At 54.2% G+C, this 114,125-nt stretch carries 117 protein-coding genes (2 of these 117 only partly in view); 49 read left to right on the top strand and 68 right to left on the bottom strand.

The features are described from left to right. Positions 1-1,927, top strand: partial view of a TonB-dependent siderophore receptor gene (locus tag AC6I8K_RS07765; protein ID WP_497826481.1) — the 3' portion only. It extends 173 nt beyond the left edge of the window; only the last 1,927 of its 2,100 coding nucleotides appear in the window; the start codon falls outside the window, past its left edge; it ends in the stop codon at positions 1,925-1,927. Positions 1,928-1,989: 62 nt separating this feature from the next. Here AC6I8K_RS07765 and AC6I8K_RS07760 read toward each other — a convergent pair whose 3' ends face one another. Beyond that, positions 1,990-2,238, bottom strand: coding sequence for a GlsB/YeaQ/YmgE family stress response membrane protein (locus tag AC6I8K_RS07760; RefSeq protein WP_008102737.1), 249 nt, complete (start codon positions 2,236-2,238; stop codon positions 1,990-1,992). Between the two features lie 186 nt (positions 2,239-2,424). Between AC6I8K_RS07760 and AC6I8K_RS07755 the strand changes: the two genes are divergently transcribed. Beyond that, complete coding sequence (locus AC6I8K_RS07755; protein ID WP_483817209.1) at positions 2,425-3,159, top strand: flagellar brake protein; 735 nt, start codon at positions 2,425-2,427, stop codon at positions 3,157-3,159. A 52-nt stretch (positions 3,160-3,211) separates the two neighbouring features. On the opposite strand, the gene AC6I8K_RS07750 is transcribed toward AC6I8K_RS07755, so the two are convergent. The 7 genes from AC6I8K_RS07750 to AC6I8K_RS07720 form a co-directional block, all read right to left on the bottom strand. After that, entirely contained in the window at positions 3,212-4,699 is a 1,488-nt protein-coding gene (locus tag AC6I8K_RS07750) for an FGGY family carbohydrate kinase (protein ID WP_497826480.1), read from the bottom strand. A 2-nt stretch (positions 4,700-4,701) separates the two neighbouring features. Further along, positions 4,702-5,646 (bottom strand): transketolase family protein, encoded by a 945-nt coding sequence (locus AC6I8K_RS07745; RefSeq protein ID WP_064740932.1) that lies wholly within the window; start codon positions 5,644-5,646, stop codon positions 4,702-4,704. After that, positions 5,639-6,472: a transketolase gene (locus tag AC6I8K_RS07740; protein WP_064740931.1), complete on the bottom strand. Its 834-nt coding sequence runs from the start codon at positions 6,470-6,472 to the stop codon at positions 5,639-5,641. The genes AC6I8K_RS07745 and AC6I8K_RS07740 overlap by 8 nt, the downstream gene beginning before the upstream one ends. 88 nt (positions 6,473-6,560) lie before the next feature. Then, entirely contained in the window at positions 6,561-7,667 is a 1,107-nt protein-coding gene (locus AC6I8K_RS07735; RefSeq protein ID WP_497826479.1) for an ABC transporter permease, read from the bottom strand. A gap of 1 nt (position 7,668) precedes the next feature. Next, entirely contained in the window at positions 7,669-9,183 is a 1,515-nt protein-coding gene (locus tag AC6I8K_RS07730; RefSeq protein ID WP_483817206.1) for a sugar ABC transporter ATP-binding protein, read from the bottom strand. Beyond that, on the bottom strand, positions 9,180-9,794 hold the full coding sequence (locus AC6I8K_RS07725; RefSeq protein ID WP_497826478.1) for a DUF2291 family protein: 615 nt from the start codon (positions 9,792-9,794) through the stop codon (positions 9,180-9,182). The genes AC6I8K_RS07730 and AC6I8K_RS07725 overlap by 4 nt, the downstream gene beginning before the upstream one ends. 13 nt (positions 9,795-9,807) lie before the next feature. Further along, entirely contained in the window at positions 9,808-10,749 is a 942-nt protein-coding gene (locus tag AC6I8K_RS07720; RefSeq protein WP_064740927.1) for a D-ribose ABC transporter substrate-binding protein, read from the bottom strand. Positions 10,750-10,932: 183 nt separating this feature from the next. Here AC6I8K_RS07720 and AC6I8K_RS07715 point away from each other — a divergent pair, with 183 nt between their 5' ends. After that, a complete protein-coding gene (locus AC6I8K_RS07715) occupies positions 10,933-11,883 on the top strand; it encodes a sugar-binding transcriptional regulator (RefSeq protein WP_483817204.1) in 951 nt (316 codons plus the stop codon). Positions 11,884-11,932: 49 nt separating this feature from the next. On the opposite strand, the gene emtA is transcribed toward AC6I8K_RS07715, so the two are convergent. Further along, a complete protein-coding gene (emtA, locus tag AC6I8K_RS07710; RefSeq protein WP_073991703.1) occupies positions 11,933-12,562 on the bottom strand; it encodes a membrane-bound lytic murein transglycosylase EmtA in 630 nt (209 codons plus the stop codon). A gap of 162 nt (positions 12,563-12,724) precedes the next feature. Between emtA and ldcA the strand changes: the two genes are divergently transcribed. Both ldcA and AC6I8K_RS07700 read left to right on the top strand, forming a co-directional pair. Continuing rightward, positions 12,725-13,648: a muramoyltetrapeptide carboxypeptidase gene (gene ldcA / locus AC6I8K_RS07705; RefSeq protein ID WP_497826477.1), complete on the top strand. Its 924-nt coding sequence runs from the start codon at positions 12,725-12,727 to the stop codon at positions 13,646-13,648. A gap of 23 nt (positions 13,649-13,671) precedes the next feature. After that, complete coding sequence (locus AC6I8K_RS07700; protein WP_064740923.1) at positions 13,672-14,334, top strand: MBL fold metallo-hydrolase; 663 nt, start codon at positions 13,672-13,674, stop codon at positions 14,332-14,334. Position 14,335: 1 nt separating this feature from the next. Here AC6I8K_RS07700 and AC6I8K_RS07695 read toward each other — a convergent pair whose 3' ends face one another. Then, on the bottom strand, positions 14,336-14,719 hold the full coding sequence (locus AC6I8K_RS07695) for a hypothetical protein (protein ID WP_497826476.1): 384 nt from the start codon (positions 14,717-14,719) through the stop codon (positions 14,336-14,338). A 184-nt stretch (positions 14,720-14,903) separates the two neighbouring features. Then, positions 14,904-15,083: a hypothetical protein gene (locus tag AC6I8K_RS07690; RefSeq protein WP_064740921.1), complete on the bottom strand. Its 180-nt coding sequence runs from the start codon at positions 15,081-15,083 to the stop codon at positions 14,904-14,906. A 199-nt stretch (positions 15,084-15,282) separates the two neighbouring features. On the opposite strand from AC6I8K_RS07690, the gene AC6I8K_RS07685 reads away from it, so the two are divergent. The 3 genes from AC6I8K_RS07685 to AC6I8K_RS07675 all read left to right on the top strand — a co-directional run bounded on the left by AC6I8K_RS07685 (position 15,283) and on the right by AC6I8K_RS07675 (position 16,602). Further along, on the top strand, positions 15,283-15,612 hold the full coding sequence (locus tag AC6I8K_RS07685) for a hypothetical protein (protein ID WP_064741212.1): 330 nt from the start codon (positions 15,283-15,285) through the stop codon (positions 15,610-15,612). 61 nt (positions 15,613-15,673) lie between these two features. Then, positions 15,674-16,225: a hypothetical protein gene (locus tag AC6I8K_RS07680; protein WP_064740920.1), complete on the top strand. Its 552-nt coding sequence runs from the start codon at positions 15,674-15,676 to the stop codon at positions 16,223-16,225. 128 nt (positions 16,226-16,353) lie between these two features. Then, positions 16,354-16,602, top strand: a complete 249-nt coding sequence (locus AC6I8K_RS07675) for a CsbD family protein (RefSeq protein ID WP_007891510.1) — start codon at positions 16,354-16,356, stop codon at positions 16,600-16,602. Between the two features lie 50 nt (positions 16,603-16,652). Here AC6I8K_RS07675 and AC6I8K_RS07670 read toward each other — a convergent pair whose 3' ends face one another. After that, positions 16,653-16,850, bottom strand: coding sequence for a DUF6404 family protein (locus AC6I8K_RS07670; protein WP_483817201.1), 198 nt, complete (start codon positions 16,848-16,850; stop codon positions 16,653-16,655). A 204-nt stretch (positions 16,851-17,054) separates the two neighbouring features. Between AC6I8K_RS07670 and AC6I8K_RS07665 the strand changes: the two genes are divergently transcribed. The 4 genes from AC6I8K_RS07665 (at position 17,055) to AC6I8K_RS07650 (ending at position 21,166) form a co-directional block, all read left to right on the top strand. Further along, positions 17,055-18,311, top strand: coding sequence for a mechanosensitive ion channel family protein (locus tag AC6I8K_RS07665; RefSeq protein WP_483817200.1), 1,257 nt, complete (start codon positions 17,055-17,057; stop codon positions 18,309-18,311). A 179-nt stretch (positions 18,312-18,490) separates the two neighbouring features. Further along, positions 18,491-18,850: a GtrA family protein gene (locus AC6I8K_RS07660; protein WP_483817199.1), complete on the top strand. Its 360-nt coding sequence runs from the start codon at positions 18,491-18,493 to the stop codon at positions 18,848-18,850. After that, positions 18,847-19,761 (top strand): glycosyltransferase family 2 protein, encoded by a 915-nt coding sequence (locus tag AC6I8K_RS07655; RefSeq protein WP_497826475.1) that lies wholly within the window; start codon positions 18,847-18,849, stop codon positions 19,759-19,761. Before AC6I8K_RS07660 ends, AC6I8K_RS07655 begins: the two co-directional genes overlap by 4 nt. Continuing rightward, a complete protein-coding gene (locus tag AC6I8K_RS07650) occupies positions 19,754-21,166 on the top strand; it encodes a hypothetical protein (RefSeq protein WP_497826474.1) in 1,413 nt (470 codons plus the stop codon). Before AC6I8K_RS07655 ends, AC6I8K_RS07650 begins: the two co-directional genes overlap by 8 nt. 84 nt (positions 21,167-21,250) lie before the next feature. On the opposite strand, the gene icd is transcribed toward AC6I8K_RS07650, so the two are convergent. Beyond that, entirely contained in the window at positions 21,251-22,501 is a 1,251-nt protein-coding gene (icd, locus tag AC6I8K_RS07645; RefSeq protein WP_064740914.1) for an NADP-dependent isocitrate dehydrogenase, read from the bottom strand. A gap of 131 nt (positions 22,502-22,632) precedes the next feature. On the opposite strand from icd, the gene rluE reads away from it, so the two are divergent. From rluE to AC6I8K_RS07605, 8 genes are all read left to right on the top strand, one after another. Continuing rightward, complete coding sequence (rluE, locus tag AC6I8K_RS07640) at positions 22,633-23,271, top strand: 23S rRNA pseudouridine(2457) synthase RluE (protein WP_497826473.1); 639 nt, start codon at positions 22,633-22,635, stop codon at positions 23,269-23,271. A gap of 30 nt (positions 23,272-23,301) precedes the next feature. After that, on the top strand, positions 23,302-23,775 hold the full coding sequence (locus tag AC6I8K_RS07635) for an NUDIX domain-containing protein (RefSeq protein WP_497826472.1): 474 nt from the start codon (positions 23,302-23,304) through the stop codon (positions 23,773-23,775). A gap of 42 nt (positions 23,776-23,817) precedes the next feature. Then, the gene (mnmA, locus tag AC6I8K_RS07630) at positions 23,818-24,930 is read left to right on the top strand and encodes a tRNA 2-thiouridine(34) synthase MnmA (RefSeq protein WP_064740911.1); all 1,113 of its coding nucleotides are present in this window, start codon (positions 23,818-23,820) and stop codon (positions 24,928-24,930) included. Positions 24,931-24,966: 36 nt separating this feature from the next. Continuing rightward, on the top strand, positions 24,967-25,608 hold the full coding sequence (gene hflD / locus AC6I8K_RS07625; RefSeq protein WP_497826471.1) for a high frequency lysogenization protein HflD: 642 nt from the start codon (positions 24,967-24,969) through the stop codon (positions 25,606-25,608). 44 nt (positions 25,609-25,652) lie between these two features. Beyond that, on the top strand, positions 25,653-27,023 hold the full coding sequence (gene purB / locus AC6I8K_RS07620; protein ID WP_483817195.1) for an adenylosuccinate lyase: 1,371 nt from the start codon (positions 25,653-25,655) through the stop codon (positions 27,021-27,023). A gap of 102 nt (positions 27,024-27,125) precedes the next feature. Continuing rightward, the gene (phoP, locus tag AC6I8K_RS07615) at positions 27,126-27,794 is read left to right on the top strand and encodes a two-component system response regulator PhoP (RefSeq protein WP_064740908.1); all 669 of its coding nucleotides are present in this window, start codon (positions 27,126-27,128) and stop codon (positions 27,792-27,794) included. 3 nt (positions 27,795-27,797) lie between these two features. Continuing rightward, positions 27,798-29,258, top strand: a complete 1,461-nt coding sequence (gene phoQ / locus AC6I8K_RS07610) for a two-component system sensor histidine kinase PhoQ (protein WP_483817194.1) — start codon at positions 27,798-27,800, stop codon at positions 29,256-29,258. Between the two features lie 57 nt (positions 29,259-29,315). Next, entirely contained in the window at positions 29,316-30,437 is a 1,122-nt protein-coding gene (locus AC6I8K_RS07605; protein WP_064740906.1) for a ribosomal protein uL16 3-hydroxylase, read from the top strand. 69 nt (positions 30,438-30,506) lie between these two features. Here AC6I8K_RS07605 and pepT read toward each other — a convergent pair whose 3' ends face one another. After that, positions 30,507-31,733 carry a peptidase T gene (gene pepT / locus AC6I8K_RS07600; protein WP_064740905.1) on the bottom strand — a complete coding sequence of 409 codons (1,227 nt, stop codon included), beginning with the start codon at positions 31,731-31,733 and terminating at the stop codon, positions 30,507-30,509. A 299-nt stretch (positions 31,734-32,032) separates the two neighbouring features. Here pepT and potA point away from each other — a divergent pair, with 299 nt between their 5' ends. From potA to potD, 4 genes are read left to right on the top strand one after another with little or no spacing between them, the layout of a single operon-like run. Further along, entirely contained in the window at positions 32,033-33,145 is a 1,113-nt protein-coding gene (potA, locus tag AC6I8K_RS07595) for a spermidine/putrescine ABC transporter ATP-binding protein PotA (RefSeq protein WP_483817193.1), read from the top strand. Beyond that, positions 33,129-33,989, top strand: coding sequence for a spermidine/putrescine ABC transporter permease PotB (gene potB / locus AC6I8K_RS07590; RefSeq protein ID WP_483817192.1), 861 nt, complete (start codon positions 33,129-33,131; stop codon positions 33,987-33,989). The genes potA and potB overlap by 17 nt, the downstream gene beginning before the upstream one ends. Next, positions 33,986-34,759 (top strand): spermidine/putrescine ABC transporter permease PotC, encoded by a 774-nt coding sequence (gene potC, locus AC6I8K_RS07585; protein WP_497826470.1) that lies wholly within the window; start codon positions 33,986-33,988, stop codon positions 34,757-34,759. The genes potB and potC overlap by 4 nt, the downstream gene beginning before the upstream one ends. A 10-nt stretch (positions 34,760-34,769) precedes the next feature. Continuing rightward, complete coding sequence (gene potD / locus AC6I8K_RS07580) at positions 34,770-35,813, top strand: spermidine/putrescine ABC transporter substrate-binding protein PotD (protein ID WP_497826469.1); 1,044 nt, start codon at positions 34,770-34,772, stop codon at positions 35,811-35,813. Positions 35,814-35,885: 72 nt separating this feature from the next. Here potD and cobB read toward each other — a convergent pair whose 3' ends face one another. The 4 genes from cobB to lolC all read right to left on the bottom strand — a co-directional run bounded on the left by cobB (position 35,886) and on the right by lolC (position 39,954). Beyond that, positions 35,886-36,719: a Sir2 family NAD+-dependent deacetylase gene (gene cobB / locus AC6I8K_RS07575; RefSeq protein WP_064740900.1), complete on the bottom strand. Its 834-nt coding sequence runs from the start codon at positions 36,717-36,719 to the stop codon at positions 35,886-35,888. Between the two features lie 97 nt (positions 36,720-36,816). After that, the gene (lolE, locus tag AC6I8K_RS07570; protein ID WP_064740899.1) at positions 36,817-38,061 is read right to left on the bottom strand and encodes a lipoprotein-releasing ABC transporter permease subunit LolE; all 1,245 of its coding nucleotides are present in this window, start codon (positions 38,059-38,061) and stop codon (positions 36,817-36,819) included. Then, on the bottom strand, positions 38,061-38,762 hold the full coding sequence (lolD, locus tag AC6I8K_RS07565; RefSeq protein ID WP_064740898.1) for a lipoprotein-releasing ABC transporter ATP-binding protein LolD: 702 nt from the start codon (positions 38,760-38,762) through the stop codon (positions 38,061-38,063). Before lolD ends, lolE begins: the two co-directional genes overlap by 1 nt. Then, positions 38,755-39,954 carry a lipoprotein-releasing ABC transporter permease subunit LolC gene (gene lolC, locus AC6I8K_RS07560; protein WP_483817190.1) on the bottom strand — a complete coding sequence of 400 codons (1,200 nt, stop codon included), beginning with the start codon at positions 39,952-39,954 and terminating at the stop codon, positions 38,755-38,757. Before lolC ends, lolD begins: the two co-directional genes overlap by 8 nt. 229 nt (positions 39,955-40,183) lie before the next feature. On the opposite strand from lolC, the gene AC6I8K_RS07555 reads away from it, so the two are divergent. Together AC6I8K_RS07555 and mfd are read left to right on the top strand one after the other, a co-directional pair. After that, on the top strand, positions 40,184-40,393 hold the full coding sequence (locus tag AC6I8K_RS07555; RefSeq protein WP_064740896.1) for a hypothetical protein: 210 nt from the start codon (positions 40,184-40,186) through the stop codon (positions 40,391-40,393). A 296-nt stretch (positions 40,394-40,689) separates the two neighbouring features. Beyond that, complete coding sequence (gene mfd / locus AC6I8K_RS07550; protein WP_497826468.1) at positions 40,690-44,133, top strand: transcription-repair coupling factor; 3,444 nt, start codon at positions 40,690-40,692, stop codon at positions 44,131-44,133. 460 nt (positions 44,134-44,593) lie between these two features. On the opposite strand, the gene AC6I8K_RS07545 is transcribed toward mfd, so the two are convergent. The 8 genes from AC6I8K_RS07545 to hinT form a co-directional block, all read right to left on the bottom strand. After that, positions 44,594-45,136, bottom strand: a complete 543-nt coding sequence (locus tag AC6I8K_RS07545) for a glycine zipper 2TM domain-containing protein (protein WP_007885735.1) — start codon at positions 45,134-45,136, stop codon at positions 44,594-44,596. Between the two features lie 297 nt (positions 45,137-45,433). Further along, positions 45,434-46,738 carry an NAD(P)/FAD-dependent oxidoreductase gene (locus AC6I8K_RS07540; RefSeq protein WP_064740894.1) on the bottom strand — a complete coding sequence of 435 codons (1,305 nt, stop codon included), beginning with the start codon at positions 46,736-46,738 and terminating at the stop codon, positions 45,434-45,436. 212 nt (positions 46,739-46,950) lie between these two features. Further along, positions 46,951-47,493, bottom strand: coding sequence for an alpha/beta hydrolase YcfP (gene ycfP, locus AC6I8K_RS07535; RefSeq protein ID WP_497826467.1), 543 nt, complete (start codon positions 47,491-47,493; stop codon positions 46,951-46,953). A gap of 39 nt (positions 47,494-47,532) precedes the next feature. After that, on the bottom strand, positions 47,533-48,576 hold the full coding sequence (gene nagZ / locus AC6I8K_RS07530) for a beta-N-acetylhexosaminidase (RefSeq protein WP_497826466.1): 1,044 nt from the start codon (positions 48,574-48,576) through the stop codon (positions 47,533-47,535). Positions 48,577-48,591: 15 nt separating this feature from the next. Further along, positions 48,592-49,377 carry a thiamine kinase gene (gene thiK / locus AC6I8K_RS07525; RefSeq protein ID WP_483817877.1) on the bottom strand — a complete coding sequence of 262 codons (786 nt, stop codon included), beginning with the start codon at positions 49,375-49,377 and terminating at the stop codon, positions 48,592-48,594. Between the two features lie 16 nt (positions 49,378-49,393). Then, on the bottom strand, positions 49,394-49,990 hold the full coding sequence (gene lpoB, locus AC6I8K_RS07520; protein ID WP_497826465.1) for a penicillin-binding protein activator LpoB: 597 nt from the start codon (positions 49,988-49,990) through the stop codon (positions 49,394-49,396). Between the two features lie 10 nt (positions 49,991-50,000). Next, positions 50,001-50,366: a YcfL family putative periplasmic lipoprotein gene (locus AC6I8K_RS07515; protein WP_064740889.1), complete on the bottom strand. Its 366-nt coding sequence runs from the start codon at positions 50,364-50,366 to the stop codon at positions 50,001-50,003. A 17-nt stretch (positions 50,367-50,383) separates the two neighbouring features. Further along, positions 50,384-50,734, bottom strand: a complete 351-nt coding sequence (gene hinT / locus AC6I8K_RS07510) for a purine nucleoside phosphoramidase (protein ID WP_483817186.1) — start codon at positions 50,732-50,734, stop codon at positions 50,384-50,386. 355 nt (positions 50,735-51,089) lie between these two features. Here hinT and AC6I8K_RS07505 point away from each other — a divergent pair, with 355 nt between their 5' ends. Together AC6I8K_RS07505 and bglB are read left to right on the top strand one after the other, a co-directional pair. Continuing rightward, positions 51,090-52,694, top strand: coding sequence for an MFS transporter (locus tag AC6I8K_RS07505; RefSeq protein ID WP_483817185.1), 1,605 nt, complete (start codon positions 51,090-51,092; stop codon positions 52,692-52,694). Beyond that, positions 52,691-53,830, top strand: a complete 1,140-nt coding sequence (bglB, locus tag AC6I8K_RS07500) for a beta-galactosidase BglB (RefSeq protein ID WP_483817184.1) — start codon at positions 52,691-52,693, stop codon at positions 53,828-53,830. Before AC6I8K_RS07505 ends, bglB begins: the two co-directional genes overlap by 4 nt. Before the next feature lie 180 nt (positions 53,831-54,010). Here bglB and ptsG read toward each other — a convergent pair whose 3' ends face one another. The 14 genes from ptsG to yceD form a co-directional block, all read right to left on the bottom strand. Then, positions 54,011-55,444 (bottom strand): PTS glucose transporter subunit IIBC, encoded by a 1,434-nt coding sequence (ptsG, locus tag AC6I8K_RS07495; RefSeq protein WP_064740885.1) that lies wholly within the window; start codon positions 55,442-55,444, stop codon positions 54,011-54,013. A gap of 285 nt (positions 55,445-55,729) precedes the next feature. Next, a complete protein-coding gene (locus AC6I8K_RS07490) occupies positions 55,730-56,521 on the bottom strand; it encodes a metal-dependent hydrolase (RefSeq protein ID WP_497826464.1) in 792 nt (263 codons plus the stop codon). Positions 56,522-56,539: 18 nt separating this feature from the next. Beyond that, positions 56,540-57,529: a DNA polymerase III subunit delta' gene (gene holB, locus AC6I8K_RS07485; RefSeq protein ID WP_064740883.1), complete on the bottom strand. Its 990-nt coding sequence runs from the start codon at positions 57,527-57,529 to the stop codon at positions 56,540-56,542. Beyond that, on the bottom strand, positions 57,526-58,161 hold the full coding sequence (gene tmk / locus AC6I8K_RS07480; RefSeq protein ID WP_497826463.1) for a dTMP kinase: 636 nt from the start codon (positions 58,159-58,161) through the stop codon (positions 57,526-57,528). The genes holB and tmk overlap by 4 nt, the downstream gene beginning before the upstream one ends. Then, entirely contained in the window at positions 58,151-59,170 is a 1,020-nt protein-coding gene (gene mltG, locus AC6I8K_RS07475; RefSeq protein WP_064740881.1) for an endolytic transglycosylase MltG, read from the bottom strand. The genes tmk and mltG overlap by 11 nt, the downstream gene beginning before the upstream one ends. After that, complete coding sequence (gene pabC / locus AC6I8K_RS07470) at positions 59,167-59,979, bottom strand: aminodeoxychorismate lyase (protein ID WP_497826462.1); 813 nt, start codon at positions 59,977-59,979, stop codon at positions 59,167-59,169. The genes mltG and pabC overlap by 4 nt, the downstream gene beginning before the upstream one ends. A gap of 75 nt (positions 59,980-60,054) precedes the next feature. Then, positions 60,055-61,296: a beta-ketoacyl-ACP synthase II gene (gene fabF / locus AC6I8K_RS07465; protein WP_064740879.1), complete on the bottom strand. Its 1,242-nt coding sequence runs from the start codon at positions 61,294-61,296 to the stop codon at positions 60,055-60,057. 86 nt (positions 61,297-61,382) lie between these two features. Next, entirely contained in the window at positions 61,383-61,619 is a 237-nt protein-coding gene (gene acpP / locus AC6I8K_RS07460; protein ID WP_064740878.1) for an acyl carrier protein, read from the bottom strand. A gap of 153 nt (positions 61,620-61,772) precedes the next feature. Beyond that, on the bottom strand, positions 61,773-62,507 hold the full coding sequence (gene fabG / locus AC6I8K_RS07455) for a 3-oxoacyl-ACP reductase FabG (protein ID WP_007885776.1): 735 nt from the start codon (positions 62,505-62,507) through the stop codon (positions 61,773-61,775). Positions 62,508-62,517: 10 nt separating this feature from the next. After that, entirely contained in the window at positions 62,518-63,450 is a 933-nt protein-coding gene (fabD, locus tag AC6I8K_RS07450; protein WP_064740877.1) for an ACP S-malonyltransferase, read from the bottom strand. Positions 63,451-63,466: 16 nt separating this feature from the next. Continuing rightward, on the bottom strand, positions 63,467-64,420 hold the full coding sequence (locus tag AC6I8K_RS07445; protein WP_064740876.1) for a beta-ketoacyl-ACP synthase III: 954 nt from the start codon (positions 64,418-64,420) through the stop codon (positions 63,467-63,469). Next, entirely contained in the window at positions 64,421-65,461 is a 1,041-nt protein-coding gene (gene plsX / locus AC6I8K_RS07440; RefSeq protein WP_064740875.1) for a phosphate acyltransferase PlsX, read from the bottom strand. 26 nt (positions 65,462-65,487) lie between these two features. Further along, entirely contained in the window at positions 65,488-65,658 is a 171-nt protein-coding gene (gene rpmF / locus AC6I8K_RS07435) for a 50S ribosomal protein L32 (protein WP_007885783.1), read from the bottom strand. A 14-nt stretch (positions 65,659-65,672) separates the two neighbouring features. Beyond that, entirely contained in the window at positions 65,673-66,194 is a 522-nt protein-coding gene (yceD, locus tag AC6I8K_RS07430) for a 23S rRNA accumulation protein YceD (protein ID WP_064740874.1), read from the bottom strand. A gap of 143 nt (positions 66,195-66,337) precedes the next feature. Here yceD and AC6I8K_RS07425 point away from each other — a divergent pair, with 143 nt between their 5' ends. Beyond that, entirely contained in the window at positions 66,338-66,919 is a 582-nt protein-coding gene (locus AC6I8K_RS07425; protein WP_497827230.1) for a Maf family protein, read from the top strand. 10 nt (positions 66,920-66,929) lie between these two features. Here the strand turns inward: AC6I8K_RS07425 and rluC are convergent, their stop codons facing one another. Continuing rightward, positions 66,930-67,886 carry a 23S rRNA pseudouridine(955/2504/2580) synthase RluC gene (rluC, locus tag AC6I8K_RS07420; protein WP_064740872.1) on the bottom strand — a complete coding sequence of 319 codons (957 nt, stop codon included), beginning with the start codon at positions 67,884-67,886 and terminating at the stop codon, positions 66,930-66,932. Positions 67,887-68,027: 141 nt separating this feature from the next. Here rluC and AC6I8K_RS07415 point away from each other — a divergent pair, with 141 nt between their 5' ends. Both AC6I8K_RS07415 and rne read left to right on the top strand, forming a co-directional pair. Next, complete coding sequence (locus AC6I8K_RS07415) at positions 68,028-68,180, top strand: hypothetical protein (RefSeq protein ID WP_155726423.1); 153 nt, start codon at positions 68,028-68,030, stop codon at positions 68,178-68,180. 277 nt (positions 68,181-68,457) lie between these two features. Further along, positions 68,458-71,739, top strand: a complete 3,282-nt coding sequence (gene rne / locus AC6I8K_RS07410) for a ribonuclease E (RefSeq protein WP_497826461.1) — start codon at positions 68,458-68,460, stop codon at positions 71,737-71,739. A gap of 147 nt (positions 71,740-71,886) precedes the next feature. Here rne and flgL read toward each other — a convergent pair whose 3' ends face one another. From flgL to flgB, 11 genes are all read right to left on the bottom strand, one after another. Continuing rightward, positions 71,887-72,855 carry a flagellar hook-associated protein FlgL gene (flgL, locus tag AC6I8K_RS07405; RefSeq protein WP_497826460.1) on the bottom strand — a complete coding sequence of 323 codons (969 nt, stop codon included), beginning with the start codon at positions 72,853-72,855 and terminating at the stop codon, positions 71,887-71,889. A 17-nt stretch (positions 72,856-72,872) separates the two neighbouring features. Then, positions 72,873-74,516: a flagellar hook-associated protein FlgK gene (gene flgK, locus AC6I8K_RS07400; protein ID WP_064740869.1), complete on the bottom strand. Its 1,644-nt coding sequence runs from the start codon at positions 74,514-74,516 to the stop codon at positions 72,873-72,875. 119 nt (positions 74,517-74,635) lie between these two features. Next, a complete protein-coding gene (gene flgJ / locus AC6I8K_RS07395) occupies positions 74,636-75,577 on the bottom strand; it encodes a flagellar assembly peptidoglycan hydrolase FlgJ (RefSeq protein ID WP_064740868.1) in 942 nt (313 codons plus the stop codon). Then, positions 75,577-76,683, bottom strand: coding sequence for a flagellar basal body P-ring protein FlgI (locus AC6I8K_RS07390; RefSeq protein ID WP_064740867.1), 1,107 nt, complete (start codon positions 76,681-76,683; stop codon positions 75,577-75,579). The genes flgJ and AC6I8K_RS07390 overlap by 1 nt, the downstream gene beginning before the upstream one ends. A 12-nt stretch (positions 76,684-76,695) precedes the next feature. After that, entirely contained in the window at positions 76,696-77,406 is a 711-nt protein-coding gene (locus AC6I8K_RS07385; RefSeq protein WP_483817174.1) for a flagellar basal body L-ring protein FlgH, read from the bottom strand. Between the two features lie 63 nt (positions 77,407-77,469). Beyond that, positions 77,470-78,252: a flagellar basal-body rod protein FlgG gene (flgG, locus tag AC6I8K_RS07380; RefSeq protein ID WP_007885801.1), complete on the bottom strand. Its 783-nt coding sequence runs from the start codon at positions 78,250-78,252 to the stop codon at positions 77,470-77,472. A 17-nt stretch (positions 78,253-78,269) separates the two neighbouring features. Next, positions 78,270-79,028 (bottom strand): flagellar basal body rod protein FlgF, encoded by a 759-nt coding sequence (locus AC6I8K_RS07375; RefSeq protein ID WP_064740865.1) that lies wholly within the window; start codon positions 79,026-79,028, stop codon positions 78,270-78,272. Positions 79,029-79,048: 20 nt separating this feature from the next. Continuing rightward, positions 79,049-80,338 (bottom strand): flagellar hook protein FlgE, encoded by a 1,290-nt coding sequence (gene flgE / locus AC6I8K_RS07370; protein WP_483817173.1) that lies wholly within the window; start codon positions 80,336-80,338, stop codon positions 79,049-79,051. 25 nt (positions 80,339-80,363) lie between these two features. Continuing rightward, complete coding sequence (gene flgD, locus AC6I8K_RS07365; RefSeq protein ID WP_064740863.1) at positions 80,364-81,035, bottom strand: flagellar hook assembly protein FlgD; 672 nt, start codon at positions 81,033-81,035, stop codon at positions 80,364-80,366. Between the two features lie 12 nt (positions 81,036-81,047). Continuing rightward, positions 81,048-81,452 carry a flagellar basal body rod protein FlgC gene (gene flgC / locus AC6I8K_RS07360; RefSeq protein WP_064740862.1) on the bottom strand — a complete coding sequence of 135 codons (405 nt, stop codon included), beginning with the start codon at positions 81,450-81,452 and terminating at the stop codon, positions 81,048-81,050. A 2-nt stretch (positions 81,453-81,454) separates the two neighbouring features. Next, positions 81,455-81,868 carry a flagellar basal body rod protein FlgB gene (gene flgB / locus AC6I8K_RS07355; RefSeq protein WP_008103091.1) on the bottom strand — a complete coding sequence of 138 codons (414 nt, stop codon included), beginning with the start codon at positions 81,866-81,868 and terminating at the stop codon, positions 81,455-81,457. A 153-nt stretch (positions 81,869-82,021) separates the two neighbouring features. On the opposite strand from flgB, the gene flgA reads away from it, so the two are divergent. From flgA to flgN, 3 genes are all read left to right on the top strand, one after another. Further along, positions 82,022-82,681: a flagellar basal body P-ring formation chaperone FlgA gene (gene flgA / locus AC6I8K_RS07350; protein WP_064740861.1), complete on the top strand. Its 660-nt coding sequence runs from the start codon at positions 82,022-82,024 to the stop codon at positions 82,679-82,681. A gap of 105 nt (positions 82,682-82,786) precedes the next feature. Further along, positions 82,787-83,092 (top strand): flagellar biosynthesis anti-sigma factor FlgM, encoded by a 306-nt coding sequence (gene flgM / locus AC6I8K_RS07345; protein WP_064740860.1) that lies wholly within the window; start codon positions 82,787-82,789, stop codon positions 83,090-83,092. Positions 83,093-83,097: 5 nt separating this feature from the next. After that, complete coding sequence (gene flgN, locus AC6I8K_RS07340; RefSeq protein WP_483817172.1) at positions 83,098-83,529, top strand: flagellar export chaperone FlgN; 432 nt, start codon at positions 83,098-83,100, stop codon at positions 83,527-83,529. A gap of 283 nt (positions 83,530-83,812) precedes the next feature. Here the strand turns inward: flgN and murJ are convergent, their stop codons facing one another. The 4 genes from murJ to rimJ form a co-directional block, all read right to left on the bottom strand. Continuing rightward, on the bottom strand, positions 83,813-85,351 hold the full coding sequence (murJ, locus tag AC6I8K_RS07335; RefSeq protein ID WP_064740858.1) for a murein biosynthesis integral membrane protein MurJ: 1,539 nt from the start codon (positions 85,349-85,351) through the stop codon (positions 83,813-83,815). 121 nt (positions 85,352-85,472) lie between these two features. Continuing rightward, the gene (locus AC6I8K_RS07330) at positions 85,473-86,393 is read right to left on the bottom strand and encodes a Gfo/Idh/MocA family protein (RefSeq protein ID WP_483817171.1); all 921 of its coding nucleotides are present in this window, start codon (positions 86,391-86,393) and stop codon (positions 85,473-85,475) included. 1 nt (position 86,394) lies between these two features. Continuing rightward, positions 86,395-87,036 carry a DUF480 domain-containing protein gene (locus tag AC6I8K_RS07325; protein ID WP_497826459.1) on the bottom strand — a complete coding sequence of 214 codons (642 nt, stop codon included), beginning with the start codon at positions 87,034-87,036 and terminating at the stop codon, positions 86,395-86,397. Between the two features lie 17 nt (positions 87,037-87,053). Continuing rightward, positions 87,054-87,647, bottom strand: coding sequence for a ribosomal protein S5-alanine N-acetyltransferase (gene rimJ / locus AC6I8K_RS07320; protein WP_497827229.1), 594 nt, complete (start codon positions 87,645-87,647; stop codon positions 87,054-87,056). Positions 87,648-87,892: 245 nt separating this feature from the next. Between rimJ and mdtH the strand changes: the two genes are divergently transcribed. The 10 genes from mdtH to AC6I8K_RS07270 all read left to right on the top strand — a co-directional run bounded on the left by mdtH (position 87,893) and on the right by AC6I8K_RS07270 (position 95,620). After that, positions 87,893-89,095, top strand: coding sequence for a multidrug efflux MFS transporter MdtH (gene mdtH / locus AC6I8K_RS07315; protein ID WP_064740853.1), 1,203 nt, complete (start codon positions 87,893-87,895; stop codon positions 89,093-89,095). Between the two features lie 89 nt (positions 89,096-89,184). Continuing rightward, entirely contained in the window at positions 89,185-89,832 is a 648-nt protein-coding gene (gene grxB / locus AC6I8K_RS07310; RefSeq protein ID WP_064740852.1) for a glutaredoxin 2, read from the top strand. Between the two features lie 117 nt (positions 89,833-89,949). Beyond that, complete coding sequence (locus AC6I8K_RS07305; RefSeq protein ID WP_064740851.1) at positions 89,950-90,513, top strand: lipoprotein; 564 nt, start codon at positions 89,950-89,952, stop codon at positions 90,511-90,513. A gap of 135 nt (positions 90,514-90,648) precedes the next feature. Beyond that, positions 90,649-91,695 (top strand): dihydroorotase, encoded by a 1,047-nt coding sequence (pyrC, locus tag AC6I8K_RS07300; protein ID WP_064740850.1) that lies wholly within the window; start codon positions 90,649-90,651, stop codon positions 91,693-91,695. Between the two features lie 68 nt (positions 91,696-91,763). Further along, complete coding sequence (dinI, locus tag AC6I8K_RS07295; protein ID WP_064740849.1) at positions 91,764-92,009, top strand: DNA damage-inducible protein I; 246 nt, start codon at positions 91,764-91,766, stop codon at positions 92,007-92,009. Positions 92,010-92,152: 143 nt separating this feature from the next. Continuing rightward, a complete protein-coding gene (locus AC6I8K_RS07290; RefSeq protein WP_064740848.1) occupies positions 92,153-92,422 on the top strand; it encodes a hypothetical protein in 270 nt (89 codons plus the stop codon). A 278-nt stretch (positions 92,423-92,700) separates the two neighbouring features. Beyond that, on the top strand, positions 92,701-92,955 hold the full coding sequence (bssS, locus tag AC6I8K_RS07285) for a biofilm formation regulator BssS (RefSeq protein WP_007893664.1): 255 nt from the start codon (positions 92,701-92,703) through the stop codon (positions 92,953-92,955). Positions 92,956-93,061: 106 nt separating this feature from the next. Further along, positions 93,062-94,177, top strand: coding sequence for an N-methyl-L-tryptophan oxidase (gene solA / locus AC6I8K_RS07280; RefSeq protein ID WP_483817168.1), 1,116 nt, complete (start codon positions 93,062-93,064; stop codon positions 94,175-94,177). A 293-nt stretch (positions 94,178-94,470) separates the two neighbouring features. Next, positions 94,471-95,043 (top strand): cytochrome b, encoded by a 573-nt coding sequence (locus AC6I8K_RS07275; RefSeq protein ID WP_497827228.1) that lies wholly within the window; start codon positions 94,471-94,473, stop codon positions 95,041-95,043. Position 95,044: 1 nt separating this feature from the next. Then, positions 95,045-95,620 (top strand): YceI family protein, encoded by a 576-nt coding sequence (locus tag AC6I8K_RS07270; RefSeq protein ID WP_064740846.1) that lies wholly within the window; start codon positions 95,045-95,047, stop codon positions 95,618-95,620. Positions 95,621-95,664: 44 nt separating this feature from the next. Here the strand turns inward: AC6I8K_RS07270 and trhO are convergent, their stop codons facing one another. Continuing rightward, positions 95,665-96,720, bottom strand: a complete 1,056-nt coding sequence (gene trhO / locus AC6I8K_RS07265; protein ID WP_483817167.1) for an oxygen-dependent tRNA uridine(34) hydroxylase TrhO — start codon at positions 96,718-96,720, stop codon at positions 95,665-95,667. Positions 96,721-96,984: 264 nt separating this feature from the next. Here trhO and AC6I8K_RS07260 point away from each other — a divergent pair, with 264 nt between their 5' ends. From AC6I8K_RS07260 to AC6I8K_RS07250, 3 genes are all read left to right on the top strand, one after another. After that, positions 96,985-97,908, top strand: coding sequence for a Kdo(2)-lipid IV(A) acyltransferase (locus AC6I8K_RS07260; protein WP_483817166.1), 924 nt, complete (start codon positions 96,985-96,987; stop codon positions 97,906-97,908). 561 nt (positions 97,909-98,469) lie between these two features. After that, positions 98,470-98,736, top strand: a complete 267-nt coding sequence (locus AC6I8K_RS07255) for a hypothetical protein (RefSeq protein WP_073991701.1) — start codon at positions 98,470-98,472, stop codon at positions 98,734-98,736. A 116-nt stretch (positions 98,737-98,852) separates the two neighbouring features. Continuing rightward, positions 98,853-99,248 (top strand): MysB family protein, encoded by a 396-nt coding sequence (locus AC6I8K_RS07250; RefSeq protein WP_483817875.1) that lies wholly within the window; start codon positions 98,853-98,855, stop codon positions 99,246-99,248. Between the two features lie 6 nt (positions 99,249-99,254). Here the strand turns inward: AC6I8K_RS07250 and AC6I8K_RS07245 are convergent, their stop codons facing one another. The 3 genes from AC6I8K_RS07245 to AC6I8K_RS07235 all read right to left on the bottom strand — a co-directional run bounded on the left by AC6I8K_RS07245 (position 99,255) and on the right by AC6I8K_RS07235 (position 103,705). Beyond that, positions 99,255-99,494 carry a YceK/YidQ family lipoprotein gene (locus AC6I8K_RS07245; RefSeq protein WP_064740839.1) on the bottom strand — a complete coding sequence of 80 codons (240 nt, stop codon included), beginning with the start codon at positions 99,492-99,494 and terminating at the stop codon, positions 99,255-99,257. Between the two features lie 133 nt (positions 99,495-99,627). Further along, the gene (gene mdoH / locus AC6I8K_RS07240) at positions 99,628-102,177 is read right to left on the bottom strand and encodes a glucans biosynthesis glucosyltransferase MdoH (protein ID WP_064740838.1); all 2,550 of its coding nucleotides are present in this window, start codon (positions 102,175-102,177) and stop codon (positions 99,628-99,630) included. Continuing rightward, complete coding sequence (locus AC6I8K_RS07235; protein ID WP_196762382.1) at positions 102,170-103,705, bottom strand: glucan biosynthesis protein G; 1,536 nt, start codon at positions 103,703-103,705, stop codon at positions 102,170-102,172. The genes mdoH and AC6I8K_RS07235 overlap by 8 nt, the downstream gene beginning before the upstream one ends. Before the next feature lie 278 nt (positions 103,706-103,983). Between AC6I8K_RS07235 and mdoC the strand changes: the two genes are divergently transcribed. After that, on the top strand, positions 103,984-105,108 hold the full coding sequence (gene mdoC, locus AC6I8K_RS07230) for a glucans biosynthesis protein MdoC (RefSeq protein WP_483817165.1): 1,125 nt from the start codon (positions 103,984-103,986) through the stop codon (positions 105,106-105,108). 31 nt (positions 105,109-105,139) lie between these two features. Here mdoC and AC6I8K_RS07225 read toward each other — a convergent pair whose 3' ends face one another. Beyond that, complete coding sequence (locus AC6I8K_RS07225; RefSeq protein WP_064740836.1) at positions 105,140-106,603, bottom strand: phospholipase D-like domain-containing protein; 1,464 nt, start codon at positions 106,601-106,603, stop codon at positions 105,140-105,142. 153 nt (positions 106,604-106,756) lie between these two features. Between AC6I8K_RS07225 and AC6I8K_RS07220 the strand changes: the two genes are divergently transcribed. Next, positions 106,757-107,905, top strand: a complete 1,149-nt coding sequence (locus AC6I8K_RS07220; RefSeq protein WP_483817164.1) for a glycoside hydrolase family 1 protein — start codon at positions 106,757-106,759, stop codon at positions 107,903-107,905. On the opposite strand, the gene AC6I8K_RS07215 is transcribed toward AC6I8K_RS07220, so the two are convergent. The 7 genes from AC6I8K_RS07215 to AC6I8K_RS07185 form a co-directional block, all read right to left on the bottom strand. After that, complete coding sequence (locus AC6I8K_RS07215; RefSeq protein ID WP_196762371.1) at positions 107,902-108,075, bottom strand: hypothetical protein; 174 nt, start codon at positions 108,073-108,075, stop codon at positions 107,902-107,904. The genes AC6I8K_RS07220 and AC6I8K_RS07215 overlap by 4 nt on opposite strands. A gap of 39 nt (positions 108,076-108,114) precedes the next feature. Continuing rightward, positions 108,115-108,258 (bottom strand): hypothetical protein, encoded by a 144-nt coding sequence (locus AC6I8K_RS07210; RefSeq protein ID WP_007893692.1) that lies wholly within the window; start codon positions 108,256-108,258, stop codon positions 108,115-108,117. Between the two features lie 130 nt (positions 108,259-108,388). Further along, positions 108,389-110,590, bottom strand: coding sequence for a TonB-dependent receptor (locus AC6I8K_RS07205; RefSeq protein ID WP_497826458.1), 2,202 nt, complete (start codon positions 110,588-110,590; stop codon positions 108,389-108,391). Positions 110,591-110,890: 300 nt separating this feature from the next. Further along, entirely contained in the window at positions 110,891-112,126 is a 1,236-nt protein-coding gene (locus AC6I8K_RS07200) for a beta-ketoacyl-ACP synthase (RefSeq protein ID WP_196762370.1), read from the bottom strand. Next, positions 112,123-112,854: a 3-ketoacyl-ACP reductase FabG2 gene (locus AC6I8K_RS07195; protein ID WP_064740834.1), complete on the bottom strand. Its 732-nt coding sequence runs from the start codon at positions 112,852-112,854 to the stop codon at positions 112,123-112,125. Before AC6I8K_RS07195 ends, AC6I8K_RS07200 begins: the two co-directional genes overlap by 4 nt. After that, a complete protein-coding gene (locus AC6I8K_RS07190) occupies positions 112,851-113,339 on the bottom strand; it encodes a hotdog family protein (RefSeq protein WP_497826457.1) in 489 nt (162 codons plus the stop codon). Before AC6I8K_RS07190 ends, AC6I8K_RS07195 begins: the two co-directional genes overlap by 4 nt. Beyond that, positions 113,332-114,125: the 3' portion of a beta-ketoacyl-[acyl-carrier-protein] synthase family protein gene (locus AC6I8K_RS07185; protein ID WP_497826456.1), read on the bottom strand. It continues 364 nt past the right edge of the window; the window shows 794 of its 1,158 coding nt (coding positions 365-1,158); its start codon lies off the right edge, out of view; the stop codon is at positions 113,332-113,334. The genes AC6I8K_RS07190 and AC6I8K_RS07185 overlap by 8 nt, the downstream gene beginning before the upstream one ends.

The following is a 114,125-nucleotide window of genomic DNA, read 5'->3' as shown; positions in this document are numbered from 1 at the left end:
CGATCAGCCGCTGATTACCACACCGCAATCCATCTCGGTGGTAACGCGTCAGCAAATGGAAGATCAGGGCGCACAAGATCTTAATCAGGCACTGGGCTACACGCCGGGCGTATTCACCAACTTTGGCGGCGCGGCCACGCGCTACGACACCATCGCGCTGCGCGGTTTCCACGGCGGCGATGTCGATAACACCTTCCTCGATGGCCTGCGCGTCATGAGTGACGGCGGCAGCTTCAACATCCTGCAGGTGGATAATTGGTTCCTCGATCGTATTGATGTGATTAAAGGTCCCTCTTCCGCGTTGTATGGCCAAACGGTGCCGGGTGGATTGGTGAACATGGTGAGTAAGCGTCCACAGTTCGCCGAAGAGGGCCATTTCCGCCTGTCGAGCGGGACGAACGCCACCAATAGCGCTGCGTTTGATTACACCAACGCCATTAACGATCAGTGGGCATTTCGCTTAACCGGCATCACGCGCAACAGCGATACGCAGTACGATCACACGCGTGAAGAGAAGTACGCGATTTCACCGCAGCTGATGTGGCAGCCAAGTGAAGACACCAATTTAGTGTTGCGCGCCTACCTGCAGAAAGATCCCTCTGGCGGCTATCATGGATCGGTACCAGCAGAAGGCACGCTTTACAGCCACAATGGCCGCACGTTGAGCGACGGCTTTTACGAAGGCGACAGCGCGCTCGATCAGTTCAAGCGTCGTGAACAGATTTATAGCTATGATTTTTCCCACCGCTTCAACGAAGTATGGTCGGTACACTCCACCGGCAGCTATAGCCACTCGAATACCGAGCTCGATCAGGTGTATCAAATTGGCTGGAATGCCACCAATCCAGACCTGTTGAACCGCTACTTCTCCGGCGAGCGTTCTTCGCTCAGCGCATGGGCTAACGACAACCAGTTGCAGGCCGATTTTGCGACGGGCGCGGTCCAGCATCGTGTGACGCTGGGCGCGGAGTATCATCGCTATAAAAACGACATTACTGAAGCCAGCGGCGCCGCCAGCGCGCTGAATGCGTGGAACGGTGAAGAAGTGGGCATCATGCCGGACTTCTCCTGGACATCGCAGACGCGCCGCTACTATCAGACCGGCTTGTATCTGCAGGACGAGTTGCAGTTGGATCGCTGGCATCTGGACTTATCGGGCCGCTATGACCGCATCGTCTCGGAAAACGGCACCAGCCGTCGTCAGGACGATCACATCAGTGGCCGCGCCGCGCTGTTGTATGCCTTCGACAATGGTATTTCACCTTACGTGAGCTGGAGCCAGGCGATTACGCCAGCTTCATTAACCGATCCGCAGGGCAATCAGCTGAAACCGACCACCTCTGAGCAGTATGAAGCGGGCGTGAAATATCAGCCGGTGGGCACGCGCGATATGTATTCGATCGCGGTGTACGATCTGACGCAGGACGATGTCGCCAACCGCAACGTGCAGGACGGCACGTACACGCCGTCGGGCAAAGTGCATTCGCAGGGCATTGAGCTGGAGGCGCGTAATCAGCTGACACCGCGCTTCAGCACCATCGCGGGCTACACGCTGAACCATCTGCGCTTTAAGGATTCCGTAGACGGTAACGACGGCCATACGCCGTATGTCACGCCGAACAGCATGGCGTCGTTGTGGGGGCATTATCAGTTTGATTACGGCTTGAGCGCCGGTGCCGGTGTGCGTTATATCGGTAAGCAATGGGCCGATAACGAGAACACTACGCGTTTGCCATCCGTGACGCTGTTTGATGCGTCGGTACGCGCGGATCTTGGTGCGTGGAATTCGCAGCTGAAAGGCGCCTGGCTGCAGGTTAATGCCAACAACCTGACCGATAAAAAATATCTGGCCGCCTGTTACGGCACCGGTTACTGCTATCGCGGGGCTGAGCGTACCGTGATGGCCACGGTGGGCTACGACTTTTAAGCAGGCATAAAAAAATCCGCCATCCTTTGCGGGATGGCGGATTTCATCAAATCTCTGCGCGGTTAACTTCGCACTTTACGGTAGATCCACAGCACCACAATGGCGCCAATGACCGCCACCACGAAACTGCCGAAGTTGAAACCATCAACTTTACCGAAACCAAACAGGGTACTGATCCAGCCACCGACAACCGCACCTACCACACCCAGCACCACGGTAATGATAAAGCCGCCGCCATCTTTACCCGGCATAATCCACTTGGCGATAATCCCGGCAATCAGACCAAAAATAATCCATGAAAGAATACCCATTTACTGCTCCTTACTTTATTAATCAATGTGTTCACCGCAACAAGTATAGCCGGGATTTTTTGATCTGCATCGCAATTCAGCACAGTAAATCATCGTTCGCAGGCTAAAGCTTAGCGAAGCGTCGCCGATAACAGACGAACAGCATTGTCAGTCGTGAAAATAATAATCGGATAAGTGGAGCAGGACGTGGGTGAAGCCGATAAAGAACAATACCTCAAGCGAGGCACGTTAGCTGTTTTAGGCGTGATGAAAGACCTGTTGCGTTTTCAAACCCTGTTGATGGTGAATTTTTCGCGCGGTCAATTTATCAGCCGCTTGCTGTCAGCCGATGAAGATCAGGTGATCTTTGACCTCGGCAGCAACGCGCTGGATAACGATTTAGCGCTGCAAGGTGGCGAAGTGAATATCGCCGCCGAAACGCACGGTGCCAAAGTAGAATTTGGTTTAACCGGTTTACAGCGTATTGAATTCGAAGGCTTACCTGCTTTTGCCGCTTCACTACCCGAACTGGTATGGCAGATTCAGCGTCGTGAATTTTTCCGCGTCAATGCGCCATTGGAACCGGTTTTTTATTGCCACAGCCAGTGGCCGGACGGTCGCACGGCGCGTTTCCGCCTGCAGGATCTCTCATTAGGTGGCGTGGGCGTGCTGCTGGACGAAGCGCTGCCGGAAGGCCTTAATCGCGGCGATACGTTTAAAAAGCTGCGCGTCGATCTGGCTGAATACGGTCATTTTGAGGTGACGGCTCAGCTGCTGCACATTGGTGAACGTACCGTGGTGACCAGCAAGAACGACACCCGTGTTACACCGCGCCTCAGCTTCCGCTTTACCGCCATCGAACCGATTCAGGAACGCCAGTTACAGCAGGTGATTTTTGCGCTGGAACGTTTGGCACGTGACAAGGCGAATCGTTTCCAGTAATCCCGCTGCGCATCGTGCAATCGTAGGGTCGCCATTCATGGCGACCGCCTGGTCAATGCGGCTGAAAACGGCAGCGCGCCACCGCATCCAGCCAGCCTTGATAATTTTCCTGCATGCTTTGCGCCTGTTCCTCACGCGGCATGATCACGCTGCCGCCCTGTAACGCCTGCATCTCACTGCCCTGCTGCCACCAGCCCAACGTGCGGCCCGCCAACAGGGCCGCACCCAGCGCTGAAACCTCTGGCGTCGGCACGCGTTTCAGCGGCCGCTGCAACACATCGGCTTGCATCTGCATCAACCAGCTATTTTCTGTGGCGCTACCATCCACGCACAACGCAGGAAGTTGCACACCGCTGGCCTGCTCCATGGCAAAAAACACGTCGGCGATCTGGAAGGTGATCGATTCCAGCGCCACGCGCGCCAGTACCTCTGGCGTTGCCGCATCGGTTAGCCCGCACACCATGCCGCGTGCTTTTAAATCCCACCAGGGCGCACCCAGGCCCGAGAGTGCTGGTACAAAATAAATACCCTGATTGTATTCGCTGCGCTGCGCCAGCGCGGTGAGCGCTCGCGGATCATTGATGCCCAGCATGCGGCCGAGCCACGCCGCACCGGAACCGGTGTGCGTAATGTTGCCTTCGAAGGCATAGCGCAGCGTGCCGTCGTGCCACGCCACCGTGGTGCTGAGGCCATTTTCCGTTAGCAGCGGCGTTGCCATCGACATCATCAGCGATGAACCGGTGCCGTAAGTGGCTTTGACCACCTCTTCGCTGCCGTTGCGCTGGGCTTGCAGCGCAGCGTGCGAATCGCCGATGCGTGACAAAATCGGCGTGCCGGGCGCTAAACCGGGAATATCATTGCGTGTTACCACGCCTTGCGCGCTGGCGGAGGCCACAATCTGCGGCAATGCCGCGCGCGGAATATGGAACAGCGCCAGCAATTCATCATCCCAGTCACCGCTGTGCAGATTGTAGAGTTGAGTGCGCGCCGCATTGGCATGATCGGTGACGAAGCTTTCGCCGTCGCTCAGCTGCCAACTGAGCCAGCTATCCACCGTACCGATGCAGAGTTCTCCCGCCTGCGCGCGTGCTAATCCATTTGGCAGCGTCGCGAGCATGCCAGTGAGTTTGCCGGCCGGAAACATCGGGTCGACCGCTAATCCGGTGAGTCCAGTGATGCGCGGCGCTTTACCCGCCACGCGTAAGTCGCGGCAAAAAGCCTCTGAGCGGCGATCCTGCCAACTCACCAGCGGAGTCAATGGCTCACCGTTATGTCGCTGCCAAATCAGCACCGATTCGCGCTGGTTGCTGATCGCCACCGCTGCTACCGCAGCACCTGAGCACTGTGCCAGGCAATCGCTTACGGCCTGTTTCACCGCCTGCCAAATCGCCAGCGGATCCTGCTCCGCCAGTCCGGGCTGTGGATGTTCCAGCGTCAGCGGCTGGCTACCGCGTGCCACCACGTTTCCGGCGCGATCCACCGCAATGGCTTTAGCGTTGGTGGTACCTTCATCAATTGCCAGTATTAACGAACCTGCCATCTTTACGCTCCTGCACAGATGCGCACTGCACTCTTCACCACGCTGGCGGCATCAATACCGTGACGCGCGCGGGTTGAGGCGCGATCGCCCGCAATCGCGTATTCGCCATCGGGGATGCCTAAACGCAACAGTGGAATGCCACAACCGCCTTCCGCTAACACTTCAGCGACCAAACTGCCGACGCCGCCGTTGACGTTGTGCTCCTCCACGGTAATCACCGCTGGATAGTGATTTAACAGCTCGCGCAGCTGTTGGGTATCACAAGGTCGAATCGATGGAATGGCGATCACACCCGCTGTAATGCCTTGCTCATGCAGTTGCTCGGCGGCGTGAACCACCTCGTGAACGGTGGAGCCCATCGCCACCAGTACAATGTCATGACCTTCACGTAAAACATCGATTTGGCCCGGACGGAATTGATAGTTTTCATCGTGCAGCTGTGGCAGATCTTTGCCATCGAGACGGATATATACCGGGCCGACGTGGGCCAGCGCATACTCAATAATCTGGCGGCACTCCAGCGGACAAGAAGGCGCATAGATTTCGATGTTGCCGAAGCCACGCATCACTGCAATGTCGTCGATGCTGTGATGGGTGCTGGCGAGCGGGCCGTAACTGGCCCCGGCATTCAGGCCAAACAGTTTGACGTTGGTATTGTTGTAGCAGACATCAACTTTGACCTGCTCATTGGCGCGAGAAACCAGGAACGGCGCGGCGTTACAGGTAACGGCGACTTTGCCACCAATCGCCAGGCCAGCGGCGGTGCCGACCAGCGTTTGCTCCGCGATGCCAACGTTGATCAGGCGATCGGGAAACGCCTTGATAAAAGGCGCAATTTTGGCGGTTGAGGTGGAATCGGCCACCACCGGCACTAAATCGACGCCGCGATTAACCGCATCAATAAATGCCTCGACCATTACTGTCGCCAGGTGTTTTGCATTACTCATCTTTCAACTCCTCCAGTGCCAACTCAATCTCTTCCCCTTTCGGTACGCGGTGATGCCATTCCGGTTTGCCCTGAATAAAGGAGATGCCGAAGCCTTTTTCGGTATGCGCCACAATCACCTGTGGCTTGCCGCCGTTACGCGGCAGGTTTTCGATGGCCTCCACCACAGCAGCCATGTCATTGCCATTGCACTCGCTCACGTCCAGACCAAAGGCGCGCCATTTATCCGGCAGCGGATCGGTGTTCATGATGTCGCGTGTGTGGCCCGCCAGCTGCAGCTTGTTCTTGTCGTTGATGATCACCAGGTTATCGAGGCCGTAATGCGCCGCGACCAGCGCCGCTTCCCAGTTACTGCCTTCTGCCAGTTCACCGTCGCCGGTGACGACAAAAATGCGTCGGTCGCTGTTATCTTTTTTCGCGGCCAGCGCAATGCCAACTGCCACGGGTAAACCGTGGCCCAGCGCACCGGTGTTCAGCTCAACGCCCGGCGTTTTTTGTCGTACCGGATGGCCCGGCAGGTGCGAATCTGAATGCTGATATGTCGGCAGCCATTCGGTGGGGAAATAACCGGCTTCTGCCAGCACGCAGTAATAACCACCCACCGCATGACCTTTTGACTGGATATAGATATCGCGCTGCGGATCGTTGGTACGATCGGGCGCGCAGTTAAGAATGCGGAAATAGAGCGCGGTGAGGATCTCCACCTGAGAGAGATCGGCACCGGTGTGACCGCCCGCCGGGCTGCCCGCGTTCAGCTGGATAATGCGGCGGCGCACGGCGCGCGCTTTCGCTGCCAGATCCGCTACCGAGTATTTGAAAGGATTCATAGACACCTCTGAATTTTAAAGCACGGATGAATATTTATTCACAATGAAGAAAAAAAGGTGCAGACAATCAGCGCCTGCACCCAACCGATTAACTTTTTGCCGGGCTACCGCCCTCCTCAATCAGCGCTTTCTGCGCCACTACTGCCGCTTTCTGCTGCATACGGCTCTGCATTTGGTCGATGATCACGGCCACGATAATGACGATGCCTTTGATCACCATTTGCCAGAACTCGCTAACGCCCATCATGATCAAACCGTCCGCGAGGAAGCCGATAACAAAGGCACCAATCAGCGTGCCGAGAATAGTGCCGCGTCCACCCGCCAGCGAGGTGCCGCCCAGCACCACGGCAGCAATCGCGTTCATTTCAAACGACGTCCCGTTCGCCGGATGGCTGGCCACCAGCTGTGACGAGACCACGATGCCGGCAATCGCCGCGCAAAAACCGGAGATGGCATACACCCAGATTTTTACGGACTTCACTTTCACACCCGAGAGCTCCGCGGCGCGTTCGTTATCGCCGATGGCGTAAACCTGGCGGCCAAACGGCAGACGTCGCGCAACGTAAGCGATCACCAACGCCAGTAGCACCATCATCCAGATGGCCCACGGCAAACCGAGGAAATAGCCCGCGCCAATCTTGTCGAATCCGGTATTTCCCAGCATGTCATTGCCCTGCAGGCCGGGAAACGTTTCGCCGCCCGAGGTGAGCATGGCCGTGCCGCGCAGGATGTACATAGTACCGAGCGTGCAGATGAACGGCGCCACGTTGTAACGGGTAATGATCCAGCCGTTTGCCGCGCCAATTATCCCGCCAATCAGCAATACAACCGGCACAATCACCCACACGCTGGGGAAGATGGCGATGCCAAACATCGGCAGCACAATGCCTTTGGTAATCAGCCAGCCGGCAATCATGCCGCACAAACCGAGCGTGGCACCGATCGAGAGATCGATACCTGCAGTAATGATGACAAAGGTGATGCCGAGTGCGAGGAAGGCGTTAATGGCGATGTGTTTCACCATGATCACCATGCTGCCGACCGCGAGGAAATCCGGCACCGTAATAGCGAAGAAACCGACAATCAAAAACAGCGCAATAAAGGTGCGCAGTTTTAGCAGCAGCAGAATCAGGCTTTCGCGTGAGTTAAAGGCTTTACCAGGCGATGCGAGCGCGAGCGCGCCGTTGTTTTTCATATCAGAACCCTTGTGCGCTTGCTTTAACCAGCGCCGCCTCTTCCGCTTCAGCGCGCGGTAGGTCAGCAGTCAATTTGCCGCCAGACATCACAATGATGCGATCGGCGACGGCCATGATCTCTTTCAGGTCGGAAGTCGAAAACACCACCGCAATGCCCTGCTCCGACAGCTTGACCATCATGCGGAACACTTCGGCTTTGGCTCCGACGTCAATACCACGACTTGGCTCATCCAGGAGCAACAAACGCGGATTGGTCAGCAGCGAACGGCCAATCACCACTTTTTGCTGATTGCCACCGCTTAAGGCGCTGATGGCAACGTCTGGCGAAGAGATCTTAATTGCCAGATTGCCCACAGTGCTGTTCACCACTTCGCGTTCGGCCTGTTCAGAAATTACAGTGCGATGTGAGAGACGTCGCCACAGGCTGGCGATGGTCAGATTACTCGCCACCGATGAGATGGGAAAAATGCCCGAGCGTTTACGATCTTCCGGTACCAGACTCATGCCCATGCGGATGCGTTCAGCGGTTGGCAAACGCGTGGGCAGCGGTTTGCTGTCGAGCCACAGCTTGCCGAGATAATTGCGTTGCGTGCCGAGTAGACACTCAAACAACTCGGTGCGCCCCGCGCCCATCAAACCGTAAATGCCGACGATCTCACCAGAACGCACCTGAAAACTGACGTCATCCACCAGCGTGTTGCCGTTGGGGCTGACGCAGGTAATGTGTTCCGCTTCCAACACCGCTGCACCAAACTGGCGATGCGTCGGCAGGAAGGTGTTAACCGGATCGCTACCGAGCATTTCATGCACAATCCACGGCACATCAATATCGCTAACCTGCGCTTCGGCCTGAAAGCGCCCGTCGCGCAGAATGGTTATCACATCGCCAATCGCCATCAGCTCTTCCAGCCGATGCGAGATATAAATGATGGAAACGCCCTGCCGCGTCAGCTCGCGGATTACCCGAAACAGGATCTCCACTTCGGTTTTGCTCAGTGCCGAGGTGGGCTCATCGAGGATCAGGATGTCGGCGTCTTCCGCCAGCGCTTTGGCGATCTCCACCAATTGCTGTTGACCGACTTTTAGGTTGCCGACCTTCTCATCCGGCGAAATCGGCTGATCGAGTCGCTGCATCAGCGCGGCAGTTCGGCGTTTCTGCTCGGCTTCATTAATGGGCCTAATGCCGCTCTGGATCTCACGGCCAAGGAAAATGTTCTCCGCTACGCTGAGGTTTTCAAACAGGTTGAGCTCCTGATGCACCATGCCGATGCCGTGGTGCGCGGCATCACGCGTGCTGTGAAACGCCACTTTGTTGCCGTTGAGGAACATTTCACCGCTGCTCGGCTGCTGCACGCCGGCGAGAATCTTCATCAACGTCGATTTTCCGGCACCGTTTTCGCCGATGATGACATTGACTTTACCGCGCCACACGCGGTAGTCCACCCGGTCCAGCGCTAACGTGCCGGGGAACAGCATCGACATCTGGTTGGCCTGCAGAATAATCTCGTCGCTCATTCTGGATTCCCCTGCTGCAGGTGAACCGCCACCGCATCATCCACCGTGCCCGCGCCCATACTCACCGCCAGCAGCGCCTGCGCCGGTTTGCCCACCCAGCTGGCATCCACCGTCGGCAGCTGCTTCACCGCATGGCGGTTGAGCGCTTTGGTCAGCTGCGCGTACTGCACCTGATTGGTGAACTCTTCGAAGCGGAATCCAGCTGCATCGCGAATGGCGTTGCCGCGCAGCACCGGGCCGATCAATACCTTCACCGGTTTACCGTTAATGGTGAGGGTGAGGCTGCGTTCCCGTTCATTGCTGTGATCAAATGCCGTCACCGTGCCCGACGCGCGCACAAACACGCTCTCGCTGCCGCCCGCTTTGACGGTGTGGCTCTTGGTTTCCATATCTGCCCAACTCAGCGCCTGCTTCTCTGCCGGCTGCTGCACGCGGCTGGTCCAGCTTGATTCCGCGATCTGCTGCGGCGTTTGATCGCTGTACCCCGGCTTGGCATGAGGATCTTTCGGCATGATGGGCTTGCCGTCTGCATCAAGATCCACCACGGTGCAGGCGGCTAACATCAGCGTCAGCAGCGCGACCAACATGCCGCCCAGCGCTTTCCCCTTCATGCCGACCTCCACCTTATTGCGCCAGCTTGAAGGTTTTCAGCTTCGAGGCGTTGCTGTCGTCAATTAGCACGCAATCCATCAGCTGCTTCTCTTCTTTCTGCGCTTTACCATTCTTCAGGTAATAATCCACCTGCTCGACGGCCATTTGCGCCTGATCCCAGCCCGGCTGCAGGACGGTGGCTTTGATGTTGCCTTTATTTATGATGGAGTCACGGGTGTAATCGCTGCCGTCAAAGCCGACAATGATCACATTGGTTTTACCGGCCGCTTTCAGCGCCGCTTCCGCACCCAGCGCCATGGTGTCGTTACCCGAGATCACACCAACGATGTTGGGATTTTTCTGCAGGATGGTTTCCATGCGGCTGAAGGCTTCGGTCTGGCTCCAGTTGGCACTCTGCTGTGCCACCATTTTCAGGTCGGGATAATCATCCAGCACGTCGTGATAACCCTGTGAACGTACGCCTGCGTTGGTATCCGACTCTTTGCCCAGCAGCTCCACATAATCCCCTTTACCGTTCAGCAGTTTGGCGAACTTCTCCGCGCCGAGCTGCGCGCCCTGATAGTTGTTGGAGACGATCTGAGCCACGGCGATGCCGGTTTTGTTGATTTCGCGGTCGATGAGGAAGGTCGGAATACCCGCGTCTTTGGCTTTTTGTACCGGGCCAACCGTGGCATCAGCGCCGGCGTTATCCAGGATGATGGCTTTGGCTTTGCGCGCAATGGCGGTTTCAATCAGCTGGTTTTGCTTGTTGACGTCATCGTCATGCGATGCCACCAGCGTGGTGTAACCGAGCGCTTTGGCTTTTTCCTGCGCACCGTCGGCTTCGGCTTTAAAGAATGGGTTGTCATGCGATGGCGTAATGATGGCCAGCAACCCCTTATCCGCTGCCAGCGACGCCGCTGACATCATCATGATAGAAGCAAGTAGAGAGACTTTGAGGACAGAGGCTTTCATTTGTTATCTCCGATTGAATATATATTCAATTGCGATTTTATATGCATAATGACTATGCGCTGGCTTTCTGAGCACGTCCAATGCCCAATCGTCAAAAAGCGAAAACGATCACAAAATGTTCTGCGTTGTTATTTATGACCGGCTGATTAACAATACCAGGCAGATTAAGAGAGAGAAAAAACCATGGCAAAACAGGATGAACAGCGGCTGATGGTGAAAATCGCCACGCTTTATTATGTGGAAGGCAGGAAGCAGTCCGACATTGCGCAACTGCTGAAGCTGTCGCAATCCTTTGTCTCGCGCATCCTCAATCGCAGCGTGAAAGAAGGGGTAGTAAAGATCAGCGTGGTGCCGCCGGCCAATGTGTTTCCCGAACTGGAAAAAACCCTTGAGCAGCTTTATCAACTGCCGCAAGTAATTGTGGTGGATGTGCCAGATCAGGCTTCTGCGTTGCAGATCAAACAGGCGATCGGTTCCGCCGCCGCGCACTATCTGGAAACACGTGTGCGTGCCGACGAGCTGATTGGGATCTCTTCATGGAGCGGCACGATCCGTGCCATGGTCGATGCCCTTCATCCGTTGAGCGCGCCGTGTAAAGGGGTGATTCAACTGCTGGGTGGCGTGGGGGCCAACGGCAATGTGCAGGCCACTATACTGACACAGAATCTTGCGGCACTGCTGGATTGCCCGGCGTGGCTGCTGCCATCGCAATCGATTGAACATTCGGTGCAGGATCGCCAGCGTTTGTCGGTCAATCCCGATGTGGCGGTGGTACTGGAGAAGTTTGATCAGGTGGATCTGGCGATTGTCGGCATCGGCGATCTTGAGCCCTCCGCCCTGCTGCGCAATTCCGGCAACTATTACGATGGTGAGATGCTACAAACGCTGGCCGAGCGCGGTGCGGTGGGCGATATCTGCCTGCACTATTTCGACGCCGATGGTCAGCCAGTGCTCAGCGCGGCAGAAGATCCGGTCATCGGCATGGAGTTAGAGCAGGTGAAACGCTGCCCGCAGGTGGTGGCGTTAGCGGGCGGCAAAGAGAAGGCCCAGGCGATCCGCGGTGCGTTACGCGGCGGTTACGTACAGGTGTTGATTGTCGATTATCCGACGGCGAGATTATTAGCAGAGGGTTAGCGTGGTGCGGTTGTTGATAAGGTCGCTATGAATGGCGACCCTACGAACATCAACCGATGGTGCGATAGGCGGTGGTGACTTTCCACAAATAGCGCGGGGCCTGCGCCGCTGGATGCTTGTTCTGCACGTGCTGGTAAAACTCATTCGGCGTCATGGAATTGATCATCGCAATGGCGCGGTCGCGGTCACGCGAGAAGGTGCGCAGCAAGGCGCCCGCACCGTTGGCATAGGACACAATGGTGGCGTAACGCAGGGTCAGCGGATCGCGGATACCGGCTAACGCGGAGTCCTGCAGGATTTTAAGGTAGGCCGCGCCGATATCGATGTTCTTCGCCGGATCGCGCAACTCAGAAGAGGAAGGCTGACCATGACGGCCCTGAGTGCGATAGACTTCGCGGCCCGCAGTAGAGGCCTTGATTTGCATCAGACCGACCGCATTGGAACGGCTCACTACGGTGGGATTGCCGCCGGATTCGACACTAATAATGGCGCTGATTAACTTCTCATCAACGCCATAATGACTGGCGGCATCTTCGGTAAACATTGACCATGCATCATTCACTTTCGACGGCGGTGCCTGGGTTAACGGCGTATTCTTTTCGGGCAGTGCCGGTTTTTCCGGCTCGCTTGAACAGCCAGCAAGCAGCAGTGCAGAAAGCATAAGTAGGCGAATTTTCACTGATTTTTGGTTCCGCAATAAGGTTGGCGCAAGCTATCATACCTGGCGCAGCGCGATGCAAAATTACCGTTTATCCTAAATCGTTAAAAACCCTTACGCTACCGTGACTGCGATAACGTATTTCGTCATCATCGGCCAGCGACTCTAAGCAGGATGGAAGTTATGGTTACGCCCCGCACACTACGTCTCATCGCCCCTTCAGGTTATTGCCACAATCAGGATGCCGCCGAGCGCGCGGTGGATCGTTTAGAGACCGCAGGTCATCACCTTGAGAACCTTTCAGCGATCGCCCGCCGCTATCAGCGTTTCGCCGGTGATGATGCACAGCGGCTGAATGATATCAATACGTTGGCAACTTTGGATGCCCTGCCCGATATCGTGCTGGCGGTACGTGGCGGCTATGGTGCCTCACGATTACTGGATAAGATCGATTATGCGGGCCTGCAACGTCGCTTGCTTGAACAGCCGGTGGCGCTGTGCGGACACAGCGATTTCACCGCGATTCAGCTGGCGTTACTGTCGCATAGCGGGCTTATTACTTTCAGTGGCCCGATGCTGGCCGGTAATTTCGGCGCAGAGACATTATCTGATTTTACCCTATCGCACTTTTGGCAAACGCTAACATCACCTACAGTTAATCTGAGTTGGCGCAGCGAAAGCCCGGACCACGGTCGCTGGCAAGGCACCTTGTGGGGCGGCAATTTAGCGATGATTTGCTCGCTGATTGGTACGCCGTGGATGCCGCAAATCGAAGGCGGCATTTTGGTGATCGAGGATGTGAACGAGCATCCGTTCCGCATCGAACGGATGCTGATCCAGCTGCAGCAAAGTGGCATCTTGTCACGCCAGCAAGCGATTATTACCGGCAGCTTTACCAGCACCACGCTGTCGGCGTACGACAACGGTTTTGATTTTGCCACCGTGTGGCAGCGCATCCGTGACGAGTTCCAGATTCCGGTGATCAGCGATCTGGCTTTTGGCCACGATGCCGATACTGTGACATTGCCGCTCGGTGCCAGCGCCACGTTGCAGATTGAGAAGGGAGAAGCACAGTTCGCCTTCACCGGCCACCCGACATTGCGCTAACGTTTTGCCGCAGGAGACCGACATTGAAGCCACTGTACGACGACTTGTGGATCTCCACCCCAGAATTCCCCGCTGAAGAGACGGCGAGTGATTTAATGATGCATGGCTTTATGCTGTGCCATCCACGTGGCAATTTATTGATTGGTCGCGTGGAGCATCCGCTCGACCATGAATTCATCAATGATGCCGGCGGTATTATTCGCCACTATTTCACCCACTGGCATGAAGCCGCGCCAGGCGCAATCGCTATTCAGCAACGCTTTAATAGCGCGCTTTATTGTCACAGTCGTTCGCTGGGTCCGGTCAGTTTGGTGATTGAGCCTGACGAAACCTTCACCCAGCAAGAGACGCACTTCGGCGATTTTCACCTGTTGCCAACGCCCGGTCATACGCCCGGCAGTAGCAGCTATCTCTATCACTCGCCGCTGGGCCACACGTATCTTTTCGTTGGCGATACGCTTACCCGCGACTACAACCGCTGGATCAGCGTGCTGATGCCGGAAAGTAATCCCACCGAATTGCAGCAGTCGCTGGAGCTTTACCGCTCATTGCGTCCCGATGTGGTGTTAATGAGCACCACGCGCGGCCATCTTTCATGGGCAAAAGTGAACTTGCAGAGCTGGCTCGCAGCGATTGATGAGGCGGAACAGTCACCGCTGGATCTGCGCCAACGGCAACTGATTTAAGTCACGAGTGAGGACGTGCGCTGTCGTCGTAGCGTTCCAGCGAAAGAATCTGCGCGTCACGTTGATCGGTGCGGCTACAGGGCAGCAACTTGTTGCTGTTGGCATAGACGAAGAAGGTTTCATCGTTATTTTTATTCACGATTAGCTGATCGCCATTGCGAAAACGGGTGATGGCGACTTTGTCACCGCCTTTCAGGCTGGTACGCTGCTGTCCGGCAGCAATCTGGAAATGGCGCGTGGGCCACATTAAAGTGCTCAAACCATATTCGGCACGCGATACCGTCATAGTGGGACGACCGGGACAGGTGATTTGATATTCGGTTTCGCTCCAGGCGGGCGCAATCTGACAAGCCAGCACGCCAACGGCCATTATTATCGCCTTCATTGGATTCTCCGCTGAGGTTACATGATGATTTCGTTGGTATTTTCTACAGAAGGGTAGCACATATTGAATGCCAGGCAGCAGAAAGATGAAGACGTAATGGCATTGCTGCTGCGGTAAGTCTTTCGACTTAACAGCAGCAATGCCATTTTACAGAGTACGCGACGGGATGGTAGGGAAGAGGAAACTACTCAGCAGCCACTTGTGCCGCGACTAACATCAATGCCAGCCCGGCCTCGTCGGCATCAAAACGCTGCATTACTTCCTGGATGGCCGCTACGCAGTTCATGACCTGCTTTTTTTTGTCGGCTTCTAATTTGTCAATCGCGTGCTGAAGAATCATTAAACTCGCTTCTTCTTCTTTCATTCATTTACCCTTGTTTTGCTTACCTGATGCGCAACGCTGGCAAGAATACCGTTTCTCTGCTACTAAAGTCACCCCTTAACATTCCTTCCGCTTAACGATTATACAAATGACAAATGGGAAGCAGCGTCAGACCTGCTATGATCCACTTACCAGTACGCATTGGCGTGCCATTGCAAACCAGGGAAAGAAGCAGGTGCTCATGTGGCGAATTACGGTTGTACTCACCCTTTTAGTTTTAGCTGGCTGCAGTTCCTCGCCGAAAGGTGTCGATTGTCCGGGCGAAGTGTCGACGATTTATGGACAATCGATGGGCAATACCCAAGCGCGCATCTTTGATTTGGTGAGCGCCTTCGCTGTGTCGCGCGATGGGGTAAAAGTGCAAAGCGGAACGTTGCACTCCACCGATCGTTTTCAATATGTGCCCTCGGCCGTCACCGCTGAAGGCCTGTACGCGCAGCGTTTGTCGGATAAACAATTCCGCCTGATCAATCCCTATCAGAACACCATGATCACCTGGACGTGCCCATAAGCCGTGCGTCGCAGCGCGAGATGGTTTATTGTCTGCCCATCTCACGCTGCGGACCTGCATGATGGAAAAAAGTCTGGATAACAACGGCTATATCGATTTCCCCTTCCCGGCCACCACCAATACCAATGGCACGCTTAATCCCTGTGGATTTGACCTCACGCTGGAAACCGATCGTATTGATGAAATCAGCGCAGGTAAACATTCCGAAAATATGCGGCGTCTGCTGGAAGAGGTGAATTTGCAGGATGGCTTGTTTATGACGCTCGCCTGCGATTGGCAGCAGCGTGAAGATGGCGTGTGTGGTTTTATCGACGTGGCGTTTCGCCCGACAATCGCTGGCTTCAACACGGAAGAGACGCAAAATCTCGATCGGGCGTTTGAGATCTACCTGAGTCGGCAAGAGAAGCAGCACAATATGCAGAGCGGCACGCTAGTCAATTACGCACGTGCCGTGCTCGATTGGGGCTGGTCACCGCTGCAGCAGCGCCATCTGCGCTATGAGAAAGTGACCATACGCTATTATTGCCAGCAAGCCGATGATGCCGAATGGTGTTTTGATCATCTGCGCCACTTTTTGGTCAGCTGGTATCCGGCTTATCGTGGAAACGAATAGCTTTCTGCAAGAGACAGAATTTTCGCGTACTGCAAACTGCTGTTACAACCTTTACCGCTGCGTCATTTGCTGACTACAGTTTCTCTGACTACGCTTTACAGGACATTCACCACTATCAGGGAGTTATTATGAGCGACAAAGCGGAAGCAAAATTGAATGAAGCGGCAGGTGCCGTACAGGAAAAATTTGGCGAATTCACCGGCTCACGCCGCCAGCAAGCTAAAGGCGCGGCGCGTCGTTACCCGGCTCAGGCCAGCTATGCGGTTCAGGACGCAGCGGATTGTGTGGTGAAATCGGTACGCGATAATCCCGCGACCGGCCTGGCAGTTGCAGCCAGCATTGGTGTGATTGTCGGTTTTCTGCTCGGACGGAAATAATCCGTCAAAACGGGGCCGTGCTGGCCCCGTTACTCGTTATTCTGTAACGTTCAAGCCTGCGAACGCCGCGCCTTATAGCGCGCAACCATGGTCATCAGCGCCTGGTATATCAATCCCGCATACAAGCTCATCACGATTACCATGCCAAACTCTTTACCCTGCGCCTGCCACGACACAAACCACATAAAAACGCCCCACAACAGGGAAAACAGCAACCAGCCTTTGACGAACTTGATGACACCTTGCATACCACCTCCTAAATCGTAAGCGTTGAAGATAGCGGGTTAATGGGTAAGACACACTGTCGCTAACGCTTAATTGCTATCGATTTCAAATTTCTGCGAAAGGGAATGTAAACCAGAGATGATGTAGACTATTGCGCACGCGTCGTATATCGCCTTCGGCGTGTTTATGTTTGAATTCCCGCCAACACTGTCCGGCATGTGGTTGAAATGAATTACTTAAGCAAGATACAAAATTTTATTGAGGGCAACACGGTGCTTTCGGCCGCTTTTAGCCTGCTATTACTGATGTTTGCCGGCATGATTGCTCATCTTATCTGTAAATTCTTTATCGTTAAGGTGGTCAGAAAGGTGTTCTTCAGCACGCACAAGAATCAGGTGCCGCTGGATAAGGACGTCAGGCTGTCGGAGAAGCTCTCCAACTTTATCCCGGTGATCACGGTTTATTACCTGCTGCAATTTATGCCGGATTTACCTGAGCATTTGCTGATAGCGATAAAGACCATCTGCGGCATTTTGTTCTTCGTCTATTTATCGCTGTTCTTTACCGAAGTACTGGAGATTGTTAATAACTCCTATTCGAAAAAAGCCAAACGCAAGAATCACTCGATCAAAGGTTATATTCAGGTCGGCAAAATTCTGGTGCACATTATTTCGGCGATCATGATTCTGGCGATTATGTCGAATAAATCGCCGGTGATTATTATCTCCAGTTTGGGTGCGGTCGCGGCGGTATTGATGTTGGTGTTCCAGCACACGCTGATGTCGCTGGTGGCCAATATTCAGGTTTCATCAAACGATGTGTTGCAACTTGGCGACTGGATTGAGATGCCGGATAACGGCATCAGCGGCGAAGTGATCGATATCGCACTGCACACCATCACCATTCGTAACTGGGACAATACGCTGTCGCGCATCCCCACCAAAAACTTCCTCACGGAAACCTACACCAACTGGCAAGCGATGTTCTCTTCGGGCGCTCGCCGCATCATGCGCAGTTTTCATCTCGATCAGATGTCGATACGCTTTCTCGATCACGACATGGTGCAGCAAATGAGCCAAATCCGTGGCGTCAGTGAGCAACTTTCAGCACTGATGGATGGCCGCGATAGCAATGCAGTAGGCGAACGCTGGTTTGCTGAAAACGGCATTACCAATTTGACGGTATTTCGTAAATACCTGACGGCATGGCTGTCGCAGCGCGATGATATCAAAAAGGACATGTATATCGTGGTGCGCGCCATGAAACCGTCGCCTGAGGGCTTACCGGTTGAAGTGTATTGCTTCACCTCGTCAGTGCTGTGGGTGGATTACGAGAACTCCCAGTCGGCTATATTCGAATATATTTACGCGATAGTAGGTCACTTCTCGCTGCGGATGTACCAGCAGCCGGGCGGCAGCGATTTCTGGCGGTTGTCGCAGGAGCGGGCGCAGTTGGCCAAACCCAATGAGCAGCAAGTCGATTGATGCAAGCCATCAAAACGGGAGCCCATGGCTCCCGTTATTTTTTTGATAATGAGTGAATGCATTTCGCTGAAGACATGACTGAGAAAACGTTGATTTTACAACTTTATTTATTCCACCTCAGCATGTAAAATTCCCATCCATTTTGAATATAATGATGTCGCCATGGCTAACATTTCAGTATGTTAAAACTCTTCTCTCGTTTTTTATCCGTTGGCATCATTAACACGTTGATACATTGGATGGTGTTTGCCGCTTTGTATTCTATGAATACTCGTCAATGGCTGGCTAATCTAATGGCTTTCAGTGTCGCCGTGACATTTTCATTCTTTGCTAATGCACGCTGGACCTTCAAAACCGAAGCCACAACACTTCGCTATGTAATGTTTGTTGCTTTTATGGGCATGATGGCTGCAGGTATTGGCAGTTTTGCCGATCATACGCAAATCAATCCGATTATTACGCTTATTTCATTTTCTCTATTAAGCTTAATATTTGGCTTCATCTATTCAAACTTTATTGTTTTTAAGGTGAAAAAGTGAAAATTTCTCTGGTTGTTCCCGTTTTCAATGAAGAAGATGCCATTCCCCTATTTTACCGTACCGTTAAAGAAAAACTCTCTTCTTACGATCTCGAAATCATCTTCATTAACGACGGCAGTAGCGATAAAACAGAGCAGATTATTCAGTCACTTCGGGATGATGACGAGTCTGTGTTAGTCATTAGTTTAATTCGAAACTTCGGTAAAGAAGCCGCACTGCTCGCAGGCATTGAACATGCGAGTGGTGATGCAGTGATTCCGATCGACGTTGACCTTCAGGATCCTATTGACGTGATTCCCCTGCTAATAAAAAAATGGCAGGAAGGCTGGCCGATTGTATTAGCAAAACGCATTGATAGAAGTAGTGATAGTCATTTTAAGCGTCAAACTGCCGCATGGTTTTACAAGCTACACAATAAAATCAGTTCACCAAAGCTTGAGGAGAATGTTGGCGATTTCCGCTTACTTTCCCGCGCCACAGTAGAAAACATCAAGCTGTTGCAGGAACGAAATCTGTTTATGAAAGGTATTCTAAGTTGGGTTGAAGGTGATGTTGCCATCGTAGAATATAGCCGCTCAGCGCGCGTCGCAGGAAAACCCAAGTTTAACGGCTGGCGACTTTGGAATCTGGCTCTTGAAGGACTAACCAGTTTTTCAACCTTTCCGCTAAGAGTTTGGACCTATATTGGGTTTATGGTTGCAGCGTTGTCTTTCCTTTATGGGGCATGGATGATTATTGATAAAATAATCTGGGGAAACCCTGTAGCAGGTTATCCATCATTGCTGGTATCAATACTCTTTTTAGGTGGAGTTCAGTTAATAGGGATAGGTGTATTAGGTGAATATATTGGCAGAATATATATTGAAACCAAACATAGACCTCGATATATAAAAAAGGAAACAAATGACTAACATATTTAGAAGCAACCTCAAAGTTTATATTTTTTTAGCTGCCGCTTTGTTTGCCTGCTACAGTCCTGTTTTTCTCTCAAGCTATGCTTTTTCTGATGATTGGTACTATTTGTTCAATTCTCAGAGTGATCCCGCAAGCATTTTTAAGTGGGACGCCCTTTCAGGAAGGCCAGCATATGGCGCTTTGCGCTTCCTGTTCTCTTTCCTGATATTCAGTGTCGATTCATTAATACTGCTAAGGTTGTTATCTGTTTTTACTCTCATAATACTGAGTTGTTATTTATACAGATTCATCACTGAGAGAGAGATTCTAAGAAATAATTTTCAGCGAGTGATATTCTCTTTAATAATTTGTTTACTGCCCTCTTTTCAGGTATTCAACGCCTGGTCGGTGTGTTTTCCGTTTGTCACATCTATTCTTCTTGCGGGATTAAGCTACTCGGCCCTCACTAAATTGCGTGGTTTTATCGGAATTGCCTTGTCAGCCTTGCTGATTATCCTGTCCTTTGCTATTTATCAACCCACCGCAATGTGTTTCCTTTTTTTTGCCTTTATGGATACCTGTCTAACCGCACGGAAAGTCGAAAAAAAGCAACTGTTGCGCATTTTTGCCATGATATTCTTTGGCATGTTGATGGCATTGATATTAGCCAAATCTGTACCGCAGCTGTTGTTTGGCGAGACACTGTCAAGAAGTAACATTACTTTTGACGTGGTTGGAAAAATAAAATGGTTCTTTGCTGAACCCTTAAAAAATGCCATCTGTAATTTTGATACCGGCAGAAAAGCATTATCAATCATTATTTCTCTCTTCTTTATATTCATTGGATTGAATAAGATTAAAGATCATGGCAAAGAGAAAGTCGTGTTATCTTTGCTGTTCGCTATTGCAGCTGTGACACCAAACTTGCTCGTCACAGAGAGTTGGGCAGCTTACCGCACTATAGTGGCGATCTCATTGATTACCACATCCTGTTTCCTGATCGGGCTTTTCTTTATTATCGATAAAACCAGATATTCACGTTATATCACTATTTTGCTTCCTGTCGCTGCCGGATTACTCGCAGCCAGTAATATTAACGAGGGCTTTTCTTCGCCTCAGCAAAAAGAATATGCGCTTTTACAGGCCGAGATCACTAAAGTCGTCCCAAAAGAGTTTGATGGCGCCCTTTACTACCGATTGAATACTGAAAATTTGCCTAAAATTGCAAAATCATCGAAATATGATGAGTTTGGTTCTTTATCTTTGGGTATGCCCTGGACATTTGCAGGTATGGCATTCACCGTGAAAAAAGAGACGGCGATGAATTTCATTCTACCTATGTCACCTGTGCTTACCGGTAATGAGAACTGCACAGGCAAGTGTATGATCATTGATGCTCAGTCGGTGCTGGCAATGCAGTAAATTTAAGTCGCGGTAACCGCGAATTGTAGATTAAAAAAAACGGGAGCCATTGGCTCCCGTTATGCTTTCTGCCTGAAGGGCAAATTACATGTTGCTGATGATTGCGTCACCAAACTCTGAACATTTCAGCAGCTTAGCGCCTTCCATCAGACGTTCGAAATCGTAAGTCACGGTTTTGTTAGCGATAGCGCCTTCAACACCTTTCACGATTAAGTCAGCCGCTTCGAACCACTCCAGATGACGCAGCATCATTTCTGCTGACAGAATCACTGAACCTGGGTTCACTTTATCCTGACCTGCATACTTAGGTGCCGTACCGTGGGTCGCTTCGAACAGTGCACATTCGTCACCGATGTTCGCGCCAGGGGCGATACCGATACCGCCAACCTGAGCCGCCAGGGCATCAGAGATGTAGTCACCGTTCAGGTTCATACAGGCGATTACGTCGTATTCAGCTGGACGCAGCAGGATTTGCTGCAGGAAGGCATCGGCGATCACGTCTTTAACGATGATCTCTTTACCGGTGTTCGGGTTCTTGAACTTCATCCACGGGCCGCCATCGATCAGCTCGCCGCCGAACTCTTCTTTCACTAACTGGTAGCCCCAGTCTTTGAAAGAACCTTCGGTGAACTTCATGATGTTGCCTTTGTGAACCAGGGTCAGAGAATCACGATCGTTGGTGATGGTGTATTCAACCGCTGCGCGCACCAGACGTTTAGTCCCCTCTTCCGAGCATGGCTTAACGCCGATACCACACTGCTCAGGGAAGCGAATTTTCTTCACGCCCATCTCTTCGCGCAGGAACTTGATCACTTTATCCGCTTCTGGCGTGCCCGCTTTCCACTCGATACCGGCATAGATATCTTCTGAGTTTTCTCGGAAGATCACCATGTCGGTCTCTTCTGGACGCTTAACCGGGCTTGGTGTGCCTTTGTAGTAGCGAACTGGACGCAGACATACGTACAGATCCAGCTCCTGACGCAACGCAACGTTAAGAGAACGAATACCGCCACCGACTGGGGTGGTCAGCGGGCCTTTAATAGCAACGCGGTATTCTTTGATTAAATCGAGGGTTTCCTGCGGCAGCCAGACATCCTGGCCGTAGAGTTCTACTGATTTTTCGCCGGTGTAAATTTCCATCCAGGAAATTTTTCGCTCGCCGTTGTAGGCTTTCTTCACAGCGGCATCAACCACTTTCAACATTACCGGGGAAACATCAACGCCGATACCGTCACCTTCAATGTAAGGAATAATCGGGTTATTCGGAACATTCAGTTTTCCCTGATCCAGGGTGATTTTTTGACCTTCCGCCGGAACAACTACTTTGCTTTCCATCAACCTCTCCTTCGAGCGATTTTTTGTTAATGATTTGTAAGATGCGGGTCAATACTACTTGATTATTTCCGCTACGCCAATCACCGTAGTTTCGCGCTATAATGCGCCGAATGTTTCTGACTGCAAAGCCCATGCGAAAAACTTCTCAACGAATTCACCAGGATAAGCGTGCGAACGCCCCGGTACGTAAGCCCATGCGCCGCGATGCCCGTCCACAAGGCCCAAGACGCGTCATACTCTTTAACAAACCATTCGATGTTTTACCGCAATTTAGTGATGAAGCTGGACGCTGCACGCTGAAGGATTTTGTGCCGGTAAGCGATGTTTATGCCGCAGGCCGCCTCGATCGTGATAGCGAAGGTTTGATGATTTTAACCAACGATGGCGCACTGCAGGCCGCGCTGACGCAGCCCGGCAAGCGCACCGGGAAAGTCTATTTTGTGCAGGTGGAAGGGTCACCGCAGGAATCAGATTTATCCCCATTACGCAGTGGCGTGACGCTGAAAGATGGCCCAACTTTGCCGGCGGGCGTGGAGTTAGTGGCCGAGCCTGAGTGGCTGTGGCCGCGCCAGCCGCCGATTCGCGAGCGCAAAGCGATCCCCACTTGCTGGTTGAAAATCACCCTGTTTGAGGGGCGTAACCGGCAGGTTCGCCGCATGACGGCACATATCGGTTTTCCGACGCTGCGCCTGATTCGCTTTGCGATGGGCGAACATCAGTTAGGCGATTTGCCGCCGGGTGAATGGCGCGACATCAGTGCAGCCATTTAATAACTTTTAGTTAACAATTTCGGAGGAAGGATGTTTAAACCTCATGTAACCGTCGCCTGTATGGTGCAAGCACAGGGACATTTGCTGGTGGTCGAAGAGCGCGTGCATGGCCGCATCACCTGGAATCAGCCCGCCGGGCATCTTGAAGCCGATGAAACCATTCTCGAAGCTGCACAGCGTGAACTGTTTGAAGAGACCGGCATCGACGCCCAACCCGAATATTTCCTTGGCGTACAGCAGTGGATTGCGCCGGACGATACACCTTTTGTGCGTTTCCTGTTTGGCCTCGATTTGGCCGAAAAAGTCGAGACTTCGCCGCACGATCGTGACATCGATTGCTGCTGGTGGCTGCCGCCAGAGCAGATTCTAACGGCCAATCGCCTGCGTTCGCCGTTAGTGGCAGAAAGCGTGCGGCTGTGGCAACAAGGCGAGCGATATCCTCTGCAACTGGTCGCGCCGTTCCAGTGGCCGTTTCATGAGGGTGCGCGCCCCGCTTCTGCATGATAGAATGCGCCGCCTGTTTTTATTGTAATTTAAGAGTGCGTCATGTCTGACAACAGCCAGAAAAAAGTGATCGTCGGAATGTCCGGCGGCGTCGATTCTTCCGTTTCCGCCTGGTTACTGCAACAGCAGGGCTATCAGGTAGAAGGCCTGTTCATGAAGAACTGGGAGGAAGACGATGGCGAGGAGTATTGCACCGCCGCCGATGATCTGGCCGACGCACAAGCCGTGTGTGACAAACTCGGCATCAAACTGCACAAAATCAACTTCGCCGCTGAGTACTGGGATAACGTGTTCGAACACTTCCTGGAAGAGTACAAAGCCGGCCGCACGCCGAACCCCGACATCCTGTGCAATAAAGAGATCAAGTTCAAAGCCTTCCTCGAATTCGCGGCGGACGATCTCGGCGCAGACTTCATCGCCACCGGCCACTATGTGCGCCGTCAGGATGTTGACGGGCAAAGCCGTCTGCTGCGCGGCCTCGACGGCAACAAAGATCAGAGCTATTTCCTCTATACCTTGAGCCACCAGCAGATTGCGCAAAGCTTGTTCCCGGTGGGCGAACTGGAAAAACCAGAAGTGCGCCGCATCGCTGAACAGCTCGATCTGATCACCGCGAAGAAGAAAGACTCTACCGGTATCTGCTTCATCGGCGAGCGCAAGTTCCGCGACTTCCTCGGCCGCTATTTGCCTGCGCAGCCGGGCGAGATTGAGACCGTTGACGGCGACATCGTCGGTGAGCATCAGGGTTTGATGTATCACACGCTCGGCCAGCGTAAAGGCCTGGGCATTGGCGGTCGTAAAGAGAGCAATGACGATCCCTGGTATGTGGTCGACAAAGATGTGGCGCGTAATCGCTTGATCGTCGCGCAAGGTGGCGAGCATCCGCGCCTGATGTCCGTGGGTTTGATTGCCCAACAGCTGCACTGGGTCGATCGCCAGCCGATCACCGCCCCACTGCGCTGTACGGTGAAAACGCGCTATCGCCAGACCGACATTCCATGTGAAATCATTCCACATGGCGACGACCGTATTGAAGTCCGTTTTGACGAGCCGGTTGCGGCCGTCACGCCAGGCCAATCCGCCGTGTTCTATCTCGGTGACGTGTGCCTTGGCGGCGGCATTATCGAACAACGCCTGCCTCTGGCAGAAGCCTAAGGTCGGCGCTGCCCGACGCGATGACAGGAGTTAAGCGTGGCTAAGAACTATTATGAGATTACGCTGGCGCTGGCGGGCGTATGCCAGGCCGCCCATGTGGTGCAACAGCTCGCGCAGCAAGGACATTGCAATAACGCGGCACTGAATGTGTCGCTGCGCAGCCTGATCGATCTCAACCCCGGCTCGACGCTGGCGGTGTTTGGCAACGATGAGGCCAATCTGCAGTTAGGCTTAGAAACGTTGATGGCCGTGCTGAACAGCAGCAACCGTAAAGGTGCTAGCGCGGAACTGACCCGTTATACGCTGAGCATGATGGTGCTGGAGCGTAAGCTACACGGCAATAAAACCGCGATGGATATGCTGGCACAGCGCATTAGCCAACTCGACCGCCAGTTAGCGCATTACGAGCTGGAATCGGACACCATCACCAGCGCGATGGCCGGCATTTATGTGGATGTGATTAGCCCGCTGGGCCCGCGCATTCAGGTAACGGGTTCGCCGCAGGTATTACAGAATTCACAAGTGCAGAGTAAAGTGCGTGCCGCCCTGCTGGCCGGTATTCGCTCTGCGGTGTTATGGCAGCAGGTTGGCGGTGGCCGTCTGCAGCTGATGTTCTCGCGCCAGCGTCTGCTGGGCGAAGCCAAAACCATTTTATCCCGCCTGGGCCCGGCGTATTAAGCGCTGCCCTGGCATCATTGTTAAACGATTCAGGAGTTGCACTGATGGAATTATCCTCTCTGACCGCCGTTTCACCTGTCGATGGTCGTTACGGCGATAAAGTCAGCCCACTGCGCGCCATTTTCAGCGAGTTCGGTTTGCTGAAATTTCGCGTTGAGGTTGAGGTTCGCTGGTTACAAAAACTGGCTACGACTGTAGAGATCAAGGAAGTTCCTGCATTTGATGCCGACGCAAACGCTTTCCTTGATGCCATTGTCGCCAATTTCAGCGAAGAAGACGCGGCACGCATTAAAACCATCGAGCGCACCACTAACCACGACGTTAAAGCCGTGGAGTATTTCCTCAAAGAGAAAGTGGCCAATGTGCCCGCCTTGCATGCGGTGTCTGAATTCATCCACTTCGCCTGCACCTCAGAAGATATCAATAATCTGTCTCATGCGCTGATGCTGGAAACCGCACGTCGCGATGTGATCGTGCCGTTCTGGAACCAGCTTATCGATGCCGTTAAAGGTCTGGCGCACGAATACCGTGACATTCCGCTGCTGTCGCGCACCCACGGCCAGCCCGCGACGCCGTCGACCATGGGTAAAGAGATGGCGAACGTGGCGTACCGCCTGGAGCGCCAACTGCGTCAGCTGAGCAAGATTGACGTACTGGGTAAAATCAACGGTGCGGTCGGCAACTACAACGCCCACATCTCTGCTTATCCGGAAGTGGATTGGCATCAGCTGAGCGAGCAGTTTGTGACCTCGCTGGGCATCACCTGGAATCCGTACACCACGCAGATTGAGCCGCACGATTATATCGCTGAACTGTTTGACTGCATCGCGCGCTTCAACACCATTCTGATCGACTTTGATCGTGATATCTGGGGTTACGTCGCGCTGAATCACTTCAAACAAAAAACCATCGCCGGTGAAATCGGTTCTTCCACCATGCCGCACAAAGTGAATCCGATTGACTTCGAAAACTCCGAAGGCAACCTTGGCCTGGCCAACGCGATGATGCAGCATCTGGCCAGCAAACTGCCGGTTTCACGCTGGCAGCGCGACCTGACCGATTCTACCGTGCTGCGTAACCTGGGCGTAGGCATCGGCTATGCGCTGATCGCCTATCAAGCCACGCTGAAAGGCATCTCTAAACTGGAAGTGAACCGCGATCGTCTGCTGGATGAGCTGGATCATAACTGGGAAGTGCTGGCTGAGCCGATCCAAACCGTGATGCGTCGTTACGGCATTGAAAAACCGTACGAGAAGCTGAAAGAGCTGACGCGCGGAAAACGTGTTGATGCCGCAGGTATGCAGACCTTTATTGACAGTCTCGACCTGCCGGAAGAGGAAAAAGTGCGTCTGAAGCAGATGACGCCAGCCAACTACCTCGGCCGTGCAATTCAGATGGTTGATGATTTGAAGTAATGCGTTAACCAGGCGCGTTTCGCGCGCCTGGTTGTTCTCTGGTTTAGCTGCCTTCGCATATACTCTTTCCAACATCACTACGTTGGAAGCTAAGGAAATACTATGCGTGTTCTGGTTGTGGAAGATAACGCGCTGCTGCGACATCATCTCGCCGTGCAGTTGCGTGAAATGGGCCATCAGGTCGATGCCGCAGAAGATGCCAAAGAAGCGGATTATTTCCTGCAAGAGCATATCCCCGATATCGCATTGGTGGATCTCGGTTTGCCCGATGAAGATGGCATGTCGCTGATCCGTCGCTGGCGCACCGATGCCGTTCGCCAACCGATTCTGGTATTGACCGCGCGCGAAGGTTGGCAAGCCAAAGTTGAAGCGCTGGAAGCCGGGGCCGACGACTACGTAACCAAACCGTTCCATATCGAGGAAGTTGCCGCCCGTTTACAGGCGCTGATGCGTCGTAATAGCGGACACGCTTCGCAGATTATCTCCATGCCGCCGTTCCAGGTCGATCTGTCACGCCGCGAACTGACGGTGCAAGACGAACCGGTGAAACTCACCGCTTTTGAGTACACCATCGTCGAAACATTGATTCGTAACGCCGGTAAAGTCGTGAGCAAAGATTCGCTGATGCTGCAACTCTATCCCGATGCTGAATTGCGCGAAAGTCACACCATCGACGTGCTGATGGGTCGTCTGCGCAAAAAAATTCTTTCACTCTATCCGAGCGAAGTGATTAACACCGTGCGCGGCCAGGGCTATCGCTTTGATCTGTGATTTATGACGTGGTTACAACGTTTACGCCCTTTTTCACTCCGCGCCCGTTTTTTGCTGGCGACAGCGGCGATCGTGCTGTTTCTGTCGCTCTCCTACGGCATGGTGGCCGTGGTTGGCTACGTAGTCAGCTTCGATAAAAATACTTATCGCGTGATGCGCGGCGAGAGCAATCTGTTCTTCACGCTAGCACAGTGGCACGACAATCAACTCACCATCGGCCAGCCGGAGCGCATGACGCTCAATTTCCCCACCTTGGTATTTATTTACGATGAGCACGGTAAGCTGCTGTGGCAACAGCGTGACGTGCCGGACATCCGAACCAAGATTCATCGCGAATGGCTGCTCAAACCTGATTTTTACGAAATCGACACCAGCACGCGTACCAGCATGGCGGCGATGGGAAATAACACGCAAGCGAAAGAGCGGCTGCATGCTCTGGATAGCGACAGCAACGATACCTTTACCCACTCGGTGGCGGTTAACCGTTACGATGCCACGACCAACTTACCCGCGCTGACCATCGTGGTGGTCGATTCGATTCCACAAGAGCTACAGCACTCTGATGTGGTGTGGTCGTGGTTTAGCTATGTGTTGGCGGCCAATCTGTTGCTGGTGATTCCGCTGCTGTGGCTGGCGGCGCACTGGAGTTTGCGTCCGATTGGCGATCTTACTTCGCAGGTGCGCGAGCTGGAAACCGGGCAGCGCGAGAATCTCAATGATAATCCGCCGCAAGAGCTCCGTAGCCTGGTGCGCAATCTTAACCTGCTGCTGACTAACGAACGCCAGCGCTATACGCGCTATCGCACTACCCTTTCAGATGTCACCCACAGCCTGAAAACGCCGCTGGCAGTGCTCCAAAGTACGCTGCGTTCCGTACGCAATGGCAAAGAGTTAACCATTGAAGAGGCCGAACCGGTGATGCTGGAGCAGATCAGCCGCATCTCGCAGCAAATTGGCTATTACCTGCATCGGGCCAGCATGCAGGCCGATCACAATCCGCTTCAGCGTGATTTGCATTCGGTCTCGGCGTTACTTGATAGCCTGTGTTCTGCCTTGAACAAGGTCTACCAGCGCAAAGGCGTGGCGATTACGCTGGATATCTCGCCAGAGCTCACCTTTATCGGCGACAAAAATGATTTTATGGAAGTGCTGGGTAACGTACTGGATAACGCCTGCAAATACTGCCTCGAATTCATTGAAGTCACCGCGCGCCAAACCGACAAAACGCTGCATCTGTTTATCGATGACGACGGGCCTGGTATTCCGGAAAACAAACGCGACCTGATCTTCGTGCGCGGTCAGCGCGCTGACACGTTGCGCCCAGGCCAGGGATTAGGTTTAGCCGTGGTGCGCGACATCCTCGAACAGTATGCCGGTCAGGTGATCGCCACGACCAGCCCGCTCGGTGGCGCGCGCATGGAAGTCATTTTTCAGCGACAGGAAGTCGAGCATCACCGCGAGTAGAATGGGACGCGGGCTGTTATACTTGCCATCATTCTTTGCAGCAAACGGACGCCTTATATGGACTATCAGCTCGACATCAACTGGCCCGACTTTATTCAGCGCTACTGGCAGAAACGCCCGGTGGTGCTTAAACGGGGTTTTAAAAACTTCGTCGACCCTATTTCTCCAGACGAGCTAGCCGGTCTGGCAATGGAAAATGAGGTGGATAGTCGCCTTGTTAGCCATAACGAGGGCAAATGGCAGGTCAGCCACGGTCCGTTTGAGAGCTACGATCATCTCGGCGAAAGTAACTGGTCGCTGCTGGTGCAGGCGGTAAACCACTGGCATGAACCTTCTGCTGCGCTAATGCGCCCGTTCCGTTTCCTGCCCGACTGGCGCGTTGACGATCTGATGATCTCCTTTGCCGTTCCCGGCGGCGGCGTGGGCCCGCATTTTGATCAATACGATGTGTTTATCATTCAGGGCACTGGCCGTCGTCGCTGGCGCGTGGGTGAAAAAGTGCCGTTGAAGCAGCACTGCCCGCACCCGGATCTGCTGCAAGTGGAGCCTTTCGACGCCATTATTGATGAAGAGATGGAGCCCGGCGATATTCTTTATATTCCGCCTGGATTCCCGCATGAAGGCTATTCGCTGGAAAACGCCATCAACTATTCGGTCGGTTTCCGCGCGCCAAATGGTCGCGAGTTGATCAGCGGTTTTGCCGATCACATGCTGGCTAACGAATTGGGCAGCTATCGCTACAGCGATCCGGATGTGCCATCGCGTGATTGCCCATCGCAAATCCTGCCGTCGGAACTGGAAGGTATCCGTCAAGTGATGATGGATGTGATTAACCAGCCGGAGCAGTTTAATCAGTGGTTTGGCGAATTCATTTCCCAGTCGCGTCACGAACTGGACGTCGCCCCGCCGGAGCCGCCTTATCAGCCGGATGAAATCTATGATGCGTTACAGCAAGGTGATGCGCTAACGCGACTCGGCGGCCTGCGCGTGTTGACCATCGGCGATGTGGTGTTTGTCAACGGTGAATCCGTCACCTGCAGCCATCCGCATGTGCTGGCAGCATTGGCGCATAATCACGTGCTGACGCTGGAAGATTTCGGGGATGCGCTGGACGATCCTTCACTGCTGGCGCAGCTGGCAGCGTTGGTAAATAGCGGGTATTGGTTCTTCGGCGAGTAAGCTACTTTTCGGCCGCCATGAATGGCGGCCCTGCGTTGTAAGGTGCGCATTTATGCGCACCGGTTACTGTCACTTCTTCTGCCCCGCCAGCTCAGCCAAACGCACAATTACCTCCACCGACTGCGCCATCACATTGAGTGAGGCGAACTCGTGCTTGCCGTGATAGTTGTAGCCACCGGTGAACAAGTTCGGGCAAGGCAATCCTTTCCACGATAGCGCAGAGCCATCGGTGCCACCGCGAATGGGTTTGACGTTCGGTTCAATGCCACAATCGCGCATCGCCTGCAGCGCCAGCTCAATAATGTGCGGGTGCGGTTCAACCTTCTCACGCATGTTACGATAGCTATCGCTGATCTCGACTTTTATCGAACACTCGCTTTGCAGCCCTTGGCTCACGCGCTGGCCAATCTCTTCCAGCAGTTGTTTACGCTGGGCATAGCTGTCGGCATCAAAATCACGGATCAGGTACATCAGCTCGGCATGCTCAACCGTCCCTTTGATGGTATGCAGATGGAAGAAACCTTCATAACCGTCGGTATACTGCGGCTTCTCTTTGGCTGGCAGTTCAGCGTGGAAGCGCATTGCCAAATCCAGCGCATTAACCATCACATTTTTGGCGCTGCCAGGATGCACGTTGTTGCCGGTGATTTTAACCATCGCGGTGGCAGCGTTAAAATTCTCGAACTCAAATTCGCCGAGATCGCTGCCATCGACGGTGTAAGCCCAATCGGCAGCGAAACCTTCGACATCGAAGTGCGACGCACCGCGGCCAATCTCTTCATCCGGCGTAAAGGCCACGCGAATCGCCCCGTGCGGCGTATCACTGGTTGCCAGACGCGCCATCGCGGTCATGATCTCGGCGATACCGGCTTTGTCATCGGCACCCAGCAGGGTTTTGCCATCGGTGGTGATCAACGTATGACCAATGAGCTTATGCAGGATCGGGAACATCACCGGCGACAGAATTTCATCGCCGTTGCCGAGGGCGATATCGCCACCACGGTAGTTTTCGATAATCTGCGGATTGACGTTTTTGGCGGTGAAATCCGGAGACGTGTCCATATGCGAAATAAAGCCGATCACCGGCGTAGCCCAATCGACGTTTGCCGGTAAAGTACCCATTACGCAGCAATGATCGCTCAGAGAAACATCAACAAAGCCTAGCGCGATGAGTTCTTCCTGTAATTGACGCGCCAGCGCCCACTGCCCTTCACTGCTTGGCACCTGTCGTGCCTGAGGTTTTGACTGAGTTTCTACTGCGACATAACTGAGAAAACGCTCAAGTAATTGATCCATCTGTCATCCCTCTAAAGAACCTGCGTCATTATCATGGTGGCCTACTGCCGCCATGTTGCGTCAAATCATTATCCTTCAGGTTAGCTCTCTCAACGGGAATTGCGTTGAAAATTCGCTCACTGTTGCCTGTCCGACTTTCCCGTTACGCATACTCCGGCATTTTTCGGAGTTTTCAAGGTAAATCCGTGGCAAAACATGGCATTGACACATTTTTGCGGTATCATCGCGCCCTTCATCACCGCAAGCCGTCAACCGCGGCTATGCTGTAACCTGATTCACCATCAGACTGAGTGACTAAAATGACGCAAACACGCGCTCCCGCGCTGGTTACGCTTTCTGGCATCAGTAAAGCTTTTGATGGCAAAACCATCATCTCCGACTTCGACCTGACCATCCGTCACGGCGAATTCATCACGCTGCTCGGCCCTTCCGGCTGCGGAAAAACCACCATTTTACGCCTGATTGCCGGACTGGAAGATGCCGATCGCGGTCACATCACTCTTGATGATAATGACATCACCGATCTGCCGGCCGAGCATCGCCACATCAACACCGTGTTTCAGAGCTATGCGCTGTTTCCGCATATGTCGGTGTTTGAAAATGTCGCTTTTGGCCTGCGTATGCAGAGAACGCCATCAGCGGAGATCATCACGCGCGTTAACGATGCGCTAGCGATGGTGCAGCTGGAGAGCTTTGCCGATCGGCGTCCGCATCAGCTTTCTGGCGGTCAGCAACAGCGCGTGGCCATTGCACGCGCGGTGGTCAACCGTCCGAAAGTACTGCTGCTGGATGAGTCGCTGTCGGCGCTGGATTACAAGCTGCGTCGTCAAATGCAAAACGAGCTAAAAGCGCTGCAGCGTAAGCTCGGCATTACCTTTGTCTTTGTTACTCACGATCAGGAAGAGGCGCTGACCATGTCCGATCGTATCGTGGTGATGCGCGATGGCCGCATCGAACAGGACGGCACACCGCGCGAAATCTACGAAGAGCCCGCCAACCTGTTTGTAGCGCGCTTTATTGGCGAGATTAACGTGTTCGATGCCGAGGTGCTAAACAGCGATCATGCGCCCACCATCCGCGCCTGCGTGGAAGGCCGCGAATGTGAACTGCAGTGTGATTTTCCGGTGAGCGTGGGCGATAAGCTACATGTGCTGCTGCGTCCGGAAGATCTGCGCGTGGAAGAGATCGATCACGACAGCCGCAGCGATAATCTGATCGGCTATGTGCGCGAGCGCAACTATAAAGGCATGACGCTGGAATCTACCGTTGAGCTGGAGAACGGCAAGTTGCTGACGGTGAGCGAATTCTTCAACGAAGACGATCCCGATTTTGACCACTCGCTGAACCAGAAGATGGCCGTCAGCTGGGTAGCAAACTGGGAGGTGGTGCTGCCGTATGAAGTTGATGCGTAACCGTCTGCAGAACGTCATTGTGCTGCTTATCGTCAGCTGGCTGACGCTGTTTGTGCTGCTGCCCAACATGATGATCTTCGCCACCAGCTTCCTGACGCGTGACGATGCGCATTTTGTCAGTATGGCCTTCACCCTCAACAACTACACGCGGCTGCTCGATCCGCTTTACGCCGATGTGCTGCTGCATTCGCTGAATATGGCGTTTATCGCCACGCTCTGTTGCCTGCTGCTCGGTTATCCGTTTGCCTGGTGTTTGACTAAGCTGCCCGCGCGTCTGCGTCCGCTGATGCTGTTCCTGCTGATTGTGCCGTTCTGGACCAACTCGCTAATCCGCATCTACGGATTGAAAATTTTCCTCAGCACGCGCGGCTGGCTAAATGAATTTTTGCTGTGGATCGGCGTAATCGACAAACCGTTTCGCATTATGTACACCTCAGAAGCGGTGATTCTGGGGCTGATCTACATTCTGTTGCCGTTTATGGTGCTGCCCCTCTACTCCAGCCTGGAAAAGCTGGATAAATCCTGCCTCGAAGCGGCACGCGATCTTGGCGCGAATAAAGTGAAAACTTTCTGGCGCATCATTTTGCCGCTGACCATGCCGGGCATTGTCGCCGGGTGTCTGCTGGTGTTTATCCCGGCGATGGGCTTGTTCTTCGTGGCGGATTTACTGGGGGGCGCAAAAAATTTGTTGATTGGTAACGTCATTAAGAGCCAGTTCCTTAATATCCGTGATTGGCCGTTCGGTGCCGCCACCAGTATTGTGATGACGCTGCTGATGGGGCTGATGCTGCTGGCTTACTGGCGTGCGGCGCGTATGCTGAACAGCAAGGTGGAGCTGCAATGATGGCGCGTTGGTTACGCAGCGGCTTCATGACCGTGATTTATGCCTGGTTTTATATCCCGATCATCATTTTAATCGTCAACTCCTTCAACAGTTCGCGCTTCGGCATTAACTGGCAGGGCTTCAGCACGCAGTGGTATCGCCTGTTGATGAATAACGACAGCTTGATTCAGGCGGCACAACATTCGCTGCTGATGGGCGTACTCTCCGCCAGCTGCGCCACCCTTATCGGCTCGCTGACCGCTGTCGCCCTGTATCGCTATCGTTTCCGCGGCAAACCGTTCGTCAGCGGCATGCTGTTTGTGGTGATGATGTCGCCGGATATCGTGATGGCAATTTCACTGCTGGTGCTGTTTATGCTGCTGGGCATTTCGCTCGGCTTCTGGTCGCTGCTGTTTTCACACATCACCTTCTGCCTGCCGTTTGTGGTAATTACCGTCTATTCGCGCCTAAAAGGGTTTGATGTACGCATGCTGGAAGCCGCCAAAGATCTCGGTGCCAGCGAAGTCACCATATTACGCAAGATTCTGCTGCCGCTGGCGCTACCGGCCGTCGCAGCGGGTTGGCTGTTAAGCTTTACGCTGTCGATGGACGATGTGGTGGTTTCGTCGTTCGTCACCGGGCCGAGCTTTGAAATCTTGCCATTAAAAATTTATTCGATGGTTAAAGTTGGCGTATCACCCGAAGTGAATGCGCTGGCGACAATTTTGCTGCTGCTGTCGCTGCTGTTGGTGGCGCTCAGTCAGCTGCTGCTCCGTGATAAAACCAATTAGAGGATAATCGATGAAAAAATGGTCTCATTGGCTGGCGGCTGGGGCGCTGGCATTGGGCATGCAGAGCGCGCAGGCAGATGACAGCAAAACGCTCTATTTCTATAACTGGACCGAATATGTGCCACCGGGGCTGCTGGAGCAGTTCACCAAAGAGACCGGCATTAAGGTGATTTACTCTACCTACGAATCCAATGAAAGCATGTATGCCAAGCTGAAGACCTGGAAAGATGGCGCCTATGATTTGGTGGTGCCTTCAACCTACTTCGTCGCCAAAATGCGCAATGAAGGCATGCTGCAAAAGATTGATAAATCTCAGCTCAGCAACTTCAAAAACCTTGATCCTAATCTGCTGAATAAGCCGTTTGATCCTAACAACGATTACTCGATTCCCTATATCTGGGGTGCAACGGCAATTGGGATCAACACCGATGAAGTGGATGCAAATAGCATCACCCGCTGGGCCGATTTGTGGAAGCCGGAGTATAAGCAAAGCCTGCTGCTGACCGACGATGCACGAGAAGTGTTCCAGATGGCGCTGCGCAAGTTGGGCTATTCGGGCAATACCCGCGATCCAAAACAGATCGACGCTGCCTACGAAGAGTTGAGAAAGCTGATGCCGAACGTGCTGGCGTTCAACTCCGATAACCCGGGCAACCCGTTTATGGAAGGCGAAGTGAACGTTGGCATGATCTGGAACGGTTCGGCGTATGTTGCACGCCAGGCGGGCACGCCGCTGCAGATTGTCTGGCCGCAGGAAGGCGGGATTTTCTGGATGGATAATCTGGCGATTCCGGCTAACGCGAAAAACCGTGAAGGCGCGCTGAAGCTGATTAACTTCCTGCTGCGCCCGGCAGTCGCAGCGCAAGTGGCGGAAACCATTGGTTATCCTACACCCAACCTGGCGGCGAAAAAGTTGTTGCCGCCGGAAGTAGCCAACGATCCTTCGCTTTATCCGTCAGCCGACGTGATTAAAAACGGCGAATGGCAGAATGATGTTGGTGATGCCAGCGTGCAGTATGAGACGCTGTTCCAGAAGTTGAAGGCGGGACGTTAATCACTTGTAAGGTCGCTATTCATGGCGACCTGGAATACCGGGTGCGCAAAAATGCGCACCCTATAATTTTCTCTACTTATACAACCCACGCAAGAATGTATGCACAAACTCCGGCACCACTTCGCTGGCTAAGCCGTAATGACGCTCGGCAAACTCATTGCCGACCTGGCTCGGTTCCAGATTCAGTTCCACGGTATGCGCGCCCTGCAGTTTCGCCTCATGGACAAACCCAGCGGCGGGATAGACATGGCCAGACGTGCCAACGGCGATAAACAGATTCGCCTGCTCAATCGCCTGATAAATCTCTTCCATCCCCAGCGGCATTTCACCAAACCATACGATGTGCGGACGCAACATTGCCGGGAACTGGCAGCAGGTGCAGCGATCGTCCGGCGTTAAATCTTCGGTCCAGTCCAGCACTTGTCCGCTGTTCACACAACGCACCTTCAGCAGCTCACCGTGCATATGCAGCACGCGTTGGCTGCCGGCACGTTCGTGCAGGTTATCGATATTCTGCGTCACCAACAGGAAATTATCGCCCAGCACCTGCTCCAGTTCTGCCAGCGCTTTGTGCGCAGCGTTAGGCTGAATCTCTGACTGCTGCAGCTGTTGACGGCGCGCATTGTAGAACGCCTGCACCAGCGCAGGATCGCGCTGAAAACCTTCCGGCGTGGCGACATCTTCCACGCGGTGCTCTTCCCACAAGCCATCGGCGGCACGGAAAGTGCGAATCCCCGACTCGGCGGAAATACCCGCGCCAGTCAGCACTACCACGCGCGGTTGCGGATGCGCAGCCAGTTCAGCTTTGCGATCGCGCTCGAAGATGCGTTGGCGAAAGCGCTGATGCACCTTGCGGCGGTTTTTTTTGTCGCGGGCGAGTCGTAGGCGGCGGCGCGGTATGCGCATAAAAGCTCCTTATCTGCGGCGTTTATCGCCGCGCTTCGGGTATTTTTCGGGCCAATCTGCCCGATAATAGCAGCCGCACGGCGGCTGCGTTTTATCTTTACTGACCGCTGAGCACGCGGGCCGGATCGATACGGCTGGCGCGCCGTGCCGGATACCAGCTGGCAATCAGGCTCAGCACAATCGCGGTGCCCAGCACCGAAATCACATCAATCCAGTGCAGTTCAGACGGCAGAAAATCGATAAAGTAGATATCGCCCGCCAGCAGCTGATGGCCGGTAAGGTGCTCAAACACGCGCATCACCGGCGTGAGATTGAGCGCCACCAGCACGCCAACCACCACGCCGCTGACGCTGCCGAGCAGGCCAGCCAGCAAGCCGTACCAAATAAAGATGGCGCGAATCAGGCCGTCTTTAGCGCCCAGCGTGCGCAGCACCGCGATGTCGCTGCTCTTATCTTTTACCGCCATCACCAGCGTCGAAACGATGTTAAAGCAGGCCACACCAATCACCAGCACCATGGCTAAATACATAATGGCGCGAATCATCTGGATGTCACGGTACATGTAGCCGTAAGTGCCAATCCAGCTCTTGATATAGACGTAAGAGTGCGTCACTTCACCGGCGTCACGCACCAGCTTCTGCGCCTGGAACGGGTCGTTCATCTTCAGCGCAATACCGCTGACGCTGTCGCCCATATCCAGATACGTCTGCGCATCGGCCAGCGGCACCAGCGCCAGGCTGTGATCGAGCATGCCGCTCAGTTGCAGCACGCCGCTGACCTGCAGACGAATACGTTTCGGCTGCAGCAGTTTATTTTCGCCATCATTATTCGGAATCATGATGGTGATCCAATCGCCCTGTTTGACGTTAAGCGATTTGGCGATGCCGCCACCAAGGATGATCTGTTGTTTGCCGGCCGCGAACTGCGACCAGGCATCACCGGCGACAAAGCTCGGTAAGGCGCTAAGCCGCGATTCCTGCTGCGGATCGACGCCTTTTACCTGTAGCGCTTGCAGCTTCGCGCCACTCTCAATCAGCCCGGTAAAGTTGATGTACGGCGCAGCCGCGGCAATGCCGGAAACCTGTTCAATGGGGGCGATCATCGGTTGCCAGTGGCGGAACGGCTGATTAACCGGTTCGATTTCACCGTGTGGCACCACCGCCAGAATGCGGTTATTGAGCTCACGTTCAAAGCCGTTCATGGCGCTCAGGCCGATGATCAATACCGCCACGCCCAGCGCGATGCCAATGGTGGAAATGATGGAGATCAGCGAGACCATGCCACCACGCCGCCGTCCGCGGCTAAAACGCAGCCCGAGCAGCAGAGATAATGACGAAGCCATCAGATCACTCCCAGCGTCAGTTGGTCGCTCAGCTCACCGTCGCGCATCTCCATTTGACGGCTTAGGCGTTTCGCCAGTTGCAGATCGTGCGTCACCACCAGGAAGGCGGTGCCCTGTTTGACGTTCAGCTCGCCCAGCAGTTCAAAAATCGCGTCGGCGTTACGGGCATCGAGGTTACCGGTAGGTTCATCGGCCATCACCAGACGCGGACGATTTACCAGCGCGCGGGCAATCGCCACACGCTGACGTTCCCCACCCGACAACTCAGAAGGCCGATGCGCGGCACGCTTTTCCAGCCCAACCGCCGCCAGCATTTCACGTGCGCGGGATTCCGCTTCCGCTTTGCCAATTTTGCCTATCAGTAGCGGCATCGCGACGTTCTCCAGCGCGCTGAAGTCTGGCAGTAAATGGTGGAACTGATAGATAAAGCCCAGCTCGCGGTTACGCAGCTCTGCTTTGGCGGCTGACGACATGGCGTTCAGCGATTTGCCATCAAAAACCACATCGCCCGAGGTCGGTGCATCCAAACCGCCCAGCAGGTGCAACAAGGTACTTTTCCCTGAACCGGAGCTGCCGACAATCGCCGTCAGTTCACCCGGCTGCAGACTGAAAGCGACATTGCGCAGTACATCGGTCTGCACGCTGCCTTCCTGATAGCGTTTGCACAGGTCACGACACTGCAACAAAGGAGTATTACTCATAACGTAAAGCCTCAGCGGGTTGGACGGCAGCAGCGCGCCACGACGGATAAAGGGTAGACAGCAGCGCGACGGCCATCGAGACCAGCGCAATCGTGATCACCTGCAACACGTTGATGTCGACCGGCAGCGCCGCGCCATCAAGGAACAGGCCAATCACCGGCATCAAATTATTGAGCTGGCTGGCGAGCAGCACACCCAGCAGAGTGCCAAGCAGCGCGCCAATAATCCCGGCGCTGGCGCCCTGCACCATAAATACTGCGACAATCTGACGACGGGTTAATCCCAGCGTTTGCAGAATCGCCACTTCGCCCTGCTTTTCCATGATCAACAGGCCAAGCGAGGTAATGATATTAAAGGCCGCTACCGCGATGATTAGGCTCAGCAGAAGGCCCATCATGTTTTTCTCCATGCGCACCGCCTGGAACAGATCGCCTTTACGCTCACGCCAGTCTTTCCACGTCAGGCCATCTGGCAGCTTTTGCTGGCTGAGCGCATCAACGCTCAACGGCTTATCCAGCCATAAACGCCAGCCGGTGATATTGCCGAGCGGGTATCGCATCACGCGTGACGCATCTTGCTGGTTGACCAGAATCTGATAGCCATCAACTTCGCTGTTTGCCGCATAAGTGCCCGCCACGGTGAAAATACGCTGACTCGGCAAACGCCCCACCGGCGTGAACTGACTGACCGACGGCACCATTAAACGCAGTTGATCGCCGCGCTTTACGCCGAGCTGCGCGGCAAGTTGTTCACCGAGGATGACGTTATATTGGCCGGGTTGCAGCACGCGTTGCTGCGTGTTAACGAGGAACGGCGTCAGCGGATCTGCTTCATCAGGATTGATGCCAAGCATCACGCCCACCGAAACGTTACGCGCGCTCTGCAATACCACATCCGCAGTAGTCAGCGGAGCCATGCGCTTGACGCCTTGCAGTTTGAGGCCCTCCGCCGGCAACGCTTTCGGGTCAATGCTGCCCTTGTCGCTGGTGACCAGCGCCTGCGGCATCAGGCCAAGGATATTCCCTTCCAGCTCGCGCTCGAAGCCGTTCATCACCGATAACACGGTGACCAGCGCCAATACGCCGAGCGTAATACCGATAGTAGAGAGCCAGGAGACGAAGCGACCAAAGCGGTCTGAGGCACGTCCACGCATGTAGCGCAAACCGATGAATAACGCGACTGGTTGATACATGAGATCCGTCTTGGCAGTTGCCTGAAAATAAGTAGTGGGATGATAAAGGAGGTGCCTGCTTTATGAAACCTCTAACCCTCTGAGTTAGCGGCAAAGTTGTGTCAAAAACCGTATCAGCCCAAGGTTATGCATAAATTTGCGACAAATTAATGATGTTATTTGTACGTTTATTGGTCATGGGCTGGCGTAGACTTATTGATGAAACACCGATGGCGACGAGGAGTACACCATGTTCAAGTTCCCCAAAAACAGTATTGTGAAACACAAATCGGGTGAAATCAGAGGCGAGATTGTCAACGTTTTTGAACAGGGAGATGCGCCAACCGGCTATTACGTGAAGTGGGACGACGGCAATCACAGTTACCATCTGGAGAAAGAGCTGTCATGGGCCAATGTTGATCGTCCACGGATGCACTACACACAGCAATCGAGTAAGTGATTTGTGGTCGCCATGAATGGCGTAATGCATGCCAGTTAAGAGATGAAGAACCCGATTGCCGAGCGTACACATTGTAGCGGCGCAATTCATTGCGCGATAAATCGCGCCGCTACGGAAAGTGCGGTGATTTGATGCGGCGCTTGCTATAGGCATTTCGCCATTAATGGCGACCCGACGCGTTTTGTAGGGGCGTCATTTATGGCGACCAGGCAGAAACTCCGAAACGACAGATGATCCTCAGGGCGGATTATGGAATGATGACGCCCTGTAATCCAAGGAGAGAATGTCGAGATCCCATGTCGGAACAGAGTCGTTATACCCTGCCAGTCAAAGCCGGCGACCATCGCCAGCTCGGCCAGTTAGTCGGCGCCGCGCAAGCGCTTGAGTGTGCCAGCATCACCGAACGCCACAGCGGTCCGGTGTTGATGATTACCCCGGATATGCAATCTGCCCTGCGCCTGCAGGAGGAGATACGCCAGTTCACCGATCTGCCGGTCACCCATCTCGCTGACTGGGAAACCCTGCCCTACGACAGCTTCTCGCCGCATCAGGACATCATCTCCGCTCGCCTCTCTACGCTGTATCAACTGCCCAATTTAACGCGTGGCATGCTGATTATGCCGGTCAACACGCTCATGCAGCGCGTCTGTCCGCACAGCTTCCTGCACGGCCATGCGCTGGTGATGCAGCAAGGGCAAAAACTGTCGCGCGATGCGCTGCGCGATCAGCTGGAGCAGGCCGGTTATCGCCACGTTGATCAGGTGATGGAGCACGGCGAATACGCCACGCGCGGCGCGTTGCTCGATCTCTTCCCAATGGGCAGCGATCAGCCCTATCGCATTGACTTCTTTGATGACGAAATTGATAGCCTGCGTCTGTTTGATGTTGATACCCAGCGCACGCTGGAAGCGGTCAATGCCATCAACCTGCTGCCGGCGCATGAATTCCCGACCGATAAGGCCGCCATCGAGCTGTTCCGCAGCCGCTGGCGCGAAACCTTTGATGTGCGTCGTGAACCGGAGCATGTCTATCAACAGGTGAGCAAAGGCACACTGCCCGCCGGGATCGAATATTGGCAGCCGCTGTTCTTCGAGCAGGAACTGCCGACGCTGTTCAGCTACCTGCCGGGTAATACGCTGCTGCTCAACAGCGGCGATTTGCTGGCTAGCGCCGAGCGCTTCTGGCTTGATGCCAACGCGCGCTTTGAGAATCGCCGTATCGATCCGATGCGTCCCTTGCTGGAGCCGGTCACGCTGTGGCTGCGTCCCGATGCGCTGCTGAGCGAACTAAAAGCCTGGCCGCGTATGCAACTCAGCAGCGAGACGCTGCCGGAGAAAGCGGCGAACACCAACCTGGGTTATCAGCCGCTGCCGGAATTAACGGTGCAGGCGCAGGCCAAAGCGCCGCTCGATCTGCTGCGTCAATTCCTCGAACAATTCAGCGGTCAGGTGATTTTCTCGGTAGAGAGTGAAGGCCGCCGCGAAAGCCTGCAAGAACTGTTGACGCGCATCAAATTGCGTCTGCACGCTATCGATCACGTTGATCAAGCCGCCGATCAGCCGCACAGCTTGATGATTGGCGCCAGCGAGCGTGGCTTTATCGATACGCAACGCCATCTGGCATTGATCTGCGAAAGCGATCTGCTCGGCGAGCGCGTGAGTCGTCGGCGCCAGGATAATCGTCGCACCATCAATCCCGATGTGCTGATCCGCAACCTTGCCGAGCTGCATCCCGGCCAGCCGGTAGTGCATCTTGAGCACGGCGTTGGGCGTTATATTGGTCTGACCACGCTTGAAGCTGGCGGCATCGTCGCCGAATACCTGATGCTCTCCTATGCTGGCGACGCCAAGCTGTACGTGCCGGTTTCGTCGCTGCATCTGATTAGCCGCTATGCCGGCGGTGCGGATGAGAATGCGCCGCTGCATAAACTCGGCAGTGATGCCTGGTCACGCGCGCGGCAAAAAGCGGCCGAGAAAGTGCGCGACGTGGCGGCGGAGCTGCTGGATATCTACGCCCAACGCGCGGCCAAAACCGGCTTCGCCTTTAAGCACGATCGCGATCAGTATCAGTTGTTCTGTGAAGGTTTCCCGTTTGAAACTACGCCGGATCAAGGTCAGGCAATCAATGCGGTATTGAGCGACATGTGTCAGCCGCTGGCGATGGATCGCCTGGTGTGCGGTGACGTGGGCTTTGGTAAAACCGAAGTGGCAATGCGCGCCGCCTTCCTGGCGGTTGAGAACGCCAAACAGGTCGCGGTGCTGGTGCCGACCACGCTGCTGGCGCAGCAGCATTACGACAACTTCCGCGATCGTTTCGCTAACTGGCCGGTGCGCATTGAGATGCTGTCGCGCTTCCGTACCGCGAAAGAACAAACTCAGGTGCTGGAGCAGGCGCGCGAAGGCAAAGTCGATATTCTGATCGGCACGCATAAGCTGCTGTCGAACGATCTGAAATGGCACGATCTTGGCCTACTGATCGTGGATGAAGAGCATCGCTTTGGCGTGCGTCACAAAGAGCGTATCAAGGCGATGCGCGCCGATGTGGATATCCTGACGCTCACCGCTACGCCAATTCCGCGTACCCTGAATATGGCGATGAGCGGTATGCGCGATCTGTCGATTATTGCCACGCCACCGGCACGACGCATGGCGGTGAAAACCTTTGTGCGTGAGTACGATAGTCTGGTGGTGCGCGAGGCGATTCTGCGTGAAGTGCTGCGCGGCGGCCAGGTTTACTATCTCTATAATGACGTGGAGAACATCGAGAAAGCGGCGCAGCGGCTGGCCGATCTGGTACCGGAAGCGCGTATTGCCATTGGGCATGGTCAGATGCGCGAGCGCGATTTGGAGCGGGTGATGAATGATTTTCACCATCAGCGCTTTAACGTGCTGGTGTGTACCACCATCATCGAAACCGGTATCGACGTACCCAGCGCCAACACCATTATCATCGAACGCGCCGACCACTTTGGTCTGGCCCAGCTGCATCAGCTGCGTGGCCGCGTAGGACGTTCGCACCATCAGGCCTATGCGTGGCTGCTGACGCCGCATCCAAAAGCCATGACCACCGATGCGCAGAAGCGTCTGGAAGCGATCGCTTCGCTGGAAGATTTAGGTGCCGGTTTTGCACTGGCGACGCACGATCTGGAGATTCGCGGTGCCGGTGAACTGCTCGGCGAAGATCAGAGCGGCCAGATGGAAACCATCGGCTTCACATTGTATATGGAGCTGCTGGAGAACGCGGTCGATGCGCTGAAAGCAGGCCGCGAGCCGTCGCTGGAAGATCTTACCAGCAATCAAACCGAAATCGAATTGCGTATGCCTGCCCTGCTACCGGATGATTTTATTCCGGATGTAAACACCCGTTTGTCGCTCTACAAGCGCGTAGCCAGCGCGGCGGATGCGCAGGATCTGGCGGAGTTGAAGGTCGAGATGATCGACCGCTTCGGTAAACTGCCGGATGCTGCGCGTAATCTGCTGGATATCGCCGGGTTGCGCTTAGTGGCGCGCGAGTTGGGGATCCGTAAGATTGAAGCCAGCGATAAAGGCGGTTTCTTTGAGTTTGCGCCGCAGAATCAGGTCGATCCGGGTTGGCTGATTGGGCTGCTGCAGAAAGATCCCCAACAGTGGAAGCTGGATGGTCCAACCCGTCTGAGATTTACCCGTGAAATGGCCGACCGAAAAATTCGTATGGAATGGGTGCAGGGATTTGTCAGCGAACTGGCGAAAAAACGGGTTTAATGCCGTAGGGTCGCCATACATGGCGTAATGCTCGTCAGTTAAGCATGCGCTGAGCTGTGCACTGACACCGCAGAGGTTCCGCCCGCTAGGCATCCGGCAGTTTCAGAACGCGTCAAGCAGGCGGCCGGGCTAAGGTCCGAAGGCGCGGACCTTAGCAATCCGCGCCTGCGCCGTCCTCGCTGTTCCCTCGCTTATCCCTCCGGCCTGACGGACCGCGCGGATTCGCCATCCCTGGCTCATGCCGCGCTTTCGCCGACGTCGTGTCGGCTCATCCGGGCCGTCGCTCTGCGCTCGGCGCTGCGGATGGCGCCCAACACCGCTGCCTGTGAATGCAATATCTGGTCTGAAATTTCGTTGGCTGAAGGTTTAAGCAAACCTGGTCGCCATGTATGGCGGACCGACGAAAAAAGCGCCTTGCGGCGCTTTTACGTTACGGCTGCTGTGATGCATCTTTGCCCAATTAGGCCTGATTCGAATTGAGTATTAGCTGACCATTTCGGTCGAGTGGAATGCGGGTGCCAGGGTCGTTTTCCATGCGGATTTTGCCCTGCTGGTCGCCTATTTTATAGGTCACATCATAACCCAGCATTTTTTCCTGTTTATCGTATACCGTTTTGCAACGTTGCTCGTTGGTGGTGTATGTATCGCGATCCTGCAACGCACCTTGCACCTGATTACCGCCGTAACCACCAGCCAGCGCACCCGCTACTGTAGCGACATCGCGTCCGCGTCCGCCACCAAACTGATGGCCCAACACGCCGCCTGCTACCGCGCCCAGCACCGAACCGGCAATACGATTCTCATCCTGTACCGCACGACGATGGGTTAAGGTCACGTTGCGACACTCCTGTCGCGGCTGTTTGATGCTCTCTTTGATCGGTGTTGCCGACAAGACTTGTGCAAACTGCGGGCCGCGATCGAAAACATCCATGCTGGCGACTGCGGCAACACCTAACGCTGCTGCTACGCCGATACCGATACCCGCTAACATTGATTTATTCACAGGAATGTCCTCCTGAAGGTTGTTACCGCGCATTCCTGCCGCTACGAAATCCTGTGTAGCCGAGGCATAACCGGCGTGCGCGCCGCGCCGTGTTTGTTGGTAATAAGTTTTACAGATGGACCGTAATTGCAACATCAGATTAATGGAGGAAACGCAGCGGAAACCCATCAGGGCCAGCTTTTAGGAGAGTTCTGAGAGCGGGTGAAATCGTGCCGTAATCTTAAGCTGAACGTGGATTTTTCAGCGGCTTAAGGCAGCTAGCATAGCGTGGGGCGGCATTACACCGCCCGGGAATCATTAGTGCAGCTTGAGGCGCGGACGCAGTACGCGGTTAAGACTGCCGACCAGCATCATCAACCCGGTCTTGAAGTATCCGTGGAGCGCAATCTGGTGCATACGATATAGAGAGATGTAGACAAAACGCGCAATGCGCCCTTCCACCATCATCGATCCGCGCATCAGGTTGCCCATCAAACTTCCTACGGTGCTGAAGCGGGAGAGCGATACCAGCGAACCGTGATCTTTATAGACATAGGCTTTCAATGGCTTGTCTTTACGCTGGGCGAGAATATTGTCCAGTGCCCGCGACGCCATCTGATGCGCCGACTGCGCACGCGGCGGCACAAATCCGCCACCCGGCAGCGCGCAGGATGCGCAATCGCCAATGGCATAGATGTCGTCATCCAGCGTGGTTTGTAACGTCTCTTTCACCACCAACTGATTGATGCGGTTGGTTTCCAGGCCGCCAATCTCTTTCAGGAAGTCTGGCGCTTTAATACCGGCCGCCCACACCATCAGATCGGCATCAATGAATTCGCCGCCTTTGGTATTCAAGCCCTTTTCTGTGGCGCTGGTTACCATCGTTTGCGTCAATACACGCACGCCGAGCTTAGTCAGTTCCTGATGTGCCGCGGCGGAGATACGCGGTGGCAACGCCGGCAGAATACGTTCACCGGCTTCCACCAGCGTGACATTCAACGAGCTGCTATCCAGACCTTTATAGCCGTAGCTGTGCAGCTGTTTCACCGCGTTATACAGCTCTGCGGAGAGTTCCACGCCAGTGGCGCCGCCGCCGACAATGGCAATATTCACTTTCTCCAGGCTGCCTTCGCTGGCCGAGAAACGCAGGAACAGGTTAAGCATTTCGTTGTGGAAACGACGTGCCTGATGCGGGTTATCGAGGAAGATGCAGTGATCTTTTACCCCCGGCGTGCCGAAGTCGTTTGAGGTACTGCCGAGCGCAATGACCAGGCGATCGTAGGCCAGCTCACGCTGCGGCACTAATAACGCACCTTCCGCGTCGCGGATTTCGGCCAGCTCAAGGGTTTTGCTTTCACGGTTGATTTGCGTCAGCGATCCCAGTTGGAACTGGAAGCCATGATTACGCGCGTGGGCCAGGTAGCTCAGCGCATCAATCCCTTCGTCCATCGAACCGGTTGCCACTTCATGCAGCAGCGGTTTCCATAGATGGCTGTGGTTACGATCGACCAGAATGATCTCGGCTTTCTTCTTGCGTCCCAGCTTGTGACCGAGCTGCGTTGCCAGCTCTAAGCCACCCGCACCACCGCCGATGATAACGATTTTTTCCATAGATGTAGTCAACAAAGACCCCCTCAAAGTTGTAAACCAATAGTTAATTAATGGTTAATAAAAACCTTAATAAACATAGGGTTGGCGACGTTAAATCGCGAGCTGAGGGCAGAATATCACGGCGTCGGAGACATCACATAAGAAAATTGATGTACATCAATCTTTCAGCTGAATTATCAGAATGTTACACATTTTATGCGCCGCATCACACGGCGCGCTGGCGATCAGGCGAGGAGTTTGAACGCTTTGATGCGCTGTAAATGCGGCGCGATATTCTTAAATTTATGGCTGGCTTCGTCATCCCAGATGATTTCATAGAACGGATGCAGATGCCCCGCACTGCGCTGATTATCCAGCGCTTCATCCTGACGAGAGAGAATCGCCAGGCACTTTTCGCGGTTCTTTTCACGAAAATCGCTGACGCACTTGGTAGCAATATCGAGATACTCTTCCGGGCGATCGATTTTGCCTTCCATGTTTTCAAACGGGAACAAATTAGGATTGAACATCACCTGACGCATGCCGCAGAGAAAACCAATGCGCTCGGCCCAATACCCGCCCAGCCCAACCCCGCATATCAGCGGATGCGCATCATCGCCCTGTTGCTGCAGCTTGTCGCACTCTTTGAGCAGAAACTGCATGTCGTGTTTGGGATGGCGAGTGCTGTAGCTCACTAATCTGACGTCCGGGTCGATAAACTGCAGCTGCAGCACCTTTTCATGGTTGCCCGGACTGTTGGAATCAAAACCGTGCAGATAGATGATCATGATTATCCTCAGCGTGGAATGAAATCCGGGCAGCGACGCTTATCTGCCCGAGACTTTGTGCGCCAGCCAGCGCTCTTGTAACGCGCTTAACTGACGCTGATTTTGCCGCCAGCGATCGCTTGCCAACAGGCTTTGACGGGTTAAACGGCCTTGATGGTATAACTGTGTAACGCGCTCTGCCTCGATCGGCGTCAAGTTATCCAGCACGCTCACCGCGCCCGCGCGCTGATTGCACACCAGGATCATATCGCAACCGGCATTCAGCGACTGCTGTGCGCGTTCGGCGTAGCTGCCCATCACCGCCGCGCCTTCCATTGATAAGTCATCAGAGAAAATCACGCCGTTGAAGCCGAGCTCTTTACGCAACACGGTTTGCAGCCAGTACGGCGAACCACTGGCGGGCAACGGGTCCACCTCAGTATAGATAACGTGCGCCGGCATCACCGCATCGAGTAGCTGCTCGTCAATCAACTGCTTAAAGATCGCCATGTCATGCTGACGCAGCGTCGCGGCATCGCGAGGGTCGCGCGGCGTCTCTTTATGCGAATCCGCGCTGACCGCGCCGTGACCTGGGAAATGTTTACCGGTGGTTTTCATGCCCGCTTCATGCATGCCGTTGATAAAACGACGCGCGACCTGCAGCGCGATGGACGGATCTTCATGGAACGAACGATCCCCAATGGCCGCACTGATGTGACCAATATCCAGCACTGGCGCGAAACTGATGTCGATGTCCATGGCGATCATCTCTGCCGCCATTTGCCAACCCGCCTGCTGCGCCAGTTCACCCGCAACGTTGAGATCGTGTAGCGCGGCGAAAGATTGCATGGCCGGCAGCTGCGTGAAGCCGTCGCGGAAACGCTGTACGCGGCCGCCTTCCTGATCCACCGCCACCACCAGACGATGACGCGAAGCAGCGCGAATCTGGCGCACCAGCTCTGCCAACTGCTCGACATCGTGGAAGTTGCGGGTAAACAAAATCAGCCCGCCCACCAGCGGATGCTGCAGAATTTCGCGCTCTTCGGCGTCCAGCTCATAGCTTTCGACGTCGAGCATCAGCGGTCCAGGCGTGTTCATGGTCATGTTTAAAATCCTAGGTTAAAGATCGTGCCAGCTGGCCTGCGCCAGCTGTAGTAATGTGTCATCCTGGCTCTGCTCGGCACGCAGCTGATACCAACTGGCCATCAACAATTGCAGCCACGGCTGCCAGCGCTGCATCTGGCGCGCCAGCGCTTGCTCGTCCAGATGGGCCTGTGCGGCATAACCGCTAATCCACGCCGATCGCGTATCACCATCAACTGCACACACCGCCGCCAGTTCCAGCGCCACGTCGCCGTCGGCGGCATATTCCCAGTCGATCAGGCGTAATCCGGCAGGCGTAGCAATCAGGTTACCGGCATGCACGTCCATATGCAGTGGCGCAAGGCGCAATGGCTGCGGTTCGCCCTGCTGTAATAAGCGCTGCAGACGACGCTGCCAGCGCCAATGACGCTGATGGCAAAGCTGCCAATAGCGCTGCAGCAGCGGCGCTAAGCGTAAACGATAGCCGGTTAACGGCTGTTGGTGCAGACGCTGCAGCAGCAGCAAAATCGCCTCTCGCTGCGCGTTAAACTGCGCGGGCGTGAGCACCTCGCCCGATAGCCAACTTTGTAGTAGCCAGGGATCGCGCCACGCCAGCGGCTGCGGCCCCAACTCCGCGTGCCTCAGCCGCTGCAACACGCGGTATTCGCGCTGGCGATCAACAAACGGAATCACCTGCGGCGGCGCACGTCGCGCCAGCAACTCGCCCTGCGACGTCTGCACGCGCACGCTTTGCCCGCTCAGTCCCGGCAGCGCGAAAAAATGACCGGCAGCTTGCGCCGTCGGCCATTGTTGCTGAATCATTTTTTGCAGCTGGGGATCAGGGTTGAGCAACACCGTTTCCTGACCAGATGATTTCACCGGTCTGCACCAGCATCAGCTGCATTTGCAGCGTCGGCGCTTTCACATCGCCCTTCGCATTGCTGTACAGCACATACTGCGCGTTGACGTTGCGTGCCAGACCAATCGCTTTACTGCGCGAATTAAGGCTGTCATCTGGCGATAAGCCCAACGTCTGCTTGGCCTGCGCCAACTGCTCTGGCGTGATCAGCGTGAACTTGCCGTTATTGGCCAGCGCATTCTGGATCGCGTCGGTGGCTTTGTCAGTTTGCAACGCGCCGTTAGTGCTGTTCTTAATGCGATCCACCAGCAACACGCTGCCCGGATTCACGCCTGAAGATTGCACCATTTTACCCACCAACGGTTGTATGCTGGCGTCCCAGTTAATGGTTTTTAGCTTCGGTGGCTGCGGCACGGTTTGCGGCGGCGGCACTGGCTGCGTTGGCGGCTCTACCGGCTGAGTAGGCGTGGTCGGCTGCGTGGGTTCTACCGGTGCCGGCGTCTGTTGTTGCACAACACAACCGGTGAGCATTAGCGCAAACAGCAGCGCGCCCGAACGTTTAATACTGCGAATCACAGCTTACTCCTTAAAGATAAAGATAGAGACGCACCTTACTGGCGGTCGGATTGCCCATTTGTGAAGCCACTTCTACGCTACCATGCGCCGGTACGATTTGGATCTGCGCTGGCTCTTCCGGCGTAATTTCCAATCCTTTATCGTCGTACCAGTAGAAACGATAGTGTACTTTCACCGGCGTTTCACGCTGGTTGTACAACACGCTCATGGCACGCTGCTGACCATCTTCTTCGGTCAACTTAGGATCATCAGTAATAATACCCGCGGATAACACCGCCGATTCCATTACCAGCGACTGTGAAGTATTAATCATCGGCTTATCACTGCTGCAACCCGCAAGGGTTAGCAACAGCAAGCCACTCAGCCATTGACGCATCACGTTGTCCGCCTGAGTTAGATGGCCAGCATTGGGCCCAGCGGCTGACCGCCGACCAAATGCATGTGGATGTGATAAACCTCCTGACCGCCGTGACTGTTACAGTTCATGATCAGGCGATAACCGTCTTCGGCGATGCCTTCATCACGGGCAATTTGGGCTGCCACGGTGATCATGCGGCCCAGCGCCTGCTCGTGCGCGGCCTGCACATCGTTGGTTGTTGCAATCAATACATTGGGGATGATCAGAATATGGGTGGGCGCTTTGGGCGCGATATCACGGAAGGCGGTGACCAGTTCGTCCTGATAAACCACGTCGGCGGGAATCTCGCGACGGATGATTTTACTGAAAATGGTTTCTTCAGCCATGGTGCATTTCCTTAAGCCTGAGTTCAGTCAGGCAGTATGCGTGAGGAATTCCATTTCTTTCAACCTCAGGACCACATTTCCTTCATTAAATGGCTGCCTTTAAGCCGATTTCTCACCTGAACCTCAGTGTGCTGGACCTCGCATTTCTAACACTTCATTAACCACAAAAATGAAACGCTGTTTTATAAATTAGAGATATCACAGCATTTTCTTTGTAATTTTGCCACTCACCTGCGAGTCATTGCGAAATAACGAAGGTTTGCCGGCTTAAGCCGCTCTACTTTCAATCCAATCCGAGCAAGTTGTACGGAGTAATGAGGGATGTGTTTACCGACTTATTCAAGGAGAACCTGCCATGCGCTCTCGTAAGATTGGCCTGGGCCATTATCTCGCCTATGGGTCCGGGGATTTCCTCGGTGCAGGCACCACGGCGTTAACTGCCGCCTGGCTGCTCTACTTTTACACCACTTTTTGTGGGCTCTCGCCGATACAGGCCACCTTCATTTTCGCCGCCGCCCGCGTGCTGGACGCGGTGGTAAGCCCGCTAATGGGCTTCCTGACCGATAACTTTGGCTCGACCTGGCTCGGCAAGCGCTTTGGTCGTCGCAAGTTCTTTATCCTGCTCGGCATCCCATGTGTGTTCAGCTACAGCCTGATGTGGGTTGGCGACATGAGTTTCTGGTGGTATCTGCTGACCTATCTGCTGTTCGACATCGTCTACACCATGATTCTGGTGCCTTACGAAACGCTGGTGCCGGAGATGACCGATGATTTCAAACAGAAAACCCGTTTCTCCGGCGCGCGTATTGGGCTGGCGCAGCTGTCGGCCATTCTGGCGGCGTTCCTGCCGGGCGTACTGATTGGTTGGTTTGGCAAAGAAAATCCCATCTCCTTCTTCTATGCCAGCCTGGTGTTCTCCGTGATTTGTGCGCTGGTATTAACGCTGGTCTGGCTGTTTACCTGGGAACGCGATCCGGATGATTTCTCCGCCGAATCGCGCCGCGCAGAGCAGGAGAAATCACAGCTGACCTTGCTGCAAAGCCTGAAACGCCTCTACACCGAGTTGGCCTCAACGCTGCGTATTCGTATTTTCCGCCAGCATCTTGGTATGTATCTCGGCGGCTATATCGCGCAGGACGTGTTCAACGCGGTGTTCACCTGGTATGTGGTCTTTGTGCTGATGCAAAGTGCGCAAATCGCCTCCAGCTTGATGGGCACCATGGCGGTGATGCAGTTTATTGCGGTGATGGCGATGATTCCGCTGTGTATTCGCCTTGGACCTGCGCCCGCGTACCGTATGGTGGTGGTACTGTTTGGTCTTAGCGCCCTCTCCTACGCCGGATTGTGGTACACCGGCATGAACGACAACTTTGCCTTACTGGTACTGATTTCTGGCCTCGCAGGTCTGGGTCGCGGCGGCATCAACTATGTGCCGTGGAATACTTACACCTATATCGCTGATGTCGATGAAGTGATTACCGGTCAGCGCCGCGAAGGTATTTTCGCCGGCATCATGACGCTGACGCGCAAAGCCTCGCAAGCGGGTGCGGTGATGTTCGTCGGCATCGTATTGCAGCTGGCTGGATTCTCTTCCGGCCAGGCCACGCAGGTGCCTGCTGTCGGCCATACCATTCTGGCGATTCTGAGCGTCGGTACCCTTTGTGTGCTGGCCTGCGGCTTCATTATTTCACTGCGCTTCAAACTCAACCTGCAAACCCACACCGTATTGCGCGAAGAGACGTTGAAGATGCGCGAAGCCGGGCGCGTGGTGCCAGAACGCATTACGCCGCAGGCGCGGGGCATCGTCGAAATGCTGGCGGGCATGCCGTATGAAAATCTGTGGGGCAACAACAACGTCGGTTATCTCAACCGCCACAAAGCGGCAGCGCCGCCGCTGCCGGCTCAACCAAAATCTTTACCTTCTCTCTCTACCCTGATTAACGATAGGAATGAACCATGACTGTATTTCCTGTAAAGCACAGCGCGTTATTGCGCCAGCCGGAATATCTGTTGCCACGCACCGAACTGGTACAGCTCATTCAACGGCTAACGCAGAATCTGGTAAACATTACCGATCATAGCGGTGAGTTTTTACTGCGTCTCGATGATGGTCGCGTGATCGATACCAAAGGCTGGGCCGGTTGGGAGTGGACGCACGGCATCGGTTTGTACGGCATGCTGCATTATTATCAACAGACCGGCGATCAGGCGACGCTGAAGATTATTGATGATTGGTTCAGTACGCGGCTGGAGGAAGGCACCCCGACCAAGAACGTCAATACCGTCTGTCCATTCCTGACACTGGCTTATCGCTATGAAGAGACGCGAAATGCAGCGTGGCGACCGGTGCTGGAGCGTTGGGCAGAATGGGTAATGTATGATATGCCGCGCACCGAACAAGGTGGATTGCAGCACATCGTTTACAACAACGAGAACACCCAGCAGCTGTGGGACGACACGTTAATGATGAGCGTGATGGCGCTGGCGAAGATTGGGCAACTGCTGGATCGCCCGGAATTTGTCGAAGAAGCCAGCTATCAGTTCCTGATTCATACCCAATATTTGATGGATCGCCAAACCGGCCTGTGGTTCCACGGCTGGACGTTTGAGGGGCGGCACAATTTTGCTAACGCACGTTGGGCGCGCGGCAACAGCTGGGTCACCATCGTCATTCCTGACTTCCTTGAAATGATGAATTGGCCGGAACATCACGCCACGCGTCGTTTTCTGCAGCAGGTGCTGGAGAGCCAGGTAAAGGCGTTGCGTGCCTGTCAGCACAGCAGCGGATTATGGCATACCCTGCTCGACGATCCCAACAGCTACCCAGAAGCCTCCGCGACCGCCGGGTTCGCCTACGGCATTCTAAAAGCCGTACGGAAACGTTATCTTCCGGCTGAGTATTTACCCGTTGCAGAGCGCGCACTGCGGGGTGTGGTCGGCAATATCGATGAGGATGGAGAGTTGAAACAAGTGTCGTTCGGCACGGCAATGGGCAGCGATCTGGAGTATTACCGCCAGATACCGCTTACCTCGATGCCGTATGGCCAGGCAATGGCGCTACTGTGTTTAACGGAATATTTGCGCGTTTATTTATAAATAAAAAATGCCCTCATATGAGGGCATTTTTACGCACCGAAATTAAAGTGCGTTGAAGCGGCGGCAGAGGAGGAAAGCATCCCAAGCCAGGGATGGCTTGGGGCGAGCCCCAGGGATGGTTTATGGCGTCTTTACGATCTGACGCCGCGTCATCGCACCGGCTCTGCCCGCCAACTTAGGTTACATACTGCGGATATAGTCATCCATTTCGGTTTTCAGGTTATCGGATTTAGTGCCGAAAATCGCCTGAACACCGGAACCTGCCACCACCACGCCACGTGCGCCAAGGCTTTTCAGTTCCGCCTGATCAACCTTACCGACATCCGCCACGCTCACACGCAGACGGGTAATACAGGCATCAAGATTAGTGATGTTCTCTTTACCACCAAACGCGGTAACCAATTTGCCTGCCATTTCACTGCCAGTTGCGCTGCTCTGCTCCATCGCAGTGTCCTCACGGCCAGGTGTTTTCAGGTTCAGTTTCACAATCAGGAAACGGAATACGCTGTAGTAAATCAGGCCGTAAATGATGCCCACAATCGGGAACAGCCAGATTTTGCTGCTGTTACCACTCAGCACGATAAAGTCGATCAGACCGTGTGAGAAGCTGGTGCCATCACGCATGCCAAGCAGAATACAGATTGGGAAGGCCAGACCTGCAAGAATCGCGTGGATCACATACAGAATCGGTGCCACGAACATGAAAGCGAATTCGATCGGCTCGGTGATACCGGTCAGGAATGAAGTCAACGCGGCTGAGATCATGATGCCGCCCACTTTGGCGCGGTTTTCTGGTTTTGCCGTGTGCCAAATGGCAATCGCTGCTGCTGGCAGACCATACATTTTGAACAGGAAGCCGCCAGAGAGTTTGCCTGCAGTTGGGTCGCCCGCCATGTAACGTGGAATATCGCCGTGGAACACCTGACCTGCGGCATTAGTGAATTCACCAATCTGCATCTGGAAAGGAACGTTCCAGATGTGGTGAAGACCAAACGGCACCAGCGAGCGCTCAATCAGGCCGTAAAGTCCAAAAGCCACAACCGGATTTTGATAGGCTGCCCACTGCGAAAATTCCTGAATCGCCGTACCGATTGGCGGCCAGATGAATGACAGCACGACACCGGTGAAAATCGCGGCCAGACCGGAAATGATCGGCACAAAGCGTTTGCCGGCAAAGAAGCCGAGATACTCAGGCAGTTTAATGCGGTAGAAGCGGTTGAACATATACGCCGCGATGGAACCTGCGATGATGCCGCCCAGTACGCCGGTATCAGCCAGATGCTTCGCTTCGATTTCCGCAGCGGAGATGTGCAGCACCAGCGGTGCGACCACTGCCATGGTTTTCACCATAATGCCGTAAGCAACCACGGCCGCCAGCGCGGAAACGCCGTCGTTATTGGTAAAGCCGAGAGCCACACCAATCGCAAAGATCAGCGGCATATTGGCAAACACCGAACCACCCGCTTCGGCCATAACGTGGGAAACCACTTCCGGCAGCCAGCTGAAGTTTGCTGAACCAACACCTAACAAAATACCGGCAATCGGCAGAACCGATACCGGCAACATCAGCGATTTACCTACTTTCTGCAGGTTCGCAAATGCGTTCTTGAACATAGAAACTCCTGAGTATGAGTGCAATTTTTTGCGCAATGCGCATGGCTTAGGGGGAGGATCCTTCGCCGGGGTGACGCTAAGCGTCTTTTGATTTATTACGAAGAGTAAAATAAATCGCTAATTGTTAAATTGACGGCCATCACATTTCGTTAAGGATGGGGCTTTGCTTTCAGTCATTTCTTACTGACTTGCGCTAATAAAAAACAATAAAACACTGCCTGCGCCCTTTCAGGCACAGTACAGTTGAATGTTTTCTGATTAATTACAGCATTTGAAATAAAGCGGTTAACCGCCGAGACGACTCATCGGGATGTGGAACAGGCGGGAGAAGTTTTCCGTGGTGGCAGCGGCCAACGTTTCGATATCAACGCCCTTTACTACCGCCATATAATCGGCAACGTCACGCGTAAAGGCCGGTTGATTCTCTTTACCACGGTGCGGTACCGGCGCCAGATAGGGCGAATCGGTTTCCACCAGCATGCGATCAAGCGGCACATAGCGCGCCGCCTCGCGGATCTGCTCGGCATTGCGGAACGTCAGAATGCCGGAGAAGGAGATATAAAAACCGAGATCAAGCAGCTTAGCGGCGGTTTCTTTATCTTCGGTGAAGCAGTGCAACACGCCGCCGCACTTCTCCACTTGCTCTTCACGCAGAATCGCCAGCGTGTCTTCCCGTGCATCACGCGTGTGCACAATGATCGGTTTATTTAGCGCGATGCCGGTACGGATGTGCTCACGAAACGAGGCTTGTTGCTGCGCCTTGGTTTCCTGCTGATAGAAGTAATCCAGTCCGGTTTCACCCAGTGCTACCACGCGATCTTCGGCAGCCAGGCGGCGAAACTCTTCAACGTCATACGGCGCTTCCTGATTCAACGGGTGCACGCCACACGCCAGCGCAACGTTTTCACAATCGCCCACCAACTGTTTAATTTTGTAGTAATCCGGCAAGGTGGTGGCAATCGCCAGCATAAACTTCACATCGCGCGCCGCCGCTTTAGCGATGACATCATCCAGATCGCGATGGTGCTTTTCATAATCGAGGCCATCAAGATGGCAGTGTGAATCGACAATAAACATAGTTATCTCTTATTTCGCTTAGCCGACCGTGGCTGGAGCCAATAAACGGCTCCAGGCGAGTAAACGATCGGTCAATATTAACTCTCGGTTGAGCGCGGCCACATGCAGTAACTGTTCGCGGCATTTCATCCACTGCTGCGCGCTGCTATTCAGCGCACCGCTATTCATCTGCTGTGCCAATTGCGTGACCACATCCGGACGATCGCCATTGCTCAGCCACTGACTCGCCCCCTGCTGCACTTTCATCGCATCTACCAGCAGCGAAATCAGCCAGCTGAGACGTTCAGCAACATCGTCGCTGTTCAGCGCCGGTAACAGCTGCAGGATATCGCCGTTAAGCGCTTTGATCAGCGTTTCACACAGCGTTTCACGCGCCTGCCAGCGCTCGGGCTGTAACAGCGTCAAGGCGGCTGCAGGTGCGCCATTACTTAAACGCAGGGCGGCGCGCAGTTTTTCTTCCGGCTGCGGCTGCTGTTTCTGCAACCACTGCAGGCTATGTGCCTCTTCCGGCGGTGACAGATGCCACGTCATGCAGCGACTGCGCAGCGTTGCCAGCAGGCGTGAAGGTTCACGCACGCTGAGGAAGAACCAGCAATTTGCCGGTGGCTCTTCCAGCGTTTTCAGTAACGCATTGGCGGCAGCTTCCGTAAGCTGTGCGGCATCGGGCAGCCATACGATCTTTGCGCCGCCCTGCTGGGCAAAGTGATACAGCTTTTCAGTGACATCACGCACCGCATCAATACCCAGTGAAGATTTACCCTTGTCGGCTTCCAGGCGATACCAATCCGGGTGTGTGTGCGCCTGCATTAACTGGCAGCCGTGGCAATGACCGCAGCTTTTCAACCCTTCCGGCTGCAAACACATCAGCCAACGGCTGACGCCCCAGATCAGCGCATCATCACCCATGCCTTCGATGGCCTGCACCAGCAACGCGTGATGCGCCTGACCGCTTTGATGGCGCGCAATGATCTGTCGATAAGGCTGATTCAGCCACGGATACCAATTCATGCGGATTGGCCTGCCAGCCAGTTACGCAATGCGCTTTGAAGTGACGATGTCACGTTTTCGATATTCTGCGTCGCATCAATGGTAAGGATGGAGGAATCCTTAGCGGCTAAGGCCAGATAGCGTTCACGCGTGCGCTCAAAGAAACGCAACGATTCCTGCTCGATACGGTCCAACTCGCCGCGCGCGCGCGCTCGTTGCAGACCAATTTCTGGCGTCACGTCGAGATAGAGTGTGAGATCGGGGCGGAAATCGCCCAGCACCGCATCGCGCAGCGTGGTCATCAGCTGCGCGTCCAGGCCACGGCCGCCCCCCTGATAGGCTTGTGAAGAGAGATCGTGACGATCGCCTATCACCCAAGCCCCGCGTGCCAGCGCAGGTTTAATTACGTTCTCGACCAGCTGTACGCGTGCTGCGTACAACATCAGCAGCTCGGCTTTATCCGTCACCTGTTCGCCATCAATGCCCTGTTTGACCAACACCCGCAGCTGTTCTGCCAGCGGCGTGCCGCCCGGCTCGCGCGTAAAGACGACATCATTAATACCGTGTTCATGCAGTACGGTAACCAGCGCATCGCGCGCGGTGGTTTTACCTGCACCTTCCAGGCCTTCAATGACGATAAACTTACTTTTCATTTTTTTCCTTCATTGCCAGCCTGTAAACCTGCACCGCTTTGTTGTGACTGGCCAGATTGGTGGTAAAGGTGTGCCCACCTTTGCCATCTGCGACAAAATAGAGGTAATTGGTCTTCTCCGGATGTGCAGCTGCTTCAAGGGAAGCACGGCCCGGCATCGCAATCGGTCCCGGTGGCAAACCGCTAATGGTGTAGGTGTTGTAGTCGGTTGGCGTTTCCAGATTTTTACGCGTTAACGTGCCGGTATAGCTGTCGCCCATACCGTAAATCACCGTGGGATCGGTTTGCAATTTCATACCGGTACGCAGACGGTTGATAAACACCGACGCTACGCGCGCGCGCTCTTCACTCACTCCGGTCTCTTTCTCAATGATCGACGCCATGGTAACCAGATCCTGCTCTTTCTTGTAAGGCAGATTGTCCATGCGCCCCTGCCAAATCTCATCAACCAGCTTGTTCATACGCGTGTGCGCACGTTCCAGCAGCGCCACATCACTGGTATTGGCGGTGTAAAGATAGGTATCTGGGTAGAAGCTCCCTTCAAGCTGGCTCACATCAAGTTTGAGCGCAGCGGCGACGGTGGCAAATTGATCGTCGGTTAGCGTGTGTTTCAGGTATGGCGCTTTACGCAGTTCTGCTAACCACTCGGTAAACCGGGAACCTTCAATGAAACGCACCGGGAATTGTGCTTCTTTACCGCTTGCCAGCAGTTGCAGTAGCTGTCGCACCGTCATGCCGGTTTCCAGGCGATAGGTACCCGCCTTAAAACGTGCCAGTTCCGGCTCCAGTTTCAGCAACGGCCCAAACCAGATGCTTTGAGGAATGATGTGCTGGCTTTCCAGTTGCGCTTCCAGCACTACGCGACCGCTGCCCGCGGGCAAGGTATAAATGGTTTCCTGCTGCAGTGTTAACGGCGTATCGGCTAAACGTTCAATCTGCCAATAGCTAAAGGCGGCGGCAAGTCCTGCGACCACCACGGCGCCTGCGAGAATTTTTTTCATTCGAGTCATGATACTTCCATCGTCGGGCAACTGGCGCGCAGTTGCTGATACAGCGAACGTGCGATAAACGATACGTCGTCAATTTGTCGCACGGGTAAAACCGGCATCAGGGCGTTACAAATCACCACTTCATCGGCGTTCAACACCTCGTCCCTGTTGCCATCAATAAGCTGACAAGTCTGGCCATTCGCGGCCATCTGCGCCATCAGATAACGACGCATAATCCCATCCACGCCAGCCTGTTCAAGATTCGGCGTATAGACGTTGCTGCCTTTGCGCCAGAATAAATTGGCCGCACAGCATTCCACCACCGTCCCGCCAGTGTCAAGCACCAGCGCTTCGTCGCCGCCTGTCTGGTCAAGATGCTGGCGAATCATAACCTGCTCAAGCCGATTCAGGTGCTTCACTCCGGCCAGCAACGGGTTGCGCGCCAGACGTATTGGGCTGGTGTGGAGCACTGCGCCCTGCTGTTGCAGCGTAGCGTAATGCTGGGGCCACGGAGCGCGCGCGATAATGCGGGTTGGTGAGTGGCAACCAGCGCGGCTGTAACCGCGTCCACCTGCGCCCGGCGTTAAAATAACTTTCAATACCGCCTGCGCTTGTCCCGCAGCGGCCTGGCGCATTTCTGCTGAGAGTTGCAGCAAATCAGGCGCATCCATTATCAACCGGGCGCAGCTATCCTTGAGACGCTGCAGATGCGCTTCCAGCATAACAACATTGCCGTTAATCACCGCGGCGGTAGTAAAGCAGCCATCACCAAATTGCACCGCGCGATCGCGTGCTGAAAGCTCGGTTTGCTGTATGCCGTTTATCCACATATTGGCCACCTTGAATACCGCGGTAGAAATATAAAAAAGGCCCGCATTGCGGGCCTCTGTATGGCTGAGGAGCGATTATACCTTGCGGAAGATCAGCGAGCCGTTCGTGCCGCCAAATCCAAAGGAGTTACACAAGGTGTACTCCAGTCCGCTGACCTGGCGCGCCGTATGCGGCACGAAGTCCAGATCGCAACCTTCGTCAGGATTGTCGAGGTTGATGGTCGGTGGAATCGCCTGGTCGCGCAGCGCCAGAATCGAATAAATCGCTTCTACCGCACCCGCAGCGCCCAGCAGGTGGCCGGTCATCGACTTGGTAGAGCTGACCATCACACTGTGAGCCGCAGCACCAAACACCGATTTAACCGCCTGCGCTTCCGCTTTGTCACCGGCTGGCGTCGAGGTGCCGTGCGCGTTGACGTAGCCAATCTGGTCAGCGTTCAGCTGTGCGTCACGCAGCGCGTTGATCATCGCTGCTGCTGCACCTGAGCCGTCTTCCGGAGGTGATGTCATGTGATAGGCATCGCTGCTCATACCGAAACCAATGATCTCAGCATAAATCTTCGCACCACGTTTCTTAGCGTGTTCGTACTCTTCCAGTACGATAATGCCAGCACCATCACCCAACACGAAACCGTCACGATCTTTATCCCACGGACGGCTTGCCGCCTGAGGATTGTCATTCCGCGTGGAGAGCGCACGAGCAGCACCAAAACCGCCTACACCTAACGGCGTACTGGCTTTCTCCGCACCACCGGCCAACATCACATCTGCATCGTTATACGCAATGATACGTGCCGCATGACCAATGTTATGCACACCAGACGTACAGGCAGTTGCGATAGAGATGCTAGGACCTTTCAGGCCGTACATGATGGTGAGGTGACCTGCAACCATGTTTACGATGGTAGAAGGCACGAAGAATGGGCTGATTTTGCGCGGTCCACCGTTGACTAGCGAGCTGTGGTTATCTTCGATTAAACCCAGGCCGCCAATGCCAGAACCGATTGCCGCACCAATGCGACCAGCATTCTCATCGGTTACGACCAGACCTGAGTCTGCCATAGCCTGAATACCAGCAACGATGCCGTATTGGATGAAGTCATCCATCTTGCGCTGATCTTTGCGCGAGATGAAATCATCGCAATTAAAACCTCTTACTAAGCCCGCAAATCGCGTTGCGTAGGCACTAGTATCAAAATGGTCGATCAGGCTAATGCCGCTCTGACCGGCAAGGAGAGCACTCCAGGTAGACTCTACGGTATTGCCGACAGGAGACAACATGCCAAGACCAGTCACAACTACACGACGCTTAGACACGCACGTCCTCCAGGGAGGGAAAAAATAACGCTATGTGGGGCAAACATAAAACTCAGGCGGTCGAGGTGACCGCCTGAAGATATTCATTAGCCTTTATGGCTATTGATGTAGTCGATCGCTGCCTGAACGGTAGTGATTTTCTCAGCTTCTTCGTCTGGAATTTCGGTATCAAACTCTTCTTCCAGAGCCATTACCAGCTCAACGGTGTCAAGAGAATCTGCACCAAGGTCTTCAACGAAAGAAGCAGTGTTAATCACTTCGTCTTCTTTAACACCCAGCTGCTCAGCTACGATTTTCTTAACGCGTTGTTCGATATCGCTCATACTATTTAATTTCCTATCAAAACTCGCTTTCGCGATGGTTTTCGTAGTGTATAAAATGTTGAAAAAGATGCAACAAAATCCCGGCTGGTCGAACCACGATTTTGCGTTATTCTGCGGTGTTTACCGCAGATAAAGCAAATGTTTTCGTGATTATCAGACCATGTACATGCCGCCATTGACATGAAGCGTCTCACCCGTGATGTAGGCTGCTTCGTCAGAGGCTAAGAATGCAACAGCATTGGCAATCTCCTGCGGGTCACCTAAACGACCTGCAGGAACTTCTGCCAAAATACCGGAACGTTGATCTTCGTTCAGTGCACGCGTCATGTCCGTCTCAATAAAGCCCGGAGCCACGACGTTTACAGTAATGCCACGTGACGCAATTTCTCGCGCCAGTGATTTGCTAAAGCCAATCAAACCTGCTTTTGCTGCCGCATAGTTTGCCTGGCCCGCGTTACCCATGGTCCCAACTACAGAACCGATGGTAATGATACGGCCTACGCGTTTTTTCATCATGGCACGCATAACCGCCTTGGAAAGACGGAAGACAGATGTCAGGTTGGTATCCAGGATATCCGCCCACTCATCATCTTTCATGCGCATCAACAGATTGTCACGCGTAATGCCTGCATTATTGACTAAAATGTCCACTTCGCCAAATTCGGCGCGAACTTGTTCGAGGACGCTCTCAATTGAGGCTGCATCAGTAACGTTCAGCAGCAGGCCTTTGCCCTTGTCGCCGAGGTAAGCACTGATTGCTTCCGCACCGCTTGCACTGGTGGCGGTACCCACCACTTTCGCACCGCGCGCAGCCAGCGTTTCCGCAATGGCGCGACCGATACCGCGGCTTGCACCGGTAACCAGCGCTACTTTACCTTCAAAGCTCATGTTTTTCCTCTTATTCCTGTGTAAGCGCCGCGCTCAGTGAAGCAGAATCGTTCACGGCAGCAGCACTCAGGCTATCCACAATTCGTTTGGTCAGACCGGTCAGGACTTTCCCTGGACCGACCTCCAACAGCTGCTCAACGCCCTGCGCAGCAATAAACTCGACCGATTCGGTCCAACGTACTGGGCTATAGAGCTGACGCACCAGCGCGCTACGAATCGCAGCACCTTCAGTTTCACACTTCACGTCGACGTTATTTACCACGGGCACCACCGGTGCACTGAAGGTGATGGCTTCAAGCGCAACAGCCAGTTTATCGGCTGCGGGCTTCATCAACGCACAGTGCGATGGCACGCTGACCGGCAGTGGCAGTGCACGTTTGGCACCGGCAGCCTTACATGCCGCCCCTGCACGCTCAACCGCTTCTTTATTGCCAGCGATAACCACCTGACCCGGCGAGTTGAAGTTAACCGGTGAAACCACCTGACCTTGTGCACTCTCTTCGCAAGCTTTACGGATTGAAGCATCATCCAGGCCAATAATGGCCTGCATGGCGCCGGTACCTTCCGGTACGGCTTCCTGCATCAGCTTACCGCGCAGCTCAACCAATTTAATGGCATCAGCAAAATTCAACACGCCGGCACAAACCAGCGCTGAGTATTCACCCAGGCTGTGACCTGCCATCAACGTTGGTTTTACCGCATTTTTGCTTTGCAATACGCGATAGATAGCCACTGAAGCTGCCAGCAACGCAGGCTGCGTCTGCCAGGTTTTATTCAGTTCTTCAGCCGGTCCCTGCTGGACCAACTGCCATAAGTCATAACCCAGCGCATCAGAAGCTTCACGAAAAGTAGCTTCAACCTGCGGGTTTTCAGCAGCCAAATCGGCTAACATGCCGACGGTCTGCGATCCCTGTCCTGGGAAAACATAAGCAAATTGCGTCATCTTTCGTTCCTGTCAATCAAAAGCGAACCAGCGCAGAACCCCAGGTGAAACCACCACCAAAGGCTTCCAGCAGAATCAGTTGTCCCGGCTTGATACGGCCATCACGCACCGCTTCGTCCAGTGCACTTGGCACTGACGCGGCAGACGTATTACCGTGACGATCCAGCGTAACCACAACTTTCTCCATGCCCATGCCGAGCTTTTTGGCGGTTGCGCTAATAATGCGCAGATTCGCCTGATGCGGCACCAGCCAGTCGAGCATTTCACGATCAAGATTATTGGCTTGCAGGGTTTCATCAACAATGTGCGCGAGTTCAGTCACGGCCACTTTGAAGACTTCATTGCCCGCCATCGTCAGGTATGCAGGTTCATCCTGGTGGGCACGATCCTGATACGGCAGCGTCAGCAATTTGCTGTAACGTCCGTCGGCGTGCAGATGGGTAGAAAGAATGCCTGGCTCTTCGCTCTGGCTCAGCACCACAGCACCGGCGCCATCTCCGAACAGAATGATGGTGCCACGATCGTTAGGATCAAGCGTTCGCGCCAGCACGTCAGCACCGATCACCAGCGCATGCTTCACCACACCATTTTTGATGTATTGATCGGCAACGCTCAGTGCATAGGTGAATCCCGCACAGGCAGCGGCCAAATCGAAGGCAGCGCAATCGTTAATCTCCAGCATTTGCTGGATCATGCACGCTGAACTTGGGAAGGCGTGACTGGAAGAGGTAGTCGCCACAATAATCAGGCCAACGTCGCTCGCATTCACACCCGCCATATCCAGCGCGCGCTGTGCGGCCGTGAAGCCCATGGTCGCAACGGTTTCTTCCGGTGCTGCAATACGACGCTCGCGGATGCCGGTACGAGTAACAATCCACTCGTCCGTCGTTTCAACCATTTTTTCCAGATCCGCATTGGAGCGAACCTGCTCAGGCAAATAACTGCCGGTACCGATAATTTTGGTAAACATCTACGCTTTGTCACTCCTGGCTAATACAGTGTCAAGGCGCGCCGCAATCCTCTGGGGGACTTGCTTTCGCACCGTCTGCTCTGCCTGCTCTATCGCCACGGTAAACGCGCGTTGATTCGCCGCACCGTGGCTTTTGATCACTGTTCCGCGCAATCCTAACAGACAAGCGCCATTGTACTGGTCGGGGTTGAGGTGGCCGAAACGCTTTGCCAGACGCTTTTGAATCCAGCGTCCCAGCAATTTTAACCACCATGCCCGTTTTTTTCCTTCCTCTGACGATTTGAGCAAAGAAAGGAACATTCTTACCACGCCTTCCATGGTTTTTAGCGTGACGTTACCGACGAAGCCATCACAAACCAGCACATCCGTCTTGCCGGTGAGGAGATCGTTCCCCTCAAGATATCCAATATAGTTGATTTGCGGTGATGCTCGCAGCACAGCAGATGCGGCGCGGATTGTTTCCAACCCTTTGGTCTCTTCCTGACCAATATTCAGCAGCGCAACACGCGGTTGAGCGATCTCCAGCACTTCTTCGGCCATCACTGCGCCCATGATCGCAAACTGCACCAGCATCGCGCTATCGGATTCGACGTTAGCGCCGAGATCCAGCACCACCGTTTTACCCTGCTGCTGATGCGGCAATACCGTCATCAACGCCGGACGCTCAATGCCATCCAGCGGCTTGAGCAACATTTTCGCCAGGCCCATCAGTGCGCCGGTATTTCCCGCGCTGACACAGGCTTGCGCTTTCCCTTCTTTGACCAATTCTAACGCCACACGCATTGAACTGCCGCGGCTGTTACGAATCGCCTGAGAAGGTTTGGCATCACTTGCAATAACCGATTCGGCAGGAATAACCTGCACACGCCTCTGTAACGAGGAATCCGCTTTGGCAAGAAATGACGAGATGATGTCGGGATCACCGACCAGAAGAAGAACCAGCTCCGAATGAGAGGCCAGTGCCTGCAAGGCTGCAGGCACTGTCACGCAAGGACCGAAGTCCCCGCCCATGGCATCAACTGCCAGGGTCAAACGTGTCAAGGTATCGCCTTGTGTAATCGCGAGGATTACTTGGTGATAACCTTGCGACCGCGGTAGTAACCATCCGCAGTGATATGGTGACGCAGATGAGTTTCGCCAGAAACTTTATCTACTGACAGAGCAGCAGTGGTCAGAGCATCGTGTGAACGACGCATACCACGCTTAGAACGGGTTGGTTTATTCTGTTGTACGGCCATGGACCTTACTCCTATTACTTACGCTTTAAACTGGCTAATACGGCAAAGGGATTTGGCTTTTCTGCCTCTGGAGGCAGTTGACCAAATACCATGTCCGCGTCGGACACTTCACAGTGTTCAGAATCATGCACCGGAACCACGGGCAGGGCGAGGATGAGCTCATCTTCGATCACTGCCAGCAAGTCGATCTCACCAAAATCATTGACATCAACTGGCTCGTAGGCTTCCGGTAGTGCCTCAGCCTGATCATCAGAAGAGACAGGGCTGAAGCAATAGCTTACGTGAACATGACGTGGAAACGACTGGTTGCAGCGTTGACATGACAGAGTCACCTGCACTTCGGCTGTTCCTTGCAGAACGGCGAGGCGCTGGTTGTCAACCGCAAACGACATATCGCATTCAACTTCACTGTCCACACTCACGACCGTTTCGGCCAAGCGCGCCACCAATTCAGGTGCATAAACACCATGATAATCAAGGCGTTTTTGCGCGGCGCGGACCGGATCGAGCGTCAGGGGTAATTTTACCTTTTGCATAGGGCGCGCATATTAACTTTGTAACGTCATAGAGTCAAAGAAAAAGGCCGGTTTACGGCATCTTTCACCCGTTAGTCGCATCCAGTGCGGCGCATAGTTTAAAATGACTGTCATCTTTACGCTATCTATTCTGAAAAAAAATGATGACACCTTTAGTTTTAGCTTCTACCTCCCCTTTTCGTCAGGCGCTACTGAGCAAACTGGGCCTGCCTTTTATTACTGCGGCCCCTGATTGCGACGAATCACCACGCCCACATGAATTCGCTCCCGAGCTGGTGCAGCGGCTGGCACTAGCCAAAGCGCAGGCGCTCGCCGCACGTTACCCGGGCAGTTGGATTATCGGTTCCGATCAGGTCTGTGTGCTAAATGGTGAGATAACCGGCAAACCGCATACCGTGGAGAAAGCCTGCCAGCAACTCGCGGCCGCCAGCGGCAACGCCATCACCTTTTATACCGGGCTGGCACTTCTGCAACCGCAGAGTGGCAAACAATCGGTCATTTGCGAACCCTTTACCGTGCATTTCCGCGAGTTAAGTGCCGAAGAGATTCGCGGCTATGTTGAAAAGGAACAGCCGCTGCAGTGCGCCGGCAGTTTCAAAAGCGAAGGATTGGGAATTTGTTTATTCGACAGGCTGGAAGGTCGCGATCCCAATACTTTAATTGGCTTACCGTTGATCGCGCTGGGTGAGATGTTAAGAGCGGTGGGCATCAATGCATTATGTTGATGCCCAAAAATCAGGCTTTTTTCTGACGCAATTGCGCGAGGCAATGTTTCAGGGCGCCATCCAGTGGCGCTTCCATCCGCAGCACTTCTCCGGTGTTGGGATGGGTGAAAGTTAACGCTGCCGCATGCAGGAACAAACGCGATAAGCCCGTCGAACTCAATTGGGCATCAAAGTCGCGGTCGCCGTAACGATCGTCAAAGGCGATCGGATGACCACCGTGCAGCGTATGCACACGAATCTGATGGGTGCGGCCCGTTACTGGGCTGGCTTTCACCAGGGTGGCGAAACCAAAACGCTCTTCCACTTTAAACCGCGTCTCTGAAGGCTTGCCGTCCGCACTTACTCGCACCACTCGCTCGCCACTCTGCAAAATATTCTTCAGCAGCGGTGCCTGCACCACTTTGAGGTGCGAAGGCCAGTCACCGCGCACCAGCGCCAGGTAATCTTTTTGCATGCCCTTCTCGCGCAGTTGCTCATGCAGCGAACGCAGCGCCGAGCGCTTCTTCGCCACCAGCAGGATGCCAGAAGTATCGCGATCGAGGCGATGGACCAATTCCAGAAAACGCGCTTCCGGACGCAGCGCACGCAGCCCTTCAATCACACCAAAACTCAATCCGCTGCCACCGTGTACCGCCGTGCCCGACGGCTTGTTCAGCACTATCAGGTAATCATCCTCATAAAGGATGGCATTGGTGAGCGCTGCAACTTTATCCAGCTTGGGTGAAACGGTATTCTCTTCGCGCTCGGCAACCCGCACCGGCGGAATACGCAACTCATCGCCATCCTCCAGCTTATATTCCGGTTTCACGCGTTTTTTGTTCACCCGCACTTCGCCTTTTCGCAAAATGCGATAAATCATGCTTTTCGGCACACCTTTTAGCTGGGTGCGCAAAAAGTTATCAATTCGTTGTCCGGCATTTTCAGCCGTGATGGCGACATACTGTACGCCGGGATTCTCTGTTTTCATGGCGGCGATTCTAATTAGTGTCCCTGGATAGCGCCACCCCTTTTTCTGTGCTTAACTCTCTCTTTGTCGCGTCATGAAGCGGTGAAAATGGTGACATTTTCAGCGATGCGATGATTAGCCCTGCAAATGAACAGGTTATGGATGAATAAACTTCTCAGCTTGGCAAAAGTCGCCTTGCTATATGTTGGTGAGCAATGGAATAATGCAGGTGTTTCTGCCTGGAAAGATTCAGGCAGGAAAAAGAGCGAAATAAGTCATTTTGCCGGATTGAACGGACACGCAGCAATGGCGTAAGACGTAATGTTAAATCAGGCACTTAGCGGGCTGCGGGTTGCGGCCTGGACGACAGACTAGGATGTGTGGATTTTTGAATACTCTGTAACATTTCCACCTTCAGGCGCTGGATTTCCTTATGAAAAACAGGCCACCGACAAGATTTGCGCCCCTTTAGCCGCCGACAACCGTGAGGTTGACGTCAGTGCATTAAGACACGGGGCCATCGGTTGATTCTCGTCCAGGGTAACGATGCCCGCAGCTAGATCACTCATGTGAGAATAACGAGTAAGTCACGATGAAAAGAATGTTAATTAACGCAACTCAGCAGGAGGAGTTGCGCGTTGCCCTGGTTGATGGACAACGTCTGTACGATCTGGATATTGAAAGTCCTGGACACGAACAGAAAAAAGCCAACATATACAAAGGTAAAATCACCCGCGTTGAACCCAGCCTTGAAGCTGCATTTGTCGATTATGGTGCAGAACGTCACGGTTTCCTCCCTCTGAAAGAAATTTCCCGCGAATATTTCCCTGCCAATTACAACGCACATGGTCGTCCGAATATCAAAGATGTGCTGCGTGAAGGTCAGGAAGTTATCGTTCAAATTGATAAAGAGGAGCGCGGTAATAAAGGTGCAGCACTTACCACCTTTATTTCTCTCGCCGGTAGCTATCTGGTATTGATGCCGAACAACCCACGCGCTGGCGGTATTTCACGTCGCATCGAGGGTGACGATCGTACCGAGTTAAAAGAAGCCCTTTCCGCACTGGAACTTCCAGACGGCATGGGATTAATCGTCCGTACTGCGGGCGTGGGTAAATCAGCCGAATCACTGCAGTGGGATCTCAGCTTCCGCATGAAGCATTGGGAAGCCATTAAGAAAGCCGCAGACAGCCGTCCCGCGCCGTTCCTGATCCATCAGGAAAGTAATGTTATCGTGCGCGCTTTCCGCGACTATCTGCGTCAGGATATCGGTGAAATCCTTATCGATAATCCAAAGGTATTGGAGCTGGCACGTCAGCACATTGCTGCACTTGGCCGTCCAGACTTTAGCAGCAAAATCAAACTGTACACCGGTGAAATCCCGCTGTTCAGCCATTACCAAATTGAATCGCAGATTGAATCGGCCTTCCAGCGTGAAGTGCGTCTGCCGTCAGGCGGCTCGATTGTTATCGACAGCACCGAAGCACTGACCGCCATTGATATCAACTCCGCACGTGCTACCCGCGGCGGTGATATTGAAGAAACCGCGTATAACACTAACCTGGAAGCGGCAGATGAGATCGCTCGCCAGCTGCGTCTGCGCGATCTCGGCGGCCTGATTGTTATCGACTTCATCGACATGACGCCAGTGCGCCACCAGCGCGCCGTGGAAAACCGTCTGCGTGAAGCGGTACGTCAGGATCGTGCCCGTATCCAGATCAGCCACATTTCACGCTTCGGTTTGCTGGAGATGTCACGTCAGCGTCTGAGCCCGTCACTGGGTGAATCCAGCCATCACGTCTGCCCACGCTGTAGCGGCACCGGCACCATCCGTGATAACGAATCGCTGTCGCTGTCTATTCTGCGTCTGATTGAAGAAGAAGCGCTGAAAGACAACACCAAAGAAGTTCATGCGATTGTTCCGGTACAGGTCGCCTCTTACCTGCTGAACGAAAAGCGTGATGCCGTGAGTGCCATCGAAAAACGCCAGGGCGGCGTGCGTGCCATCATCGTGCCAAACGATCAGATGGAAACGCCACACTACTCTGTGCTGCGTGTGCGCACTGGCGAAGAGACGCAAACGCTGAGCTATCACTTGCCGAAACTGCACGAAGCGGAAATGGCGCTGCCTTCAGAAGAAGAGCACGCTGAGCGTCGCCGTCCAGAGCAGCCCGCATTGGCAGCCTTCGCGATGCCTGATGCACCGCCAGCGCCAGTTGAAGTCGTTCAAGAACCTCAGCCCGCAGCAGAAGCGAAAACCAAACCTGTGGTTGCTGCGCCTGCGGTAACCAGCACCGGTTTCGTCGCCCGCCTGCTGGGTGGACTGAAGAAGCTGTTTGCCGGTGATGCGCCAGCTGCCGCGCCAGCTGAAACCCAGCAAGAAACACCCGCTGTGTTGTCTGCCGCTGAATCTGAGAATTCGCAGCAGCGTGGCGAGCGTCGCAACAGCAACAACCGTCGCAACAACCGCCGTGAACGCACACCGCGTAATGGCGAGAATGGTCAGGTGCGTGAAGGCCGTGAACCACGCGAGCCGCGAGAAGCGCGTGAGCCACGTGAAGCGCGCGAACCGCGTGACAATCAGGACAACCGTCGCAACAAGCGTCAGAACGAACCGCGTGAAGCGCGTCCAGTACTGAGCGATGAAGCGCTTGAGCAGCGTGATGAGCAGCAGCAACAGCGCCGCGAACAGCGTGCCGATCGCCAGCGTCGTCGTCAGGAAGAGAAACGCACTCAGCCGCAGGATCAGAAAGCCGCTGAACCGGTTGTTAAGCCCGATGTCGTTGACGAGAATGTTGCGCAGGAAGAAGAACGTGTTCAGGTAATGCCGCGTCGTAAGCAGCGTCAGCTGTCACAACGCGTCCGTGGCGGTGATACCGGTGACGTCGCCGCTGAAGCGCCAGCACCTGTTGTGCACGAAACCCCGGTGGAAACTGCGCCGCGCGCTTCGTACATCGAACATCCAGAAGCCAGCAATGACGAGCAAGATGATAGCGATAACCGTGATAGCGCCAATATGCCGCGCCGTTCACGTCGTTCACCGCGTCACCTGCGCGTAAGCGGTCAGCGTCGTCGTCGTTACCGTGACGAGCGTTACCCAACGCAGTCTGCAATGCCGCTGGAATCTGCTGCTGCATCACCAGAAATGGCGTCAGGCAAAGTTTGGATTTCTTATCCGGTAGCGCAAGCGCAGGAAGAATACACCACGCAAGATGCGATGCATGAAGTGTCGGATTACGGCTACCAGCAAACCGCAGATGCCGTGGCTCAACCCGCTACTGTTGAACCGGCCGTTGAACCGGTTGTTGAGCAGGTTGCCACTGATGAAGCCGTGCATCAGGCTGAACCGCAGGCGCACACTGATGTGCCGGTGGTGAATACTGATGACGTCACGCCGATTGCTGCGCCCGTCAACGAAGAACCTGCGGTGATTTCTGCTGCTGATGAACAGGTTGCACAGGAAACCGCAGCAGAAGCGGAACCGGCGGCCGTCGTTGAAGAAGCGAAGCCTGAAGTACGCGAAGTGGCTGACGTTGTTGAGCAGGCACCGGCAGATGTATCGCCAGCAGTTGAAGCGCAGGTTGAAGACGTGCTGGCTACACCAGTAGCGGCTGATGCTGAAGTCACCCCAGTCACTGAACCTCATGCACCGGTTGCGGCACGTGATACCGCAGTGACCACGGTTGAGACGCGCTTCAAGCATCACGCTACCGCTCCAATGACCAAAGCACCGGCACCGGCGTGGGAATCTGAGCCGGTTCGCAACAGCGACTGGGTCCGTCCGCCGTTCGACTTCGAGGGCCGCGGCTCTGCAGGTGGTCACAGCGCGACGCATCAGGCAACCGCACCGGCAACCCGTCCGGAAAGCGCGTAAGCTTTAGCAAGTCAGTAAACATCGAACCCCGGCCAGTCCGGGGTTTTTTATTGCCTGTTATTCAGGCAAAAAAAATCCCACAGCCTCGAAAGGCGGTGGGCGAAACTAAGCGCACCCGGTTAAAGTACGCTCAAAGGTTCAGGTCTATTACGAATTAAGCTGGAACAGTGACAACTTCGACATATCAGTGAAGGTTTTATACGATGCCTGCAACGCCGTTTGCTGCATGGTGTAGCTCGAAATGGCTTGGGTGTAATCAACCTGCACCAAATCCGTCATTTGCGAAGCCATAATGGTGTCGCGGTCATCACCTTGCGCATCCAGTGTATCCAGTTCAGCCAGCTGTGAACCCACCGCCGAACGCACTGACAGCACGTTGTTTAATGAGTTGCTCAGCCCACGGTTGGACTTATCCATCGCATCCTGGAATACCTGCTTGGTTGCATCATCAGCCTCATCCTGCGGCGTCTTTAATGCAGCAATTGCACTATCGAGCATATTGAACAGGTTCGTTTCGCTCGCGCTACCGTCCGGCTCAACCTTTGAGTTGCTGGTAATCGACATAAACACCGACGAGCCAGTGCTGCTAACCGCCATCGTACGGCCATCATCCACTTTCTGTGTAATGGCATCCGCGCCGCCGACGTAAGAGACGCCCGCTGGTGCACCTGCGTCACTAAACGGTGCGACATCAGTTTGATAGCCGGCAAAGATGTAACGGCCATTACCATCACGGCTATTAGCCTGATTCAATAACTGTGACCGGATACCTTCTAATTTAGTGGCAATCGATGCACGGTCATCATCACTCAAGGTGCCGGTTGAACCATAGACGATCATGGTCTGCGCATCCTGGATGCTGCTGGTCACGCTGGAGAGTGCATTCTCTTCCATCGACAAGCTCTGATCGGCAAAGCTGCGTGCCGTAGCATACTGGCTACTTTTCGCCTGCGATTGGGAAAGCACCACGGCGCGTGAGGCGGCGATGGGGTCATCTGAAGGATTGCTAACACGCAGCCCGGTAGAGAGCTGCTCACCCACTTTTAACCACGAGGCTTGCGAATTGCTAATACCGCGCACCTGCTGGTTAAAAATCATATTGGTACTTAAACGCATGGTTTTATCCTCTATGCTTAGCCGCGGATGCCCATCAGCGCATTAAAAATGGTACTCGCCGTTTGCAGCACTTGCGCATTCGCCATATAGAACTGCTGATACTTAGTCAGGTTAGAATACTCTTCATCGAGGTTGACGCCTGACACTGACTGCTGGCGATCGCTCAACTGCGTGACCACGTTTTGCTGGGTGGTACTGGCGGTTTCCAGCGTGCTGGTTTTGTTACCGACGCTACTAACAATGCTGGCATAAGCCTGGGCAATGGTCGCATTGCCATTCACCAGCTTGCTGTCCTGCAAATCCAACAATTTCTGCGCATTACGGTTATCACTTTCACCGCTGGTCGCACTGGATGCCGCAGCAATTTGCGACTCATCGGTGATCGCCACCGACATACCAGCAATGACGTTTTGAACCGGCTTGACCAGGAAACTGTCTTTCGCGTTAGGTGCAGGTGAGGTGCTCACCGTCAGTTTCAGGCCGTCAAAATTGAGGGTACCGTCGGTCGCATCAGGCGTAACGCTAAACTTCACGTTGTCAGACATGCGAGTTACCGACCAATTACTGCCGTCATAACTCACGGTGTAGTTAGAGGCTTTCATTGCGCTGGTATCTGACCAGGCAGCAGTAACGGTAGCCGCTGAGGTATTTTTACTGTTACCCACCACGGTTGGCGAACCGATGTTGAAGAAATCGCCCCCTTGATCGCCGTTGCTGTCATACCCTTCGCTGTGCACGGTATTGAAGCTTGTGGTGAACGCCGCGGCTAACTGACCGAGCTGATTTTGCGCGCTATCCAAATCCTGCGAGCGGAACGCCAGCAAACCGCCAAGTGAACCGGTGGTCAGCGTTTTCTCCGGGATCTCAACGTTACCCGCCTGCTTATCGACATAGCCGACGGTGGTTCGCGTTGAATCACTGCTGGATGGCATTGCCACCAAACTGGTGGAGTTTTTGCCATTCACCAGCGTCACGTTGCCCATTGAGACGATATAGCTACCGTCCTGTTGGGATACGTTCACGCCAACCACATTATTCAGGCTATTCACCAACTGATCGCGTTGATCTAACAAATTATTGGGTGCCGCACCGCCGCCGGTGGTGAGCTTGGCGATCTGGGTGTTGAGGTCAGCGATCTGGCTGGTGAAGGTGTTGATCTGGTCAACGCTTGAAGCAACGTCGGTATTGACGCTGTTCTGCATATTATTGAGATATTGCGCCGTGGTCTGAAACTGATTCACCAGACCTTGTGCGTAGCTCAGCATTGATTGACGTGCCGACGGATCGTTGGCGTTGCTCACCACGTTCTGGACGTTGGTAAAGAAGCTTTGGATTGAGGTCGACAAGCTGGTGGTTGACGTCGACAACAGATCATCAATGTTAGAAATTTGGGTGTATTGCGTATTCACAGCGCTGTAATTAGCGCTAGAGCCGCGCAGCTGAGCAGTAATGAACTCATCGTATTCACGCTGTACGCCAGAAAGCGTCACACCGTTGCCGTAATAGCTGTTGCCCTGCAAGGTGCTGTTCGACTGCGACAGAATCGCCGTCTGACGCGAGTAGCCCGCTACCGTGTAATTGCTGATGTTGTTACTGGTGGTGCTTAATGCAGCCTGTGCGGCGCTCAGCCCACTCATCGCTGAGTTTATTATGCTGGACATCTCGGTTCCTTAATTTCCCGTTAACCGGGCTGGCAGTCATCAATGCGATTGCGCGGACGGTGAAGGCCCGCGGCATGTGATTGTTATCGGCGTGCTTAAGTGAAACTTGAGAGCAAAAATCAGAACAAATCGGTGATATCGTTGCTGTACGCCTTCACCACTTTTTCGCCCATGTTTTTGAATTGCTGGATCATTCCCACCAATTTCTGCGCGTACTTTGGATCGGTAGCGTAACCGGCAGCCTGCAGAGCGCGGGCGCCCTGCTCCGCACTCGGTGCGTTGGCAACAGCGGCATAGCGAGGGTTATTAGAAAGCAGTTTGACGTAGTCGCTGAGTGCTTCCATATAGGAGCCATACACGCGGAAGCTGGCGCGCACTTTTTTCGCAGCGCCACCTTCATATTCGGTGGTCATGATATCGGTGGTTTGCCCCTTCCAGTCGCCGCTGGCCTTAATGCCAAACACGTTGTAGCTCGGCTTGCCGTCGCGCGTCAGTATTTGACGCTGGCCCCAGCCCGATTCCAGCGCGGCCTGCGCCAGAATCAGGTGATGCGGAATACCACTCTGCTGGCTGGCGACCTGCGCCGGCTGCGCCAACTGGGCGATAAAATCGCTACTGTCGCTCGGCAAACTGCTCGGCGAAACCGGCAAGCGCGGCACCGCTTTACGCACCATCTGCTCCAGCTGATTCGACGGCAAGTTGCTATAGATGAAGCTATTATCCAGCTTCATCGGCACCGTGCCGGCGGTTTCGTCCGGCTCCTGGGCTGGCTGCATCTGTTTCACGATGATATCAGCCATACCCAAGCCGCGTTTACCGATGTCCTGCGCAATCTGCTGATCGTACATGGAGGTGAAAAGACGCGTTTGATCGTTGCTCAGCAGGCCATCCTGCGGCAGCGCGGCACGCATACTTTTCATCATCATCTGCACGAACATCCCTTCCACCTGCTTGGCCACCTGCATTGCCTTCCCTTTCGGGTCGGCGGCGGCTTCACGTTTCAGGTCGTTCAGCGAGCGGCTGTCGTAAGCCGCATTCACCAGCGATTGCGTATCGTTCATCAGATAATTTCCAGTTTGGCGCGCAAGCAGCCCGCACTTTCCATCGATTGCAGAATCGACATCAGCTCAATCGGTGACGCACCCAGCGCATTCAGCGCACGCACCACGTTGTTAAGGTTCGCGCTGGAGTTAACACGTTGCAGCGCGCCGCCACTCTGACGCAGATCGATCTGGGTGTTGTTGGTCGTCACCGTCTGACCACCGGCCAATGGCGTATCAGGCTGACTAACGTTCTGCTGCTGATTGACAGTAACCGACAGGTTGCCCTGCGCCACGGCACAGGTATTCAGCGTCACTTCGCGGTTCATTACCACCGAACCGGTACGTGAGTTAATAATCACCTTGGCATCTTCCAGCGGTACCGAAACATCCAGGTTCTGAATCTCTGCCAGCAAACGTACCTGCGAACTGTTATTCGGCGACACGCGGATCTGCACGGTACGTGCATCCAGCGGCTGCGCCGAGCCAATGCCACGGCTGTTGATCGCGTCAGCGATGCGCTGCGCCATGCTGAAGTCTTCATTATTCAGCTGCAGGTTGATGGTGTTTTGGCTACCAAAGTTGCTCTGCAGTTCACGTTCGACCGTTGCACCGCCGGTAATGCGCCCCCCGTTCAACTGGTTGACTTGCACGCTGCTGCCACCCGCAGAAGCACCGGCGCCGCCGACGAGGATATTGCCCTGCGCCAGCGCATAAACCTGGTTATCGACGCCTTTCATCGGGGTCATCAGCAGCGTACCGCCGCGCAGACTTTTGGCGTTACCCAGCGAAGAAACCACGACATCGATATCTTGTCCCTGGCGCGCAAACGTCGGCAGCCTGGCGGTGACCATAACGGCGGCCACGTTTTTCAGCTGCATGTTGGTGCCGGCCGGCACGGTAATGCCGAGCTGAGAGAGCATGTTGCTCACCGTTTGCGTGGTGAACGGGGTTTGCGTGGTCTGGTCGCCGGTGCCATCAAGGCCCACCACCAACCCGTAACCGATTAGCTGGTTATCACGCACGCCCTGCACTGAAGTGAGATCGCGAATGCGATCAGCATGAGCCATTACGCTGAAACCGAGCAGCAAGCCCAGGCTCAGGCGGAGCAGAGTCGTCATATTCATTCTTACTACCTCTTACATCGGCGAGACGTTCAGGAAGAAACGCTGGAACCAACCCATCGTCTGCGCTTCATTGATATAACCATTTCCGACGTACTCAATACGTGCATCGGCCACCTGCGTAGACAACACGGCGTTGCTGGCGCTGATGGTGCGCGGGTTAACCACGCCCGAGAAGCGGATGAACTCGGTGCCTTGGTTAATTTCGATCTGTTTCTCACCGACCACGCGCAGGTTGCCGTTCGACAACACCTGATTAACGGTGACGGTGATGGTGCCGGTAAAGGTGTTGTTGGCCGTTGCGCCACCTTTGCCTGCGAAGTCATTTTTGCCATTGGCATCAAGCGTGGCTTTTTCGCCACCGGCCCCCACCAGGCCACTTAAGCCGGTTGGAATACCTGTAACACCAAAACTGTTGCTGCCATCGCGACTGGCGTTGGCGGACGAGCTTTTGCTGGCGCTGACGTTTTCCTGCAAGGTGATCGTCAACGTGTCGCCAATGTTGCGTGGACGGCGATCCTCAAACAGCGGCTGATATCCGTAGTTAAGCGGCGCGACGCCCTGAAAGATGGAACCGTTCACCACTGGCGGCGCGGATGGCGTCGGCTCAGCTGTGGTCGACCCATGTACCAGTGGCGTGCGCGGCACTAACGCACAACCGTTAAGAGTGAGTAGCATTGTGGCTACCAACCAATGACCAGGCTTGAGAATCACTTGCTTCGCCACGGAGTTCTAACCTTTTTCATGTTGCTTAATCAGGCCAGCAACGCTGGCCCAACGACACCAGCATTACAGCTGGGTTAACTTCGCCAGCATCTGATCGGAGGTGCTGATCGCCTTGCTGTTGATTTCGTAAGCGCGCTGCGTCTGAATCATGGTGACCAGCTCTTCCGCCACGTTGACGTTCGAGGTTTCGACATAGCCCTGATACAGCAGACCTGCGCCGTTCTGGCCTGGCGTGCTCTGGGTAGCTGCGCCCGACGCCTGTGTTTCCTGATAGAGGTTTTCACCCTGACTATTCAGGCCGGCATCGTTCATGAAGGTGCTTAGCGTCAGCTGACCGACCTGCGCCGGGTTCGTCTGGCCCTGCTGCGTCACGCTCACCACACCATCACGCGAGATAGTGATGCTGGTAGCGTTAGCTGGAATCGTAATGCCTGGCTGTACCGGATAACCGGCGTTAGTCACCAGCTGACCGTTTTGGTCCACCTGGAACGAACCATCACGGGTATAGGCTGAGGTGCCATCCGGCATCTGCACTTCGAAATAACCCTGGCCGTTGATCGCCACGTCTTTCGAGTTGCTGGTTTGCGACAGGTTGCCCTGCTGATGCAGACGTTCGGTGGTGACGGGACGCACACCGGTACCAATCTGCAGACCCGACGGCAGCGTGGTTTGCTCCGACGACTGGGTGCCCGGCTGACGCAGGGTTTGGTACATCAAATCTTCAAATACCGCGCGCGAACGTTTAAAACCATTCGTGCTCACGTTCGCGAGGTTGTTGGAGATGACGTCCATGTTGGTTTGCTGAGCGTCAAGACCGGTTTTGGCGATCCATAAAGAACGAATCATGGTGTTTTCCTTACGCCTTAGCTGCTCATATTGAGCAATTGATTGGCTTTTTGTTCGTTTTCATCGACGTTGGAGATCACTTTCATCTGCATCTCAAAACGTCGGGCGTTGGCGATCATATCGACCATGGTTTCCACCGGCTTGACGTTACTGCCCTCCAGTACGCCAGGCATCACGGTGACGGTGGCATCGTTCGCCAGAGCCGCCCCGCGCGTTGCCTGCGCTTGCTGGGTAGGACGGAACATGCCGTCATCACCACGCTGTAACTCATTACCGGTGGCGCGCACCAGTTTCAGTCGGCCAATCTGCACCGTGGCGTTCGGCGCATCACCCGCGTTACGCGAGGTGATGGTGCCGTCGGCGGCAACCGTCAGTTCGGAACCTTGCGGTATGGCGATCGGACCGCCATCGCCCATCACGGGATTGCCCTGAATGGTCAGAATACCGGTCGAGCTGATCTGCATGTTGCCGTTGCGGGTGTAGGCTTCAGAACCGTCAGCGGTACGCACCGCCAGCCAGCCATCTTGCTGTACTGCCACATCCAGCGGGCGGCCGGTGTTGTCCATCGAGCCTGGCGACATATCGGCGCCAGGTGTTGAAGCGGCAACCAGCGTACGCGTCGGCAGCGACCAACCGCTGACCGGTACCGCGCGCAACGCGTTGAGCTGTGCACGGAAGCCCGGCGTTGAGGCGTTGGCGAGGTTGCTGGCCGTCACCGATTGTTGATCCAACGTCTGACTGGCCGCGCCCATTGCGGTATATATTGCGTGATCCATAAAGCAATCCCGTTAGCGAATTAACGTAAGTTAACCAGGGTGTTAAGAATCTGGTCCTGAGTTTTGATGGTCTGGCTGTTAGCCTGATAGTTACGCTGCGCAACGATCATGTTTACCAGCTCTTTACTCATATCGACGTTGGAGGCTTCCAGCGCACCTGAAGTCAGGTTGCCGTAAGTGCCCGTGCCTGCCAGACCCACTGCGGCCTGACCTGATGAGCTGGTCGCTGACCAGACGTTGTCACCTTCAGACTTCAGACCTTCCGGGTTAGAGAAGCTCGCCAACACGATCTGACCCAACAACTGGGTTTTCTGGTTGGAATAAGTGCCGGTAATGGTGCCGTCATCGTTGATGGTATAGCTGGTCAAATCGCCCGGCTGATAGCCATCCTGCGTTGGGTTACCAAAGGTGGTGGCACCGGTGTTTTGTTGCAGGCTACCCAACATGCTCATGCTGATGTTCATGCCATCCGCACCGTTGGTGCCGCCCACAACCAGGGTAGCCAGTGAGGCGCTGGTGGTCGCGGTATCCGCAATCGCGGTGCCCGGGTTAGCCGGATCGTCAATCATTTTTGATACGCCGGTCAGCTTACCGTTAGCATCAAACTTCATCTGATAACCCAGGTTGTCGCCAGCTGCGGTGTTACCGACTTCATTACCTGTGGTGGAGTCAACCATATGCACAGTCCAGGTGTTATCCGCCGTTTTGATGTAGTACATATCCAGCTGATGATCGTTACCCTGCGTGTCATACACCGTCATGGTGGTTTTCGCGTTGTAGCTGTCAACGTTGGACTTATCAAACGTGGTCACACTTGGCGTGGTGCTGGTGGAGTTCAGGTTCGCAACCTGGGTGGCGGTCGTCGTCGCACGTGCGCCCATCTGCGTGGTAGGGATACTCAACGCAACGGGGTTGGCACCGGTCTGAATGGTTGGCGGTGTGCCGCTGGCCGGATAGCCGGAGACGTTCAGACCTTGGGTGTTCACCAGGTTACGGTTTGCATCCAGCGTGAACTGACCGTTACGCGAATAGAACACGCCGCCGCTGGCATCGGTCATGCGGAAGAAACCGTTGCCGCTCAGTGCTACATCCAGCCCACGACTGGTTGACGTGGTACTCCCATCACCAAAGTCCTGGATGACGGCGGCAACTTTAGTACCCAGACCTACGTTAGAACCGGCAAACATATCGGCAAAAGCAATGGTGCTGGATTTAAAACCGGCTGTGGCGGAGTTGGCGATGTTGTTACCAATCACATCCAGGTTGCTGGAGGCAGCATTCAGGCCGCTCACCGCTTGTGAAAAAGACATGTAATTTCTCCTGCTAAAAGGTTAATCAGAGAATCTGACGAATTTCATCGAGGGTCGCGGAGCCCATGGTGCCGAGATCCAGTTTTGTGGTGCTATCCGTGGTGCTCACGCCATTGACGTAGGCATAGTTCAACGGCTGCGCCACCAGTTGCGTGCTGCCATTGCTGGCGGCCAGTGAGACAGAATATTTGCCATCCGCGGCGGTAGAGCCGTCATCCATTTTGCCGTCCCACGAGAAGGTGTGGACGCCTGCACTCAGTTTGCCGAGGTCGATGGTGCGGACCGTCGCGCCATTGCTGTCTTTTATGGTGACGCTGGTGGCGGTAGACGCGCTGGCCAGTTCCACACCAAACGGCGTAGTTGTTCCACTGCCCACCAGCACCTGAGAACCATTGACCATCACGCCGTGCCCAATCAGCGTTGAACTCTGCAACGACTGACTGGTGGTGATCTGGCCGGAGATAGATCCCAGCGTGGTATTCAGTTTTTCAATACCACTCAGGGTGTTGATCTGTGCCAGCTGCGTGGTGAGCTGACTGTTATCCATGGGATTGGTCGGATCCTGGTTTTTCAGCTGCGCCACCAACATGTTGAGGAACTGGTTCTGCAGGTCAGCGGAAGAGTTACCGCTCGACGCACTGCTGGAGGTCAGTACCGTTGGGTCCAGACTGTCTTTAATCCCTACTGCTACGCTCATATTCGTTCTCCGTTACTGACCGATGGTGAGGGTTTTCATCATCATTGACTTCACCGTGTTCAGCACTTCAACGTTGGCCTGATAGCTGCGCGACGCTGACATGGTGTTTACGGTCTCGGACACGACATCAACGTTGGGCATCTTGACGTAACCCTTCTGATCCGCCAGCGGATTGCCTGGGTCGTACACCAGTTTTGCCGGAGTTGGATCGTTAACCACGCCCGCAACCTTAACGCCGCCGGTCGCTGCACCTTGAGCGGCGTCGGTCTGGAAAATCACCTGCTTCGCCACGTAAGGCTGGCCATCAGGGCCGGTTACGCTGTCGGCGTTTGCCAGGTTACTGGCGCTGACGTTGAGGCGCTGTGATTGCGCTGTCATCGCAGAACCGGCGATATCAAAGATATTCAGCAATGCCATGCTTATTGCCCCTGAAGAACGCTCATCATGCCTTTGATCTGGCTACTGATGAGGGTGAGATCGGTTTGGTATTTCAGGCTGTTATCAGCAAACTGCGTACGCTCGCGATCCATATCCACGGTGTTGCCATCCGCGGCAGGTTGATCGGGAATGCGGTACAGCAGATCCAGTGACGGCTGAGAGTTGGTTTGCGCTTCAATGTGGCGTGAGGACGTCACATTCAGCGCCAGACTGCTGCCTTCGGCGCGGCCGTTTTGCATGACCTTGCTCAGTTGGCTGGCAAAGTCGATATCCCGAGCCTGGTAACCCGGGGTATCGGCGTTGGCAATGTTTGACGCCAGAATTTCCTGACGCTGAGCACGTAGGTTTAACGCTTCTGTACCAAATCGCAGCGCGGCATCGAGTTTGTCGAGCATGCTTCCTCCGCGAATGAGAATTTCGAGCTGACAGCTTAAGTCGACAAAAGCAAGGGTGATCGTCTGAATAACAGCAAAAATCACGGCTATTTTTGACATTGATTTTTTTGCGCAGGGCGTAGAATCAGTGCCATCTTCTCGTCAGGAGGCGTTATGCGCAGATATTCCACCTTGCTAGCCACCGTTTTGCTGGCACTGGCGCTACCCAGTTATGCCGCGGACCTTACCGCGCAGTTGACCCAATTTTTTAAAGCGCGCGATCCACAACATGCCGCTGGCATGACGGTCGTCGTGCGGACTCCGCAGGCGCAATGGCCAAGCTGTGAAACGCCTGAACTGCAACTTCCGGGGAATAGCCGTCAGTGGGGCAACATCAGCATCGCCGCTAACTGCGATCAAAATCGTCGTTTCTTGCAGGTTCAGGTGCAGGTCACCGGGCAATATCTGGTGGCAAGCCGTCAGGTGGCGCGCGGCAGCAATCTCAGCGCCACTGACTTCCGTCTGGAAACCGGCCGACTGGATGAATTGCCGGCACGCGCGCTGGTTGATAGCAGTGGTGTCATCGATGCCGTTGCGCTGCGTGATATCCCGCCGGGACAGCCAGTGACCGCCACCATGGTGCGTCAGCCGTGGCGTGTAAAAGCCGGTCAAAATGTGATGGTAGTCGCGAGTGGAAACGGGTTTAATGCCAGCAGCGAAGGACGTGCGCTGAACAACGCCAGCGCGGCACAAATGGTGCGCGTGAGGATGGGAAATGGTCAGGTTGTCAGCGGTCGCGTGGACGCAGATGGGAATATTCTTATATCGCTATAAAGCGTTAAAGAACCCTGTTGTTCTGCCGATAGAGATATCAACAACGACATTACCCTATGCTGATTCAGTTGGCTGACCCCCAACTGACCTTACAGGAGCCTTACCATGAGCATCGACAGAACGCAGCCTACTAATCCGGTCAGCACTGTTCAAACACGCGACAGCAACGACAACAGCGGCAAAGTGCGTCAGAGCGCTACGCCCGTAGCCAGCACCACCACTGAAAGCGGTGCGGAAGTGAAGTTGAGTCCGGCGCAGGCGCAGCTGATGCAGCCTGGCAGCAAAGACATTAACACAGCGCGCGTTGAGCAGCTGAAGACGGCCATTCGTAATGGCGAATTGAAAATGGATACCGGTAAGATCGCCGACGCGCTGATCGCCGATACCAAGGCGTATTTAGAGGGTAACTAATCCCAATGGACAATCTGCTGATCACCTTAGACAAAATGCAGGACGTGCTGACTTCTCTTGCCGTAGTAATGGATGAAGAACAACAGCAACTTTCTGCCGGCCAGATTAATGGCAACATGCTGCAGCGTATTTCTGAAGACAAAAGTGCGCTGCTGACCACGTTGAATTATCTGGACGAAATGCGCCGCACCACCGAGAAAACGCTCGGCACGCAGGCGCCCTATGGTGATCACCGCGATCGTGAAAGCCGCTGGATGCGTATTCAACAGCACACGCGCCGGTTGCGCGATGCCAATACGCACAATGGGATTTTGTTACAGCATCAAATCGGCTTCACTAATGAAGCATTAGCGGTATTGCGACCGCACCAAACCCAGGCGTTTTACGGCCCGGATGGTTTGGGTAAGGGTCAGGCGACGCTAAGTCGTAAAGGGTAGAAAAAGTGGGTTTGAAGAGGCTGCTATCTTTTGGGATGGCGGCCTTTTTGTTGTGTGCGGGACCTGCAGCATCTGCCGCTGCCGGGCGGTCCTCGCGCCGCTTACGCGGTACCTTCAGCTTCAACGTTGTGCCGACGGACCGTTCGGGATCGGGCTTCCTGCCCGGCCCGAACTGAGTCCCGCATCCATGTGGGACTCTCCTGGCCCACCGTTTACGCTTCAGCGCTGCGGATTGCCCTTACGCAGCGGCAGACGCTGCATGTCCGTTAAGAGAGTGCGGCCTTTAAACCATAGTGCGGCGCGCGAAATCGCGCGGACGGAAGCCCAGCAGGCCGAGCATCACGAAATACGCCCCGCCACCGATGGCACAAACTGCGGCCAGGCGAATCAGTCGCCACCACATCTGCCCCTCTTCCCATGCCGGCATCACCTGCAAAATACCCAGCAGCGCTGCGGCCATCACCACCACCGCAATCAGCAGACGCGACAGGAAACTAAACCAGCCCGGCTGCGGCTGGAAGATATCCTGCTTACGCAGTTGCCAGTACAGCAATCCGGCATTCAGGCAGGCGGCTAAACCGATCGACAGCGACAAACCGGCATGTTTGAGTGGGCCGATAAATGCCAGGTTCATCAATTGCGTGACAATCAGCGTCACGATGGCAATTTTCACCGGAGTTTTGATGTCCTGACGGGAATAAAAACCGGGTGCCAGTACTTTCACCACAATCAAACCCATCAAACCTACCGAATAGGCAATTAGCGCACGCTGCGTCATCAACGCATCAAAAGCGGTGAATTTGCCGTACTGGAACAGCGCAACCGTCAGTGGACCGGATAAAATCCCCAGCGCGACGGCGCTCGGTAACGCCAGCAGGAAGCAGAGGCGCAAACCCCAATCCATCAGGCGTGAATACTCTTCCTGATTGCCGCTGGCAAAACTCTTCGCCAGCGAGGGCAGCAAAATCGTGCCCAGCGCCACGCCCAGTACGCCGGAGGGAAACTCCATCAGACGATCGGCGTAGTACATCCACGAAACCGAGCCGGACACCAAAAATGAGGCGAAAATAGTGTTAATGATCAGAGAGATCTGGCTCACCGACACGCCGAGAATTGCCGGCCCCATTTGACGCATCACGCGCCACACACCCGCATCGCGCAGATTCAGGCGCGGCAAAACCAGCATGCCAATCTTTTTAAGATGCGGCAGTTGATAGCCCAACTGCAGCACGCCGCCCGCCACCACCGCCCAGGCAAGCGCCATCACCGGCGGATGGAAATGCGGCGCGGCAAACACCGCGAAACCAATCATGCTGACGTTCAGCAGCGTCGGTGCAAACGCCGGGACTGAAAACCGGTTCCAGGTGTTAAGGATCGCGCCAGCCAGCGACGCCAGCGAGATCAGCAGAATATAAGGAAAGGTAACGCGCAAGAGCGCGCTGGTTAAGGCGAATTTATCGGGCGTATCGGCAAAACCTGGCGCCGTCACCACAATTACCCAAGGTGCAGCGATCATCCCCAACACGGTCACCACCGCCAGCACCAGCGTTAATAAACCGGAGACGTAAGCAACAAACACGCGCGTGGCATCTTCGCCCTGCTTGCTTTTATATTCCGCAAGAATCGGCACAAATGCCTGGGAGAATGCGCCTTCAGCAAAAATACGACGCAGCAGGTTCGGCAGTTTGAAGGCAACAAAGAAGGCATCGGTGGCCATTCCTGCGCCAAAAACGCGCGCCACAATGGCATCTCGGGCAAAGCCCAGTACGCGGGAAAACAAGGTCATCGAACTGACCGCAGCCAGCGATTTCAACAAATTCATATTGAGTGGCGCATCCTGAAAAGTGTCGGAGAAATGAGCGACTTAGCGCGGACATCCCGTGATGTCCGGCGATAGTCTACTGCCACGGCGGGAAATGACCAGCATTGAGTGTTACAAGGAATTATTCGCGTTCGGCATCGCGCCACAATTTTTCCACCAGACGCTGCGCCACCAGCGCTTGTTCGCCACTGGTTTCCGGCATCGTCTGATTTTCTACGCACTGAATAAAATGGTGTGCCGCACCACTAAAACCGCGCTGGGTAAGATGACTTTGCCACGCGGGCGGTACATCACGCACGATACCGCTGCCGTTCTCCTGCTGCCAGTCGCGCATCTCATTAATTTCAATGTAATCTCCGTCGCAGATCGCGCTCACCACTTCACGTTGCGTACCAGCACGACGATGCATACTGGTGGTGATTTGCAGCGTGCCAGCGGAAAAATGGTGTTCGGCGTACAGCATCGCGCCATCATCATTGGTCTCAATGTGTCCCAATTCACGCGTCAGGGTGCCGCCCGCCAGCCACAGTGCGGTATCCACCACGTGCAGATAATCGTCCAGCAAGGTAAAACGCAGATCGTGCGGGCCGACGCTATCGGCGCGGTGCTTCTCGATGCGCAGCGAGGCGGCACGCGGCATTTCACTTTTTAGCTGCTGGTAACGCGGCGCAAACCGACGATTAAACGCCACCATCAGCTTGCGCTTTTGCTTGTGTGCCAGCGCCACCAGCGCTTCGGCCTGCTGCAGGGTTTCGGCTAACGGTTTATCCACGCAGACATCTTTGCCCGCCAGCAACAACGCTTTAACCACCTCGAAATGGCTGGCGGTGCTGCTGTGGACAAACACCGCATCACTGGCGGCCGCCAGCGCATCCAGTTGACCAAAGTAAGGTATGCGATAGCTATCGCAAATGGGCTGCGCCTTTGCCTGATTGGGCGAAAACGCACCGGCAAGCTGCCAGCCACTGGCCTGCGATAACACCGGCAACCACGCTTTTTGCGCGATTCCACCCAAACCCACAATGCCAATTCGCAGCGTCATCTCAGCGATCCTTTTGCAGCAGCTGTTGCAGTTGCGCCTGCAACTGAGCAACCGTTTCTTCAAGTTGCGCGACACGCGCCGTTAAATCGTCACTGTCACTAACGGTTTCTGCACTGGCCGCTTCCTCCGCCACGTCGCCACCAAACAGATGCATATAGCGACTTTCACGTTTACCCGGTTCGCGCGCCATACGCACTACCATTGGCCCCTCATCGCGCGTGATTAAACCGTTAAGCGTTTGCTCGACTTCGTTCATATCACTAAATTCGTGCAGACGACCGCTGCGGGTACGCAATTCGCCAGGCGTCTGTGCGCCGCGCAGGAACAGCAGCGTCAGTACCGCCACTTCAGCCGGACTCAATTGTAGATTTCCGAAGGCTGAATTGCAGAAGCGTTGTTCATATTTGCTGACGCGCTGACCAAAGCCGTTATTGGACGTCACCAAATGCTTTTTCACCAGCTCATCAAGCTGCGCTTGAACTTCCATCTCGCTGAGGTTCAGCACCGGTTCACGGTTGGATTTCTGATTACAGGCGGTGACGACGCCATTGAGGGAGAGCGGATACTGATCCGGCGTGGTGACCTGCTTCTCCAGCAGGCAACCAATCACGCGCAGCGCCTGCGCTGATAAGGCCATTTTCATTGCGTTAATCCTTTTTTTTATTGTCCACGGCGATCCGGGTTCCACTCCCGCCAGGTCAGCGCTGTGAGCACATGATCCTGCCAGCGCCCATCAATCAATAAGTAATCTTTGGCGTAGCCCTCTTTTTCAAACCCAAGGCGCGCCAGCAGATCGCCACTGCGCTGATTGTGCGGCATGTAGTTGGCCATAATGCGGTGAATACGTTGCTGTCGTTGCATATAGCGAAGGGTGGTGTCGAGCGCTTCAAACATCAGTCCCTGACCTTGCCATTTCTCGCCCAGCGAATAGCCGAGATAGCAGGCGTGAAACGATCCGCGTAGCACGTTGCTGTAATTAGCAACACCACGCACTTCAGTCTCTTCTGGGTCCATCAGCACAAAATAGTAGGCTGAGCCCTGTTTGTGCATATCGGCAATCAAGCCAAGGCGCGCTTGCCAACCCGAAGGGTAACAATGGCTTTCATCGCGCACTGGCTCCCAGGGTTTTAGAAATGCACGATTTTCAGCGTAATAATCCGCTAATCGCCAGGCATCGCGTTCATGTACTAAACGCACCACTAAGCGATCGGTTGTGAGGCGTACGCGTGGGCCAGCAGAACGATAGCCAAACATCATGACTCCTGAAATCCATAACTTAAGAAAGATGTACGCCAGCGGCGATACGTCTCACTATAACCGTCACCCCGCTTGCGGTAAAACCCTTGAACGCGTTCCTCTGGATTCATCCTGATTTAGGATTAATATTTCTGCGGATTCGATGAAAAAATATCATCCTGAGAAAGCTGTTTTTCGCCCCTGCGCAGGCGGAAAATAGACCAATTGGTCTCTTATCTCCTCTCACTTGCTCAGGAATTAGCATGTCTCGGGTTGCGCGGGCACGACGCCTCGGTAAAACATTTCTCTTAGTGGATAACATGTTGGTGGTAATGGGATTTTTCGTGGTATTTCCCCTTATCTCTATCCATTTTGTCGAACAGCTAGGTTGGGCCGCGTTGATGGTCGGCATTGCGCTTGGCTTGCGCCAATTCGTCCAGCAGGGATTCGGCATCTTTGGCGGTGCCATTGCCGACCGTTTTGGTGCACGTCCACTGATTGTCACCGGCATGCTAATGCGCGCGGCGGGTTTTGCCTGCATGGCGCTGGCGCATGAACCCTGGCTGCTGTGGTTCGCCTGTTTGCTTTCCGGTCTTGGTGGCACGCTGTTTGACCCACCACGCAGTGCGCTGGTGATGAAACTGGTACGCGCACGCGATCGCGGCCGCTTCTTCTCGCTGCTGATGATGCAGGACAGCGCCGGTGCCGTGCTTGGCGCTCTGATTGGTAGCTGGCTGCTGGCGTGGGATTTCCGTCTGGTGTGCTGGGTCGGCGCGGCAGTGTTTGTCAGTGCTGCGCTGTTTAACGCTATTTGGTTACCCGCGTGGCGTATCTCGACAGAACGCATTGCGATGCGTGAAGGGATGCAACGCGTCTGGCAGGACAAGCGCTTTCGCCTGTATGTGCTGACCTTGACGGGCTACTACATTCTCGCCGTACAGGTGATGTTGATGCTGCCGGTGATGGTGAATCAGGTGGCCGGTGCGCCCGCTGCGGTGAAGTGGATGTACGCGATTGAAGCGCTGCTGTCATTAAGCCTGCTTTATCCGCTGGCGCGCTGGAGTGAGAAGCGCTTCCGCCTGGAAACGCGTTTGATGGCCGGTTTGTTCCTGATGACCTTCAGCCTGCTACCGGTTGGCATGACCGACTCGTTGCCGTCGCTGTTTATGCTGATCGCCGTCTTTTATCTCGGATCCATCATTGCCGAACCGGCACGTGAAACGCTTAGCGCGTCGCTGGCCAGTTCACGCGCTCGCGGCAGTTATATGGGCTTCAGCCGCCTCGGCCTCGCGATTGGTGGCTTAATTGGCTACTCCGGCGGTGGCTGGATGTTCGACATGGGCCAGCAATGGGCGCTGCCCGAACTGCCGTGGATGCTGCTGAGCAGCGTTGGCATGATCACTCTTTTGGCACTTTGGTGGCAGTTCCAGCCGCGTTCGGTGGCACCCGCAATTTTCAGCAGCTAGTTTGCCCCTGCCGTAGATCTCTTCCATACTTCCCGCACGTCAGAAAAAAGGGTGACCTCCGTCACCCTTAGAACCACAGGAGAAACGGGATGAAACTCTACATCTACGATCACTGCCCTTTCTGCGTCAAAGCACGCATGATTTTCGGGTTAAAAAATCTGCCGTTAGAACTGATTGTTATGCTGAATGACGATGAGCAAACGCCGAAAAAACTCATCGGCCAGAAGATGGCGCCGATTCTGCAAAAAGCCGATGGCAGTGCTGTACCAGAAAGTATGGATATCGTACGGCTGGTGGATAAGTCCGATCATGAGCCGCTGCTCAACGGCAAAAGTAATCCTGCCATCAGCGACTGGCTGCGCCACGTAAATGGTTACGTGAATAAGCTATTGCTACCCCGCATTGCTGATGCCTCCTTCGCTGAATTCGCTACGCCGGAAGCGCGCAGCTACTTTAGCGAGAAGAAGCAGGCCAGCGTGGGTGATTTCACCGAGTTGCGTAAACACGCGCCAGGCCTGATCAAAAATATCAGCGATGACCTGCGCCAGCTAGACAAGCTGATCGTCAAACCGAATGCGGTTAATGGTGAGCTTTCCGAAGATGATATTCATCTGTTCCCGCTACTGCGTTCATTGACGTTGGTAAACGGCATTGAATGGCCAAGCCGTGTTGCCGATTATCGCGACAATATGGCGAAACAGACTCAGGTCAATTTGCTCTCCTCTATTGCCGCGTAATTCCTATCCCTAGAGAGGCGCTACGGCGCTTCTCATCTCTCTCCTGGTGACACGTGCCGCTGAATCAGGCAGGCTATCGCTGTTTTGTTTTGCCGTTTCAATCAGGATGAGGACATTATGAAAAAGGCGTTTCCTGGGCTATTCGCCCTATTTTTTGCCGTGCTACTCAGCGGCTGTAACCAATTGACGCAATACACCATCAGCGAACAGGAAGTGAATCAAGCGCTGCAAAAACGCAATAACTTTGAAAAAGATATCGGTGTTTCCGGGCTGGTGAATGCGCACATTGTGCTGAGCGATCTCAACAGTCAGATTGGTCGTGAAGAACCCGGCAAAATCACGCTCTCGGGAAAAGCCAATATCAATGTCAGCTCACTGTTTGGCCCACAACAGGCCGAAATGCTGCTGAAAATGAAAGCGCAACCGGTCTATAACGCGCAAGAAGGCGCGATTTATCTGCATGATATGGAGATTGTCGATGCGCAGGTGCAGCCAGAAAAAATGGCCTCGATCATGAAAACCCTCACGCCCTATCTTAATGCGTCGCTGAAGCGCTACTTCAATGAGAAACCGGCCTATGTGCTGAGCGCAGATCGCAGCAAAGGCGAAGCGCTGGCGAAAAAACTCGCCAAAGGGATTGAAGTCAAACCGGGGCAATTAGTGATTCCGTTTACCGAATAATCCGCGTAACCGCACCTTCGGGTGCGGTTTTTGTTTGTCACGATAAAATCCCGTGCAAACGGTTGCCCACATCCTTATGATTACTCCCCGGCCTAAACGTGCCTCTCGTTTTCTTCTCAGCCGGAGTCTTTTTGAATGACAGCCCAACCTCAGCAAATCACTATTCGCCGCCCTGACGACTGGCACATCCATCTGCGTGATGGCGCGATGCTCAACGCCGTACTGCCGTATACCAGTGCTGTAAATGGACGTGCGATTGTCATGCCAAACCTGGTTCCACCGGTTATCAGCGTGGCCGCAGCCGTGGCTTATCGCGAACGCATCATGGCCGCATTACCTGCTGAGCATGCTTTTACTCCGCTGATGACCTGCTACCTCACCGATTCACTCGACCCCGATGAGATCGAACGCGGCTTTCGTGACGGCACGTTTACCGCCGCCAAACTCTATCCTGCGCATGCCACCACCAACTCCAGCCACGGCGTCACCAATATCGCCTCGATTGCTAAGGTGTTAGAGCGCATGCAGCAAATCGGCATGCCGATGCTGGTGCATGGCGAGGTAACCGATTCTCACATCGATATTTTTGATCGCGAAGCCCGCTTTATTGAAACCGTGCTTGAACCGCTGCGTAAGCAGTTCCCGGCGCTGAAAGTGGTGATGGAACACATCACCACCAAAGAAGCGGCGGAATATCTGGCAGCCGGTAACGATTTGTTGGGTGCCACCATTACGCCGCAACACCTGATGTTCAACCGTAACCACATGCTGGTGGGTGGCGTACGTCCGCATCTTTACTGCCTGCCGATCCTAAAACGCAATATTCACCAGGAAGCATTACGTCAACTGGTCGCCAGCGGTAATCGCCGTGTCTTCCTCGGTACCGATACTGCGCCGCATCTGCGTCACCTGAAAGAAGCGAGCTGTGGCTGCGCCGGGGTGTTCAATGCGCCAACCTCGTTGCCCGCTTACGCTACGGTATTTGAGGAGCTGAACGCGCTGGAACATTTTGAGGCTTTCTGCTCGGAAAACGGGGCGAATTTCTACGGCCTGCCGCTGAATGAGGGCACTTTGACACTGGTACGTGAATCCTGGAAGGTAGAGGAGAGCATTGCACTGGCGGATGACACGTTGGTGCCTTTCCTCGCCGGTGAAACGCTGAACTGGCGTATCAAAGAATAATTTTCTGCTGCTTGCCTTCGGGATAATTATACTGTACAAATAAACAGTATATTATTCCGGAGGCTTCTATGCGTGTTGAAATTACCGTAGCAAAAACTTCGCCCCTTCCTGCTGGTGCACTTGATGCACTCAGCGTCGAACTGGTCCGTCGCATTACGCACGATTTCCCTGATGACGATCATCACGTCAAAGTACGTTACGCCGGCGGCAACCAACTCAGCGTGTTTGGTGGCTGCAAAGAATCACGTGAACGCATCAGCGAACTGTTACAAGAAACCTGGGAAAGCGCGGACGACTGGTTTAATAACGATTAACTGCCACTGTGCCGTTTTTGCCGGGTTTCGCCACCCGGCTTTTTTGTTTTTATTTCCCTCTCGCCAGAAAAACTTCCTGCATCTAGACTCATGTTAAGCGATCCCCTATTCTTGCCTCGTCATGCTTACAGGAGGTGTTTTACATGACTACTGAAAAACCAGAAGAGGCGATGACCTTTGGGGAATTGCTGGCATTTATTGCTGAGCAACAGCGCCGCTTAACCGTATTAGAAAATGCTTTTGCCACATTGACCTTCTGTCTCGACGATCGCGCCAATCAGTTACTGGTACACAATCTGACGTTGGAAGCACAAAATCAGAACCATGACGAGCAGTTACAGCAGCATTTTACGCGGCTGGCTGAAGAGATTCAGAAACGTCATGGCCTGCTTCCCGCTGAGCCACACGCATAACAGTGCCGCATTTTTTGGCTTAACGTTTCCCAACATTAAAGCCGATAATCTCGTCAGCACTCGCCGTAATATTTGCAATAAAATGCCTGAGTCCTCGGGCATTTTATTATTCCCTTTAATGGCTATTTTGAGGACGTTTATTTTTACTCTGTTTAACTTCGTCATACCTTTTAACTATTGCACTCGCTAATTCATGTTATAATTGCTTCGCTAGTGCACGATACAGCCGCATTGAACCTCAAGAAGCACTTCGTTTAACGAGTAATACGGAGGTTATAATGGACAGAAATAAAGACGTCATCCAGACTCATCCATTGGTAGGATGGGACATCAGCACCGTAGACAGTTATGACGCCATGATGATTCGCCTGCACTCGCTCTCCTCGCAGGATCAGAAAGAAGAAGAAGCTGACGTGGGCCCGACCTACTGGCTGACTACCGATGTCGCCAGACAGTTTATCTCCCTACTTGAAGCTGGCATTGCAAAAATAGAGTCCACTGAGCAGTACCTACGCGACAATCAAAAGCATTAATTTCTACTATCGCGTGAAAGGGCACCCAACAGGGTGCCTTTTTCATGGGCGCTCTCTTTTGATATGCTGTTGAAAAATTTCGCCGTTTTGCTGGAGTGATGTGGTTATGGTTTATGATCTGATTGTGGTGGGAAGCGGTTCGGTTGGTGCAGCCGCCGGCTTTTACGCCACTCAAGCTGGTTTATCCGTGTTGATGATTGATAGCGCCCATCCCCCACACAGCCAAGGCACCCACCATGGCGAAACCCGCTTGATTCGTCATGCTTATGGTGAAGGTGAACGCTATGTGCCGCTGGTGCTGCGCGCTCAGACACTGTGGGATGAACTGGAACGTCAAAGCGGCGAGCGCATTATGCATCGCAGCGGTATCCTTAATTTAGCACCGCTCACCTCCTCCTTTATTCAAAATGTCATTGATAGCGCGAAAGCGTGGCAGCTGGATGTGAAAATCCTGCAGGCCGATGAAGTGCGTGCACGCTGGCCGCAATTCACAGTGCCGGATGGCTATATCGGTGTATTTGAACCCCACTCGGGTTTTCTCAAATGCGAGCAAGCGGTGCGCAGCTGGGTGCAACTGGCGGAACAGGCTGGCTGTGCGCAACTGTTTAATTGTCCAGTGACGGAAATTGGCCGCGATGGCGATCTGCAGCAGGTCACCACAAGCGATGGCATTTTCCGCGCACGTAAACTGTTGGTCAGCGCGGGAACCTGGGTCAGTCAGTTGGTCGCCGATCTGCCGGTCACGCCCGTGCGTAAAGTTTTTGCCTGGTATCAGGCGGATGGTCGCTATAGCGAGAACAACAAATTCCCAGGTTTTACCGTGGAGATGACCGACGGCAGCCACTTTTATGGCTTCCCGGCGGATAACAACGCGCTAAAAGTAGGACGTCATGATGGCGGCCAGCTGATGCAAACACCGGAAGATCGCAAACCCTTTGGCAGCATCGCAGTGGACGGTAACGAGTCCTTTAATTTCTTGCGTAAATTCCTGCCGGGCGTGGGTGTCTGCTTGCATGGCGAAGCCTGCAGCTATGACAACACGCCAGATGAGGATTTTATTATTGATACGCTGCCGGATGAGCCTAATCGCCTTATCATCACCGGTTTGAGCGGACATGGTTTTAAATTTGCCAGCGTGCTGGGCGAACTCGCCAGTGAGTTTGCGCAAAATAAACCGTTCTCTTTTGATATCAAGCCATTCTCGCTCGCGCGATTTAACTAATTCTTGCGTGTCGGCGTAATGATGCGCCGGCACACTTGACGCAAGTTGACATTTAATTACCTTTATAGACATTCAACTCAAGGATTTGCCGCATTTGGTGTAGCCAATATGCCCTATCCCGTCACTACCCTTGTCTTTTAAGTCCGCCCTTCAATTATCCTGACTGAGTTTTAAATAAACCCTCATTTATTCCGAAGGTGATTTTCGACTTTATAGAAAAGTAAGGTTAATTGATCTTTCATTGCAAAATGTAGATGCTGATGACCACTTATTTCATTCTGCTGGATATTCATATGTGGTGTAATTCCACACAGCATTTCGGTGCCGTCTCCATTTTATTGCATTGGCTGATGGCGCTGGCTATTTACGGCATGTTCGCGCTGGGTTTATGGATGGTCGGATTGGGTTATTACGATGGCTGGTATCACGACGCACCTGAAATTCATAAAGGTGTCGGCATAATGCTGTTTGCTGCATTACTGCTGCGTCTCGGCTGGCGTTTTATCTCGCCGCCGCCAAAACCGCTGTCGAGCTCTTCGCCTTCCGTGCAGCGCAGCGCCAGCGCCGCGCACTGGATGTTATATGGCTTGCTGCTGGTGCTGCTGTTTACGGGTTACCTCATCTCCACCGCCGATGGCAAACCGATCTCAGTATTTGGCTGGTTCGACGTTCCCGCCCTGTTTAGCGGTGCCGCGCAACAAGCGGATCTGGCAGGTGACGTTCACCTTTGGCTGGCATGGGGTTTGGTGCTGCTCTCCGCCCTGCACGCGCTAGCTGCCCTGAAACACCATTTTATCGACCGTGATGTGACACTGAAAAGGATGTTGGGTTACCGCATCCCGATACCCTCTGAAAAGGAAAAGTAACATGCTAAAGAAGACATTATTGGCAATAGCCGCGGCCGGATTATTGAGCACCAGCCTAACGGCCAGCGCGGCTGACTATAAGTTTGATAAAGAAGGCCAGCACGCGTTTGTTCAGTTCCGCATTCAGCATCTGGGCTACAGCTGGTTATACGGCACCTTTAAAGACTTTGATGGCAGTTTCACTTTTGATGAAGCCAATCCTTCGGCAGATAAAGTCAACGTCACCATTAATACCAATAGCCTCGACACCAACCATGCCGAGCGCGACAAACATCTGCGCAGCGCGGATTTCCTCAACACCGGTAAATTCCCACAGGCAACCTTTGCCTCTACTGCGGTGAAAAAAGAGGGCAAAGATTACAAGATCACTGGCGATTTAACGCTGAATGGCGTGACCAAGCCAGTGACGCTGGATGCAAAATTGATCGGTGAAGGTAAAGATCCGTGGGGCGGCTATCGTGCAGGATTTGAAGCGAGCGGTGAAATCGTGTTGAAAGAGTTCAATATCAGCAAAGATCTTGGCCCGGCATCGCAGAAAGCTGAACTGATTATTTCAGTGGAAGGCGTGCGTAAGTAAAGCAGTTACAGCCTGAAGTTGGATGGCTTCAGGCTGTGTTGCGCTTATTTTTTATCTGGCGCCGGAATCGCCATCGTCATGTTCAGCAAACCACGTGATTTGTTAAACACCTTGTTGCCATTTTCACGGCCCGCACGGCGTGCGCGCTGTTCTTCTGGCGACAACGTTGACTCTTCCATGCAGATTGGGCTGCAGCAGTTATTGTATTTTTCAGCGCAGCTGGGGCACTGAATAAACAACAAATGACAGCCATCATTGATGCAGTTGGTATGGCTATCGCAAGGCGTGCCGCACTGATGACAGCTGGAAAGAATATCGTCGGATATCCGCTCACCCATGCGTTCATCAAAAACAAAGTTCTTACCTTTGAAACGCACCGGTAAACCCTGCTCGCGCGCCCGACGGGTGTATTCAATAATGCCCCCTTCAATGTGATAAACATCATTGAAACCGTTGTGCTTCATCCAGGCGCTGGCCTTTTCACAACGAATACCGCCAGTGCAGTACATGACAATTTTTTTGTCTTTCTGATCCTGCAACATATCAATGGCCATCGGCAACTGATCGCGGAAGGTATCCGCCGGCACTTCCATGGCATTATCGAAACGCCCCACTTCATATTCGTAGTGGTTGCGCATATCGACGAACAGCGCATCGGGATCGTCAAGCATCGCATTAACGTCAGCCGCTTTAAGATAAGCGCCCACATCGCTCGCATCAAAGCTGTCGTCTTCAATCCCATCCGCCACAATGCGCTCACGCACTTTAAGGCGCAGTACCCAGAAAGATTTACCGTCATCATCAAGCGCAATGTTCATACGTAGATTATGCAGAGCCGCATCAAAAGCATAGAGCGCTGCCTTCATTGCTTCATAACGGCTTGCCGGCACGCTGATTTGCGCGTTGATACCTTCATGCGCGACATACACGCGGCCAAACACCTTGAATTTCGTCAACTCAACGTAGAGGGCATCACGGAACGCTTTAGGATCGGCAATCTGGAAGTATTTATAAAAAGAGACTGTGGTACGTGGTTCGGTTTCCGCCAACATACGTTCTTTCAGCTCTTTATTGGAAACAAGGTTATGTAACACTGGCATGGTGTTCGTTCCTGTTAGCAATCAGAGAAATTTAGCGCGCGTATGATACCTGAAGCGTGAGGCAAAATCTTTGGTTTGTTAAGCCTGACGGTTACGATTACAGGCGCATTAGTGCATTACAATTGCGTTTTCGTGCGTATATGTGCTGCTGGATAGCCCTCCGCAGTCTATGCTTGATTTCAGCCAGGACGAAAAAATGGCATAATCACAAAAAATTACAGAAACCGGACTCTCTGGCATAAGACGCAGGATACTGACATTTCCATGACTCAACTTCCCCAACTCACCCGTGAACTGCTTCATCCGCGCTACTGGCTTACCTGGCTTGGCATTGGTTTTCTTTACCTGCTGGTACTGCTGCCCTACCCGGTACTGCATGCGATTGGCTGTGGGCTTGGACGCATTGCAATGCGCTTTATGAAGCGCCGTGTAGAAGTGGCGCAGCGCAATCTGGAAGTGTGCTTTCCTACTATGCCGACCAACGAGCGTGACGCGATGGTGAAGCATAATTTCGAATCTGTGGGCATGGGGCTGATTGAAACCGGCATGGCATGGTTCTGGCCGGACTGGCGCATTCGTAAATGGGTGACCACCAGTGGCCTGGAGCACGTTTCCAACGCACTGGCTGAGAAACGCGGCATATTATTAATTGGCATGCACTTCCTCACTCTGGAGTTGGGGGCGCGCGTATTTGGTATGCACAATCCAGGCATTGGCGTGTATCGCCCCAACGACAATAAATTGATCGACTGGCTGCAAACCTGGGGCCGCATGCGTTCGAATAAAAGCATGCTTGACCGCAAAGACCTTAAAGGCATGATTCGCGCCATGAAGAACAACGACATCATCTGGTATGCGCCGGACCATGATTATGGCCCGCGCAGCAGCGTGTTTGCTCCCTTCTTTGCGGTGCAGGACGCGGCGACAACCACCGGAACCCATATGTTGATTCGTCTGGCAAATCCTAGCGTGGTACCTTTCCTGGCACGACGACTGCCGAACGCGCGTGGTTATGAGCTTAAAATGATGCCTGACATCCGCGATAAATTTGCCCTGGAATCAGAACTCGAGACCGCTGTGGTAATGAATAAAGTGGTAGAAGAGACGGTTCTGCTGGCTCCCGAGCAATATATGTGGCTGCACCGCCGCTTTAAAACCCGCCCGCAGGGGCAGCCTTCCGTTTATTAAAAGTGAGTCGGGGCGCAGATGGCGCCTCGATTTTCCCCTCGAAATTTGCCTTATCACATGACATTCAACGATCTTCTGTTAATGAAGTGGTACCAGTCTTAACTTAGGCTGATCGTGGCATTAGCGCCGATGTTAGTCACATGAGAATCCGCAAATTAACCCGGATGCCCTAAAATATTTATCTTTCAACATCAGGGCTGTCCGTAAAATCCAGCATGTTATTGATTCTGGGTTTTCGAACGCATTAATATTTACTCATCATTTTTGTGCCACTACGGCCCTGATTTTGAGCACTTCCAGGTCTATTCCTATTTAATATCCCTAAACTCTTCGACTTCACTTATCAATGTAGTAAAATTAACTTACGAAACAAGGTATTGTCCTAATAAAAACACTCATATTCCATTTAAATAAAATAAAGCACCCTCTTATATCATTATGGAATTTGTTCGTGAAATCGATTCCAGCTAATTTCGGTCATGTCAGTTAGCACGTTAAGTCGCTTTTTTAAAAAATATAAAAAGATTACACACAGCAAATATATCTCAGGACAAATCTAAAATGAATAAAGGCATCTACTACTACGTAACGATCAGTACCGATCAGGAAGGTTATCATCTTCTACATCGAAAGGAGTGCAAACGGCTACCCGTAAAGGAGGATATGGTTTTTATTGGCACTCTATATAATTTAAATCAGGCACTATCAACCGCACGTATTAATTTCAAAAAGGTTAAGCCCTGTATTAAATGTTGTATTCGTTACTCAGCTCCAATTATTCATGACTCTGTACGTCCGGTATTACACTTCCCTCAGAAATTAATCTGACTGGTTGGGCGGTTGAATTTCACTCAACCGCCCAACCGATATTCCCTGACGCCCCGCACTTCCCGATTTTTCGTCTATTCTTCTGTGAAATCCTTTTTTTTCCTATGGAGTTGATGATGAGCCTGTTTAGCACCCTTGAAGAAGCCATTGAAGCCGCTCGCGAAGAGTTTCTCGCCACCCAACCTGAAATCGCAGAAGAAGATGCCAGCGTCAGCCAGTTTGCCCTGCAGAAGTACGTGATGCAGGATGGCGACATTATGTGGCAGGCAGAATTTTTCGCTGAAGAGAATGGTCAGGGTGAATGCCTGCCCATTTCCAGCGGAGAAGCCGCGCAGGCAATATTTGACGGCGATTTTGATGAAGTCGAACTGCGTCAGGAGTGGCAGGCAGAAAATACGCTGCACGAATGGGACGAAGGCGAATTCCAGCTAGAACCACCGCGTGACCTGGAAGAAGGCGAAGCGGCAGCGCAAGAGTGGGAAGACGATAACAGCCCTTCTGACAATCTGTAATTGACGTTATTCGTACGGACCGTGATTGGCATCAACCGGCAATAAAAGTGTGTCCATCACCAGCGATAGCGGTAAATCGAGAATGGTCAGTACACGCCACGGTCCGTCACGAACATCCCACTGCACGCCGGGATAATATTGATTACCGTGACCCTGGCCGGGAAAGGTACGGCTGATAATGCTGCCACAGCCGGATAATAAAACGATGGCGACGCTAAGCGCGGTTAGTTTCAGGAAATCATTCACAACATTTACTCACAGTGGACTGGTGTTAGTTTAACCGCCTGTGAGATGAAATAACCACTACCTACGCGTAAAGATTTCGTCAGATTAATGGCGAAAAAAAGCGGCATTTCTGCCGCTTTTCACTCTCTCATCCTCAGCGCTGTGGCAGCGCTTCTGGATTGAGCTTCAGCTTCTGATAGCTTTCCACCCACTGATGATATTTGTCCGCGCTTTCCCACAAGCGTGAGTGCACACGAGCCAGCACCACCGGATCGCTGATCAGCTGCAAACGCTGCTCACGATTCAGTTTTTCTGGCGCGTCGCTCAGAGCCTGATCAACACGACGATCGCGTGCATGGTCCAGCAAATCACTCTGCTTATGACGCGATGTTGCCATTGCCGTCGCCAGAGCATTGAACGCTGGGTTAAACAGCGCATGCATAAAGCCATTTTTCAGCGCGCGTTGACGGTTGATCTGCAAGTAGTGATCGGTATCGACCAGCTCTTTCGGTGGCTCATACTCTTCCGGAATCAGGAATAGTTTGGCGTTTTTACTCTTCTGCCCCACCGTCGCGCGGCTCGACATCACCGACACAAATGGCGACAGGATCAGCGAGAAGACGATTGGCGACAACCACCAAAGGAAGTTCAGATCGAGGAAGCCCATGCCGCCTGCCCACACCAGACCTAACAGCATCTGTGAACCATGGCGACGGAAAGCTTCGCTCCACGGCGTAGCATCATCATCACGCTGCGGTGAATTCCACACCACTTCCCAACCGAGGAACGCACTGACCACGAACACGGTGTGGAACAGCATGCGCACCGGCGCCAGCAGCACCGAGAACAGCATTTCCAGAATCAGCGAGCAGAACAAGCGGATGGCGCCACCGTAAGGTTTCGCTCCTTTGCACCAAATCAGCACCACACTCAACAACTTCGGCAGGAACAGCAGCACCAGTGTCGTTGAGAACAATGCAATCGCCAGATCGGGACGCCACTGCGGCCATACCGGGAACAGCTGACGCGGTTGCAGGAAGTAGGTCGGCTCCATGAGCGTATGCACCACCTGCAAGGCGGTTGACAGCGCAAGGAACATGAACCACAACGGCGCAGACAGATAAGACATCACGCCCGTCAGGAACACCGCACGGTGAACCGGATGCATCCCTTTTACCAGGAACAGACGGAAGTTCATCAGGTTACCGTGACACCAGCGACGGTCACGCTTCAGCTCATCCAGCAGGTTCGGAGGCAGCTCTTCATAAGAACCCGGCAGATCGTACGCAATCCATACGCCCCAACCGGCACGACGCATCAGTGCCGCTTCAACGAAGTCATGCGACAGAATCGAACCGGCGAACGAACCTTCACCCGGCAGCGGTGCCAGCGCACAGTGCTCAATGAACGGCTGCACACGAATGATGGCGTTATGGCCCCAATAGTGTGATTCACCTAACTGCCAGAAGTGCAGACCGGCGGTGAACAACGGACCGTACACACGCGTGGCAAACTGCTGGCAACGGGCATACAGCGTATCCATGCCAGACGCTTTCGGCGACGACTGAATAATACCGGCGTTCGGGTTAGCCTCCATCATACGTACCAGACCGGTGAGACACTCACCGCTCATCACGCTGTCGGCGTCCAGCACCACCATATAGCTGTAGTTGACGCCCCAGCGTCGGCAGAAGTCATCGATGTTACCGCTTTTACGCTTCACACGACGACGACGACGACGATAGAAAATCTTGCCCGCGCCACCGACATCACGTACCAGTTCCATCCAGGCTTTCTGCTCGGCGATAGCGATATCCGCGTCGTAGCTGTCACTCAGAATGTAAACGTCGAAGTGTTCGGCATTACCGGTACGTTTAACCGATTCCCAGGTCGCACGCAGGCCCGCAAACACACGTTCTACGTCTTCATTACAGATCGGCATGATCAACGCAGTACGATGTTCCGGATTAAGCGGTTCATCGCCGGTGGTTGAATACGAAATACTGTATTTATCACGACCAATCAGCAACTGCAGGAAGCCCATCAACGCGGTCCAGAAACCGGCTGAAACCCAACAGAACAGGATGGCAAAGAGGAACAGAATCCCGGTCTGCAGAATGTACGGCAGAATCAGTTCAACCGACTGCAACCAGTTCTGGTTGAACATCTCGATAGGATCGATCAGCGTCCAGCCCTGATACGGCAGAATGGTTTTCATGTACCAGGTCGCCACCACGGTCTGCAGAATCGTCAGAATCAGCAGCACGTAACGACGCACCGATCCTACATGGCGCCATTTATCTTCGTTTTTCTGCTCTTCAACAGTGGCATAACGTGGCGTAGATTTCTGGCCGCGTAGGGAATCCCAGGCGCGCGCAATCGGATTGGTGCGCCAGATCTCCGGGAACATCAACGAGCGCTTCACCTTCGGCATCGCCTTTAGCGTAGTGCGGTCGAGATAATCCTTGCTCAGTTGCTGACCATCAGCCAATGAGTCCGGCCAGGCCATTTGCACACGGGATGACACCGATTTCAGCGGCGCATCATCCGGGCGCTCGCTGGCGGCGTTATCCTGCCCCAGCGACGTATGAATAGCGTGGAACGCCTGGGCATTCTGGAGTGAATCGCTCAGACGGGCGCGCCCTGCCGCATCAAGCGGCAGAGCCTCCACGTAAGATTGAGGTAGAAATATCGATTTATTCATTGGCAGGTAGCTGATAGCTCCAGGTTTCCGTCAATGTCTTGTCGCCGCTCACCAGCGCCGCACGCATCTCAGTCGGCTGCTTGTTATCTTTCACTCGCAGACGCAACACCAGACGCCAGCCCTTGGTCACCGGGTTGTAGCGCACACTCTGCTCAACCACGTCAGCGTTATTACCCACGCTCACCTGCGGTGCCACTTGCGTATCTTCCGGCAGCTTGCTCATCGCTTTGCCAACGAAATCTACAGTGAAGGCGATTGAGCCGTCTGGCTGACGTACCAGATTCGACTGCTTCACATCACCGGCTGAACGCAGCGTGTCTTTCACCCACGCGATATCGTCTGAGTGCAGCTGATTTTCATCGCGCGTGAAATGCAGGCGATACTGGAAGTTCATCTCTTTGCCTGGCTCTGGCAGTTTTTCCGGCGTCCAGAACGCAACGATGTTGTCGTTGGTTTCATCCGCCGTGGGAATCTCTACCAGTTCAACGCGGCCTTTACCCCAATCACCTTGCGGCTCAACCCAGCCACTTGGGCGCAGGTCGTAGCGATCGTCGAGATCCTGGAAACGGCTGAAATCACGCGAGCGCTGCAGCAGACCAAAGCCTTTCGGGTTCTCTACGGTAAAGGTGCTGACCGCCAGATGTTTCGGGTTATTCAGCGGACGCCAAATCCATTCACCGTTACCGGCATGAATTGAAAGACCATTCGAATCGTGCAGCTCTGAACGGAAGTTGGTCACCGGCGATGGCTGGTTCGCACCAAACAGGAACATGCTGGTCAGCGGCGCCACGCCCAGTTTGCCGACGTTGTCACGCAGGTAAACTTTCGATTGCACATCAACCGTTGATTCTTTGCCCGGATGGATGGTGAAGCGATAGGCACCGGACGCACGTGGCGAATCCAGCAGCGCATAAATCACCAGCTGTTTATCCTGCGGTTTTGGACGTTCAATCCAGAACTCTTTAAAGCGCGGGAACTCTTCACCTGACGGCAAGGCGGTGTCAATCGCCAAACCGCGCGCCGAAAGACCATATACCTGGCCTTCGCCAATCACACGGAAATAGCTGGCACCGAGGAAGCTGGTGATCTCGTCGTCTTTGCCCTTTTTATTTAAAGGATACAACACCTTAAACCCAGCAAAGCCGAGGTTTTTGACTGAATCAGCATCGTGTTTTACGTTGCCGAAATTGAAGTAGTCAGGGTTATATTTAATTTCACGTACTGAAGACGCCGTGACTTCGTTAATTTTCACCGGCGTATCGAAATACATGCCCTGATGATAGAACTCAAGCTTAAACGGCGTGCGCAGTTTGCCCCAATAAGCTTTGTCGTGGTTAAACTGGATCTGCTGGTAGTCAGCAAACTTCATTTCACGAAACTGAGAGGGTAAATTGCTCTTTGGCGCTTCGAAACTTTTCCCTGCCAACGCCTTGGCTTGTTTTGCAACATCATCAATGTTAAACGCCCAACTATTGTTGGCATACATAGCCAGCAGAACTGCCGCGCCTACCCAGCGCATCTTTACCAGTCCCACTTTATTATTCACATTATTCAGCACATCCCCCCCTTTCGTGTGCTTAGATCAAACCCGATTATCTTAAAGGATTATTCGGTTTTCCGACAGCGTATGTAATAGATTGTTCCGCTGATTTGTAAGCTGAAAGTGTGCTTTTCGGATAATTAAACCCTGCAAAATCACATACAGATTCACCTGATAGTATACCCTGTTTACAGCCGGTAGAATTTTCCTTCGGCATAATCCGGTTTCAGGGCGAAACCGGCAAGTAAACTGACTATTGGAAGATTATGAGTTCAGCTAAACCCGAACGTGAATATTTCCTCGACTCGATTCGAGCGTATTTAATGTTATTAGGCGTGCCTTTTCACGTCTCACTGATTTACTCTACGCAAAAATGGGCTGTGAACAGTCCTGACGCCTCAATGTGGTTAACGGTGTTGAACGACTTTATCCACGCCTTTCGCATGCAGGTGTTCTTTGTAATCTCAGGCTATTTTTCCTACATGCTCTACTTACGTTACCAGCCGCAGCGCTGGCTCAAAGTCCGTCTGGAGCGCGTCGGCATTCCCCTTTTGACTGCTGTTCCCCTGATTACGTTGCCGCAATTCTTCATGGTGAAAAATCTCACCGATAAAATTGGCGACTGGAACAGTTTCTCCTTGTACGACAAGTACAACACCTTGATGTGGGAACTGATCTCGCACCTGTGGTTTTTATTGGTACTGGTGATTCTGACTACGTTAGGCATGCTGACGTTTCGCTGGCTTGGCAAACAGCAGCGCCGCATTGATTATCAGCACATCGGTTGGGGCAAATTAACGCTGGCGCTGTTGGGTTATGCCCTGATGTGGTGCTTGTTCCGCCGCGTGCTGTTTACACTGGCACCGGCCGTTTTTGCCGATGGTCTGTTCAGTATTGCCGTCATGCAGACGTTGACGTTCCTGCCCTTCTTTATGCTGGGCGCGTTGAGCTGGAAACATCAAGCGTTGAAAGCGCTGTTTGTGCGCTTTAATCCGGTGATGTGCTTTGGCGCTATTGCAGTATTCATCGCTTACAGCCTGAATCAGCGTTACAGCAGCGGTGAAGGTTGGCTGTATGAGCTGGATATGATCATTTCGACGCTGATGGGGTTATGCATGCTGAACGTCTGTTTTAGCTTCGGACATAAGCTGCTGAACAGCCATTCGCCGCGCATCATGTATCTGGTGAATGCCTCACTGTTCATCTATCTGGTGCACCATCCGCTGACCATTTTGTACGGCATCTACATCACGCCGCACATTGGCAACAACACGCTCGGCTTCTTCGTCGGCTTACTGATGGTATTTGGCGTCGCTTTCACGTTATATGAAATTCATCTGCGCATTCCGCTGCTGCGCTTCCTGTTCTCCGGTAAGCCGCAACGTAAATGATATTCGGGCCAGCTAAGCTGGCCCGTTTTATTTAAAGCAACCACTCAACCGGCAAGCGCCACACCAATCGTACCAGCAAGCGCTGAAGCAGCGTGCACTGCGGTTCGTGTTTATGCACGACTTCGCCCTGCTCGTTAGCAAACTCCACCCAGTTGACGCGTCCCCACTTATCCAGACGCAGCGTCCAGGCACGATGGCGCATCCCGGCAATAAAGCGCTGATGGGTTTGCTGTGCCAGGGTTTCGCTCTCAATCACCAAACCCATTTCGGTATTCAGCATGGCGGAACGCGGATCGAAATTAAACGATCCGATAAACACTTTGCGATTGTCTACGGTGAAGGTTTTGGCATGCAAACTGGAACCGGAATTACCGGTAATACCGCGATCGTGTGGCGCACTTTGCGGATTATCCTGCGGCTTCAGTTCATACAGCGCGATGCCGTGGCGCAGCAGTTTTTTGCGCCAGCGTGCATAACCGGCGTGCACCACCGTTACATCATTGGCAGCCAGTGAATTGGTGAGTATGGTAATTTTTACGCCGCGCCGCTTCAGCGCCAGCAACTGCGCTACGCCCGAACGCGTTGGGACAAAGTAGGCCGAGATGATATCAAACTGCTGCTGCGGCGTGCCGATCACTTCCAGCATGCGCTGCGGCAGCAAACTACGGCGTTTCGCCTTGCCGAGCCCTTTACGCGGATCATCGCTTAGCAGGCGCGATTCTGCCCACGTCATCTCCAGTTCGCCCTGCGCCATCTGGCTGATAAATGATGAGTGCTCCAGCCGGGCCAGATAGCGTTCCACCGCTTCACTCTGCTGCCACTCTTGCGGCAAGCGCACCGCCTGATGCGTATCGCCGCTTACGTCAACCACCTTACGCAGTGACGACACCGCTTTGCTGCGCCAGTAACGATCGAAATCCTGCGTTACTTCGTCCACCACCGGACCAATCGCCAGCACATCAAGATCGGTAAACAGCGGTTCATCGCCGGTTCCAAAATATTCGTCGCCGATATTGCGCCCGCCCACCAGCGTGGCTGCACCATCCACCGTCAGGCTCTTATTGTGCATACGCCGGTTGAGGCGGGAAAAATCGGTGAGATAACCGAGCGCGCGTAGCGTGCGGAACGAGAACGGATTGAACAGCCGCACGGCAATATTGGCGTGGCGATCAAGTTCCGCCAGTGTTTCATCTAAACCTGGCGTGTTGTTGTCATCCAGCAACAATCGCACCTTCACCCCGCGCTCGGCGGCGTCCAGCAATGCGCTGAACAGCAAGCGGCCGGACATGTCGTTGTGCCAAATGTAGTACTGCACATCGATGGTGTGCTGCGCCATGCTCATCATTTGATAGCGCGCAGCAAAGGCGTCCAACCCATCGTTGAGCGGATGAATGCCGCTCATGCCCGGATGCCGGGCGCAGCGCGCCTCAACACTGAATTTCAGTCCGTTGCCCGGTTGTTCCTCGGACGGCAAAGATGTTGCTGCTTCACTCATAGTGAATCCCTGAAGACTGTGGACCTATTATTGTTAGTATCGGCGCGAAAAATGGCAATCGGAGGCTTCCTCTTCTGCCAGATGGCGCGACGTCAATTTAGTCTAGACTTAGCCAAGCGTTCTGCATCCGGCGTTCACCGTGAGGAGAGCATCATGACTCAGCCATCCCTACGCCATCACCCTCAGCTGTTCCGCAGTTTCTTTCAGGGCAGTTTTCCCTGTTCAACCGCCTGTCGCGCGGGCGGACGTCGGCTGGATATGGTGATCAGCAGCGGTCACGACATGCTGCTGGAGAAAGATTATGCCGCACTGGCGCAAGAAGGTTTGCACACGGCGCGCGATGGCGCACGCTGGCATCTGATTGAAGCCGTACCCAACGAATATGACTGGCGCACCTTTCTGCCGATGGTTCACGCCGCGGCGCGTCACGATATGCAGATTATCTGGGAGCTGGCGCACTTTGGCTATCCCAATCATCTGGATATCTGGAAAGCCGGCTTCGTTGATCACTTCGAACGCTTCGCCCGCGCGATGGCGCAACTGATGCGCGATGAAGGTATTGAAAAGCCGTTTTTCACGCCGATCAATCAGATCTCATTCTGGTCGTGGGCTGGCGCTGATGTCTCCTGGCTCGATCCTTACGCCAGCGATCGTGGTCGCGAGCTGAAGCGCCAGCTCGTCCGCGCCTCGCTGGCGGCGATGCACGCCATTCGCGAGATCTATCCTGATGCCCGCTTTGTACTGACCGACCCGCTGGTACAAGTCGCGACGCATCCCGATAATCCTGACAGCAAACCTTACGCCGACGCGCAGCATCAGGCACAGTTTGAAGCCTGGGATTGGATTGGCGGACGCGATGCACCTGAATTGGGCGGTCGTGAAGATTTTCTCGATATCCTTGGTCTCAATTACTATCCCGATAATCACTGGTTTTTCTCGGGCGAAACCATTCCGCTCGACCATCCAACGCGCCAACCGCTGCACCGATTGCTCATCCAGTGCTGGCAACGCTATCAGCGCCCGATGATTCTGGCTGAAACCGGTGCCGAAGGAGATGCGCGTGCGCCCTGGCTGCGTCAGATAAGTGAAGAGGCGCGTTTGGCGCTGGATCACGGTGTAGCGCTGGAGGGCATTTCGCTCTATCCGGTGGTGGAGTATCCGGCGTGGGCCGACGATCGACGGTCACCAGGGCCGCTGTTTGGCCTCGGCGATCCGAATGGCAATCGTACCCTGCATGAGGCGCTGGCGCTGGAGTTGCGCAGTCAGCAGATTAAGTGGCAGAACTGGCAGACAAAAAGCTAAGACTGTTGCGTGGTGGTCAGTTTTTGCGGGCAGGTTTGCACATCAAGTGAAGGATCAGCGGGATGACGCACGTCGGTGAGCCAGGTCATGGTGAAGAGAAACACCACGCCAATCAAGCACGCGGAGAGCAGGCCAATTATGGCGATCAGTTTGTCATCTCTGGATTCCATCGACATCTCCTTGCAGACTTCCTTTTCCCGGGGCTGACCTTAGCTCATCCACAGCGTAATCATCAGGACAAAGATTATCAGCGTAACCGAAGTCACTGCAAGTACCACAATGGCGAAGAGCGCGTCGTCGAGCGGCTGCCGATAAGGTTCGTCGTGGTCGTCTGGTGGTGCAGGTGAACTCATGATGACTCAAAGATAAAGGCGAGTTTTCGCGCAGGATTGCCGCACAGAGTGTAATGCAATGTGCCGTAAGGTACAGGAATATTTCTGGCGAAGAAATAACGGGGCGTCAATCCGCCCCGTGAGGAACTGATTAGAAATCGTAGCTCAGTGAAACCTTGACCGTGCGCGGTTCACCCTGAGACAAATAGGTGCCGCTGTCATCAACGTTGGCCCAATATTTCTCATTGGTAACGTTATCCACGCCCACGCGCCACACCATATCGTTCTGGTTAACCTTCATGCGATAACGCAGACCTAAATCCAACGTGGTGTAGTCATCCAGCTTGGTGGTATTCGCCAGGTTGGCATACTGCGAACCGGTGTAGTTCAGCAAGGCTGTGGCGGTCAAACCGTCAACGGGCTTGATGTCATACTCAGCACCCAGCGCCGCCGTGAAGCGCGGTACGCCAATGGCGTTTTTGCCATCCTGATCGCTGTCACCGGTTTTGGTCATATCCGGATCGATCCAGGTGGCACTGCTGTTCAGACGCAGACCCAGCACCGGTTCGCCAAACACATTCAGCTCAACGCCGCGGTTACGCTGCTCTCCATTCAGTTGGTACACCGAATTGTTCAGCACGCCTACCGGCTGTTTGATTTCAAACAGCGCCAGCGATCCGCCAATACGGCCAAAGTCCGCCTTCACACCCACTTCGTTCTGCTTAGCATGCACAATGCCGGTGACGCTACCGTAGTTGCTGGCGGTAAACGGCGCAGCAGTGCCCGGCGTGAGTGATTCGGTATGGTTGGCATACAGCGAGATATTTTGCGTGGCTTTATACAGCAAACCGTACGCTGGCAGCCAGCGGCTGCTATCGAAACGTGTGCCCGCATCTTCTACACCGTCATAACCGTAATTACGCACCACCACTTTCTGATGACGCGCACCCACGGTGGCCAGCAAGGTGTCATCAAAGAAGCCCAGCGTGTCGCTCAGCAGGTAGCCCTGCGAACGTGAACGGTAAGTGGTAAGCGGATCGCTGAACTTAGCGCCACCAGCGAACATGCTGTCCGGTTCAGCCACATCCTGCGGATTATAAATATTCACACTGGCATCGTTGCCCGACGACATGCGATAGCTGTTTTTCGCGTTCGTGGTCATCGCCGAATAGCCGAAGTTGATTTTATGCGTCACTGGACCGGTGGTGAAATCGCCACGCAGGCCAACCATGCCGCTCATGTTGTCCTGCACGCGATTGGTACGGAAGCGGCCAATAGTGGCGTTGCCCGCGCTATCGAGGATCTTCGGAATGCCGTAGTTGCCGACTTCATGGGTGTGTTGCGCGCCCAGGCCCGCATAGGCGGTCCACTGATCGGTGAGATCGTATTCGGCTTTCGCCAGACCAAATTCCGACTCGATATCGCTGAATACCCAGTTCTGGCTGTAATTTTTCGTGTTGGAGGGCACCTCAGGAATGAAATCGATGCCGCTGATATTGATGCCGTTACGCGCATCGTGGAAGGTTTTCTTCTGGTAGCCAACGTCCAGCGACGTACGCAGACGGTCGCCACGATAATCCAGCCCCAGTGACGCAGCGGTAGTGCGTTTCTTCTCGCCATCTACCTCAGTGCCGCCTTCGCGGTTAACGGCATTCAGACGGACGCCAAACTGGTTATTGTCACCAAAACGGCGGCCAATATCCGCGGTGCCGCCCACTTGTGAACCGGAGGTGTAATCTACGCCGATGCGCGTCAGCGGCGTATCATCAGCGTGCTTCGGCTCGAGGTTAATCATGCCGCCGACGCCGCTCTCCGCCGAACCGTTCAACAAGGCGTTAGCCCCTTTGAAGATTTCCACGCGATCAATCAACGAGGCATCCATCACCTGACGCGGCACGATACCTGCCAGGCCGCCATAGGTCATGGCATCGCCATCCAGCTTGAACCCACGAATACGATAGCTCTCAGCGAAGTTGCCGTAGCCTTTCAGATTCTGCACGCCGGCATCGTTGCGCACCACGTCACCGATGGTTTGCGCCTGCTGGTCTTGAATCATTTTCGAGGTAAAACCGATGACGTTAAACGGCACATCCATGGCGTTTTGCTCACCCAGCATGCCGAGTCGGCCGCCGTGTGCAACCTGTCCATCAAGGTAAGCCGGTACCAGATCGTCGCCGCCGGGTTTGAAATCGGTTTGCGGCGCCGCGGTAACGGTTAGCGTCTGCTGCTCGTTTTTCGCGTCAGTGGGTGTTGTGGTGTTGGTGTTAGCAGCCATCACTGGCAAACAACCGGCGCTGACCATTACGGCCAACAGCGTCGGTTTCAGTCCGGGATTGAAAGGCAGAGTGCGCATGGGATCCCCTAATGCAAACGAAGTGATAATCATTATTATTGCGGTTTGCGATTATGCGCAGTCGTTGCCCGAAAGCAAGAAAAATCCTACTTTCGCCACACAGATAATGGAAAGGAGCGGCATCAGGTCGCCATAAATGGCGTAATGCCGATCAGTTGAGCCCCGTATTGAATCACCGCACGTTCCGTAGCGGCGCGATTTATCGCGCAATGAATTGCGCCGCTACAACGTGTGCGCTCGATTATTGGGGTTTCATCTCTTAACTAACCAGCATTACGCCATTTATGGCGACCTGCTATATCAGGCATCACGCCAGCGTTTAAACACCAGAGAGGTATTAATGCCGCCAAACGCGAAGTTGTTGGATTGGATGTAATCGGTCTCAATATGCCGTGCTTCGCCGACAATGTAATCAAGATCGCCACACTCTGCCGCCGGTTGTGTCAAATTGAGCGTCGGCGCAAACCAGCCTTCACGCATCATCTCAATGCTCATCCAGGCTTCCAGCGCACCGCATGCGCCCAGCGTGTGGCCAAAATAGCTTTTCAGCGAAGAGATGGGCGTACTGTTGCCATAGATTGACGCCGTCGCCAGGCTTTCGGCAATGTCACCACGGTCGGTGGCGGTGCCGTGGGCGTTGATGTAGCCGATCTGCTCCGCCGTGACACCGGCGGTTTGCAACGCGCGCTCAATACAAATCTGCATGGTTTCACGCTGCGGCTGGGTGATATGCGCGGCATCGCAGTTGGTGTGGAAACCCACCAGCTCCGCATAAATGGTGGCTCCGCGCGCCTGTGCATGTTCAAGGGATTCGAGGATCAAGGTGCCCGCGCCTTCGCCAATCACCAATCCGTCGCGCTGTTGATCAAATGGCGCGGGCGAGCTGTGCGGCGCGTCGTTGCGCTGGCTGGTGGCAAACAGCGTGTCGAATACCGCTGCTTCGGATGGGCATAACTCTTCCGCGCCCCCCGCCACCATCACCGTTTGGTAACCATGGCGAATCGCCTCCCATGCGTAGCCGATGGCCTGGCTGCCAGATGTACAGGCGCTGGACGTCGGGATCACCCGGCCGCGCAGCCCGAAGAACAGGCCCGCATTCACTGCGGTGGTGTGCGGCATCATCTGCACATACGTGGTGCCGGTGATATTGTTGGTGTGTTTTTCCGTCAGCATGGTGGCAAATTCACTCACCGGTCCGGTGCTGCCGGTTGAGGATCCGTAAGCAATGCCGGTTTCACCGTTGGTGAGTACCGGATGGTCGATCAAACCGGCCTGCTCTAGCGCCAGCTCGGTAGCGCGCGTCGCCATCAGCGAAACGCGGCCCATCGAGCGAATGCGTTTGCGCGTGTAATGCGCTGGCGGCGTGAAGTCATCCACTGGCGCGCCAAGCAGCGTGTGCAAGCCGTCGTAAACCTGCCATTCCGGCATATGACGCACCGCGTTTTTACCTTGCTTAATACGCTCTGACACCGCGCTCCAGCTCTCACCAAACGCGGTCACACCGCCCATGCCGGTTACCACTACACGCTGGATCACAGCATACCTCCATTGATTGAAATCACCTGACGAGTGACGTAACCCGCGATATCCGACATTAAGTAGCTGGCCAATCCGGCAACTTCATCTGCCGCGCCCATGCGCTTCATCGGGATCAGCTTCATCGCTTCATCAATCACCAGCGGCTCAAGATCGGTCATGCCGGTATCAATCAAGCCTGGTGCGATGCAGTTGACAGTAATTTTGCGTTTCGCCAGCTCAATCGCCAGCGCTTTAGTGGCGCCGATAATCCCAGCTTTGGCGGCGCTGTAATTGACCTGGCCACGATTGCCCATCATTCCTGACACGGACGACAACGTAATAATGCGTCCGCCCTTGCGCAGGCCAATCATCGGCATTACGCACGGATGAATCACGTTGTAGAAGCTGTCGAGATTGGTATGGATCACGCTGTCCCACTCATCCTCAGTCAGCGCCGGAAACGCCGCATCGCGCGTGATGCCCGCATTGCTCACCACGCCGTAATAGGCGCCATGTGCGGCGATATCCTGCTCCAGTGCGCTGCGCGTAGCAGCGCGCTGCCCGACGTCAAACTGCAAGGTGCGTCCACATCCCCCCGCCGCCACAATTTCCGCCAGCGTCTGCGCTGCACCGTCGCTGTCACGATGATAATGCACGACCATCTCAAAGCCGTCCTGCGCCAGACGCAGTGCGATGGCGCGGCCAATACCTTTACTTGCGCCGGTCACTAATACGCTGCGTGTCATGGCTGAACTCCTTGTTTTAACGGAACGTGTTGCAATTGGATTAACTCTTGTTCATTGGGCTGATAAGTATTCAACCGACCGCTGGCGATGATTGCATCGTCGCTGCGGATTTCCCCTTCAAAACTGCCCAATCTGTCGTCGCGCATCAGTAGACGCATTTCAATGCGCAAAGTGCTATTGACGGCAAAGGCAGCGCTGCTGGCGCGATAGCCGCGCCCACCAAGCAGCATACCGGGCCGAATCTCATCGTCGCCGCGCTGTCGTGCATGGAAGCCCGACCAGACGCCAACGGTCTGCGCCATAATCTCCACGCCATACCACGCCGGCAAATCACCCTGCACAGTGAGAAACGGCGCCAGCACGCCCGCCGCGTTAACGCGGACTTCGCAAATTACGCTGTCGTCAGTGACCTGGATGACGCGGTCGAGCAGCAGCATCGGCGCGCGATGCGGCAGATAGGCAGCGACAGGCAGAAAATCACTCATGAGGTTTTCCTACAATCAGGCAGGTATTGTTCCCGCCAAAAGCAAACGAATTTGAGGCAATCACCGGACGCGCCAGCGGCTGCGGTGCGGTGATTAGACCGCAGTCCGGCAGCGAGGTATCGCGTGGCGCAATGGAGAAGTCCTGCGGCGGCAGCGGCAAATTCTGCTGCAGGATCAGTGCGGCCAGCGCCGCTTCGGTCGCGCCTGCTGCGCCCAGCGTATGGCCGGTAAGGTGTTTGGTTGAGCTGCACGGCACGCCATCGCCAAACAGGCGATGAATAACCGCAGATTCCACCTGATCGTTCAGCGGCGTGGCGGTACCGTGCAGATTGATGTAACCGATATCCTGCGGCTGTAATCCGGCCTGCTGCAGCGCCATCAACATGGCACGCTCCGCACCGACCCCCTCTGGATGGGGTGCCGACATGTGCCACGCATCCGACGATTCACCGCAACCGATCAGCGCCAGCGACTGCTTTTCACGTGTCAGCAACAACAGTGCGGCGGCCTCGCCAATCGAAATGCCGTCGCGATCGGCGCTAAACGGCGCGCAAAGGCGTTCAGAAAGGGAATCGAGGCTGGCGAAGCCGTTGATCGGCATGCGGCTTAGCGAATCAGCTCCTCCCACCAATGCCACATCCACCAACCCGGCATCAATCAAACGTTGACCGCTGATCATCGCGCGCGCGCTAGAGGAACAGGCAGTAGAAATCGTGTAAGCCGGACCATCCAGCGCTAAATAATGCGCCAGGAAGCGCGACGGATCGCCCAACTCCTGCATGCGGT

It is taken from the genome of Pantoea sp. X-Soil-ISGK-421 (genome assembly GCF_059730785.1).
The sequence above is the reverse complement of the archived record's forward strand: the minus strand, read 5'-3'. Positions and strand labels throughout refer to the sequence as shown.

Excerpts from the sequence above, each read along its gene's own strand:
- ptsG (WP_064740885.1), bottom strand. The coding sequence starts at position 55,444 with ATGTTCAAGAACGCATTTGCGAACCTGCAGAAAGTAGGTAAATCGCTG.
- dinI (WP_064740849.1), top strand. The coding sequence starts at position 91,764 with ATGCGTGTTGAAATTACCGTAGCAAAAACTTCGCCCCTTCCTGCTGGT.
- mdoC (WP_483817165.1), top strand. The coding sequence starts at position 103,984 with ATGAGTTCAGCTAAACCCGAACGTGAATATTTCCTCGACTCGATTCGA.
- acpP (WP_064740878.1), bottom strand. The coding sequence starts at position 61,619 with ATGAGCGATATCGAACAACGCGTTAAGAAAATCGTAGCTGAGCAGCTG.
- AC6I8K_RS07750 (WP_497826480.1), bottom strand. The coding sequence starts at position 4,699 with ATGGCAGGTTCGTTAATACTGGCAATTGATGAAGGTACCACCAACGCT.
- AC6I8K_RS07735 (WP_497826479.1), bottom strand. The coding sequence starts at position 7,667 with ATGAAAAACAACGGCGCGCTCGCGCTCGCATCGCCTGGTAAAGCCTTT.
- potB (WP_483817192.1), top strand. The coding sequence starts at position 33,129 with ATGAAGTTGATGCGTAACCGTCTGCAGAACGTCATTGTGCTGCTTATC.
- AC6I8K_RS07325 (WP_497826459.1), bottom strand. The coding sequence starts at position 87,036 with ATGAAAATGGCCTTATCAGCGCAGGCGCTGCGCGTGATTGGTTGCCTG.
- AC6I8K_RS07605 (WP_064740906.1), top strand. The coding sequence starts at position 29,316 with ATGGACTATCAGCTCGACATCAACTGGCCCGACTTTATTCAGCGCTAC.
- mfd (WP_497826468.1), top strand. The coding sequence starts at position 40,690 with ATGTCGGAACAGAGTCGTTATACCCTGCCAGTCAAAGCCGGCGACCAT.
- solA (WP_483817168.1), top strand. The coding sequence starts at position 93,062 with ATGGTTTATGATCTGATTGTGGTGGGAAGCGGTTCGGTTGGTGCAGCC.
- phoQ (WP_483817194.1), top strand. The coding sequence starts at position 27,798 with ATGACGTGGTTACAACGTTTACGCCCTTTTTCACTCCGCGCCCGTTTT.
- AC6I8K_RS07375 (WP_064740865.1), bottom strand. The coding sequence starts at position 79,028 with ATGGATCACGCAATATATACCGCAATGGGCGCGGCCAGTCAGACGTTG.
- trhO (WP_483817167.1), bottom strand. The coding sequence starts at position 96,720 with ATGCCAGTGTTACATAACCTTGTTTCCAATAAAGAGCTGAAAGAACGT.
- AC6I8K_RS07305 (WP_064740851.1), top strand. The coding sequence starts at position 89,950 with ATGAAAAAGGCGTTTCCTGGGCTATTCGCCCTATTTTTTGCCGTGCTA.
- AC6I8K_RS07675 (WP_007891510.1), top strand. The coding sequence starts at position 16,354 with ATGAGCGACAAAGCGGAAGCAAAATTGAATGAAGCGGCAGGTGCCGTA.
- AC6I8K_RS07515 (WP_064740889.1), bottom strand. The coding sequence starts at position 50,366 with ATGCGTCAATGGCTGAGTGGCTTGCTGTTGCTAACCCTTGCGGGTTGC.
- murJ (WP_064740858.1), bottom strand. The coding sequence starts at position 85,351 with ATGAATTTGTTGAAATCGCTGGCTGCGGTCAGTTCGATGACCTTGTTT.
- AC6I8K_RS07715 (WP_483817204.1), top strand. The coding sequence starts at position 10,933 with ATGGCAAAACAGGATGAACAGCGGCTGATGGTGAAAATCGCCACGCTT.
- AC6I8K_RS07740 (WP_064740931.1), bottom strand. The coding sequence starts at position 6,472 with ATGAATCCTTTCAAATACTCGGTAGCGGATCTGGCAGCGAAAGCGCGC.
- rluE (WP_497826473.1), top strand. The coding sequence starts at position 22,633 with ATGCGAAAAACTTCTCAACGAATTCACCAGGATAAGCGTGCGAACGCC.
- lolC (WP_483817190.1), bottom strand. The coding sequence starts at position 39,954 with ATGTATCAACCAGTCGCGTTATTCATCGGTTTGCGCTACATGCGTGGA.
- AC6I8K_RS07725 (WP_497826478.1), bottom strand. The coding sequence starts at position 9,794 with ATGAAGGGGAAAGCGCTGGGCGGCATGTTGGTCGCGCTGCTGACGCTG.
- icd (WP_064740914.1), bottom strand. The coding sequence starts at position 22,501 with ATGGAAAGCAAAGTAGTTGTTCCGGCGGAAGGTCAAAAAATCACCCTG.
- AC6I8K_RS07425 (WP_497827230.1), top strand. The coding sequence starts at position 66,338 with ATGACACCTTTAGTTTTAGCTTCTACCTCCCCTTTTCGTCAGGCGCTA.
- lolD (WP_064740898.1), bottom strand. The coding sequence starts at position 38,762 with ATGAGTAATACTCCTTTGTTGCAGTGTCGTGACCTGTGCAAACGCTAT.
- tmk (WP_497826463.1), bottom strand. The coding sequence starts at position 58,161 with ATGAAAAGTAAGTTTATCGTCATTGAAGGCCTGGAAGGTGCAGGTAAA.
- AC6I8K_RS07225 (WP_064740836.1), bottom strand. The coding sequence starts at position 106,603 with ATGAGTGAAGCAGCAACATCTTTGCCGTCCGAGGAACAACCGGGCAAC.
- AC6I8K_RS07760 (WP_008102737.1), bottom strand. The coding sequence starts at position 2,238 with ATGGGTATTCTTTCATGGATTATTTTTGGTCTGATTGCCGGGATTATC.
- flgN (WP_483817172.1), top strand. The coding sequence starts at position 83,098 with ATGGACAATCTGCTGATCACCTTAGACAAAATGCAGGACGTGCTGACT.
- AC6I8K_RS07665 (WP_483817200.1), top strand. The coding sequence starts at position 17,055 with ATGAATTACTTAAGCAAGATACAAAATTTTATTGAGGGCAACACGGTG.
- AC6I8K_RS07275 (WP_497827228.1), top strand. The coding sequence starts at position 94,471 with ATGTGGTGTAATTCCACACAGCATTTCGGTGCCGTCTCCATTTTATTG.
- AC6I8K_RS07205 (WP_497826458.1), bottom strand. The coding sequence starts at position 110,590 with ATGCGCACTCTGCCTTTCAATCCCGGACTGAAACCGACGCTGTTGGCC.
- AC6I8K_RS07730 (WP_483817206.1), bottom strand. The coding sequence starts at position 9,183 with ATGAGCGACGAGATTATTCTGCAGGCCAACCAGATGTCGATGCTGTTC.
- flgJ (WP_064740868.1), bottom strand. The coding sequence starts at position 75,577 with ATGAACGATACGCAATCGCTGGTGAATGCGGCTTACGACAGCCGCTCG.
- AC6I8K_RS07190 (WP_497826457.1), bottom strand. The coding sequence starts at position 113,339 with ATGAGTGATTTTCTGCCTGTCGCTGCCTATCTGCCGCATCGCGCGCCG.
- ycfP (WP_497826467.1), bottom strand. The coding sequence starts at position 47,493 with ATGATCATCTATCTGCACGGTTTTGATTCCAACAGTCCGGGCAACCAT.
- rimJ (WP_497827229.1), bottom strand. The coding sequence starts at position 87,647 with ATGTTTGGCTATCGTTCTGCTGGCCCACGCGTACGCCTCACAACCGAT.
- AC6I8K_RS07635 (WP_497826472.1), top strand. The coding sequence starts at position 23,302 with ATGTTTAAACCTCATGTAACCGTCGCCTGTATGGTGCAAGCACAGGGA.
- flgL (WP_497826460.1), bottom strand. The coding sequence starts at position 72,855 with ATGCGTTTAAGTACCAATATGATTTTTAACCAGCAGGTGCGCGGTATT.
- nagZ (WP_497826466.1), bottom strand. The coding sequence starts at position 48,576 with ATGACCATGAACACGCCTGGACCGCTGATGCTCGACGTCGAAAGCTAT.
- pyrC (WP_064740850.1), top strand. The coding sequence starts at position 90,649 with ATGACAGCCCAACCTCAGCAAATCACTATTCGCCGCCCTGACGACTGG.
- potA (WP_483817193.1), top strand. The coding sequence starts at position 32,033 with ATGACGCAAACACGCGCTCCCGCGCTGGTTACGCTTTCTGGCATCAGT.
- mnmA (WP_064740911.1), top strand. The coding sequence starts at position 23,818 with ATGTCTGACAACAGCCAGAAAAAAGTGATCGTCGGAATGTCCGGCGGC.
- AC6I8K_RS07685 (WP_064741212.1), top strand. The coding sequence starts at position 15,283 with ATGTGGCGAATTACGGTTGTACTCACCCTTTTAGTTTTAGCTGGCTGC.
- potC (WP_497826470.1), top strand. The coding sequence starts at position 33,986 with ATGATGGCGCGTTGGTTACGCAGCGGCTTCATGACCGTGATTTATGCC.
- AC6I8K_RS07270 (WP_064740846.1), top strand. The coding sequence starts at position 95,045 with ATGCTAAAGAAGACATTATTGGCAATAGCCGCGGCCGGATTATTGAGC.
- yceD (WP_064740874.1), bottom strand. The coding sequence starts at position 66,194 with ATGCAAAAGGTAAAATTACCCCTGACGCTCGATCCGGTCCGCGCCGCG.
- flgK (WP_064740869.1), bottom strand. The coding sequence starts at position 74,516 with ATGTCCAGCATAATAAACTCAGCGATGAGTGGGCTGAGCGCCGCACAG.
- AC6I8K_RS07660 (WP_483817199.1), top strand. The coding sequence starts at position 18,491 with ATGTTAAAACTCTTCTCTCGTTTTTTATCCGTTGGCATCATTAACACG.
- flgE (WP_483817173.1), bottom strand. The coding sequence starts at position 80,338 with ATGTCTTTTTCACAAGCGGTGAGCGGCCTGAATGCTGCCTCCAGCAAC.
- AC6I8K_RS07250 (WP_483817875.1), top strand. The coding sequence starts at position 98,853 with ATGAGCCTGTTTAGCACCCTTGAAGAAGCCATTGAAGCCGCTCGCGAA.
- hinT (WP_483817186.1), bottom strand. The coding sequence starts at position 50,734 with ATGGCTGAAGAAACCATTTTCAGTAAAATCATCCGTCGCGAGATTCCC.
- fabG (WP_007885776.1), bottom strand. The coding sequence starts at position 62,507 with ATGAGCTTTGAAGGTAAAGTAGCGCTGGTTACCGGTGCAAGCCGCGGT.
- AC6I8K_RS07415 (WP_155726423.1), top strand. The coding sequence starts at position 68,028 with ATGAATAAACTTCTCAGCTTGGCAAAAGTCGCCTTGCTATATGTTGGT.
- AC6I8K_RS07330 (WP_483817171.1), bottom strand. The coding sequence starts at position 86,393 with ATGACGCTGCGAATTGGCATTGTGGGTTTGGGTGGAATCGCGCAAAAA.
- bglB (WP_483817184.1), top strand. The coding sequence starts at position 52,691 with ATGACTGTATTTCCTGTAAAGCACAGCGCGTTATTGCGCCAGCCGGAA.
- ldcA (WP_497826477.1), top strand. The coding sequence starts at position 12,725 with ATGGTTACGCCCCGCACACTACGTCTCATCGCCCCTTCAGGTTATTGC.
- flgC (WP_064740862.1), bottom strand. The coding sequence starts at position 81,452 with ATGGCATTGCTGAATATCTTTGATATCGCCGGTTCTGCGATGACAGCG.
- lolE (WP_064740899.1), bottom strand. The coding sequence starts at position 38,061 with ATGGCTTCGTCATTATCTCTGCTGCTCGGGCTGCGTTTTAGCCGCGGA.
- AC6I8K_RS07390 (WP_064740867.1), bottom strand. The coding sequence starts at position 76,683 with ATGAATATGACGACTCTGCTCCGCCTGAGCCTGGGCTTGCTGCTCGGT.
- AC6I8K_RS07255 (WP_073991701.1), top strand. The coding sequence starts at position 98,470 with ATGAATAAAGGCATCTACTACTACGTAACGATCAGTACCGATCAGGAA.
- AC6I8K_RS07210 (WP_007893692.1), bottom strand. The coding sequence starts at position 108,258 with ATGAGTTCACCTGCACCACCAGACGACCACGACGAACCTTATCGGCAG.
- AC6I8K_RS07505 (WP_483817185.1), top strand. The coding sequence starts at position 51,090 with ATGCGCTCTCGTAAGATTGGCCTGGGCCATTATCTCGCCTATGGGTCC.
- AC6I8K_RS07670 (WP_483817201.1), bottom strand. The coding sequence starts at position 16,850 with ATGCAAGGTGTCATCAAGTTCGTCAAAGGCTGGTTGCTGTTTTCCCTG.
- pepT (WP_064740905.1), bottom strand. The coding sequence starts at position 31,733 with ATGGATCAATTACTTGAGCGTTTTCTCAGTTATGTCGCAGTAGAAACT.
- AC6I8K_RS07220 (WP_483817164.1), top strand. The coding sequence starts at position 106,757 with ATGACTCAGCCATCCCTACGCCATCACCCTCAGCTGTTCCGCAGTTTC.
- AC6I8K_RS07720 (WP_064740927.1), bottom strand. The coding sequence starts at position 10,749 with ATGAAAGCCTCTGTCCTCAAAGTCTCTCTACTTGCTTCTATCATGATG.
- rne (WP_497826461.1), top strand. The coding sequence starts at position 68,458 with ATGAAAAGAATGTTAATTAACGCAACTCAGCAGGAGGAGTTGCGCGTT.
- AC6I8K_RS07490 (WP_497826464.1), bottom strand. The coding sequence starts at position 56,521 with ATGTTTATTGTCGATTCACACTGCCATCTTGATGGCCTCGATTATGAA.
- flgD (WP_064740863.1), bottom strand. The coding sequence starts at position 81,035 with ATGAGCGTAGCAGTAGGGATTAAAGACAGTCTGGACCCAACGGTACTG.
- potD (WP_497826469.1), top strand. The coding sequence starts at position 34,770 with ATGAAAAAATGGTCTCATTGGCTGGCGGCTGGGGCGCTGGCATTGGGC.
- AC6I8K_RS07290 (WP_064740848.1), top strand. The coding sequence starts at position 92,153 with ATGACTACTGAAAAACCAGAAGAGGCGATGACCTTTGGGGAATTGCTG.
- mdoH (WP_064740838.1), bottom strand. The coding sequence starts at position 102,177 with ATGAATAAATCGATATTTCTACCTCAATCTTACGTGGAGGCTCTGCCG.
- rluC (WP_064740872.1), bottom strand. The coding sequence starts at position 67,886 with ATGAAAACAGAGAATCCCGGCGTACAGTATGTCGCCATCACGGCTGAA.
- mltG (WP_064740881.1), bottom strand. The coding sequence starts at position 59,170 with ATGACTCGAATGAAAAAAATTCTCGCAGGCGCCGTGGTGGTCGCAGGA.
- AC6I8K_RS07695 (WP_497826476.1), bottom strand. The coding sequence starts at position 14,719 with ATGAAGGCGATAATAATGGCCGTTGGCGTGCTGGCTTGTCAGATTGCG.
- flgB (WP_008103091.1), bottom strand. The coding sequence starts at position 81,868 with ATGCTCGACAAACTCGATGCCGCGCTGCGATTTGGTACAGAAGCGTTA.
- grxB (WP_064740852.1), top strand. The coding sequence starts at position 89,185 with ATGAAACTCTACATCTACGATCACTGCCCTTTCTGCGTCAAAGCACGC.
- AC6I8K_RS07745 (WP_064740932.1), bottom strand. The coding sequence starts at position 5,646 with ATGAGTAATGCAAAACACCTGGCGACAGTAATGGTCGAGGCATTTATT.
- AC6I8K_RS07445 (WP_064740876.1), bottom strand. The coding sequence starts at position 64,420 with ATGTTTACCAAAATTATCGGTACCGGCAGTTATTTGCCTGAGCAGGTT.
- rpmF (WP_007885783.1), bottom strand. The coding sequence starts at position 65,658 with ATGGCCGTACAACAGAATAAACCAACCCGTTCTAAGCGTGGTATGCGT.
- AC6I8K_RS07555 (WP_064740896.1), top strand. The coding sequence starts at position 40,184 with ATGTTCAAGTTCCCCAAAAACAGTATTGTGAAACACAAATCGGGTGAA.
- mdtH (WP_064740853.1), top strand. The coding sequence starts at position 87,893 with ATGTCTCGGGTTGCGCGGGCACGACGCCTCGGTAAAACATTTCTCTTA.
- AC6I8K_RS07195 (WP_064740834.1), bottom strand. The coding sequence starts at position 112,854 with ATGACACGCAGCGTATTAGTGACCGGCGCAAGTAAAGGTATTGGCCGC.
- pabC (WP_497826462.1), bottom strand. The coding sequence starts at position 59,979 with ATGTGGATAAACGGCATACAGCAAACCGAGCTTTCAGCACGCGATCGC.
- thiK (WP_483817877.1), bottom strand. The coding sequence starts at position 49,377 with ATGATTCAGCAACAATGGCCGACGGCGCAAGCTGCCGGTCATTTTTTC.
- AC6I8K_RS07690 (WP_064740921.1), bottom strand. The coding sequence starts at position 15,083 with ATGAAAGAAGAAGAAGCGAGTTTAATGATTCTTCAGCACGCGATTGAC.
- AC6I8K_RS07650 (WP_497826474.1), top strand. The coding sequence starts at position 19,754 with ATGACTAACATATTTAGAAGCAACCTCAAAGTTTATATTTTTTTAGCT.
- fabD (WP_064740877.1), bottom strand. The coding sequence starts at position 63,450 with ATGACGCAATTTGCTTATGTTTTCCCAGGACAGGGATCGCAGACCGTC.
- bssS (WP_007893664.1), top strand. The coding sequence starts at position 92,701 with ATGGACAGAAATAAAGACGTCATCCAGACTCATCCATTGGTAGGATGG.
- flgM (WP_064740860.1), top strand. The coding sequence starts at position 82,787 with ATGAGCATCGACAGAACGCAGCCTACTAATCCGGTCAGCACTGTTCAA.
- AC6I8K_RS07215 (WP_196762371.1), bottom strand. The coding sequence starts at position 108,075 with ATGGAATCCAGAGATGACAAACTGATCGCCATAATTGGCCTGCTCTCC.
- cobB (WP_064740900.1), bottom strand. The coding sequence starts at position 36,719 with ATGCGCATACCGCGCCGCCGCCTACGACTCGCCCGCGACAAAAAAAAC.
- holB (WP_064740883.1), bottom strand. The coding sequence starts at position 57,529 with ATGAATTGGTATCCGTGGCTGAATCAGCCTTATCGACAGATCATTGCG.
- flgG (WP_007885801.1), bottom strand. The coding sequence starts at position 78,252 with ATGATTCGTTCTTTATGGATCGCCAAAACCGGTCTTGACGCTCAGCAA.
- AC6I8K_RS07260 (WP_483817166.1), top strand. The coding sequence starts at position 96,985 with ATGACTCAACTTCCCCAACTCACCCGTGAACTGCTTCATCCGCGCTAC.
- AC6I8K_RS07680 (WP_064740920.1), top strand. The coding sequence starts at position 15,674 with ATGGAAAAAAGTCTGGATAACAACGGCTATATCGATTTCCCCTTCCCG.
- flgA (WP_064740861.1), top strand. The coding sequence starts at position 82,022 with ATGCGCAGATATTCCACCTTGCTAGCCACCGTTTTGCTGGCACTGGCG.
- phoP (WP_064740908.1), top strand. The coding sequence starts at position 27,126 with ATGCGTGTTCTGGTTGTGGAAGATAACGCGCTGCTGCGACATCATCTC.
- purB (WP_483817195.1), top strand. The coding sequence starts at position 25,653 with ATGGAATTATCCTCTCTGACCGCCGTTTCACCTGTCGATGGTCGTTAC.